Genomic DNA, 113,040 nt, shown 5'->3' on the forward strand with positions numbered 1-113,040 from the left:
ATGTATACGCACGACGACCTTGCCCGTCTGCAGGCCCAGTCCCTCAAGATGCAGGGCTGGATTCGCCGCCAGACCTTCAGCCCCGCCAACGAGAAGACGCTGCGCCGCTTCTCCTCTTGGGAGGTGGCCGAGCTGATCTTCCGCATCAACCAGTCGACCTTCCGCGGCAAGCTGGCGGCGGACCCGAACCTTCCCCTCGGGGAAGTCGAGGAGGACGGGCGCCAGCGCTGGTTCAGCTTGGAGGAGGTGAACGAGCTGCGTCGCCGCATCCGCGTGGGCAAGAAGTCCCTGATGCCGCCCCGCCCCGCCGGCAAGCGCGCCTTCCGCGCGGCCATCGCCAACTTCAAGGGCGGTGCGGGCAAGTCGACCGTGGCGCTGCACTTTGCCCATGCGGCAGCGCTGGACGGGTACCGGGTCCTGGTCGTCGACTTCGACCCGCAGGCGACCCTGTCTCATTCGATGGGCTTGAACGACGTGGGCGAGGATCACACGGTCTGGGGCATCATGGCGCGCGACCTTGAGCGCGAGACCGAACGCATGAACACCTCCAGCGCCGGGGCAGAGACGGGGACCGCCCTGCCCCATCGCAAGTTGCCCGCGTCGATCCGCGACATGGGTCTGGGCACGCTTCGGCCCGCGGACTTCATCAAGCCGACCGCCTGGCCCACGATCGACATCGTCCCCAGCTGCGCCAACGCGGCCTTCGTCGAGTTCGCCAGCGCCCAGTACCGGCACCTGAACCCGGAATGGACCTTCTTCGGGGCCGTATCGCGTTTCCTGGACAGCCTGGCGGACGATGCCTATGACCTGATCCTCTTCGACTGTCCTCCGGCCATCGGGTACCAGTCGATGAACGCGGTCTTTGCCGCCGACATGCTGTATATCCCGTCCGGCCCCGGCTATTGGGAGTATGACAGCACGACCAGCTTCATCGGTCAGTTGGCCGAGGCGCTGGAGGATCTGTCCCACGGGTTCGAGAACTTCCCCACGGGGAAGATCAGGTTGCCCAAGGCATTCGCCGACATCCGGTTCCTGATGACGCGATATGAGCCGTCGAACGAGCTGCACCAGGCGATGTTCGCGGCCTTTCGGCAGGTCTTCGGGGATCGGCTGGCGCAGAACCCGATCGAACTGACCCGCGCGGTCGAGCAGTCGGGCCGGTTCCTGTCGTCGATCTATGAGATCGATTACCGAGAGATGACGCGCGGGACGTGGCGCCGGGCACGGGCGACCTTCGATCAGGCCTATGAGGAATTCCGCGGCCACGTGCTGACCGCCTGGACCGAGCTGGAGGACGCGCAATGAGCCGCAAGCGCCGGATGTTCGACATCGACATCCCCGAGGACGACGCTGAAACCGGCTTCCCCGCGGGGAAGGTCCAGCCCGACGGCCGCCGCGGCCCCATGGCTGTCGCCATCAGCGAAACGGCGGAATCGACGCGCGACCGCGCGGTCATCGAGGCGCAGATCCGCGCCGAGAACGATGCCCTGGCGCAGGAGCATGTGCGGCTGAAGCGGGCAGGGCTGATCACCGACCTGATCCCGCTGGACATGATCGACACGACCAAGCTGATCCGTGACCGCAAGCCGGTCGCCGATTTCGACATGGCCGAGCTGGTCGCCTCGATCCGCGACATCGGCCTGTCGAACCCGATCCGGCTGGAGCCGTCCGAGGGTGGGCGATACGAGCTGATCCAGGGGTGGCGGCGGCTGTCGGCCTATCGCCAGCTGCTGGAGGAGACGGGTGATGCCGAGGCCTGGGGCCGGATCCCCGCGGGCATCGCCGCGCGCGGGGACCAGCTGGAGGCGCTGTACCGCCGCATGGTGGACGAGAACCTGGTGCGCAAGGACATCTCTTTTGCCGAGATGGCGCAGCTGGCGGTGCATTACGCGATGGATCCGCTGACCGCGGAGAACGATGCGGAAAAGGCCGTGGCGATCCTGTTCCGGTCGGCGGGCTATCAGAAGCGCAGCTATATCCGGAACTTCATCCCTCTGGTCGAGCGCTTGGGCGAGGTGCTGATGTATCCGCAAGAGATCCCGCGCGCCCTGGGCCTGTCGCTGTCGCAGCGGCTGGAGGAGGTGCCGGGCCTGGTCACGGCCATCCGGACCGAGCTGAAGGACTGGGACACGCGGTCGATCACCGACGAGCTGGCCGTGCTGCGCCGCTATGCGGGGCAGGGGGGTGAGGCGCTGCCCGAGGGACCCGCACCGCGGACCGCCCCACCCGCACCGCCGTCGACCGCCAAAGCCAAGACGACCTTCCAGCTTGCGCGCCCGCAGGGCAGCGCGAAATGCACCGCCGCCAATGGTCGCCTTGAGATCCGCCTGCCGCGGGACTTTTCGACCATCGACCGGCGCAAGCTGGAGGCGGCGGTGGCCGCCATGCTGGACCAGATCGAGTGACCTTCCCCGCGGGGAAGGGCGGGGGCCCTTTCCCGCGGCCAGCACCTTCCCCGCGGGGAAGGTGCGACACAAACCATTGATATATATACCTATAGCATATCTACCTGACGCTGTGTCGATGTCGGTTGCAGATCGTGCAATCCCGTCGTAGCACCAAGGCCGACCCCCAACGGTACCAAGGCGCCCGGCATGCCCCCCAGTGATTCCCCGATGCGCGGCATCGCGTTGAAATGCATCAGCGTGACCGTGTTCACCCTGATGGCCGCGCTGATCAAGGCGACCGCCGACAGCGCCCAGATCCCGCCGGGACAGCAAGTGTTCTTTCGGTCATTCTTCGCCCTGCCGGTGATCCTGGGCTGGCTGGTGCTGCGGTCGGAACTGCGGGTCGGCCTGCTGACCGCGAACCCGATGGGGCACCTGTATCGCGGGCTGGTCGGGACGACGGCGATGGCGCTGAACTTCTGGGCGCTTGGCCTGCTGCCTTTGCCCGAGGTGACGGCCATCGGCTTTGCCGCGCCCCTACTGGTCGTGGTGCTGGCCGGGATGTTTCTGGGAGAGAACGTCCGCGCCTTTCGGCTTGGCATGGTCGGGCTGGGGCTGGCCGGGGTGCTGATCGTGCTGTCGCCGCAGCTGCAGGCGGGGACGGCGGGCGACCCCTTGCGGATGCTGGGCGCGGTCGTGGCGCTTGGCGGGGCAGGGGCCGCGGCCCTGGCGCAGATCTTTGTCCGCCAGCTGGTCCAGGTCGAGCGGACATCGGCGATCGTCTTCTGGTTCTCGGTCACCTCGACGGGGCTGTCGCTGCTGACGCTGCCCTTCGGGTGGGTGATGCCGGGGGCCTGGGTGCTGGCGCAGCTGGTCACCACGGGGCTGCTGGGCGGGCTGGGGCAGATCCTGCTGACCTCGGCCTATCGCCATGCCGATGCGTCGGTGGTGGCGCCGTTCGACTATGTCGCGATGGTCTGGGCGGTGGCCCTGGGCTGGTACGTCTTCGGCGAGGTGCCAAGCGCGGTGGTGATCGGCGGGTCCTGTCTGGTGATCCTGGCGGGCATCCTGATCATCTGGCGCGAACACAGCCTGGGGCTGGAACGCCGCCGTCAGCGCAAGGCCACGCCCCCGGCCTGAGGCGCCGACAGGCTGCCCACCACGGCGACCAGGTCGCGGAAGCGTTCGCCCTGGACCAGCACGTGATCGGTCATCGCCTGCGCCGCGCCGCAGGCGTCGCCCGCCGCGATGGCCGCGGCGATCTGGCGGTGTTCGGCCAGCGAATTGGCGACGCGCCCCGGCGATTGCAGCTGCCGGCGGCGATAGGGTTGCAGCACCGCCTGCAAGCGCAGGGTCTCGGTTTCCAGAAAGGCGTTGTGAGCGGCGCGATAGATCGCCTGATGAAAGGCGGTGTTTTCGGCATAGTACCGGTCGGGGTCGTGGCGCGCGCCTTCGCAGGCGGTCAGGGCGGTGTCGATGCGGGCCAGGTCCTGCGCATCGGCGCGCCGGCAGGCCAGGCGTGCGCAGAAGGATTCCAGCTCGGCCATCAGTTCGAACCGGTCCATCAGCTCGGGCACGCCCAGCTTGGCCACGAAGGTCCCGCGTTTGGGCTGCACGATCAGCAGGCCCGACGCCTCCAGCGCCTGCAGCGCCTCGCGCACGGGGGTGCGCGAGCAGCCATAGTCGCGCGCGACCTGGTCGGGGTCGATCTGCTGGCCGGGGGTCAGGCGGCCGTCCACGATGGCGTTTTCCAGGGCAAGGCGGATGCGCTGTGCGGTGGGGAGGGTCATGTCGGCACCTGTTCTGTCCTGCATTTCACCGCAGCGGTTGCGAAAAGTCCATCATCGCCGTTGTTGTATACAACAGGAGTGAATCAGTGTATATCACGGCGGGGGAGGATCATCATGGGCAAGCAGAGACTGGGATTCCTGTCGGACTTCGTCGAGGCGATCACGCGGCGCAAGCGTGGCGGCGAGGCCGAGACGCTGAAGGCGCTGGCGCGCCCCGCATCCGAACGCGCGCGGGTGGCCTGTGCGGTGCTGATGGGGCGGATCGGGGATGCGGCGCGGGTCGCGGTGGCCGAACAGGCGCTGTCGGCCTATGCCGAGCTGGACGCCGAGGAGCGGCTGGCCTTCTTTCGCAGCCTGCGCGACGATCACGGTGTGGATGCCGACGCAATCCGGGCGGCCTATGCCGCGTGGGACGCCCAGCCCGATGCCGCGGGCGTCGCGCGCCTTTTCGAGGTGGTCGAGCCTGCCCGCCAGACCCTGCTGCGCCGGCTGAACATGGCGCCCGGCGCCACGCTGCGGCTTGTGCGGATGCGTCAGGACCTGCTGGCCGCGATGCGCACCGACCCCGATCTGGCGCCGATCGACCAGGATTTCGCGCATCTGTTCGCCAGCTGGTTCAACCGCGGCTTTCTGACCATGCGCAGGATCGACTGGAACGCGCCCGCCGCGATTCTGGAAAAGCTGATGGAATACGAAAGCGTCCACCAGATGCAGGGCTGGCCGGACCTGAAGCGGCGGCTGGCCGACAATGACCGCCGTCTGTATGCGTTCTTCCACCCCGCCACCGGGGACGAGCCGCTGATCTTCGTCGAGGTCGCGCTGACCCAGGGCATGCCCGACGCGATCGGCCCGATCCTGACCGCGCCGGATGCGCGCGAAACGGCGGCAGCGGACACGGCGGTCTTCTATTCGATCAACAACAGCCTGCCCGGGTTGAAGGGCGTCAGTTTCGGCAACTTCCTGATCAAGCAGGTTGTGGCGCAGCTGTCGGCGGACCTGCCCGAGCTGCGCTGCTATGTGACGCTGTCGCCGGTGCCGGGCTTTGCCGCGTGGCTGGCCACGCAGGACGACGCGGCGGAATTGCGCGGCGCGTTGGCCGGGGGCTGGGACGATGACGCGGTGGACGCGCTGCGCCCGCAGGTCCTGGCGTGGGGCGCGCGCTATATCGCCCAGGCCAAGGCGCGGGGCGGGCTGCCCGCCGATCCGGTGGCGCGGTTCCACCTGGGCAACGGGGCCTGCGCGCATCGGCTGAACTGGCCCGCCGACCTGGCACCCTCGGCGCTGAAATCGGCGCATGGGCTGATGATCAACTATCTGTACGAACTGGACCGGATCGAGGACCGGCACGAGGCCTTCGTCCGCGACGGCGAGGTGGCGCTTGGCGCCCAGATCGCCGAGGCGCTGAAGGCGTGACGACAATGAGGGAGGAGACGAGCATGCAGACCATCCACGACCATTTCATCCAGACCGCCGAGGTGATGCAGGGCAAGACCCTGTTCGAACGCCCCGGCCAGCCCGACATCAGCTTTGCCCGGATGCGCGGCATGGTCGAGGCGCTGGCGGGCGCGCTGACCGCGGCGGGCGTGGCGCCCGGCGACCGCGTGGCCGTTCAGGTCGAGAAGTCGCCCGAGGCCATCGCGCTGTATCTGGCGACGCTGCAGGTGGGCGGGATCTTCCTGCCGCTGAACACCGCCTATACCGGGGCCGAGATCGACTATTTCATCGACGACGCGGCACCGCGGCTGTTCGTGTGCGACCCTGCGCAACTGGCGTCGCACGGGCATCGGGCCGGGGACGCGCTGACGGTGCTGACGCTTGGCGCGGACGGGCAGGGGACACTGGCCGAGCGTGCCGCCGCGGCCACCCCGCGCGAGGACGCGCATCCCTGCGGGCCGGACGACCGGGCCGCGATCCTCTATACCTCGGGGACCACGGGGCGGTCCAAGGGGGCGGTGCTGACGCATGGGAACCTGGCGTCCAACACCGAGGCGCTGCTGGAGCATTGGCGGTTCGACGCGAATGACCGGCTGATCCACGCGCTGCCGATCTTTCACACGCATGGGCTGTTCGTGGCCGCCAACATGGCGCTGGTCGCGGGCGCCACGATGATCTTCCTGACCAAGTTCGACGCCGAACAGGCGATCGACCTGATGGACCGCGCCACCGTGCTGATGGGGGTGCCGACCTTCTACACCCGCCTGCTGAAATCGCCGCGCCTGGATCGCGACGCGACCGCGAACATGCGGCTGTTCGTGTCCGGGTCCGCGCCGCTTCTGGCGGAGGATCACCGTGCCTTCACCGAACGGACCGGGCACCGCATTCTGGAGCGATACGGCATGACCGAGACCTGCATGATCACCTCGAATCCCTATGATGGCGATCGCATCGCGGGGGCGGTGGGCATGGCGCTGCCCGGCATCACCGTGCGCATCACCGACCGCGAGACCGGCGCGCCCGTCGCACCCGGAGAGATCGGCCTGATCGAGGTCAAGGGACCGAACGTCTTCGAGGGCTACTGGAACATGCCCGAAAAGACCGCGGCCGAATTCCGCCCCGACGGGTTCTTCATCACCGGGGATCTGGGCACGATCCAGGAGGACGGATACCTGCGCATCGTCGGTCGCGACAAGGACCTGGTGATCTCGGGCGGGTACAACGTCTATCCCAAGGAGGTCGAGGAGGCCATCGACGCGCTGCCGGGCGTCCTGGAAAGCGCCGTGATCGGCCTGCCCCATCCCGACCTGGGCGAGGCGGTGACCGCCATCGTCGTGCCGAAATCGGGCACGCTGGACGCGGATGAAATCCGCGCCGCGCTGTCGGATCTGGCGCGCTTCAAGCAACCCAGGCAGGTGATCGTCGTCGATGCCCTGCCGCGCAACGTCATGGGCAAGGTGCAGAAGGCCGAACTGCGCAAGGCCCATGCGGGACTGTATTCGCAGGCCATGGCCTGACATCCGGCCGCCCGGGCCCGCGTCGAGGAGGACGCGGCCCGGGGCACCGGCCATTCAACGGGAGGAAACCATGATAATCTATGGAGTCGCGGCCTTGGCCGCCTGTCATCTGGCAGGCGTGATCTTGGGCGATCTGCTGGGCGTCATCCTGGGCGTCCAGTCCAACGTGGGCGGTGTGGGCTTTGCCATGCTGCTGCTGATCGTGTCGACCGATTGGCTGCGCCGCACCGGGCGGCTGCCGCAGCTGTCCGAACAGGGCATCCTGTTCTGGTCGGCCATGTATATCCCCATCGTCGTGGCGATGGCGGCCCAGCAGAACGTCGTGGCGGCCCTGGCGGGCGGTCCCATCGCGATCATCGCGGGCGTCGGCGCGACCATCGCCTGCGTGGCGCTGGTGCCCGTGGTGGCGCGGATCGGCGGGCAGGATGCGCCCCTGCCGCCCCTGATGGCGCAGGAGGTGTGACGCGATGGAGATGATCACCGAAATCCTGTCCAAGAACGGGCTGGTCTTCGCCTTCGTCGTCGTGGGCGTCGTGATGTGGGTGTCCTATCAGCTGTCCGACCGGCTGTCTGCGGGGCGGCTGCACGGTTCGGCCGTGGCCATCATCATCGGCCTGGTGCTGGCCTGGCTGGGCGGGCTTGCCACCGGCGGGTCCAAGGGGCTGGCCGACGTGCCGCTGTTCGCGGGCATCGGGCTGATGGGCGGGGCCATGCTGCGCGACCTGGCCATCGTGTCGACCGCCTATGGCGTCGACATCCGCGAGATCCGCAAGGCCGGGGCCGCGGGCGTCGTGTCGCTGGCCCTGGGGATCTTCGTGTCCTTTGCGGTGGGGGCGCTGGTCGCGGCGGCCTTCGGCTATACCGATGCGGTCAGCATGGCCACCATCGGCGGCGGGGCCGCGACCTATATCGTGGGTCCGGTGACCGGCACCGCCCTGGGCGCCAGTTCCGAGGTCATCGCCCTGTCCGTCGCCGCGGGCCTGCTGAAGGCGGTCCTGGTGATGATCGGCACGCCCTTCGTCGCACCGCTGATCGGACTGAACAACCCGAAATCGGCGATGGCCTATGGCGGGCTGATGGGTACGACAAGCGGCGTCGCGGGCGGCCTGGCCGCCACCGACAAGCGCCTGGTGCCTTATGGTGCGATGACGGCTACGTTCTATACGGGGCTGGGCTGCCTGATGGGGCCGTCGGTCATCTATCTGATGCTGCTGGCCGTCACCGGCGGCTGAGGCGGCGCGGCGTCACCCGCGCGTGACGCCGTTCTCCAACCGGGCAAAGGCCGTCATCACGACGCGTTCCGACCGGTCCAGATAATCGGCCAGCCGGGTGGCGGCGGCCTCCATGTCGCCCTGCTGGACCAGCTCCAGGATCGCGCCGTTCTCTTGCAGGAACGGCGCGTGCAGCTGTTCGGGACTGTCCAAGAGCCCGAAGGCCAGCCGCAGCTCCGCCATCGCCTGCGCGAAGAAGGCCGTCAGCCGCGGGCTGTCGGTCAGCGCCACGATGGCCGCGTGAAATGCCATGTTCGCGCTGCCCACCCCGCGCCAGTCGCCGGCCTCGCGCGCGATGCGGGCCTGGGCCACGCATTCGGCCATGCGCAGCACAGCCGCGTGGCGGGGCCAGGCCTGGGCCAGGGCCGGCACCTCGATCAGGCGGCGGACGCGATAGATGTCCAGCACCCCCGCCATCGTCGGCACCGCGACCGAGACGCCGCGATTGGGCGCATGGGTCAGCAGGCCCTCTCGCGTCAGCAGGCGGAACACCTCGCGCAGCGTGTTGCGCGACACGGACAGATCGCCCGCCAGCCGCGTCTCCGACAGCCGTTGTCCGGGGCGCAGGTGCCCCGCGATCACCTGTGCGCGCAACCGGGCCGCGGTGTCTTCGGCCAGGCCGGACGGGCTCTGTCCAGTCGCGATGGTACCTGCGGGATTCGTGTCGGTCATGGGTCGTCCTGTGATGTCGGGTCGATCATGGCGGGACGGCAGGGACAGGGCAAGCGGGCGGTTGCCCTGATTCCGGGCAGATTGCCGCGCAGGTCATACGGGATTGTTCAACAAAACACACGCGACTGTCAGATAATCGTTGACGGATCACGGAATCGTGGCAGGCTGGGGGCAATCAACAACAGTCCGACACGGGGAAACATCCATGACCACCGACCGCAGCGTTGCGGCCGCCAGCCTTCGCGGAGGCCTTCTGGCGGCGATCTTCCTGATGGCGACATCGGCCATCGGCCCGGGCTTCATCACCCAGACCGCGACCTTCACCGCCCGGATGGGATCGGCCTTCGCCTTCGCGATCCTGGCCTCGATCCTGATCGATTTCGTGGTCCAGCTGAACATCTGGCGCATCACCGCCCTGACCGGCAAGCGCGCGTCAGAGACCGCGAACGCGGCAATTCCCGGCGCGGGCTATCTGCTGACGGCGCTGGTCGTCATCGGCGGGCTGGCCTTCAACGTGGGCAACATCGCGGGCGGCGGGCTGGGCCTGAACGCCATGCTGGGTCTGGACCCCAAGATCGGCGGCGCGATCACCGCGGTGCTGGCCATCGCGATCTTCCTGTCGCGGCAGGCGGGGATCCTGCTGGACCGGGCGATCATCGGGCTGGGCATCGTGATGATCCTGCTGGTGTTGTTCGTGGCCGTGCAGTCGAACCCGCCCGTGGGCGAGGCGCTGCGCCAGACGATCTGGCCCGACACGATCGATTTCGCCACCATCACCACCATCGTGGGCGGCACGGTCGGCGGATACATCACCTATTCCGGCGCGCACCGCCTGCTGGACAAGGGCCTGACCGGCCCGCACAATCTGACCGCCGTCACCCGCGCGGCGCTGACCGGGATCGCGGTCACGGGCGTCATGCGCTTCGTGCTGTTCTTAGCGATCCTGGGCGTCGTCGCGTCGGGCGTGACGCTGGACCTGTCGTCGCAGGCAGCGAACCCCGCAGCGCAGGCGTTCCAGGCGGCGGCCGGCGATTGGGGGATGCGCGTGTTCGGCGTGGTCCTGTGGGCGGCGGCGCTGACCTCGGTCATCGGGGCGGCCTATACCTCGGTCAGCTTCCTGGACGTGGTAGGCGTGCGCAGCGATGCGGCGCGGTCCAAGGCGACGGTGGGGTTCATCGCGTTCTCGCTGGCGGTGTATCTGGCGCTTGGCACGGCGCCGGCGGCGATCCTGGTCTTCGTGGGCGGCTTCAACGGGTTGATCCTGCCCATCGGCCTGACGATCTTCACCTATATCGGCTATGCGCGGTCCGACCTGATGGGTGGGCACCGCTACAACCGGGTGCTGCTGGCACTTGGGGCCATCGTCTGCGCGCTGACCTGGTACATGGGCGCGCGGTCGGTCACCACCATCTTTGCCTTCCTGGGCGTGTAAGGAGGATCCATGCCAATCGACCTGAACAGCGACCTGGGTGAGGGCTATGGCCCCTGGACCATGGGGGACGACGCCGCGATGCTGGACATCGTCAGTTCCGCCAACATCGCCTGCGGCTTTCACGCGGGCGATCCGGCGGGGCTGCTGGCGGTGCTGCGTCAGGCGGCGGCGCGGGGCGTCGCGGTGGGGGCCCATGTCAGCTATCCCGACCGCGTGGGCTTCGGGCGGCGCACCATGGATGTGGCGCCCGACGACCTGACCGCCGACGTGATCTATCAGATCGGCGCGTTGCAGGGTCTGGCGCGGGCGGCGGGCACGCGGGTCACTTACGTGAAGCCGCATGGCGCGCTCTACAACACCATCGCCGATGATGCGCGCCAGGCCGATGCCGTCATCGCGGGCATCAGGGCCGTGGACCCGTCGCTGGTGCTGATGGGTCTGGCCGGGGCGCCCGTGCTGGACCGCGCGCGCGCCGCGGGCCTGACCGTGGTGGCCGAGGCCTTTGCCGACCGCGCCTATACCGCCGCGGGCGCGCTGGTCTCGCGCAAACAGCCGGGCGCGGTCCTGCACGACCCAGACCTGATCGCCGCGCGCATGCTGCGCCTGGCGACGGAGGGCGTGCTGGAGGCCGAGGATGGCAGCATCCTGCGCCTTGAGGCCGACAGCATCTGCGTGCATGGCGACAGCCCCGGCGCGGTGGCCATCGCGGCCCGGGTCCGCGATGCGCTGGTCGCGGGCGGGGTCACCGTCGCGCCCTTCGCCGGGGGTGGGGCATGACCCCGGCGCAGGCGCGGCTGGCTGCGCGGCAGGGGCCTGCGTGCCCGACCTCGGGTCAGGCGCCGGGCTTTACCCAATGCAACATGATCGCGCTGCCCCGCGATTGGGCCTGGGATTTCCTGCTGTTCGCGCAGCGGAACCCGAAACCCTGCCCGGTGCTGGACGTGACCGATCCGGGCAGCCACCGCACGGTCATGGCGCCTGACGCCGACCTGCGCACCGACATCCCCCTCTATCGCATCTGGCGCGACGGCGTGCTGACCGAGGAGGTTACCGACGCCACCGCCCATTGGGCCGAGCATCCCGACCTGGTGACCTTCCTGATCGGCTGCTCCTTCACCTTCGAAGGGGCGCTGATGGCGGCGGGCATTCCGGTCGCGCATGTCGATCAGGGCTGCAACGTGCCGATGTTCCTGACCGACCGCGAGTGCCGCCCGGCGGGGCGGATGTCGGGGCGGCTGGTCGTGTCGATGCGCCCCATCCCCGCCGACCGCGTGGCCGAAGCCGCGATGATCTCTGGCCGCACCCCCGCCGTCCATGGCGCGCCGGTGCATATCGGCGCGCCCGAGGCATTGGGCATCGCGGACCTGCAGCGGCCCGATTTCGGCGATCCGGTGCCGGTCGGTCCGGGTCAGGTGCCGGTCTTCTGGGCCTGCGGGGTGACGCCGCAGGCGGCGGTCATGGCCTCGCGCCCGCCCTTCGCCATCACCCATGCACCGGGGCACATGTTCGTCACCGACGTGCCCGAAACGCGGTGGCAGGCATGACCCGCGTCCTGCCCATCGGGCCCCGCGCCTTTCTGGTCGAGCTGGCCGATCTGGACGCGACGCTGGCGCTGTTCGACGCGCTGGCGGCCGATCCCGTCGCGGGCGTGGCCGAGATCGTGCCCGCCGCCCGCACGCTGATGGTGACCACCGATCCCGGCGTTCCGGCCGATGCGGCGCTGGCCCGCGCCGTGCTGGCCCGCGAGCCCGCCCCCGGCACCGCGCCTGCGCCCCGTAGCGCGGAGACGGTCGAGATCCCCGTGACCTATGACGGCGAGGATCTGGCCGAGGTCGCGACCCTGATGGGCCTGACCACGGATGAGGTCATCGCCGCCCATCAGGCCGCGACCTGGCAGGTAGCCTTCTGCGGCTTTGCGCCGGGCTTCGCCTACATGACCTGCGCGGATGCGCGGTTCGATCTGCCGCGCCGCCCCGCGCCGCGCACCAGGATCCCGGCGGGGTCGGTGGCGCTGGCGGGCCGGTTCTGCGGCATCTATCCGCAGGCCAGCCCCGGCGGCTGGCAGCTGATCGGCCGGACCGAGGTGCCGATGTTCGACCTGACCCGCGACGTGCCCGCGCTGCTGCGCCCGGGCGTCCGGGCGCGCTTTGTGAGCGGGTCCGCGCGGGTGCATCTGGTCACGGTCCCGGACCCCGCGCCCGTGACCGGGCTGCGCGTGGTCCAGACCGCCTTCCCGATCCTGGTGCAGGACGCCGGGCGCATGGGGCAGGCGGGGCAGGGGGTCAGTGCCTCCGGCGCGCTGGACCTCGGCGCACTGCGCCGCGCGAACCGCGCGGTGGGCAACCCCGCGGGGGAGGCCGCGCTGGAGATCACGCTCGGCCCCGTGCGCCTGCGGGCGGAGGTGGCGATGACCCTGGCCCTGACGGGTGCCGCGACGGCCCGCGTGGGCGGGCGGGCGCAACCCGTGACCTTCGCGCTGGATGCGGGGGACGAGGTCACAATCGACCCGCCCGCCCGCGGCATGCGCAGCTATCTGGCGATCCGGGGCGGGTTCGACGTGGCCCCGGTGCTGGGCTCCTGCGCCACGGATTCGCTGGCGCAGATCGGACCCGCGCCGCTGATGGCGGGCGATGTGCTGGCCCCCGCGGGCCGCGCGGCGGGGGCGGTGACCGATCCCGGCCCGGGTCCGGACCTGCCGCAGGCGGGGGCGGTCTTGACCCTGCCCGTGACGCTCGGGCCGCGCACCGACTGGTTCGACGATGCCACCGTCCAGCGGTTCCTGGCGCAGGAGTGGACGGTCACGCCGCAATCGTCTCGCGTGGGCATCCGCCTGTCGGGCGAGGCGCTGGCCCGCGAGGACGCGCGCGAACTGCCAAGCGAGGGCACCGCGACCGGCGCCATCCAGGTACCCCATTCCGGACAGCCCGTGCTGTTTCTCGCCGACCATCCGCTGACCGGCGGCTATCCGGTCATCGCGACGCTGCACCCCGCGGCGCTGGACCTGGCGGGACAGCTGCCGCCCGGCACGCGCATCCGCTTTGCCGCCGACGCCCCTTTTGCCGATATCGACCCGGAGGCCTCCGATGTTTCGTGACACCCCCCTGACCCCGATCCGCCGCATCCTGATCGCCAACCGCGGAGAGATCGCCCTGCGCGTCATCCGCGCCTGCGCCGACGAGGGCATCGAATCGGTGGCGATCTATGCCGATCCCGACCGCGATGCGCCCTTCGTGCGCGCGGCCGATCAGGCCTGGACGCTGGAGGGGCATCGCCCCGCCGACACCTATCTGGACGCGGCCAAGGTGCTGGCCATCGCCGCGCGCGCTGAGGTCGATGCGATCCATCCCGGCTATGGCTTCCTGTCGGAAAACGCCGATTTCGCCCGCGCGGTGCAGGATGCGGGCATCCTGTGGATCGGCCCCGACCCCGACGTGATCGACGCGCTTGGCGACAAGATTCGCGCGCGAGAGATCGCCCAGGCCGTGGGCGCGCCCCTGGTCGCGGGCAGCCCCGGTCCCATCGCCAGCGGGGCCGATGCGCTGGCCTTTGCCCGCGAACACGGCCTGCCTTTGGCAATCAAGGCGGCCTTTGGCGGCGGTGGGCGCGGCATGCGCGTGGCCCGCGATCTGGCAGAGGTCGAGGAGCTGTTCGACGCCGCCACGCGCGAGGCGGTCACCGCCTTCGGTCGCGGTGAATGCTATGTCGAACAGTTCCTGGACCGCCCCCGCCATATCGAGGCACAGGTCCTGGCCGACCGGCACGGCACGATCAAGGTGCTGGGAACCCGCGATTGCTCTCTGCAGCGCCGCAACCAGAAGCTGGTCGAGGAGGCCCCCGCGCCGTTTCTGACCGACGACCAGCGCGCCCGCATCCATGACAGCGCCCGCGCGATCTGCGCCCATGCGGGATACAGCGGCGCGGGCACGGTCGAGTTCCTGCTGTCGGCCAATGGCACGATCAGCTTCCTGGAGGTGAACACTCGCCTGCAGGTCGAACATCCGGTGACCGAGGAGACGACCGGCATCGACATCGTCCGCGCGATGATCCGCGTGGCGCAAGGCGCGCGCCTGACCGATGACGGCGTGCCCGAACCCACCGGCCACGCGATCGAGTTCCGCATCAATGCCGAGGACCCGGGCCGGGGCTTTCTGCCCACGCCCGGCCCGATCACGCTGTGGTCCGCGCCCGGCGGCATTGGCATCCGGCTGGACAGCGGCGTCGAACAGGGCGGCCAGGTCGCGGGCCAGTTCGATTCGATGATGGCCAAGCTGATCGTCACTGGCCCCGACCGCGCGACCGCCATCGCCCGCGCCCGCCGCGCGCTGCGCGAATTCCGCATCGAGGGCGTGGCGTCCGTCCTGCCCTTCCACCGTGCGGTGCTGCAGGCGCCGGAGTTCACGGATGATTTCGCCGTCCACACGCGCTGGATCGAAACGGATTTCGCCGACCGCCTGGCCGCCGCGGTCCAGCCCGCCGACCGTGTGACCCCCGTCCCGGACCAGCCCATGCTGCGCCTGTCGATCGAGATCGACGGCAGGCGTCATGACCTGGCGCTGCCCCAGGGGGTGCTGGCCGCAGCCGCCCCTGCGGCGCCGCAGGAGGTGGCGTCCGATCCGGATTGCGTCAGTGCGCCGGTCGCGGGGACGCTGTCCTTGTGGCAGGCGTCCGACGGGGCGCAGGTCCAAGCCGGAGAGGTGATCGCGGTGATCGAGGCCATGAAGATGGAGACCAGCATCGAGGCCCCGCATGCCGGTCGCCTGACCCGCCTTGCGGCGGAGGGCGCGACCCTGGCGCATGGGGCGCCGCTGGCCCGGATCGACCCCGGCGAGGGATGACCCCATAGGGCTATTCCCGGGGTGGGTATCCGTGATATTCTGCACGTTGTGAATGTCACCCTTGTCCGAGGTCCCGATGAAAGAGCCGACCGCCCATGCCCGGCCGGGCCCCTTGGCCGTCCAGGCACGGGCCGAATTCACGTTGGACATGCTGCGCAACCTTGTCGTGGTCTTCGAGGCCGCCGCCGAGGATCGCAGTGTGCTGGTCGAGATGGGGGACCGCGGGGTCTGGGCCGTCACCCATGACGGGCACCGCCTGTTCATTGGTCAGACGGCCGCGCCACCGCCGCTGGATGCCTGATCCGATTGCTTTTTGTCAGAATGCGGGAACGCCTTCGCATCCCGGTCATTGACCCCCGCAGCCACTGTCGGAGGGACCGGGACGATGCGACACCTTTGGGGACCGGTGCGGGATGACGACGGCCTGACCTTCCGCCTGTGGGCGCCGCGGGCGCAACAGGTCGACCTGCTGGTCGACGGGCAGGCGCAGCCCATGCACAAGGGCGATCTGGACATCTGGCAGGCCCGCAGCCATGCCACCCCCGGCGCCCGCTATCTGTTCCGCGTGGACGGCACCGACATGCCCGACCCGGCCAGCCGCTTGCAGGCGGGGGGCGTGAACGCCGCATCCGTGGTGACCGACCCGCCGATGCCGCAGGAATGGGCAGGACGCCCCTGGTCCGAGGCGGTCATCTATCAGTTGCATGTCGGCTGCTTCACCCCCGAGGGCACGTTCTCTGCCGCCGTCGACCGGCTGCCGGGGCTGGCAGCGCTTGGCTTCACCGCGATCCAGCTGCTGCCCGTGGGCCAGTTTCCCGGCAACCGGGGCTGGGGCTATGACGGCGTGCTGCCCTATGCCCCGCATCCGGCCTATGGCAGTCCGGGCGATCTGCGCCGGCTGATCCGGGCCGCGCATGATTGCGGGATGATGGTGATCCTGGACCTGGTGATGAACCATTTCGGCCCGGACGGCGCGTGGATCCACCACGCGGCGCCGGACTTCTTCGACCCCGACCGGCATACGCCCTGGGGCGCGGCGATCGATTTCTCGCGTCCGCAGGTCTGCGATTTCTGGATCGGCTGCGCGATGCACTGGCTGCGGGATTATGGCTTCGACGGGTTCCGGCTGGATGCGGTGCACCAGATCACCGGGCCGGGTTCGGCCCAGTTCATGAAGGACCTGGCCGCCGAAATCGCCACCCTGACCCCCCGCCGCCACCTGATCACCGAGGACGAGCGCAACATCCCCGACCTGCGCGAGGTGGGCTATGACGCCAGTTGGAACGACGATTTCCATCACGCGGTCCATGTCGCACTGACCGGGGAATCGGACAGCTATTACGCCAGCTTTGCGGTCGACCCGATCGCCGACCTGACGCTGGCCCTGTCGCGCGGCCATATCGAGGAGGGCCAGCCGCGCGAAGGCCTGGATCATCCGCGCGGCGTGCCCTGCGGTCACCTGCCGCCGACGGCCTTCGTGAACGCGATCCAGACGCATGACCAGATCGGCAACCGCGCCTTGGGAGAGCGCCTGCTGACCCTGGCCAAGCCCGATGCCGTCCGCGTCGCCTATGCGCTGCTGCTGGTCGCGCCCTATGTGCCGATGGTCTTCATGGGAGAGGAGCGCGGAGAGACCGCGCCGTTCCAGTTCTTTGCCGATTATTCGGGCGATCTGGGAGAGGCCGTCCGCAAGGGCCGCGCATCCGAGTTTCCGGGCATCGCCAGCCTGGGCGACGGCGTGCCGGACCCCATCGACCCCGCGACCATGGAGCGGTCGCGCCTTGGCTGGCGCGACGATCCCGACGCCCGCGATTGGATGGACCTGACCCGCCGGGCTCTGGCGTTCCGCGCGGCCCATGTCGTGCCGCTGCTGAACAGCGGCAAGCCCGAGGCCAGCGTCACCCGCGAGGGGCCGGGCCTGATCCGCGCCCTGTGGCAGTTCCCCGGCGGCGGCCTTGCGCTGTCGCTGGCCCTGGGCCAGCCTGACCCGACACCGTTGCCCGATGCCGACCTGTCCGTGGGACAGCCCGGCGATCTCTTTTCCCTGACCGTGAAAGCCTTGTCATGATTCCGCGTATTCCGACTGCCACCTGCCGCATCCAGCTGCGCGAGGGGGTGGATTTCGCGGCCCTGACCGGACGCCTGGACCAGATCGCCGATCTGGGCGTGTCCCACCTGTACCTGTCGCCGATCTTTGCCGCGACCGAGGGGTCGACCCACGGCTATGACATCACCGATCCGACCCGGATCGACGACAGCCTTGGCGGGGCAGAGGGATTTGCCGCGCTGGCCGAACAGGCCAAGGCGCGCGACCTGGGGATCATCCTGGACATCGTGCCGAACCACACCGCGTTTTCCGTGCAGAACCCGTGGCTGGCCGACGTGCTGACGCATGGCCGGTCCAGCCCGCGCGCCCGGCATTTCGACATCGACTGGCAGGCAGGGCCGCTGGTCCTGCCCTGGCTGCCCGCCCCGTTCGAGCAGATGCTGACCGAGGGCGCGTTCCGCGTCCGCGATGGCCAGTGGATGTTCGGCGATTTGGCGCTGCCGCTGGCGCCCGGCACGAATGCCACCGACGATCTGCGGGCCCTGCACGAGGCGCAGCACTGGCGGCTGGTCCATCACGTGCTGGAGCGGGACGGCATCACGCATCGGCGGTTCTTCAACGTCACCGACCTGATCGGCATGCGGGTCGAGGACCCGTCGGTGTTCGAGGACACCCACGCGCTGATCCTGGAGCTGGTGCGCAGCGGTCAGGTTCAGGGACTGCGGGTGGACCATGTCGACGGGCTGGCCGATCCTGCGGACTATCTGGACAGGCTGGCGGCGGCGTTGCCCGACACGCCGATCTGGATCGAGAAGATCCTGACGGGCGACGAACCGCTGCCCGATGCCTGGGCGACCGAGGGCACGACCGGCTATGAAGCCGGGCGCCTGATCACCCGCATGCTGACCCCCGCCGCGGGGCTGGAGCGTCTGGACGATGCCTGGCACGACGCCATCGGCCCGACGCCGTCCTTTGCCGACACCCTGACGCAGGCCAAGCACGAGATCCTGGACAACGAGCTGGCCGCCGAGCGGATGCAGCTGTCGCGCATGGCGGCCCATGCGCTGGCGCCGGTCTCGGAGGTCGAACCCGGCCCCGAGGCCCTGCGCGAGGCGGTGACCGCGCTGTTGATCGCCACGCCGCGCTATCGCACCTATGTCACCGCACGGGGCGCAGACGCCGATGATCGCGCGCTGATCGAGCAGGTGGCCGAGGAGGCCGCCAAGGGGCTGCGCAGCGATCTTGTGGTGCGACAGCTGGCCGGGGTCTGGGCCGAGCCGTCCACGCCCGCGCAGCAGGCCTTCGTCACGCGGTTGCAGCAGGTCTCGGGCGCGCTGCTGGCCAAGGCGCAGGAGGACACGGCCGGCTTCCGCTGGACCCGCTATCTGCCCGCGAACGAGGTCGGCGCCGAACCCGACGAGGCGACCATCACCGGGCCCGAGGCGACCGAGGCCATGGCCCGCCGCCGCGTAGGCGACATGGTTCTGACCTCGTCCCATGACAGCAAGCGGTCCGAGGATGCCCGTGCGCGCCTGATCGCCGCAAGCCACCTGCCGGAGGATCTGGCGGCGCTGGATCAGGCCGCGGCCCGGATGCCGCAGGCGAAGGGCGTGGACCCGCGCTGGCGGTGGTACATGGTGCAGACCGCCCTGGCCCTGCACGGGGCCGAGGATGCGGGCGAACGCGTCAACACCCATGTCGAGAAGGCCCTGCGCGAGGCCAAGCAGGAAAGCTACTGGACCAACCCCGACGAGGCGGTCGAGGGGCGCATCGCCGATCTGGGCCGCGCCCTGCTGGAGGAGTGGGACCGCGATGCGCCCGCTGCCCTGACGCGGCTGCTGGAACGGGGACAGGCGCTGATCCTGGCGCAGCTGATGTTCAAGATGGTCATGCCGGGCTTTCCCGACGTCTATCAGGGCACGCAGGGCCTGTTCCTGGCACTGACCGACCCGGACAACCGCCGCCCCGTGCCGTGGGATGCACTGGCCGCGGGCGATCAGGGAGACGACATCGGCGCGGTCAAGGCCCGCTGGACCCATCGCCTGCTAGCGTTGCGGGCGCAGATGGCCGATCTGCTGGATGATGCCGATACGCGGGTCCAGATCGACGATGCGGGCATCGGCCTGACGCGCCGCGCGAGCAAGCGACAGCTGATCGCCCGCCTGGATCTGCCCGGCGGGGCGGCAGCGGCCGACGACGGTGCCGAAATTCTGGACTGGCATGGGCCCGACGGCTGCCGGGTGCATCTGAGAGAGGCATGATCCCCTTTCGCCCGATTGATATTTGACGCGCGTGGGAACAACCGGAGGGCATGGCGGTTCGACAGGTGACGCGCCACAAGCCCTTCTCCATTGGGCAGCATGGCGGGATGAAACCCTAGCCTGCAAGAGATGTCGCCATGTCAGAATACATGCCCGCCGTGCCGCGCCTGGCCACCCCCGTCACCCGTCCTGCGCCCGTCCCCGTCACCGGGGTCGCGACCCTTCTGCTGGCGGGGGGAAAGGGCACGCGCCTGCATGAACTGACCGCCCGCGACAGCAAGCCCGCCGTGCCCTTTGCGGGCGCGAACCGTATCATCGACTTTGCGATGGCGAATGCCGTGCGGTCCGGACTGCCGCGGATGCTGGTCGCCACGCAATACGCGCCGCACAGCCTGCATCACCACCTGCCGACACGGTGGGGCCACCGTTTCCCCCAGGCCGGCTTGGCCCTGCGCGATGGTCAGGACCGGTTCATGGGCACCGCCGACGCCGCGCGCCAGACCTGGGACGCGCTGGAGGCGATGGGTGGCGATCAGGTCCTGATCCTGGCGGCCGACCATGTCTATGACATGAACTATGCCGATCTGCTGGCGGCGCATCGCGTGTCGGGGGCGGCGGTGACCGTGGCCGTCGACACGGTACCCCGGGCCGAGGCGCGCGGCTTTGGCGTCATGCAGGCCGACGCGCAGGGTCGCATCCTGTCGTTCCTGGAAAAGCCCGCCGACCCCCCCGGCATGATCGATCAGCCCGATCGGGCTATGGTGTCGATGGGCATCTATGTCTTCGACCGCCGCTGGCTGCAGGAGGCGCTGTTCGACAGCCCGGTCGAGGCGATGGATTTCGGCCATGACGTGATCCCCGATGCGGTGGCGCAGGGCGTGGCCGGCGTGTGGCGGATGCCCGCCGGGCCGTCGGGCCGCGGCTATTGGCGCGACGTGGGCACGCTGGACGCGCTGCGCCGCGCGCAGCTGGATTTCGTGTCGGCCGAGCCCGCGCGCCTGCCTTTTGCCAGCCCGGCATCCGACTGGTACCTGGGACGCGGCAGCATCGCCATGCCGGGCGCCGTGGTGCCCGAAAGCGCCCGCCTGACCTGCACGCTGGTCGCCCCCGGAACGCAGGTCCCCCCGGGACTGGTCACCGGAGAGAACGCGACCGAGGACGCCCGCTGGTTCACCCGCACCCCGGCGGGAACCGTCCTGATCACGCAAACGATGCTGGACCGCCGTGCCGCGCACGCGCATATCCGTCGTTCCGTCACCCCACCCCCTTCCAACCGCCGAGGACTTCATGCGTGATCTGACCACCCCTCCTATCTTTGATGCCACCCAGGCCCGTTCCGACATCCTGGGCGCCGAATTCATGGGCGAGGGGACGAATTTCGCGCTGTATTCCGACCACGCGACCAAGGTCGAGCTGTGTTTGTTCGACGACGAGGGCCAGGAGGAACTGTACCGCCTGCCCTTGCCGGACATGGAGGGGGGCATCTGGTTCGGATACCTGCCCGACATCATGCCGGGCCAGGTCTATGGCTATCGCGTGCACGGCCCCTACGAGCCCGAGAACGGCCACCGCTTCAACCCCAACAAGCTGCTCTTGGACCCCTATGCCCGCGAACTGCGGGGCGAGATCATCTGGGACGATGCGCTGCATGGCTATACGATCGGCGAGGACGACCTGTCCTTTGACGAACGCGACAGCGCGCCCTTCATGCCCAAGGGCGTGGTCGTGGACAGCCGCTTTGACTGGGACACGGAACGCGCGCTGCGCACGCCCTGGGCGGACACTGTCATCTATGAGGCCCATGTCAAGGGCGTGACCAAGCGCCATCCCGACGTCCCCGAGGACCTGCAGGGCACGTTCCGCGGCCTGGCGACCGAGCCGGTGATCAGCCACCTGCAGAAGATCGGCGTCACCGCGATCGAGCTGCTGCCGATCCATGCCTTCGCCAACGACCGCTATCTGGTCGAGAAGGACCTGTCGAACTACTGGGGCTATTCGACCCTGTCGTTCTTCGCGCCTCATACGCCTTATCTGAAGACGGGCCAGATCCGCGAGGTCAAGGAGGCGATCCGCAAGTTCCACAAGGCCGGGATCGAGGTCATCCTTGACGTGGTCTTCAACCACACCTGCGAAGGGTCCGAGCTGGGCCAGACGCTGTCCTTCCGCGGCATCGACAATGCCAGCTACTATCTGCTGTCCGAGGACAAGCGCCACAGCTTCGACACCACGGGCACGGGCAACACGCTGAACGTCGCGCATCCGATGGTGCTGCGCATGGTGATGGATTCGCTGCGCTACTGGGTGCAGGTGATGCATGTCGACGGGTTCCGGTTCGACCTGGCATCGACCCTGGGCCGCGAATCCGAAGGGTTCGAGCGTGATGGGTCGTTCTTCAATGCCATCCGCCAGGACCCGGTCCTGTCCGGCATCAAGCTGATCGCCGAACCCTGGGACATCGGCGAGGGCGGCTATCAGGTCGGCGGATACCGCTGGCCGTTCCGCGAATGGAACGACAAGTTCCGTGACGACACTCGCGCCTTCTGGCGCCGCAATTCCGGCCAGCTGGGCGTCATCGCCGAGCGTCTGGTCGGATCGCCGGTGCAGTTCAACCACAGCCATCGTCCGGCCACCAGTTCGGTGAACTTCGTCGCGGCGCATGACGGGTTCACCCTGTGGGACACGGTCAGCTATTCCGACAAGCACAATGACGCCAATGGCGAGGACGGGCGCGACGGGCACGACCACAACCTGTCCGACAACCTGGGCGCCGAGGGGCCGACGGACGATGCGGGCATCGACACCGCCCGCGTTCGCCGTGTGCGCGGCATGCTGGCCACCATCTTCCTGTCGCAGGGCGTGCCGATGATCCTGGCCGGGGACGAGATGGGCAATTCCCAGGACGGCAACAACAATGCCTATTGCCAGGACAACGAGATCAGCTGGCTGGATTGGGACGGCGCGCGCGCCGACATCCGCGATGCCGTGGCGGCGCTGACCGCGTTCCGCAAGGACAGCGGTCTGGCACAGACGCATTTCAGCGGACCCGAAGGCCAGCCCGTCGCCCGCTGGTTCCACCCGCGCGGCGATGCGATGACCGACGCGGACTGGTCGGAAGGAGAGTTGCGGATCCTGGGCCTGATGCTGCAGCCCACTGACGCGCCCGAGATCCTGATCATCGTGAATGCGGGCGATGATGGCGAATTCGCCCTGCCCGAAGGCGACTGGACGCTGCGCATCGACACGGCGCGCGACGACGTCGCCTGCATGGATACCGTTTCAGGGGTTCTGCCCCTGGGATGGCAAAGCGTGGTGGCCCTGACCCGTGCGTGAGGACCGCCCCGACCCGAAGTCTCATCAATGGAGGACATGATGACCGATCTGGACAAAGACGACCTGATCCGCGCCCGCGCCCATCAGATCTGGGAAAACGAGGGCTGCCCCGAGGGCCAGGAGGCCGACCACTGGGCCCGTGCCACCGCTGAGATCGAGGCCGGTGCAGGACAGCCTGACGCCGCGCAATCCGCAGCCGATGCCGGTGAGCGCGCCGAGGAGGAGGGCAACGTCCCCTCGGCCGTCGCCGGCCCCGCGGCGCGTCGTCGCGCGGCCCGCTGATCGCCGCAGGCATGACGTGAAAATAGGGCCGCGGCGCTGAAACCTTCGGCGCCGCGGCCCGTATCTTTCTGCAGGGCCCGAACGGTTCGGGTCAGGCCGCGATGGCGGATCGGGGACGCATGACGCGGGCGACGGCCAGCATCGACGTCACCGCGCCGGCCAGCGTGGACAGCAGAAGGATCATCAGCAGCGCCTGCACCGCCGTGACGTGCAGCAATGATACCGCCGCCACCGCCGCGATCAGGGGGATATGGATTCCGGCAAAGACGATCAGCATGATCTTGGTCCTGATGCTCATCCTGGCAATACCCTCCGGCTGTTTTGAATCAAATGATCGACAACTTGAAATTGTGGTCCAGTCTGGAACTATGCAGCACGACCATCAAAAATCAAGACTGTACGGTTCATGACGGATCACGACGACAACGTTCGGATGCTTGTGGCCATCGCGGCCGGATCGCGGGCGGACTTCGCCGACTTCTATCGCACGAATTGCGACATGGTGTTCGCAATTCTGCTGCGGATGTTGCGCGACCGCACCGATGCCGAGGATCTGCTGCAGGAGGTGTTCGTCCGGGTCTGGACACGGGCCGGCCGCTATGACCCGCGGCTGTCGAATCCGCGGACCTGGCTTGTGGCGATCACCCGCAACGCGGCCATCGACCGGCTGCGTTCGCGGCAGGTGCGCCCGGTCACCCAGCCCGTCGATCCGGGCCTGCCCGGTCCCGGTCCTGGCCCCGAGGCGCAGGCGATCGCCGCCGATCAGCGGACGCGGCTGGACGGTTGCCTGGATGAACTGGACGCAGACAAGGCGCAGGCCGTGCGCCGGGCCTATCTTGACGGCTGGAGCTATGAGGAGCTGGCCCGCGATGCGGACGTTCCCCTGAACACGATGAAGACCTGGCTGCGGCGGTCGCTGCAGCGTCTGCGCGCCTGCATGGATCAATTCACGGACCCCGAATGACCGACCCCTCGACCGACGACATCATGGCTGCGGAATACGCCATCGGCCTGCTGGACCCGGAACAGCGGGCCCTGGCGGATCGGCGTCTGGCCCGCGACCCGGTCTGGGCGGGACTGGTCGCCGCCTGGCAGATGCGCCTGTCGCCGATGAACGGGCAGTTCGGATCGGTGCCGGCGCCCAATGTGCTGCCCCTGATCCAGCGGCGGCTGTTCGGTCCGCCGGTCCGCCGATCGCCCCTGTCCGGCGTGCCGGTCCCTGTGATCGTCGGTGTGGTGCTGGCCGCCAAGGCGCTGGTGCTGTGGGTGCTGCTGGGATGACAGGACATCGCACGGCCATGTGCATAACGCGCAAATATTCCCGTTCAAGGTGAAACAAACAGTACTGTGGTTGCGTATCTTCCGGATGCACGACCCATGCGCCGGAGCCTCGTCATGTCGCACGCCCAGGACGTCTGTTTGCACGACTATGCCGGGCCCGTCCTGGCGGGACAGCTGTTGGACGGGCGACAGGTCCTGCGGCTGGACGCGTTCGGCCCGCGGCGGTCCGGGGAGGCGCTGGACGACGGGCTGCCGCTGGACATCGGGCGGATCGTGCATCCCGAACCTGACCGTCCGGCCGTGGTTCTCGGGTCGGGCACGCTCACGCCAGCCTTCGCGGCCGGAGTCGCCGTGGTCCCGTTGGGCAGCCCGCGCACGGCGGTCCTGTTGCAGGACCGGGGCGGGGGCCTGGTGTTCCTCTTTCCCGACGGTGCGCCGGACCTGCCGGGGGCCACGCGGCTGATCGCGAAGCTGCGGCGCCTGCCCCACGCCTTTGCCGCCGGGGTGATGTGCTTTGCCCGCGACACGATGATCCGCACCGCCGGGGGCGACATGCCGGTCCAGATGCTGCGCCCCGGCATGGCGGTCCAGACCCGCGATGCGGGCCTGCAGCGGATCGCATGGATTGGCACCCGTACCCTTGGCCCCGCCCGGCTGCATGCGGAACCCGAACGGCGTCCGATCCTGATCCGGCGCGATGCGCTTGGCCCCGGCATCCCGGCCCGCGACCTGGTCGTGTCCCCCCAGCACCGCCTTCTGGTCGGGTCGCGCATCGCCCGGCGGATGTTCGACGAACCCGAGGTGCTGGTCGCGGCACAGCACCTGACCTCTATCCCCGGGGTGGGTCCGGCGCCGTGGCAGGGGGGCGTGACCTATCTGCATTTCGTCTGCGAGGAGCACCAGCTTGTCCTGGCCGAAGGCGCCTGCGCCGAGACGCTGCACACCAGCCCCGACGCGCTGAAGACCCTGTCCGAGACCGCCCGGCGCGAGGTGCTGGCCCTGTTCCCCGATCTGGGGCTGATGACGGGTGCCGCCGACGGTCCGACCCGCCCGGCGGCGCGCCGGATGCTGAACGGGGCCGAGGGGCGCCAGCTGGCCCGCCGCCATGCAGTCAACCGGGTCATGACCCAGGGCTGATGATGTTCAACTGTCTTGCCAACTGTTGAACATGGATGTATTCAACAGACATTACAACTGTTGTACATGATGCCCCGATCCCATTCCGCCTTGGCCCATGCCGCCTATCACGACCTGCTGCGCGCCTTGCGCGACGAGGGGCTGCGTGATCTGCGTGGCGCGCCTACCCTGGTCGAACGCAACGGGCGGGGCTACTGGTACGACAGCTTTCGCGTCGGCACCCAGGTCCGCAAGCGCTATCTGGGAGAGGATGGCCCAGACATTGCCGCCCGCATGCAGGCGCTGCGCGACGATCGGGTGCCCGCCGAACAGCGCCGTCGCGATCGCGCCCGGCTGGTACGCCTGCTGCGGGCCGAGGGGTTTCTGGGCCTGGACCCGACCAACGGCAGCCTGATGGCGGCGCTGTCGGGGGCGGGGGTGTTCCGCCTTGGCGGCACGGTCGTCGGCACCCACGCCTTTCGCCTGTACGAGGGGGAACTGAACCTGGTCCTGTCGCTGGAACAGACCGCGCAGACAGACGATCTGGACATCGCCAGCTTTGAGCGCCTGTCCCTGGCGCTGGAGGATGCGGCGGCGCCCCCGGTCACGCAGGTCCTGGCCGATTTCGACTTTGCCCCGGCGCCCAGCCTGCAACCGGGCCGCGCCTGGCGCTGGCGGCAGACGCAGGGCAATGCGCTGGTCGAATTCCTGACCCCGGCCTTTGGAGAGGAGGGGCTGCGCGACCTGCCCGCGCTTGGGGTGCAGGCGCAGGCGCTGCACCATCTGAACTATCTGATCGCGGATCCGATCCCCGCGGCCATCCCCTATCGCAGCGGCGTGCTGGTCCAGGTGCCGCGCCCGGAACGGTTCGCCATCCACAAGCTGATCGTGGCCGACCGCCGTCGCGCCGAGGATCGCCCGAAATCCGCCAAGGACCGGTCGCAGGCCGCGTTCCTGATCGACGCGCTGGCCCGCGACCGCCCCGACGATCTGGCCGAGGCGCATGAGGACGCCCTGTCGCGCGGCCCGCGGTGGCGCGACCGCATCGCGGCCAGCCTGTCGCGCATGCCCCAGACCGCCGCTCTGCTGGCGGCGCTGTAGGCGGCAATCAGGGCAGCATCACGCGGGTCTGCCACCCTTCGCAGGCGCGGGCCAGATCGCCGGGCAGAGGGCGGTCGGTGAAGATCGCGTCCAGCTGCGACAGCGATCCGATGCGGGCGGGCGCGCTGCGCGACAGCTTGGAATGGTCCGCCACCAGGAAGGTGCGGCGCGACTGGCGCAGGATGGTCTGGCTGACGCCGACTTCCTGGATGTCGAAATCAAGAAGGTCGCCGTCGCGGTCCAGCGCGGAGCAGCCGATTACGGCCAGGTCGAACTTGAACTGGCGGATGGTCTCGGCCGCCAGCGTGCCGACCAGGCCCCCGTCCGCGCGGCGCAGGCTGCCCCCGGTGACGATCACGTCGCAATCGGTGTTGGCCGCCAGGATGTTCGCCACGTTCATGTTGTTCGTCACCACCAGCAGGTCGCGATGGCCCAGCAGTTCGCGGGCCACGGCTTCGGTGCTGGTGCCGATGTTCAGGAACAGGCTGATCTTTTCGGGCACCTCGGCGGCGCAGGCGCGGGCGATGGCAGTCTTGGCGTCGTGGTGCAGGGCGCGACGTTCCTCATAGCCGATATTGGCCACGCCCGAGGGCAGGATCGCGCCGCCGTGAACACGCTCCAGCCGGCCGGCCTCGGCGAGGTCGGTCAGGTCGCGTCGGATCGTTTGCAGCGTGACGCCGAAATGCCCGGCCAACCCCTCGACCGTGACCTTGCCGTCGCGGCGGGCGATCTCCAGGATCTCGGGCTGGCGGAAGCTTTGCGACATGGGGCACCCCTTGCGGTTTCGTCGATCTTGCACGACCCGGCCGAACAGGCAAGATGTTCGCTTTGTTGCGGTTTGTGCAGATCGTGCAAGGAATGGCGCGATGAATCGGCATCTGACACGCCGTTTCTATGCTAATTCAGGGCATAATCCGTGACGTGTTCTCTGTAAGATCATAAGAATCATATGAAAAAAACAAATGAACCGAAACGAAAATAAAATCCTTTCTTTTTGGTGCGAACGACGGCACACATAGGCAGGGTCCATGAAAGGATGGCGGCGCGTGACGGGTACAGGCAAGACGGTCGATCTGTTCGTGATCGGGGGCGGCATCAATGGTTGCGGGATCGCCCGCGATGCGGCCGGGCGCGGCCTGTCCGTCACCCTGGCCGAGATGGGCGACTTGGCGCAAGCGACGTCCAGCGCCTCGACCAAGCTGTTTCACGGTGGCCTGCGCTATCTGGAGTATTTCGAGTTCCGGCTGGTCCGCGAGGCGCTGATCGAACGCGAGGTGCTGCTGCGCGCGATGCCGCATATCAGCTGGCCGATGCGGTTCGTGCTGCCCTATCACCCCGACATGCGGTTCGAATCGGACACGCCGACCTCCAAGCTGCTGGGCATGGTGATGCCCTGGATGAAGGGCCGTCGGCCCGCCTGGCTGATCCGCTTGGGGCTGTTCATGTACGACACGCTTGGCGGCCGCAAGATCCTGCCCGGTACGCGCACGCTGTCGCTGGACGGCACCCCCGAAGGCGCGCCGCTGCAGGAACGCTTTCACCACGCCTATGAATATTCCGACTGCTGGGTCGAGGATTCGCGCCTGGTGGTCCTGAACGCACGCGACGCCGAGGCGCGCGGCGCCACGGTGATGACCGGCACCAAGGTGCTGTCCGCCGATCGCCATCCCGACCACTGGATCGTGACCACTCAGGACGTGGCGACGGGCCGGACGACCAAGCACCGCGCACGGATGCTGGTCAATGCCGGCGGCCCCTGGGTGGGCGACCTGATCCAGGGCACGATCCGCCTGAATTCGACCGAGGGTGTGCGCCTGGTGCGGGGCAGCCATATCGTGACGCGGCGCCTTTATGATCACGACAAATGCTATTTCTTTCAGGGCACCGACGGGCGGATCATCTTTGCGATCCCCTACGAGACCGACTTCACCCTGATCGGCACGACCGATGCCGACCACCATGACCCGTCGGTCAAGCCGGAATGCACGCCGCAGGAGCGCGATTACCTGCTGGGCTTTGCGAACCAGTATTTCCGCCGCCAGCTGACCGCGGATGACGTGGTCTGGTCCTATTCCGGGGTGCGGCCGCTGTATGACGACGGCGCGCAAAGCGCCACGGCGGCGACGCGCGACTATACGCTGAAGGTCGACCAGACCGGCGGCGCGCCGGTGCTGAACGTCTTCGGCGGCAAGATCACCACCTATCGCCGGCTGGCGGAATCGGCGCTGGCCAAGATCGCGCCGTTCTTTCCGAACCTGCCCGGCGACTGGACGCGTGGCGTGGCGCTGCCCGGCGGGGATTTCCCTGTCGACGGGGTGCCGGCGCTGGTCGCACGGCTGCGCGCGGATCATCCGTTCCTGACCGAAGGTTGGGCCCGCCGCCTTGTGCGCGCCTATGGGACCGAGGCCGCGACGATCCTTGCGGGGGCGCAGCAGGCCGCCGACCTGGGCGTCGATTTCGGCGCCACGCTGACCGAGGCGGAGGTCGTGTGGCTGATGGATCACGAATATGCCCGCCGCGCGACCGACGTGGTCTGGCGGCGGACCAAGCTGGGGCTGCGCCTGGACGCCGATCAGGTGCAGGTCCTGGACCAGTGGATACAGGCCCGTTGGGCGCAGGGGGCGGCCGCGGAATAGACGCGCCGTCAGGAGGGCCTTGGGAGGGGACATGACGTTAGAATTGCAGGGCGTGACGAAGGTGGTCGAGGGGCAGGTGCATGTCCATCCCACCGATCTGGTGCTGGAACGCGGCACGATGAACGTGCTGTTGGGGCCGACGCTGTCGGGCAAGACATCGCTGATGCGGCTGATGGCGGGGCTGGACCGTCCGACCAGGGGGCGCATCCTGTGGGAGGGCCGCGACGTCACCGGCATGCGGGTGCAGGACCGCAAGGTCGCGATGGTCTATCAGCAGTTCGTCAACTATCCGGCGATGACCGTCTTTGAGAACATCGCATCCCCTCTGCGCCTGATGGGCGTCGACCGCGCCGAGATCGACCGCCGCGTGCGCGAGACCGCCGCGATGATGCGCCTGACCCCCATGCTGGACCGCAAGCCGCTTGACCTGTCGGGCGGCCAGCAACAGCGCTGCGCGCTGGCGCGCGCGCTGGTCAAGAACGCCGGTCTGGTGCTGTTGGACGAGCCGCTGGCGAACCTGGATTACAAGCTGCGCGAGGAGCTGCGCGTGGAAATCCCGCGCATCTTCGCGGAATCGGGCGCGATCTTCGTATATGCCACCACCGAACCCGAGGAGGCGCTGCTGCTGGGTGGCAACACCGCGACCCTGTGGGAGGGCCGCGTGACGCAGTTCGGGCCCACGCCGCAGGTCTATCGCCAGCCGGCGGATGCGACCACCGCGCGGGTCTTCAGCGATCCGCCGATGAATTTCCTGCCCTTCCAGGTGGCGGGCGGGCGGGCGTCGGTCGCGGGCATGCCCGCGCTGCCCGACGGGCGCTATCTGGCCGGGTTCCGGCCCAACCACCTGCACCTGTCGCGGCATGCCCCCGACGCGGTGCAGTTCGACGCGCAGCTGGTCGTGACCGAACTGACCGGGTCCGAGACCTTCGTCCATCTGGACCATCACGGACAACGGTGGGTCGGGCTGATCCACGGTGTCCACGAACTGCCTTTGGGGCAGGTGCTGCCGGTCTGGCTGGACCCGCGCCACGTCTATGTCTTTGCCGAGGATGGCCGCATGGTCACCCCCGCCGCCTATGCAAGCGCCGCCTGAGGAGGGGTTATGGCCAAGATCACGCTGGAGAACCTCGCCCATTCCTATTCGGCCCATCCCAAGGGCCCGGAGGATTACGCGCTCAAGGAGCTGAACCACGACTGGCAGGACGGGGCGGCCTATGCGCTGCTGGGGTCCAGCGGCTGCGGGAAATCGACGCTGCTGAACATCATCTCGGGGCTGCTGATCCCGTCGCAGGGACGCATCCTGTTCGACGGGGTGGACGTGACCCGCGCGCCCACCGCCGAACGCAACATCGCGCAGGTGTTCCAGTTCCCGGTCGTCTACGACACCATGACCGTGCGCGACAACCTGGCCTTTCCCCTGAGGAACCGCGGCCGCCCCGAGACCTATGTGGCCGAGCGCGTGGCCCAGATCGCCCGCATGATCGGCATGGAGCACATGCTGGACCGCAAGGCCCGCGGCCTGACGGCTGATGCCAAGCAGAAGATCAGCCTGGGCCGCGGCATGGTCCGCAAGGACGTGAACGCCCTGTTGTTCGACGAGCCGCTGACCGTGATCGATCCGCACATGAAATGGGAGCTGCGCACCCAGCTGAAGAAGCTGCACCATGATTTCGGCCATACGATGATCTATGTCACCCACGATCAGACCGAGGCGCTGACCTTCGCCGACCGGGTCGTGGTCATGTATGACGGCCGCGTGGTCCAGATCGGCACGCCCGAGGAGCTGTTCGACCGGCCCGAGCATACCTTTGTGGGCTATTTCATCGGATCGCCCGGCATGAACCTGCTGCCCGTCACCGTGGCGGGACGCGAGGCGCAGGTGCCGGGCGGCACGACCGCGCTGGCCGGGTCATACGGCGCGCTGAGGGGCAGGGTGCAGTTGGGCATCCGCCCCGAGCACGTCCGCCTGTCCGCCGATCAGGGCCTGCCCGTCACGATCCGCCGGATCGAGGATGTGGGCCGCCACCGCATCATCCGCGCCGACCTGATGGGGCACGACCTGAACATCATCGCGCCAGAGGATCAGGCCATCACCGCGGACATGACCCGCGCGGTCTTCGATCCGGGCCGCGTGAACATCTATGCCGACGACTGGCGCGTGGCGGCGGCGTAAGGGGGGACCATGGAAAAGACCGTCAATCACAAGGCCTGGTTCCTGGTTCTGCCGGTGCTGGTGCTGGTCGCGTTCTCGGCGGTGATTCCGCTGATGACCGTGGTCAACTATGCGTTCCAGGACACGTTCGGGAACAACGTCTTCTTCTGGAACGGCACCGGCTGGTTCCAGGACCTGCTGTCGTCCGAACGCATGTGGAACGCGCTTGGCCGCCAGCTGATCTTTTCGGCCATCATCATCGCGATCGAGATCCCGCTTGGCATCTTCGTCGCGCTGAACATGCCGAAACGCGGGGTCTGGGCCAGCGTCGTGCTGGTGCTGATGTCGCTGCCGCTGTTGATCCCGTGGAACGTGGTCGGCACAATCTGGCAGATCTTCGGGCGCGTCGACATCGGCCTGCTGGGCTATACGCTGGACGCCCTGGGGATCAACTACAACTATACCCAGAACCCGATCCATGCCTGGGCCACGGTCATCGTGATGGATGTCTGGCACTGGACCTCGCTGGTCGCGCTTCTGGCCTATGCCGGGCTGCAGTCGATCCCCGATGCCTATTACCAGGCGGCGCGGATCGACCAGGCCAGCCGCTGGAAGGTCTTCCGCTATATCGAGCTGCCCAAGATGGCGGGCGTCCTCATGATCGCCATCCTGCTGCGCTTCATGGACAGCTTCATGATCTATACCGAGCCCTTCGTGGTCACCGGGGGCGGGCCGGGCAACGCGACGACCTTCCTGTCGATCGACCTGGTCAAGATGGCGCTCGGGCAGTTCGACCTGGGTCCGGCGGCGGCCTTCTCGCTGATGTACTTCCTGGTGATCCTGCTGATCTCCTGGGTCTTCTACACGGTCATGACCAATCTGGACAAAAGGGGCTGAGAGCATGGGCAAGCGCATCAACGGCAGCGCCGTCGTCATGATCCTGTATCTTCTGTTCCTGATGCTGCCGATCTACTGGTTGATCAACATGAGCCTGAAGACCAATGCCGAGATAACCGGCACCTTCGGCCTGTGGCCCCGGAACCTGACCTTTGCCAATTACGCGACCATCCTGACCGATCCGGCCTGGTACATGGGCTACGTGAACAGCCTGATCTATGTGGTGATGAACACGGTAATCTCCGTGGCCGTGGCGCTGCCGGCGGCCTATGCGTTCAGCCGCTATCACTTCATGGGCGACAAGCACCTGTTCTTCTGGCTGCTGACCAACCGCATGGCACCGCCCGCCGTCTTCGCGCTGCCGTTCTTCCAGCTGTACTCGTCGGTGGGGCTGTTCGACACGCATATCGCGGTGGCGCTGGCGCATTGCCTGTTCAACGTTCCGCTGGCCGTGTGGATCCTGGAGGGCTTCATGCGCGGCGTGCCGAAGGAGATCGACGAGACCGCCTACATCGACGGCTACAGCTTCGGGCGGTTCTTCACCCGGATCTTCATGCCGCTGATCTCGTCGGGGATCGGGGTCGCGGCGTTCTTCTGCTTCATGTTCTCTTGGGTCGAACTGCTGCTGTCGCGGACGCTGACCTCGGTCGCGGCCAAGCCGATCGCGGCGACCATGACCCGGACGCAAGGGGCATCGGGCGTCGATTGGGGCGTGCTGGCCGCGGCGGGCGTTCTGACCATCGTGCCGGGTGCCTTGGTCATCTGGTTCGTCCGCAACTATATCGCCAAGGGCTTTGCCCTGGGCCGCGTGTAAGGGGGATACGCCATGTCATGGATGGCCTGGACGCTGCCGACCGCGATCTTCTTCGTCACCATCGCGTTGCTGCTGGTCACCTTCACGGTGCTGGCGGTCCGGTTTCCCGAAACGCCGCGTCGCGGCGTCCTGGGGATCGAGACGACGCGGGGCGACCGTCTGTTCATCACGCTTCTGGGCTCTGCCTTCATCACCCTGGCTTGGCTGGGTCTGACGACGGCGGCACTGCCCTGGGCGATGCTGGTTTGCCTGGTCTGGGCCGCCGCCGTCTTTCGGTGGGTCTGACACAGCGCATTGGCCTGCGGGGGATGAGGGTCCCGCCGGCCGTCTGCCAACCTCGAAAATCCCAGGGAGGGAAAGACCAATGAGCCTGAGATTGCTGTCCACAACCGCGGTGATGCTGGCATTGTCCGGCCCCGCCTTCGCCGACATCGAGGCCGCGCGCGCGTTCCTCGATGCCGAGATCGGCGACCAGTCCGTCCTGACCCGCGAGGAGCAGGAGGCCGAGATGCAGTGGTTCATCGACGCCGCCCAGCCCCTGTCCGGAATGTCGATCAACGTGGTGTCGGAAACGATCACCACCCACGAATACGAAAGCCGCGTCCTGGCGCCGGCCTTCACCGCCATCACCGGCATCCAGGTCACCCATGACCTGATCGGCGAGGGCGACGTCGTCGAGAAGCTGCAGACCCAGATGCAGACCGGCGAGAACGTTTACGACCTCTACATCAACGATGCCGACCTGGACGGCACCCACTGGCGCTATCAGCAGGTCCGCAACATCACCGACTGGATGGCCGGCGAGGGTGCCGATTTCACGAACCCCGGCCTGGACCTGGACGATTTCATCGGCCTGGCGCAGGCGACCGCGCCCGACGACAAGCTGTACCAGCTGCCCGTCCAGCAGTTCGCGAACCTCTACTGGTTCCGCCACGACTGGTTCACCGACCCCGAGATCATGGCCGAGTTCCGCGCCGAATACGGATACGACCTGGGTGTGCCGGTGAACTGGTCCGCCTATGAGGACATCGCCAAGTTCTTCACCGGACGCGAGATCGACGGCCAGCAGGTCTATGGCAACATGGACTATGGCAAGAAGGACCCGTCGCTTGGCTGGCGCTTCACCGATGCGTGGCTGTCCATGGCGGGGGCCAGCGACAAGGGCGAACCCAACGGCTTCCCGGTCGACGAATGGGGCATCCGCGTGAACGACAACTTCCAGCCGGTGGGATCGTGCATGGCGCGGGGCGGGGCCACGAATAGCCCGGCCGCCGTCTATGCGATCGAGAAGTACATCGACTGGCTGCAGAACTATACGCCCCCGGCCGCCGCGGGCATGACCTTCAGCGAGGCGGGCCCCGTCCCCGCGCAGGGCAACATCGCCCAGCAGATGTTCTGGTACACCGCCTTCACCGCCGACATGGTCAAGGAAGGCCTGCCGGTCATGAACGAGGACGGTACGCCGAAATGGCGCATGGCCCCGTCGCCCTATGGCGCCTACTGGGAAGAGGGCATGAAGGTCGGCTATCAGGACGTGGGTGCCGCGACGCTGATGCAGTCGACGCCTGTGGACCGCGCGCAGGCCGCCTGGCTCTATGCGCAGTTCATCGTGTCCAAGACCGTCGACACGAAGAAGAGCCATGTCGGCCTGACCTTCGTGCGTGACAGCACCGTGCGCCACGAAAGCTTCACTGAACGCGCGCCGCAGCTTGGCGGTCTGGTCGAGTTCTATCGCTCGCCCGACCGGGTGCGCTGGTCGGATACCGGGGCGAACATCCCCGACTATCCGCGCCTGGCGCAGCTGTGGTGGCAGAACATCGGCGATGCTTCCTCGGGCGCCAAGACCGCGCAGGAGGCGCTGGACGCGCTGTGCGAACAGCAGGAGGACGTGCTGTCGCGCCTGGAGCGGTCCGGCGTGCAGGGTGATCTGGGTCCGGTCCTGAACGAGGAGCAGGACCCCCAGTACTGGATCGACCAGCCCGGCGCCCCCGTCGCCAAGCTGGAGAACGAGAAGCCCGCGCCGGTCACCATCGCGTATGAGGAGCTGATCAAGCGCTGGCAGGAATGATCCCTGCCCATTAGCCTGAAGGGGGCGCGGTCGATCCGCGCCCCCGTTCGTGACGAAAGGACCGCCCATGACCCATATCCTTGCCATCGACCAGGGCACGACCTCGTCCCGCGCCATCGTCTTTGACGCCAAGATGGTCCCCTGCGGCAGCGCGCAGGAGGAGTTCCCCCAGCATTTCCCGCAATCGGGCTGGGTCGAACATGATCCTGCCGACCTCTGGGCCAGCACGGCGGCCACCTGCCGCGCCGCGATCGAGAAATGCGGCAACCCGCGCATCGAGGCCATCGGCATCACCAACCAGCGCGAGACCGTCGTGGTCTGGGACCGCAAGACCGGCAAGCCCGTCCACAACGCCATCGTCTGGCAGGACCGCCGCACCGCCGATTTCTGCCGCGAGCTGGAGGCCGCGGGCCATGCCGACATGATCACCGCCCGCACCGGTCTGCTGGTCGATCCCTATTTCTCGGCCACCAAGCTGAAATGGATCCTGGACCACGTGGACGGTGCCCGCGATCGCGCGCAGGCGGGCGATCTGGCCTTCGGCACGGTGGACAGCTGGCTGATCTGGAACCTGACCGGCGGCGCGGTCCATGCGACCGACGCGACCAATGCCGCGCGCACGATGCTCTATGACATTCACAAGGGCCGCTGGTCGCAGACCATCTGCGGCCTGTTCGACATCCCCATGGCGATGCTGCCCGAGGTCAAGGACTGCGCCGCCGATTTCGGCACCACGCGGCCCGACCTCTTCGGGCGCCCCATCCCCATCACCGGCGTCGCGGGCGATCAGCAGGCGGCCACCGTGGGCCAGGCCTGTTTCGAGCCGGGCATGATGAAATCGACCTATGGCACCGGCTGCTTCGCGCTCTTGAACACCGGGGGCAAGCCGGTGGAGTCCACGCAGCGCCTGCTGACGACCATCGCCTATCAGCTGGACGGCAAGCCGACCTATGCACTGGAAGGCTCGATCTTCATCGCGGGCGCGGTCGTGCAATGGCTGCGCGACGGGCTGAAGATCGTCCGCGACGCGAAGGAGACCCAGCCCCTCGCCGAACGCGCCGATCCCGGCCAGCAGGTTATCCTGGTCCCGGCCTTCACCGGTCTGGGGGCGCCCTATTGGTCGCCCGACAGCCGCGGCGCGATCTATGGCCTGACGCGCAACTCCGGTCCCGCCGAGCTGGCCCGGGCCGCGCTGGAATCTGTGGGTTTCCAGACCCGCGACCTCTTGGAGGCGATGAAGGCCGATTGGGAGCCCAAGGGAGAGACCGCGCTCCGCGTCGATGGCGGCATGAGCGCATCCGATTACGCGATGCAGTTCCTGTCCGACATCCTGGGCGCCCCCGTCGACCGGCCCAAGGTGCTGGAGACGACGGCCCTGGGTGCCGCCTGGCTGGCGGGGCAGGGGCCGGGGATCTATCCCGACATGGCCGGTTTCGCCAAGGACTGGGCGCTGGACCGCAGCTTTGCCCCCGCGATGGAGGAGGACGACCGCGCCGCGCGCTATGACGCGTGGCGACGTGCGGTCAAGGCCACCATGTCGCTGTGACCGGCTGTTGACGCGGCCCGATGGGACGTTACATCGGGCCGATCACAGACAGGACATGACGATGACCCAGCACAAGGTGATCTTTGACACCGACCCCGGCGTGGACGACGCGCTGGCCCTCTACTATCTGGTGCGCCACCCGCAGATCGAGCTGCTGGGCGTGACCACCGTCTTCGGCAACGCGCCGGTGGCGATGACCACCCGCAATGCGCGCTTCCTGCTGCAGGCCTGGGGGCATGATGCCCCCGTCCATCGCGGGGCCGAGGGGCCGATGACCCCCGACATGCCACCCGAATTCTGGCCCACCCACATTCACGGCGACAACGGCCTGGGCAACCACCCCACCCCGGAGGCCCCGGTCGACGGCCCCGACACCGCCGCCCAGTTCCTGATCGACACGATCCGCGCCCATCCGGGCGAGGTGCGGGTGCTGGCCGTGGGGCGCATGACGAACCTGGCGCGCGCGGTGCAGATGGCGCCCGACATCGCAGGCTTGGTGCGCGACGTGGTGATCATGGGCGGCGCCTTCCGCGTGCCCGGCAACATCACCCCCGCGGCCGAGGCGAACATCTGGGGCGACCCGCTGGCCGCCGACGTGGTCTTTGGCGCGGACTGGCCGGTGGTCGCGGTGCCGCTGGACCTGACCACGCGCACCTTCATGGACAGCGCGTCGCTGGCCGATCTGGGCGCGCGGGGCGGCGCGGGGATGCAGCTGGTGGCCGACCTGTCGCAGGGCTATGTCGGCTTCTACCAGGCGGCGGGCTATGACGGGATGCTGGTCCATGACTGCACCGCCGCCGTCTATCTGACCGACCCGGACCTGTTCACCACGACCCAGGGCGAGGTCCGCGTCCTGTCCGAGGGCATCGCCCTGGGCCTGACGCTGATGAACCCCGCCGACCGCCAGGGCCCCCTGGGCGCGTGGGAGGGCCGCCCGCGGCAATCGGCCACGCTGGACGGTCAGCCCGACGCGATCCTGGCACGCATCGCGCAGGTCTGCACCGCCTGACCGACCGGACGGGACGATCCCGCGCGATTGTCCCGTCCCATCGAACACAGAGCGCGCGATTTTGCGCCTAATCTTTCGTTTGTGCCCCCCTTATCTGACAGTCATCGGAACGGACCAGACGCGCATCCGGCGCGCCACCGCTTCCAAGATGTTGCAAGAACAAGGAAAACGATCATGAAAAACTTTGTGTACGCCCTGGCCGCCCTGTCCCTGACCGCTGGTGGCGCGATGGCCGCAGCTAACGGAAGTAACGAGCGTCCTGACGGCTCGCTATCGTCCGCGCAGGTTGAAGCAAAAGCGCAAACCAAACAGGTTCCTGCCCGTTCCGTGATGACCGGGGAAGAATTGTCGCGCGCAGGACTGTCCGGCGACGAATTGCTGAGCGTCACCAGTGTTGGTTCGGACGACAAGGTTGCCAACCTGTATCGCGACCGGTAATTCATTCATACGGATCTTGACCCTCGGGTCAGGCACAAGCCGTCACGCCATTGGCGCGGCGGCTTTTCTCTACTGATTATCAGTCTTTGGCTATCGGCCCCAGGGTGACAGATGGATATCAAGGTGCTGCGCAGTTTCGTGGCCATCATCGACGAGGGCAGCTTTGCCGCCGCCGCACGGCGGATGGGCATCTCCAAAAGCATGTGCAGCAAGATGATCGCCGACCTGGAGGCCGATCTGGGCACGCGCCTGTTGACCCGCACGACGCGCGCGGTCACGCCCACGGCGGCGGGCTTGGGCTTTCACGCGCAGGTGGCCGACATCCTGTCCCGCCTGGACGCCGCGTTCGAGGACGTCCGCGCCGCCTCCAGCCGCCCCTCGGGCCCGCTGAAGCTGGGCGTGCCGGTGCAATACACGCTGAAGGTCTTTCAGCCGCATCTGATGCGCTTCATGGACGAACATCCCGACATCCAGCTGGATGTGGTGCTGGACGACAGCCGGTCGGACATGACCCGCGACGGTTTCGACGCCGTCATCCGCATCGGCACGCTGGAGGACAGCAGCCTGCACGCCCGCCGCCTGCACGATGCCAACATCATGCTGGTCGCATCGCCCGATTACGTCGCCCGTCACGGCAGCCCGCAGCGCCCCGCCGACCTGCGCGACCACCAGTGCCTGCACTACACCAACCTCAAGGGGCCGGGCACCTGGCCGCTGCGCAGCGGTACCGAGGTCGTCTATCAGAAGATCACACCCGCCTTCTCCAGCAACAACGGCGAATTGCTGCGTGCGCTGGCGGTGGGCGGCAAGGGCATCGCGCTGGCGCCCGAATTCCAGGTGGCCGACGATCTGGCGCGCGGCCTGCTGGTGCCGGTCCTGGCCGATCATGCGTTGCCGGGGGTGCCGATCCATGTCGTCTATTCCAGCCGCAAGCTGGTGACGGCGGCCCTTGCGGCATTCCTGGACTTTGTCGGGCGGCTGGATCTGGCCTGATCCTGCGGGCGGACAGAATGCCGCCTTGCGCCTGTCGTCGCACTCTGTCCTGCTGAGCGCGACAGGAAAGGCGGGCGGCATGGGCGGACAGGTCAGGGTGGCGGTCATCGGCGGGGGCATCACCGGGCTGACCTGCGCGCGGGCGCTGGCGGATGCGGGGCATGCCGTCACGGTGTTCGACAAGGGTCGCGGCATCGGCGGCAGGCTTGCCACGCGCCGCACCGCCGACGGGTTGCGGTTCGACCACGGTGCGCAGGTGCTGCCGGCCACCGATCCCGATTTCGCCGCGCTGCTGCAGGCGATGGTCCGCGACGGCCACGCCGCGCCGTGGGACGGCGGCATCATCGGCACGCCCGGCATGGCCCAGATCCCCCGCGCGCTGGCGCAGGGACTGGACGTCCGGTCCGGCCTGATGGTCACCGCGCTGGACCGGGACCCCGACGGCTGGCACCTGCGCGGAGAGGGGATCGACCACCGCGCCGACATCGTCGTTCTGGCCATTCCCGCCCCGCAGGCGCGTGATCTGCTGGGCGTGGCCCACGCCTTTGCCGCGCCGCTGGCGCAGGTCCGCTATCAGGCCAGCGTCACGGTCATGGCAGGGCTGGGCCCCGCCGCTCCGCGCCCCTTCGTCACGCATCGCGGCACCGGCGCGCTGGCTTGGGTCGCGCAGGACGGCGCAAAGCCGGGCCGGCAGGGACAGCCGCTGACCACCTGGCTCGTTCAGGCCGACCCGGATTTCAGCATGGCCCATATCGACCTGCCCTTTGCCGAACTGGCGGATCTGATCGCGCCGCAGCTGCTGGATCTGTTGGGGGCCAAGCCGGATCACCTGCGCCACGCCGTCGCGCATCGCTGGCTGTACGCGCAGACCGATGCGGCGCTTGGCCGACCGTTTCTGGCGGATGACGCGGCGGGGCTGATCGTCGGCGGGGATTGGGCGTTGGGACCCCATGCGGAACATGGCTGGTCCAGCGGCCGGGCGATGGCCGCGCATCTGCTGGCGCGATCATGACGGAAGACCGCACCCCCCGCCCCGTGCCGCAGGGCCGCCTGACGCGGATGCTGCGCCTTGGGGGGCTGGCGGGCGGGATGGGCGGCCGCGCGCTGGCGCAGGGCGCGCGGCAACTGGCGACGGGGCAGCGGCCTTCGGCCCAGGACCTGTTCCTGACGCCCGCGAATGCTGCCCGCTTGGCCGGGCAGCTGGCCCAGATGCGCGGCGCCGCGATGAAGATGGGCCAGTTGGTGTCGATGGAGGCCGGTGACTTTCTGCCCCCCGAACTGACGCAGATCATGGCGCGGCTGCGCGCCGATGCCGATCCGATGCCGCCCAAGCAGCTGCAGGCGGTGCTGGACCGGGCCTGGGGGCCGGGTTGGTTGCGCCATTTCGCCCGCTTTCAGGTCAGGCCGATCGCGGCGGCCTCGATCGGGCAGGTGCACCGCGCGCAAACCCGCGACGGGCGCGACCTGGCGATCAAGGTCCAGTATCCCGGTGTGCGCGACAGCATCGACAGCGACATCGACAATATGGGCCTTTTGCTGCGCATCCCCGGCCTGATGCCGCAGGGGGTCGACCTGCCTGCCCTGATGGACGAGGCGCGCAGCCAGCTGCATGCCGAGGCCGATTATCTGCGCGAGGCCGCACAGATGCGCCTCTATGCCGCCAATCTGGCGGGGCGCGACGAATTCCGCCTGCCGGTGCCCGACGATCAGTTCAGCACGGCCGACGTTCTGGCGATGGATTTCATCGACAGCCACCCGATCGAGGCGCTGTCCGACGCCCCCCAGGCCACCCGCGATCGTGCCGCCCATCATCTGGCCCGTCTGGTCATCGAGGAGCTGTTCCGGTTCGACCTGATGCAGACCGACCCGAACTTTGCCAACTATCGCTGGCAGCCTGACGAGACGCATCCGGATGGCGGGCGCATCGTGCTGCTGGATTTCGGGGCGACGCGCGGCTTTTCGGCGCCGGTGGCCCCGCGCTATCTGACGCTGCTGCGTGCCGCGCTGGCCGATGACCGCGAAGGGGTACGCCGCGCCGCCATCGACATCGGCTATTTCCGCGACCAGACAGATGCCGCGCATCAGGACGTGCTGCTGCAGATCATGGACCTGGCGTTCGATCCGCTGCGCGCGGGCGGCATCATGGACCTGACGCACAGCGACATTCCCCGCCAGGTCGCCGATCTGGCGATGCAGGTGGCTCGCACTCGCACCCGGGCCGAGATGCCCCCGCCCGAGATCCTGTTCCTGCACCGCAAGATCGGCGGGCTGTACCTGCTGCTGTCGCGGCTGCGCGCGCGGGTCGACCTGGATGCACTGATCCGGCCCGACGATCTGGCGCAGATGCTGCAGGCGCGGGGCTAGGGCTGGTCCATCTCGTGCAGGCGGTCCTGGGCCAGGCGCAGGATCATCCGGAATTCGTCCGTGACGGTCAGGGCCTGACCCACGCCCTCGGCCGGGACGGCACCGGGATCCTCCTGCCCGTCGCGCAGCGTTTCGCGCTGGTCCAGCCAGTCCAGGACGGGTTGTCGGGCCTGCGGCTCCAGCGCCGCGACCAGCCGCGCCAGCAGGCGGCGTTGCGCGACAAGACGGGCTTCCAGCGTGGCAAGGGCGGTGTCGGTCATCAAGGCCTCCCGGGGCGGACATGCAGCAGGGGCAACGCCGGTGCGGGGCGCGGGGTTCATCCGGTGACGAACCCCTCCTCCAGCAAGTCGCCCATCAGGGCCGCGATGTCGCGGGTCAGGCGGTCGCGGGGAACGTCGGCAAAGACCTCGGCCAGGGTGTCGGCCAGATCGGCGGCGCTGCCGGGGATCTCCAGCAGCGCCCAGACTGCGTGTCCGACCGGATTCAGGTGCCAGACGACCGGGTCGGCGGGCGTCCACAGGAATGCCCCCGACCCCATGCGCCGCAGCACGATCCCCGGAGCCTGCCGCAGTACCCGGTCGGGATGCACCGGAACGGACCGCCTGTCCGGCACATGCAGCGGATCGGGCAGCGGGCCGGCCAGCGGCACGTTGGTCTGGGGTGGCGCGTCGGGGGCGAAGGCCCGGCGCAGCAGGGCGACCGCGTCCTCCAGATCGGCATAGACCAGTCTCAGGCAGGTCATCGCGGCGGCCATGTCGCGGGTCTTGGCAAAGGCCTGGTCGGCGCTGCCCAGATCGCCCATGTTCTGCGCCAGCAGGTGGTGCATCGCCTGATCGCGATCCATGCGGTGCAGCGTGGCGGGGCCGATCTGGCGCCGGTCCAGCACGATCAGCGTGCCGGGCCGGGCCTGGGTGCCGTGTGGGGCGACGTTGGGCGCCGCCAGATAGGCATAGCGCCTGTCGCGCGGCCCCGGCGTCATGGCGACATGCCGGCGGAAGGCGACGGTGGTCTCCTTTGGCAGGGGCAGCCGCAGGCGGGGCGCGATGCCCAGGGCCACGGCCTTCAGGTCGGCGGTCAGCGGCAGCACGTCGTCGCAGAACACCGTGACGTCCGGTTCCGCCGTCAGTCGCCCGATCAGCGTGCTTTTTCCGGCCCGCATCGGACCCGTCAGCAGGATCAGGTCGCCCACGAAACGGAACGCCCCGCAATGCAGCGCCATGCAGCCCGGACGGTTTGCCAGAAACCCCTCGGACAGATCGGCGATCAGGGCGCAGGCGGCGCTGGCCGCATCCAGCCCCCCAAGATCGCCCTGAAAGAACGGGGAACGCGCGACGAACCCGCCTGGCCCTTGCGTCACCAGCGTCTGGCGGTGGCCCGGTCGTGGCGCGGACATGGTCTGCGGCTGCCATCCGCGGATCGCGCCCATCAGCGCCCTGCAGACCGGCCCCGCACCCTGCAATCGCAGTGACAGGCCGGTGCCGGGAAAGTGCAGATGGCTGTCCGCGCCGGGCGACTGGCGCGCGGCGCGGACGGGGCGGGTTCGGGACGGGGGCGCCATCGTGGATCAGCGCGACGGCTTGGACCAGTCGCGGCGCGTGCCCGGCCGCGAGGGACGGCTGCCGCGCTGGCCGCGAATGCCACGGTTGTCGGGACGCGACGCGCGGCTGGCCCGGCTGGCGCGACCGCGGCCGCCATTGCCCCGCCCGCTTCCTCCGCGACCGCTGCCGCCCCGACCACTGCCACCCCGGCCGCTGTTGCCGCGACCGCTGCCACCCCGGCCGCTGCGACCGCTGGCGCCGCTGGCATGGGCCGCCCCGAACCCGACCAGGGTGGGGGCGGCATAGATCACGCCGGCGGCCCCTGCGGCCAGGCCCAGCTTGGCCAGAAGGCCGCGACGCGAGAGGCGGATATCGGACGTATCGGACATGGGCTTCTTCCTTTGTGTTGCCGGAACCGGTCCTGTCCGGTTCATGGATGCAACGGGCCGGCGGGGCGGCTTATTCCCCGCTGACGGAAAGAATCTGCGATCCTGCCTCGGGGCAGGCCGACGGCGACGCGACCATGCCGTGGCCGAACACCGGGTCGCGGCCCGGTGCGCCCAGATCGGCAGCGCAGCGGAACAACCGGTCGCGCGCATCCGTCGCGCTCAGCCCGTCGCGCGCCATGCCAAGCGCCAGTGCCGCCGACACGAAGGGCGCGGCATACGAGGTCCCCGACCGCAGCCGCCCCCCCTCGATCGAGGCGGCGGTCCACAGGTTCACCCCCGGCGCGGCCAGCGCGACATGCGGACCCCGCGCCGCCTGGCGATAGGGGGCACGGTCGGCATCGACGGCGGTGACGGCGATCACCTCGGGCCAGGCGGCGGGAAAGGCGGGGGCGGCGCCCGGCCCGCCGTTCCCCGCGGCCGCGACAAGGCCGATGCCCGCATCGCGCGCCTCGACCACGACCTGGCGCAGCACGGGGTTCGCGGGGCCGGAAAAGGACATGTTGATGACCTGCACCCGCGCCTGGATCAGCACGTCCAGCGCGTTCAGCAACGAGAACGCATCCGCCGCCGCCCCATCGGCGCGGCTGTGGAACGCCTCGACCGCGATCAGGTCGGCACGCGGCAGCAGGCCGGGGGCGCGACCCTGCGCATTGCCGATCAGAAGGGCCGCGACGGCAGTGCCATGCCGGCGCCCCGCCGCGTTCCGCCCGTCCAGGTCGACCTGGTTCACGCGCAGCGACTGGCCGCGCAACGCGGGATGGTCGGGATTGACACCCGTGTCGATCATGCCGATCCGCGGCCGGGCCTGCAGATCGGCAGGGCGCCAGCCGATCATCTGCTGGGCCGCGCAGTCCGCGCCGTCGCAGGTCAGGTCGTCGGGGCGATAGAGCGAATTCAGCGCCGCGGTCGATCCGGGCAGCAGGCGGGCGATCTCTGCCCGGGCCTGTGCCGGGTTGCGGCCCGGCGGCAGGCGCAGCCGGGCGGCGCGGCGCGCCAACGTCGCGTTGTCGCGCTGCGACAGCACGTCATAGCCTGCCGCCTGCAGCGGCTGCAGGCTTTGTCCCGGCGCCAGGATCACGACCATCTCGGGAGGGGCAGGCGCGCGGCGCCGTCGCTGGCGCACCGGGCGCGACACCGATGCCCGCCCCGACGGCGCGCTGGCATCGGACGCGCGGGCCGTGCCGGTCCCGATCAGCGTCGGAGTCGCATAGGCCAGCCCGGCCGCCAGTCCCATCCGGGTCAGCAGCGCGCGGCGGGTGGTCGGGGCGTCCTGGGTCATCGGCGGGTCCTTGATGCGATCGGGTCGGGTCATGGAAACGGTCGGCGGAACCAGTCTATTCCCATCGGCCCGCTGCGCGCACTTTTCTTTCGCGTGCGATGGAATAAAAGCGGAGGGGCCACGTTTCAAGGTCAACCAAGACCGCAAGGGGGGACCCTGTCCGTGACCGATGACCTGCGCGCCCAGATGATCGCGCTGCTGCCCCGCCTGCGGTCCTTTGCCCGCGGCCTGTCGGGCCAGCACGCGCTGGCCGACGACCTGGTGCAGATCACCGTCGAGAAGGCGCTGCGAAACCTGGACGCCTTCGTGCCGGGGACGCGGATGGACAGCTGGCTGTTCCGCATCCTGCGCAACAGCTTCATCGACCATGTACGCGCCCGGCGGGACACCGACAGCCTGGACGATGACGACGCCATGCCTCTTGTGGGCCAGGACGGCCGCGAGGTGACCGAGACCCGCCTGCATCTGGCCGATGTGCGTCGCGCCATGAGCCGCCTGCCCGAGGATCAGCGCGTCGTGCTGATGCTGGTCTGCGTCGAGGGCATGCGCTATCGCGAGGCCGCGCTGGCGCTGGACGTGCCTTTGGGCACGGTGATGAGCCGCCTCGGCCGCGCCCGCGCGGCCCTGGCGCAGGCGCTGCAGGACGATCCCGCCCTGCTGTCGGCCAGGCTGGGCTGAAGCAATCCGCAAAGGCATGATCCGATGACCCGTATCGACCCCCCGATTGATCCCAACGACGAGAGCGACGAGATGCTGATGGCCCTGGCGGATGGCGAACTTGACGAGACCACCGCCGAACGCCTGTGGCAGCGGATCGAGACCGACCCCGCCTTGGCTGACCGCTTCGCGCTGTTCGTCGATACCCGTCATGGCCTGCAGGCGGCCTATCCTCCGGAACCGGTGCCCGACCGGCTGATCGCAACCGTCATGGCGGGCACGCCTGCTTCCGATCCGGTCGTCGTGCCATTCAGGCGCAGGTTGTCTGCGCGGCCGATGGCGGCCTGGGCAATGGCCGCGTCGCTGGTCCTGGCAGTGGGCCTGGGTGGGTTCCTGGCCGGCCGGGCGACGCCCCCTGCGGGCGCCACCCTGCAGCAGGCGGCGGCCGCCCTGGCCCAGGTGCCGACGGGGGGCGAGGCTGCCCTGCCGGGCGGGTCGGTGGCGCGGGCGCTGGCCAGCTATGACACCGACCTGGGTCTGTGCCGTCTGATCGAGGCGGGCGCGGAACGCGCGCTGATGTGCCGCGACCAGGGCGGCTGGTCGGTGGCGCTGGCGGTGCCGGGCGCGGGTCAGGACGCCTATCTGCCCGCGTCGGACCTGGGAACCGGCCTGATCGACACCGCGCTGGACGATCTGGGGGCGGGGCCTGCGCTGGACCCCGCGGCCGAGGCTGCCGCCCTGTCTGACTGATCCCGCCATGGAACATCCGGCACGCGGGTCGTGTTGGGGGGCCTTGAGGAAAGGCCGGGTGGGGCATGTGGGACTGGATATCTGAGAACAGCGGGCTGGTTCAGGCCGGAATGGCGGCGGTCACGGCGCTGGTCTGGATGGTGTATCTGCACATCATCGTGTCGGGCCTGCGCCGCCAGCGCCGGACCGAGATCCTGATCCAGCTGGGCGGCGCGCGGAACCTGTCCGCACGCATCCTGGTCAGCAACCTTGGGTTCGAGCCGATCTATGTGCTGGAGATCATGCTGACCGTCTGGACCGCCAGCGGAGAGCGCATGTCCTCGGTCGCCGACCGAACCGAGATCGCGCAGGGCCAGCACGCAACCCCGCGCGAGGCGACGCTGCAGGGACCGCTGAAAAGCGGGGATCACGTCGATATCGGCAGCGTGCTGGACCTGCTGGACCGCGCCCGCCACCGCAGCTTCGACGCGCTGGAGCCCGGCGACATCCGCGAGGTCGAGGTGACGGTGGCAGCCATCACCGCCGCCGACAGCCGCATCGCGGCCGCCGCCCGCCGTTTCGCGATGAAGGGAGAAGGCGACGACATGTCTCTGTGTCCGCAGAACCTCTATGCACGCCAGATCCGGTCGCGCTGGCGCCGCCGCCAGATCGAGGCCAAGCTGCGCGAGCGTCTGTGATCAGTCCCCGCCGAACAGATCGCGCGTGAACACGCGGTCGGCCACGTCCTGCAGGTCCGGGGTCAGGCGGTTCGCCACGATCAGGTCGGCGCGCGCCTTGAACGCGGCCAGGTCGCGGATCACCTCGGACCCGAAGAACCGCGCGTCGGGAAGGGCGGGTTCAAACACCACCACCTCAAGCCCCTTTGCCTTCAATCGCTTCATGATGCCTTGGACGGCGGATTGGCGGAAATTGTCGGACCCGGCCTTCATCACCAGGCGATGGATGCCCACCACCTGCGGCCTGCGCGCCAGGATGGCGTCGGCGATCACGTCCTTGCGGGTCCGGTTCGCCTCGACCACCGCGGCGATCAGGTTCTGGGGCACGTCGTTGTAGTTCGCCAACAGCTGCTTGCTGTCCTTGGGCAGGCAGTAGCCGCCATAGCCGAAGGACGGGTTGTTGTAATGGGCGCCGATGCGCGGATCCAGCCCGACACCCTGGATGATCTGGCGGCTGTCCAGGCCAAGCGACAGGGCATAGCTGTCCAGTTCGTTGAAATAGGCCACGCGAAGGGCAAGATAGGTGTTCGCGAACAGCTTGATCGCCTCTGCCTCGGTGGAGCCGGTCAGCAGGACCGGCACGTCGTCGTCCAGCGCCGCCTCGGCCAGCAGGTCGGCAAAGGTCCGGCCGCGGGCGCTGTCCTCGCCCACCACGATGCGCGAGGGGTGCAGGTTGTCGTGCAACGCGCGCCCTTCGCGCAGGAATTCCGGACTGAAGATCACCTGCTCCGTGCCAAGCCGGGCGCGAACGTCGCGGGTAAAGCCCACCGGGACCGTCGACTTGACCACGATCACCGCCTGCGGCGCCAGCCGCGTGACATCCCGGATCACGTCCTCAACGCTGGAGGTGTTGAAGTAGTTGGTGACCGGATCATAATCGGTGGGCGTCGCCACGATCACGAAGTCGGCCCCCGCATAGGCCGCCGCCGGGTCGGTCGTCGCGGTCAGGTCCAGGCTTTGCGTGGCCAGGTGATGGGCGATGTCCTCGTCGATGATCGGACAGCGCCGGTCGTTCAGCATGGCCACGCGCCCCGCGTCCACGTCCAGCGCGCGAACGGTGTTGCGCGCGGCCAGCAGGACAGCGTTGGACAGGCCGACATAGCCGATGCCCGCGACGGCGATTGTTTTCCCGGACATGGCAGGCCTCCCGATGATGTGGCCGGCACAATAGCGTGCGGCGGCGGCGTTGCAACCGCCGCCGCGTGGCGTGCTAGACCGCCTTGGCTTCGGCCCGGCGCGCATGCAGCGCCGGTTCGGTATAGCCGGACGGCTGCTGCGTTCCGGTCAGCACCAGATCACGGGCGGCCATGAAGGCCGGCCCGTCAAAATCGGGTGCCATCGGGCGATAGGCGGGATCGCCCGCGTTCTGGCCGTCGACCTTGGCGGCCATACGGCGCAACGCGTCCTCGACCTGGGCTTCGGTGATCAGCCCGTGCTCCAGCCAGTTGGCCAGGTACTGCGCGCTGATGCGGCAGGTGGCGCGGTCCTCCATCAGCTGCACGTCGTCGATGTCGGGCACCTTGGAACAGCCGATGCCCTGATCGACCCACCGCACAACATAGCCCAGGATGCCCTGCGCGCTGTTGTCCAGCTCGCGCAGGACCTGATCCTGCGGGATCGGGCCGTCGGCCAAAGCCGGGGTCAGCAGCAGGTCCAGGTCGGGGATCGGCTGACCCTGCAGCTCGTCCTGGCGGGCGGCCACGTCGATCTGATGATAGTGCAGCGCGTGCAGCGTCGCCGCGGTGGGCGAGGGAACCCAGGCCGTGCTGGCGCCCGATTTCGGGTGGCCGACCTTGACCTCCAGCATCTCGGCCAGGGCGTCGGGCTTGGCCCACATGCCCTTGCCGATCTGCGCGCGGCCCCGCATGCCCGACGCCAGGCCGATCAGCACGTTGCGATCCTCATAGGCCTTCAGCCAGGTGGCGGTCTTCATCCCGTCGCGACCCACGAATGCACCCGCCTGCATCGAGGTGTGGATCTCGTCGCCGGTGCGGTCCAGGAAGCCGGTGTTGATGAAGAAGATCCGGTTGCGGATCGCGTGGATGCAGGCGGCCAGGTTGGCGCTGGTGCGGCGCTCCTCGTCCATCAGGCCCAGCTTGACGGTGTTGGGGGCCAGTCCCAGGGCGGTCTCGACATGGGCAAAGACGCGGTTCGCGAATGCAGCCTCTTCGGGGCCATGCATCTTGGGCTTGACGACATAGATGGCGCCGGCGCGGCTGTTGCGCGGTCCTTCGGTCTTCTTCAGGTCATGGATGGCGCAGGCGACGGTGACCATCGCATCCATCAGCCCCTCGGGCGTGGATTGGCCGTCCTTGCGGATCACGTCGGTGGTCATCAGATGGCCGACGTTGCGCACCAACAGCAGGGCGCGGCCCTGCAGCGTCACGGTGCTGCCGTCGGGCCGCGTCACGGTCCGGTCTCCCTCCAGGCGGCGGGTCATCGACGTGCCGCCCTTCTCGAAGGTCTCGGACAGATCACCCTTCATCAGGCCCAGCCAGTTGCCATAGACGCCGATCTTGTCCTTGGCATCGACGGCGGCGACGCTGTCCTCGCAATCCTGAATGGCCGACAGCGCGGCCTCCAGCACGACGTCGCGCAGCCCGCTGGCGGATGCCGCCCCGATCGGGTGGTCGCGGTTGATCACCAGCTCGACATGCAGCCCGTTGTGGCGCAGGACGTATCCGGTGTCGGCGCCGTCGCGGTGGGTGCCGACAAAGGCTGCCGGATCGGCCAGCCGCGCGGCCTGGCCCCCAACGGTCGCGACCAGCCCCTGCGCGTCGGCGTCATAGGCGGTGACGTCGGCATGGCTGCCCCCATCCAGCGGCAGCGCCTGATCCAGGAATGCGGCCGCCTTGGCCACGACCGCGTCACGGCGCGCCGGATCGAACCCGGCCGACGGCACCGGACCCATCACGTCCGACCCGTACATCGCGTCATAGAGCGAGCCCCACCGCGCGTTCGCCGCGTTCAGGGCAAAGCGGGCATTGCTGACCGGCACGACCAGCTGCGGCCCGGCCAGAGTGGCGATCTCGGGGTCAATGTCGCCGTTCTCGACGGCAAACGGGGCCGGTCCGGCGACCAGATAGCCGATCTCGGTCAGGAAGGCGCGATAGGCGGCGGCGTCCCAGGGCTGGTTTCCGCGAGCCTTGTGCCACGCGTCGATCTGGCGCTGCAGCTCGGCGCGGCGTTCCAGCAGGGCGGCGTTCTCGGCCGCGAATCCGTCCAGCAGCCCGGCGTAACCCTGCCAGAAGGCATCCGCCGTCACGCCGGTCCCGGGCAGCACCTGCGCCTCGATGAACTGCGCAAAGTCGGTATCGACCTCAAGGCCGTGGCGGGGGGTGGCGGAACGGGTCATGGGGCTCTCCTCGGATGGCGGGGATTCGGCATCGGGCCATACCCCAAGGGTGGGATACGTCACCCCGGCAGGTTTGCCAAGGGTTTTGGAACGATTTTCCATTGTGTCCGCAAACCGGGCGTTGCGGCCTGGTGTCGCGGGGGTCCGGGGGCCCCGCAGCCTTGCCGCCCCCCTCGATGGGGGGTGGCAAGGCTTCCTTCCCCCAAAGGCGCGCACATGATCACGATGTCCGTTTCCGCTGGCAGAATGTCGCAATTCTGCCGCGCCGTCGTTCGCCTGCGACTAGTTTGGGGCGAAAGCCACCCCGGACCCCCGAGCAGCGCCATGACCCAAACCTCCGACTTGACCACAGCCCAGCTGATCGCCGCCCGTCTTCCCGGCCACGCGCTTCCCCGCGACCTGTATTGCGGCGAACAGGCCTTCCAGGACGACCTGGAGCAGATCTGGTACCGGGAATGGCTGTTCGCCGGTCCCAGTTGCGAGCTGCCCAAGACCGGCAGCTACATCACCATGCAGGTCGGCCAGTATCCGGTCATCGTCACCCGCGGCGCAGACGGCCGCATCCGTGCCTTCCACAACGTCTGCCGCCACCGCGGCCAGCGCCTGTGCGCCAAATCGAACGGGACCAATCCCAAGCTGGTCTGTCCGTATCACCAGTGGACCTACGACCTGAACGGCAAGCTGCTGTTCGCGCGCGACATGGGCCCCGAGTTCGACCCCTCGAAATACAGCCTCAAGCCGGTTCATTGCGTGGACCTGAACGGCATGATCTTCATCTGCCTGGCCCAGGTGCCCCCCGCCATCAACGAACTGGCGGCTAACTTGACCCGCTATGCCGCGCCCTCGGGGCTGGCCGATGCCAAGATCGCCTTCAGCTCAACCATCGTCGAGAAGGGCAACTGGAAGCTGGTGATGGAGAACAACCGGGAATGCTATCACTGCAGCGGCAGCCATCCGTCGCTGTGCCGGACCTATTCCGACGATCCGCTGATGACGGTGATGGAGGGGCCGAACGCCGCCTCGCCCGAGATCCTGGCCCATTGGGACCGCTGCGACGCCGCCGGTCTGCCCGCCCGCTTCGTCAACGCGCCCGACATGCAGTGGCGCATGGCGCGGGTGCCGCTGATGGACCATCAGGAAAGCTTCACCATGTCGGGCAAAGCCGCCGTCGCGCGGCGCATGGGCACGATGCCCTGGAATGACGCCGGCAGCCTGATGTTCTATCACTTCCCCTCGTCCTGGAACCACTTCCTGCCCGATCACGCCATCGTCTTCCGCATCCTGCCGATCAGCCCGACCGAGACCGAGGTCACGACCAATTGGCTGGTCCACAAGGACGCGGTCGAAGGCGTCGATTACGACATCGAGACCCTGACCCGCGTCTGGCTGAACACCAATGACGAGGACCGCCAGGTGGTCGAGGAAAACCAGGCCGGCATCCTCTCCCCCGCCTATGAGCCCGGCCCCTATTCCCCCACGCAGGAGGCCGGTGTGATCCACCTGATCGACTGGTATTGCGGGTTGATGGCATCACGCCTCGGGATGCGGCAGGCGGCCGAATAGATGGCCAAGCCCCGCGTGAACTGGGCCGCCGAGCCGTGGTCCGATGACGAGCCGCTGGAATGCGTCATGGTCGTGCCCGAGACGCGCGACACCTCGACCTTCATCTTCCGGGCGCCGTCTGGCGCGTGGTTCGACTATCAGCCCGGCCAGTTCGTGACGCTGGACCTGCCCGTCGATCCCGCCAGGGGGCCGGCCGGCAACGTCCAGCGGACCTACACGATCAGCTCGTCGCCCTCGCGGCCGCTGTCGATCTCGGTCACGGTCAAGGCGCAGTCGACCTCGATCGGCACGCGCTGGATGCTGGATCACCTCAAGCCGGGAATGCGGATCCGGGCCTTTGGCCCCAACGGCATCTTCAGCTTTCACCGTCATCCGGCGGCGAAGTACCTGTTCATCTCGGCCGGGTCGGGCATCACGCCGATGATGTCCATGACCACCTGGGCCTGGGACCGCGCGCAGGACACCGACATCGTCTTTGTCCATGCCGCGCAGCGCCCATCCGACATCATCTTCCGCGACCAGCTGGAACATTACGTCGCCCGCGTGCCCGGCCTGCAGCTGCGCCTGACCGTCGAACAGCCCGAACCGTTCCGCGTCTGGCACGGCTATCAGGGGCGGTTGAACAGCCTGATGCTGGGCCTGATGGCCCCCGACTATCTGGACCGCGAGGTGTTCTGCTGCGGCCCCGAGCCGTTCATGCAGGCCGTGCGCGAGATGCTGATCTCGCTTGGCTACGACATGGAGCGCTATCACCAGGAAAGCTTCGGCGCCCCCGTCGCCACCGAGGCCGAGGCCCCGGTCATCGAGGATGTCACCCCGGCCGACGATGCCAGCGCCCAGGTGACCTTCGCCTCCAGCGGCGTGACGGCGTCCTGCGCGGAAACCGACACGGTTCTGGCGGTGGCCAAGCGGGCGGGGCTGAACATTCCGTCCGGCTGCACCTTCGGCCTGTGCGGCACCTGCAAGATCCGCAAGACCGCGGGAGAGGTCCACATGGTCCATAACGGCGGCATCAGCGACGAGGACATCGCCGAGGGCTGGATCCTGGCCTGCTGTTCGAACCCGATGGGGCGGATCACCGTCGAGGTCTAGCCCAGGATGACCCGATGCTCCTGTTGGCCTGTGACGCCTGCGGGAACCGCATAGGTGCAGCCGTCCGTGTCGCGCGGATCGTCCAGCCCCTGCCGTGCGGTCGTCGCGAACAGCGTCGTCAGGTCCGCGCCGCCGAAGGCCGGGCAGGAGACGTGCGGTGCGGGCAGATCGATCGTCCGCTCAAAGCGGCCCTGCCGGTCATAGCGCGCGACGCGCCCCGCGCCCCATTGTGCCGACCACAGCCCGCCCTGGGCGTCGATGACCGCGCCGTCGGGGTTCAGCCCTTCGGCGTTCAGGTGGATGAACACCTGCGGATCGCCCGCGGGCCAGCCGTCGCGGTCCAGCCGGACCTGCCAGATGGTCGAGCGGTCGGTATCCGCGAAATGCGCCAGATCGCCTTCGGGCGAAAAGCAGATCGCGTTGGTGATGGTGATGTCGGGGAACAGACGGCGCAGCTCTCCGCGGTGGAACCGCCAGATCGACCCGGCACCGGGTTCCGCGTTCAGCCCCATCGTCCCGATCCAGAACCCGCCCTGCGGGTCGGCACGGCCATCGTTGCTGCGCGTCACGACGTTGTCCGCCTCCAGCGGCACCAGGACCTGGGCAGCACCGTCGCGCAGATCCACCAGCGACAGCGTCCGGCTGGACGCCACGATGATGCGGTCCGCATCGACGATCCCCGCGGCCGAGACGGGGTCGGCAAAGTCCCAGTGACGCCGCGCGCCGTCCAGCGGCTTTTCGAACATGCGGCGATCGATGATGTCGAACCAGATCAGCGACTGGCGGTCGGGATGCCACAGGGCGCCTTCGCCCAGGGTGCAGGGGGTGTCGTCAAAGATCATGCGCTGGCCTCCCATGCGGCGACAATGGCGGCGGCCTTGGCGGCCACGGTGTCGGCACTGTCGCCGGGCTTGTACAGGCTGGATCCGATCCCGAAGCCCGCGGCCCCGACACGGCGCCATTCGGCCATGTTGTCCACGGACACGCCGCCCACGGCCCAGCAGTCGGTTCCCGCGGGCAGCACCGCGCGCATGGCGCGCAGGCCCGTGGGACCGATCAGTTCTCCGGGAAACAGCTTCAGCCCGGTGGCGCCCGCCGCCAGCGCGGCAAAGGCCTCGGTCGGGGTCATGACGCCGGGATAGCTGGCCATGCCCGCCTCCACGGTGGCGCGGATCACGCCCGTGTCGCAATTGGGCGAAAGGACCATCCGCCCGCCCGCATCGCGGACCGCCTGCACCTGGTCGGGCGTCAGCACCGTGCCTGCGCCGACCTGTGCGGCGTCACCGAACTCGCGCGACAGGATTCGGATGCTGTCCAGCGGATCCGGAGAATTCAGCGGCACCTCCAACCGGGTGATGCCGGCCTGGATCAGGGCATGGCCGACGGCGCGGGCGTCCTGCGGCGTCAGGCCGCGAAGGATGGCGATCAGGGGACGGGACATGGATTATCCTTGCAGAAATTGACGATGGGCCGCGGACAGGCCGGCCAGCGTGGCGTCCTGGACCGACATGCGCGCGGCGGGGACGCCCTGCGCGGCCAGCGCATCGGCGTAAAGCGCCGACAGGGCGGGGGCGCCGATGATGGTGACCTGCGATCCCAGCCACCAGGGCCGGGCCGCGGCCATCTCCCACCCGATCAGCGTGCCCGACAGGCGTGCGCGTGCCGCAGCCGGGTCCAGCCCGGACAGCAGCGATTCCGCGCGCAGCTGGAACAGGCCCGCATAGCCGCGTTCCGGGCGGCTCATCGCGTCCGACACCGCGTTGCGGAACAGTGCGGGATCGCAGTCACCTTTGCCGACCGAATGGCGCAGGACCGACTGGTTGGCGATCAGGCCGAACAGCTCACCGGTCATGAAGCTTTTGAAGTTGCAGATCTCACCCGCCGAGATGCGGACCCATTTTGTATGCGTACCCGGCAGGCAGGCGATGCCGTCGAAATCCGGATCCAGCGCCAGAAGGCCCGCGATCTGGGTCTCCTCTCCGCGCATGACATCGGCAGGGTCGTCCTGACGGACACCGCAGATGACGCGCACGGGCCGGCCGCCCGGATCGCCGGGCACCGCGACCATGCGTGGGGCGGCGGGGCAGGGGACGGGCGCATAGGGTGCCTCGACCCAGCCCTGGCGCGATCCGACCATGCCGCAGGCGATGACCGGCACGGCGGGCCACCCTTGGGTCGCCTGCGCCAGCACGCCCGCAAAGCGGTCGGGGGTCAGGCCGCCCATGCCCTGATCGCTGTCGCGGGCCTCGACCACGGTGCGGCCGGACATGGCCCACAGCCGCAGGTTGGTGGTGCCCCAATCGGCGGCAATCCAGTCTATCGTCACAGGCGCGTCCCTTCGATCACGGCGATGGTTTGCGGAAAGGCCGGGGGCAGGGCCACGCCCTGCGCCATCAGCGCCGCGCCGTTCAGGGTCACCGCACCCCGCGACAGCGCAACAGAGGAACTGTGGTGACCCACGGGATGTTCCAGCATCGTCAGACGATAGCGCGCCTGCGGGTCCAGCCCGGTCAGACGCAGCAGCGGCGGCTGCAACGCGACGGGGGCGTCGATCTGTGCGGCAAAGACCACCATGCGGCTGCCGTCGGCGGCCAACTGCATCTCGGCCAGGCTGCCCGCAGGGCGGTCCAGCCGCCAGATGTCGCCCGCCATCATCCAGTCGCGGTTGGCCTTCCACCAGGCGGTGACGCGGGTCAGCGTCCTGGCCTCGGCTGTGGTCAGTTCACGCGGGTCCATCTCGAACCCCATGTGCCGCTGTGCCGCGGTCCAGGCGCGCAGCGCCATGGGCAGGACGCGCCCCGAGGTGTGGCACTCGCGCGGGCCGACATGGCTGCCCGTGACGCAGGCGGGCAGCAGCATCGCCGCGTGATGCTGGATGCGCAGGCGTTCGTTCGCGTCGTTGCTGTCGGACAGCCAGACGCGGCCGCAGCGGGTCAGGATGCCCGCGTCGATGCGCCCCCCGCCCGACGCGCAGCTTTCGAATTCCACCTGCGGATGGGCCGCGCGCAGCCGGTCGAACAGCGCATAGACGCCGCGCGTCTGCGCCGCATCGGGAAAGGGCGTCAGCCGGTTGTGATCCCATTTGACATAGTCGATGTCCCACGCGCCCAGGATGCCGCCGATGCGGTCGAACAGATGGTCGCGCACGTCGTCGCGGGCCATGTCCAGGTGCAGCTGGGTGCGCCCGCGGATCTGGTCCGCGGGGCCCAGCACCCAGTCCGGATGGGCGCGATAAAGATCGCTGTCCTCGTTGATCATCTCGGGTTCGAACCATAGGCCAAAGCGCATGTTCAGCGCACGGAGCTTGTCGATCAGCGGCTTGAACCCCTGGGGATGCTTGCGCGGGTCGATGGTCCAGTCGCCCAGGGACGAGCTGTCGTCGTCGCGCCGCCCGAACCAGCCGTCGTCCAGCACGAACCGTTCCGCGCCAAGGGCCGCGGCGCGTTCGGCGATCTGGGCCAGTTCGGTGGCGTCGTGGCGGAAATAGATCGCCTCCCACCCGTTGTAATGCACGGGGCGCGGCCGGCGCGCGGGGGGCAGGGCGTCGCGGATGGCGCGCTGAAAGGGGACCGCCACGCTGTTCAGGCCCCGATCGCCGCGCGCCAGCCAGATCTCGGCCGTCTCGAAGACCGTGCCGGGTGCGCGTTCCGACCCCGAGCAATGGCCCAGCTGGATCTGGCGGCGGCCGTCGGGCAGGGCCTCGACCAGCATCCGGTGGCCGCCGGACCAGCCGTAATGCAGGGCCACGGCCTCTCCGCCGGTATTGGTGGTGCCGGGGGCGGTCAGCCACAGATGCGGCGGATGTTCGTGGCCCGATCGACCGGTGCGCGCGTCGCGCAGGCGCGCGCCGTGGTCCAGCGCGGTCGTCACCGGCTGGAACTCCCGCGTCCAGCGCCCCGCCAGTTCGGTCAGGTCGGACAGATGGGCGGGGACCGGCAGGGCCAGCGCCAGACGGTGCAGCGTCACCGCGGCGTCGGACGACAGCCGCGCGCGCAGGCCGATCAGCCCGTGATCCATCGCACGGATGGTGATGTCCAGCCGCAGGCCGGGCGCGACATGGCGCAGGGTCAGCGCGTCGCCCTGATCCGCGCTGTCGAGGCGCCAGTCCGGCTCCAGCGGCAGGCCCTTCTGGAACGCGACCAGCCCCGGCTGGCCCGGAAAGCTGCGCCGCGCCTCGGGGACCAGCGCCAGGGGCGGCAGGGCGTCCAGCATGCCGCCGGTGATGCCGCCCGCCGCCGCCGCGACCAGCGCGTCCAGGTCGGTGTCGCCGGGCAGGGGCGCGCCCCAGTAATGGCAGCAGGCCATGCCGTCGTCGCTGCCCAGGACCATGGTCTGGGCGGGCGTGTCGATGCGCCACAGCCTCATTTCACCGCGCCCAGGGTCAGTCCGGCGATGAAATGCCGCTGCATCAGGAAGAACATCAGCACGGGCGGCAGGGCGGCCAGGATCGAGCCTGCGCTGACCAGGTGCCATGCGGCGATCCACTGGCCGTTCAGGCTGTTCAGCCCCGCCGTCACCGGCTGCGTGTCCGCACCCGTGGTCAGCACCATCGCCCAGAAATAGTCGTTCCAGATGAAGGTGAAGACCAGCACCGAAAGGGCCGCGATGGCGGGCCGGACCAGCGGCAGGACGATATGCCAGAAGATCTGCCATTCGGTGACGCCTTCGACACGGGCGGCCTCGATCAGTTCGCGCGGCAGCGCCTTGATGAAGTTGCGCATGAACAGCGTGCAGAACCCTGTCTGAAACGCGATGTGGAACAGCGCCAGGCCGGTGATGGTGTTGTACAGTCCCATGTCCACCGTCAGGTCGCGCACCGGCACCATCAGGATCTGGAACGGCACGAAATTGCCCGCGACGAACATGAAGAACACCACCAGCGACAGGCGGAACTTGTAGACCGCCAGCGCGAAGCCGGTCAGGCAGGACAGCCCCACCGCGCCGATCATCACCGGAATGGTGATGCGGAAGCTGTTCCACAGGTACTGCGCCAGGGGCGAGTTGCGGAACACGTCGGCATAGTTCTCCCACGCGAAACGCGAGGGGATGCCGAAGTAGTTGCCCGCGGCCAGGTCGCCCGACGGGCGGACCGAGGTCATCGCGACCCCCAAGAGGGGCAGCAGCCACAGGACCAGCATGATCGGCAGCACGATCTTATAGGTGCGCTGTGCCGCGGGGGACATCGACTGGATGGGACGGGGAAACATGGGTCAGACCCCTTTCTCGTCGCGCCACATCTTCCAGATGAAGCCCGAGATGAAGATCATCATGATCGCGAACAGGACGACCGCGATGGCCGCGCCGTAGCCCATGCGATAGCCGTATTCCGACAGCGCCTGTTCGTACATATAATAGGACAGCACGCGCGACGACCCGAAGGGTCCGCCCGAGGTCATGATGCTGACCAGATCGAAGCTGCGCAGCGCACCGATGACGGTCACGACCACGGCGATGAAGGTCGCCGGGCGCAGTTGCGGCAGCACGACATGCCACAGCATTCGCCAGCCCTTGGCGCCGTCCAGGCGCGCGGCCTCGATCTGGTCGGGGGCGACGGCGTTCAGGCCGGTCAGGTACAGGATCATGCAATAGGCGATCTGCGGCCACAGGCCCGCCGCGATGATGCCATAGGTGACGAAGCGTTCGTCGGCCAGGATCGCGACACCCGTGCCCGTGGCCCATTCGATCAGCGCATAGAGCAGCCCGAAGCCCGGCGCATAGAACCACGAAAAGATCAGTCCCACGACCACCTGGCTGATGACGAAGGGAAAGAAGAACAGCGACTTGTAGATGCGGATGCCGCGGATCGTCTGGTTCAGGAACAGCGCGATCATCAGCCCCAGGGGCACCGCCAGCAGATACAGCGCCAGCCAGATCACGTTGTTCTTCAAGCTGGTATAAAAGGCCTCGTCCCACCACAGCTCGTCGTAATTGGCCAGGCCGACCCAGGTCATCGGGCCCAGCCCGTCCCAATCGTGGAAGCTGACCCAGACCGACTGGAAGATCGGGATGATCACGTAGACCGAAAACATCAGCAGGCCCGGCGCCAGGAACAGCCAGGGCGTCAGCTGACGCCGGGACCGGCGGCGCGGCGGGGGGGTGTCGGGCAGGGCGGTCATGGTGCCACCTTCATCTTGCGGGGAAACGCGCGGGCAGGGGCGTCCCTGCCCGCGACGGGATCACTGGGCGTAGACGCGCTGGCGCTGACGCTCCAGCCGTTCGAGGATGGCGTCCAGGCGTTCGGGGCGGACCATGAATTCCTGGAACCCCTCCATCCCGGCCTTGGCCATCTCCGGCGGCGCGTCGCGGTCAAAGAACTGCGCGATGCCGCCCTCGGCGGTGGACAGCAGCTCGAAGCCCGCCTGCAGGAACGGGTCGTCGCCCACGCTGCTTTCGGCGTTGATCGGCAGCTGGCCAAGCGTGGCGTTCATCTTGGTCTGCACGTCGGGGCGCGCCATGAAGGCCAGGAACAGCTTGGCATCCTCGGGGTTCTTGGCCGCGGCGGGGATGTGGACGGTGTCGGTCGGCGCCTCCTCGGCGCGCGGGATGTCGGGGTTGATGGTCGGGAAGGGCATGAAGCCCAGGGTCTCGTCCGTCATGCCGCCGTCCTTGAAGGCCGCCACGGCAAAGTTGCCCATGACATAGTTCGCGGCCTTGCCCTGGACCAGGTTCGACACGGCGTCCTGCCAGTCGATCGCGGCGTGGTTGGCCGAGACATAGGGCAGCACCTTGGCGAATTCGGCAAAGACCGCGCGCACGCTGTCATCCGTCCAGGGGATTTCCCCGTTGGTCAGCTGCATGTGCCAGTCATAGCCGTTGGTGCGCAGCGACAGATAGTCGAACAGCCCCGCGACCGGCCACAGCGCCTTGGATCCGGTGGTCAGGCAGTCGATGCCCGCGGCCTTGAACTTCTCGCAATTGGCGATGAACTCGTCCCAGGTCGCGGCGGGCTCGACGCCGACCTGCGCATAGACGTCCTTGTTGGTGTAGATGCCCCATTGGTAGTAGGTGTAGGGGATGCCCCACTGCTTGCCGTCGATGGTCATCGATGACAGCGCGGACCCCAGGGTCTCGGTCAGGTTGTTCTCGGCCCAGATGTCGGACACGTCCATGAACTGGCCCGCCTCGACGAAGGGGCCCATCCGGTTGCCCGCGTACCAGTTCGCCAGGTCCGGCGCGTCGGCGGTCATGAAGTTCCGGATCGCGGTCTTATAGCCTTCGTGGTCGAACGTGTTCACCTGCACGTCGATCTCCGGATACTCGGCCTCGAAATCCGCGATCAGCTGGTCGAACGCCGCCTTGGGCGCAGGATCGGACGCATCGGTATTGAACACCAGCACCCGGCTTTGCGCGAAGGCGGGGGCGGTTGTGGCAAGCAGCATCGCCAGCACCAGCCCTTTTCTCAGATGGACCATGGTCTCCCTCCCATTTTGGTTCCATATATTGAAACTTAGTTTTGAATATTGAAACTATGCTGCGAATCGCATAGCCTGTCAACAACGGGGGAGGGTGACGTGACGGTGCAGGGACGCGAAACGACGGATGGCACGGTGGGCCGCACGCTGGCCGTGCTGGACCTGGTCGCCGCCTTCGGCCGCCCCGTCCGCTTTGCCGAGATCCTGCCCGTCGCGGGCCTTCCCAAGGCGACGCTGTACCGGTTCCTGCAGGCGCTGACCCATCAGGACATGCTGGCCTATGACGAGGACCGCCAGACCTATGCGCCCGGCATGCGGCTGGTGCGGTTGGCCCATTCGGCCTGGGCGCAGTCCAGCCTGGCGCCCTTGGCGCAGCAGGTCCTGGACCGCCTGGCGGTCGATCTGGGCCAGACCATCCACCTGGCGCAGCTGGACAACGGCGCCGTCCTCTATGTGGACAAGCGCAACGCCAAGCTTCCGGTCGAGATGTTCGCCCAGTCCGGCAAGGTGGGCCCGGCCTATTGCACGGGCGTGGGCAAGGCGATGCTGGCCCATCTGCCCGAGGACAAGCTGGCCGCGGCCCTGTCGCGGCAGTCCTTCCACGCGCACACGCCCAACACGCTGACCACGCCAGACGCCCTGCGCGACGAGCTGGTCCGCATCCGCCAGCGCGGCTATGCGCTGGACGACGAGGAACACGAGACCGGCATCGCCTGCCTTGCCGCCCCCATCTTGTCGGGGACCGGGCGCATCCTGGGCGCGATCTCGGTGACGACCACGACGGCCACGACCAGCCGCGACCAGCTTCTGTCGCTGGCAGGCCCCGTGACCCAGGCTGCGGCGCAGATCGCCGCGACCGCCGACACCTGGCGGTTCCCCGAACACAAGCAAGCATGAGGTTGCCATGTCCGGCGTCCAGCTAAGCCGCGTCACCAAGGATTTCGGCCCCGTGCGGGTCATCCACGGCGTCGATCTGCAAGTCAGGCAGGGAGAGTTCTGCGTTTTCGTTGGCCCCTCGGGCTGCGGGAAATCGACCCTGCTGCGCATGATCGCGGGGCTGGAGGAGACCAGCGCCGGCCAGATCATGATCGAGAACCAGGACGTCACCGATGCCGACCCGGCCGACCGGGGCGTGGCGATGGTGTTCCAGACCTATGCGCTGTACCCGCACATGACGGTCGCGCAGAACATGGGCTTCGGGCTGAAGATGAACGGCCATCCCAAGGCCCAGATCGCCACCAAGGTGGCCGAGGCGGCCCGCATCCTGAAGCTCGACCCGCTGCTGGACCGCAAGCCCGCCAACCTGTCGGGCGGCCAGCGTCAGCGCGTGGCCATCGGCCGCGCCATCGTGCGCGGCCCCAAGGTGTTCCTGTTCGACGAGCCTCTGTCGAACCTGGACGCGGAACTGCGCGTCGAGATGCGGGCCGAGATCGCGCGCCTGCACCGCGAGCTGGGCGCGACGATGATCTATGTCACCCATGACCAGGTCGAGGCGATGACCATGGCCGACAAGATCGTCGTGCTGCGGTCGGGCCGCATCGAGCAGGTCGGCAGCCCGATGGAGCTGTACGACGATCCCGACAACCGCTTTGTTGCGGGCTTCATCGGCAGCCCGGCTATGAACTTCGTGGCGGGGCGCGTGCAGGGTGGCCAGGTCGTCACCCCGGCCTTTGACGCACCGCTGGACCGCCACGGTCCCACCCTGACCGAGGGGCGCGCGGTCGAGATCGGGCTGCGTCCCGACGCGCTGACGCTGACGCCGCACGGCCCCTTCCGCATCGACCTGGCCGAGAACCTGGGCGGGACGACCTATGCCCATCTGCGCGCCCCGACCGGAGAGAAGCTGATCGTGCAGACGACGCAGCGGCTGGACCCGGCCGGCGGCGGCAGCGTGGGCCTGAGCTTCGACGCGGCGGATGCGTTCTTCTTCGACGCGGACAGCGGGCAGCGGCTAAGATGAGCCTGCGCATCGGACTCGTGGGCCTGGGCACCATCGCGCGTGCGCAGCACCTGCCCGCCATTGCCGCGACGGACGGCCTGACGCTGACCGCCATCGCCAGCCGCAATGCCACGCTGGAGGGCGTCGCCAACCACCGCGACGTGACGCAGATGCTGGGCGATGTGGACGCGGTGTCGCTGTGCACCCCGCCGCAGGCGCGGTTCGATCAGGCCATGGCGGTGCTGCGCGCGGGCCGCCACCTGATGCTGGAGAAACCGCCCGGCGCGACCCTGTCGGAAATGGCCGTCCTTGAGGCCGAGGCCGCGCGCCAGGGCGTGACCATCCACGCCACCTGGCACTCGCGCGAGGCCGCGGCGGTGGACGCGGCCCGCGACTGGCTGGCCACGACCCGCATCCGTGCCGTCCGCATCGACTGGTGCGAGGATGTGCGCAAATGGCATCCGGGCCAGGAGTGGATCTGGCAGCCCGGTGGCCTGGGCGTCTTCGACCCCGGCATCAACGCGCTGTCAATCCTGACCGCGCTGATCCCCGGCGTGCGGCTGGTCGGCGCTGACCTGCACGTCCCCGCGAACCGCCAGACCCCCATCGCCGCCGATCTGAGCCTGGATGCGGGCCATCCCATCGCCGCGCATTTCGACTGGCGCGTGACCGGAGGAGAGACCTGGCAGATCGCCTTCGACACCGATGCCGGCCCCGCGACGCTCTCCGAAGGCGGCGCGCGCTTTGCCGCGCCGGGCCTGGAGACCGCCGGTGAGAACCGCGAATATGCCCGCCTTTACGCCCGGTTCCGCGATCTGGTCGCGGCGGGCGGCAGCAACCTGGACCTGGCGCCGCTGCGCTTGGTTGCCGATGCCTTCCTGACGGGCCGCCAGCACGCGGCCCCCGCCTTTGAGGACTGATATGAAAATCACCGCCATCGAGACCTTCATCGTTCCGCCCCGCTGGTGCTTCGTCAAGATCAGCACCGATGAGGGCATCAGCGGTTGGGGCGAACCCGTCCTGGAGGGCCGCGCCGCCTCCGTCGCCGCCTGCGTCGAGGAGCTGTCGGACTATCTGATCGGCCGCGACCCGCGCCTGATCCAGGACCACTGGACGGTGATGTATCGCGCGGGCTTCTATCGCGGCGGCGGCATCCACATGTCGGCCATCGCGGGGATCGACCAGGCGCTGTGGGACATCAAGGGCAAGGATCTGGGCGTGCCGGTCCATGCCCTGCTGGGCGGCCAGCAGCGCGACCGCATCCGCGTCTATTCCTGGATCGGCGGCGACCGTCCGGGCGACACGGCGCGGATGGCGCGCGATTGCGGCGATCGGGGCTTTACCGCCGTCAAGATGAACGGCACCGAGGAGATGCAGTTCGTCGACAGCCACGCCAAGGTCGATCAGGTGCTGGCGCGCGTGCAGGCAATCCGCGAGGAGATGGGCCCCGATTTCGGCATCGGCATCGATTTCCACGGCCGGGTGCATCGTCCGATGGCCAAGGTGCTGGCCAAGGAACTGGAGCCCTTCCGCCTGATGTTCATCGAGGAGCCGGTTCTGTCGGAACATGCCGAGGCGCTGCGCGAGATCGCCAACCACTGTTCGACCCCCATCGCGCTTGGGGAACGCCTGTACACACGGTGGGACTTCAAGGCGATCCTGCAGGGCGGCTATGTCGACATCATCCAGCCCGATCCCAGCCATTCGGGCGGCATCACCGAGACCTATCGCATTGCCGCCATGGCCGAGGCGCATGACGTGGCCTTGGCACTGCACTGCCCGCTTGGCCCCATCGCGCTGGCCGCGAACCTGCAGCTGGACGCGGTCTGCTACAACGCCTTCATCCAGGAACAGTCGCTTGGGATTCACTACAATCAGGGCAGCGACCTGCTGGACTATCTGACCGACCCGTCGGTCTTTGCCTATGACGACGGCTTCGTCGCGATCCCGCAGGGGCCGGGTCTGGGCATCGAGGTGAACGAGGACAAGGTCCGCCAGATGGCCGCCGAAGGGCACCGCTGGCGCAACCCCGTCTGGCGTCATGCCGACGGCAGCTTTGCGGAGTGGTGATCATGCGGACCGTCCAGAAACTGAACCACGGCTGGATCTTCACCGAAGGCGCGGCCGATCCCGCCGCACCCCTGTCGGGCGCGTCGGTCACGCTGCCGCATAACGCGGTCGACCTGCCGCTGAGCTATTTCGACGAGACCTGCTATCAGCGCGCCTTCACCTATCAGCGCGTGATCGCATGGGATGACGCATGGGCGGGCCGCCGGGTGCAGCTGCGCTTTGACGGAGCCATGGCCGACAATGTGGTCTGGGTGAACGGCGTGCAGGTCGTGGCCCATCCCGACGGCTATACCCCCTTTGTGGCCGACCTGACCGACCATCTGCGCCCCGGCGACAACCGGGTCACGGTGCGGATCGACGGGTCGGAGAACCCGGCCATCCCGCCCTTCGGCGCGCAGATCGACTATCTTACCTATGCGGGGATCTATCGCGATGTCTGGCTGATGGTGCTGCCCGAACGGCACCTGACCAATGCGCGCATCCTGACGCCCGACGCGCTGGCGGACGCGAAAACGGTCGTGATCCGCCCCGAGGTCACCGCCCCCGGCCCGGTCCGCGCCCGGCTGCTGGACGGCACGCGTGAGATCGCCGCCGTGGAGGGCGAGGGAGAGCTGACCCTGTCGGGCCTGACCGGCCTGTCGCTCTGGTCCACCGAGAACCCGCAGCTTTACACGGTCGAGCTGACCCTGCCCGACAGCGGCGACGTGACCACGCATCGCTTCGGCTTCCGCACCGCGGAATGGACGCCGCAAGGGTTCCTGCTGAACGGCCAGCCGATGACGCTGCGCGGGTTGAACCGGCATCAAAGCTGGGCCCATCAGGGCTATGCCGCGGGCCGTCATGCGCAGGAACGCGATGCCGAGATCGTGCGGTTCGATCTGGGCTGCAACATGGTGCGCACTTCGCATTACCCGCAGAGCCCATGGTTCCTGGACCGCTGCGACGATATCGGGCTGCTGGTCTTCGAGGAAATCCCGGGCTGGCAGCATATCGGCGATCAGGCGTGGCAGGATCGCAGCGTGGAGAATGTCCGCGCGATGATCACCCGCGACTGGAACCATCCCAGCATCGTCATCTGGGGTGTGCGCATCAACGAAAGCCCGGACAACCACGATTTCTATCTGCTCACCAACGCGCTGGCGCGCGAGCTGGACCCGACGCGCGCGACCGGGGGCGTGCGCTGCATCACCGACAGCGAGATGTTGGAGGACGTCTATACGATGAACGACTTCATCCTGGACGAATCCGAGCTGCCGCTGATCAACCGCCCGCGCACGGCGCTGCGGTCCGTGGCCGAGGTCACCGGGATCAAGAAGCCGGTGCCCTATCTGGTCACCGAATATAACGGCCACATGTTCCCGACCAAGGCGCAGGATCCCGAACTGCGCCAGATGGAGCACGTGATCCGTCACCTGGAGGTGCTGAACGCCGCCCATGGCGATGCGGGCATCGCGGGGTCGATCGGCTGGTGCATGTTCGATTACAACACGCACAAGGATTTCGGCGCGGGCGACCGCATCTGCCATCACGGCGTCATGGACATCTGGCGCGAACCGAAATTCGCGGCCCATGCCTATGCCAGCCAGAAGCCACCGTCGGAAGGCATCGTGATGGAGCCGGTCACCTTCTGGGCCCGGGGCGAACGCAACATTGGCGGCGTCCTGCCGCTGATCGTGCTGACGAACTGCGACGAGGTCGAGTTCGAATGCGCGGGCGTCACCCGCCGCGTCGGTCCCGACCGAGAGCGGTTCCCCCATCTGCCGCATCCGCCGGTCATCATCGACCACCGCCATATCGGCGCAGCGGAGCTGGGCCTCTGGGGGATGAGCTGGCATCCGGGCCGCATCACCGGCTGGCTGAACGGCGAACAGGTCGCGCTGCGCGACTATGTGGCCGATCCGCTGCCCACCACGCTGCAGATCGCGCCCGACCGCGACACGCTGTCTGCGGATGCGGATATCGACCTGCGGGTGATGCTGCGCGCGCTGGACCAGACGGGCAACCGGCTGCCCTTCTTGGATGCGGGCATCGCGGTGACGGTGGACGGCCCCGCGCGCCTGATCGGGCCTGACCTGCGGATGCTGCAGGGGGGAACCACGGGCATGTTGCTGCGCCTGACGGGCGAGGCGGGGACGATCCGCATCACCGCCCGCCATCCGCAGTTTGCGGAAGCCGTGGCCACCGTCACGGTCGGCTAGGGGCGGTCCAGCAGATAGCGCGTCTCGGTCCGCCAGACGGTGCCGGGACGCAGGATCGTGGGCGGAAAGTCGGGGCGGTTCGGGGCGTCGGGCCATTCCTGTGCCTCGAACGCGACGGCGGATTGGGGGCGGGCGATCTGGCCGGGGTGGCCGGCAAGGCCCGTCTGCGGGAAATGGCCACCGTCATAGAACTGCAGCCCGGGCGCCGTCGTCAGCACCCGCAGCCGCAAGTCTGGCGCCGTCAGGCTGGCCACCTGCCGCAAGGGGCCATGCCCGTCGGCCAGGCACCAGCAATGGTCCAGCCCCGTATCTCCAAGCGGCCGGGCCGTGCGGAAATCGAACCGCGTGCCCGCCACCGGGGCCGGGGCGTCGGGCAGGGGGATCAGCGCATCGTCCACGGGCAGATAGCGGTCGGCCTCGATCTGCAGCATCTGGTCCGCGGCCCCATCGGGCGACAGCGTCCAATAGCCGTGATGCGTCAGGTTGCAGGGCGTCGGGCGCGTGGCCGTCGCCTGCAGCGCGACGCTGAGTGACGCCGTGCCGTCGTGATCGCCAAGCGACAGGGTCGCCACTGCCTGCATCGCGCCGGGAAAGCCCATCTCTCCGTCGGCGAAATCGAGGGCCAGGGTCACGGCATCGGGCGCGGCGCGCGTGATGCGCCACAGGCGGACCGATGCCCCCTCGGGGCCGCCATGCAGGCAGTTCGGCCCTTCGTTCGCGTCAAGATCATGAACCCGGCCCGACAGGCGGATGCGCGCACCCGCGATGCGGTTGGCATAACGTCCGACCAGCGCGCCCACATGGCGGAATGGATCCGTTAGATAGGTCGCGGGGTCGGGATGTCCCAGAACCAACGGATGGTCGATCCCGTCCAAGCGCAGGTCCTGGACGATGCCGCCAAGCGTCAGCACGCGCGCGCGCAGCCGTCCCGCCTGCAGGTCCACGGCCTGCACCCTGCGCCCATCGGGCAGTTGTCCCATGTCGATCATCGCATCCCCCCATTGGGCGCGATCAGACCGCGCCCCGCCGGGGAAGGCAAGATCACCCGCGACGCGCCTCGGCCTTTGCCAGCTTGTCTTCGACCCGGCGGAAGGCGGCCAGCAGTTCACCCTTGAACTGGCCAGGTTCGAATTCGCGCAGGCCCGAATGGGCCGCGCACAGCCAGCGAAGATCGCGCGTCAGCCCTGCAAGCCCCTGCAGCCAGTCGCGAAAGTCGCGAACCGCTCCGGCCTGCGGCAGCAGCGCCTGCGGCAGGGTCGGATGCAGGAACACGCGCGGGTTCGGGAAGACGCCGCGCAGCAGGCGCGGGACCGGCATCAGGTTGATCGTGTCATCGACATGCAGCGTCCGGCTGGCCGGGTGCCACGCCAGCAGCGATCCGGCGTGGACGCGTTCGTTCCGGCTGACATAGTCGATCCCGCGGGGAAGCGAGAACGTCAGGTCATCCGCGAACATGTCCTGAACCTCGGGCGCTTCGACAGGTTCGGGACGCCAGTTCAGGTCCGGGTGGCGCAGGCGGTGGCGGTGAGAGCCGAACAGCGCCGCGTCGGGAAAATCGCGGGCGGTGGGGGCGCAATGCAGGGTATGGAACGGATGCAGGTTCAGAACCGCCTGAACCGCGCGGCCGCCATCGGTCAGGTCCATGACCGTGTCGCGGATCGCGCCCGACAGGGGATAGCTGTCCAGCATCACGAAGCGGCCTGTCCCAAGCCGGACCAGCGACGCCTGCGTGCCGACGTTCAGGACGCCGCCGATGTGCAGGTCGCCCCGGATCGACCAGAAGCCCTGTCCCAGATCGTGGATCGATTCCGTCATGACTGCATCCTATGCGCCGGGGGGTGTGCCGAAGTCGCGCCCGGCGGGTTCCGCCTGGCGTGTCTTGCCGCAGATCTGGCGCAGGGCGGCCTTCAGCCCCTCCTCCAGCGTGGGATGATAGAAGGGCATGGTCAGCAACCCCGTCGCCGTGGCGCCAGACTGCACCGACCATGCCAGAAGATGTGCCAGATGATCGCCGCCCGGACAGCACAAATCTGCGCCGCTGAGCCGCCCCTGCGCGTCGGCGTAAAGGGTCACGGCACCTTCTGCGCGCGCCTCGGTCCGGGCACGGCCCTGGTCGGAATAGTCGCTGCGGCCGCTGATGACCCCGTCGCCCGGCCCGGTCCCGACCGAGGCCAGCGGCGGGTCGGTGAAGGTCAGCGCGAATGCCGGGCTGCGCTCTCCTGGGGTGACCTTCGGATAGGTCGCGGCATTGGTTCCGGAGATGGCACCCTCGGTCGATGCTTCGTGCAGCAGGGGCACATCGGCATTTGCGTCGCCCGCCATGAAGACGGGCGCGTCGCCGCATTGCATCGTGGTGCGGTCGAAGACCGGCGTTCCGTGATCGTCCAGCAACAGCCCCGATGCATCCAGGTCCAGGCCCTTCAGGTTGGGCGGACGGCCGACGGCGACCAGCACGTGGCTGAACACCTGATCCCCCGCCGCGTCGCCCGTCCAGGACAGCTTGATCCCACCGTCAACGGCCGAGGCTGTCGTCTCCACCCCCAAGCACAGGGTCACGTCGCGCGCGATGGCGTCCTGCAGCGCGTCATGGACGACATCGCAGCGGGCCTTGCCAAGGCGGGTGCCCTGGTCGAACAAAGTGACCGGCACGCCAAGACGTCCCATCGCCTGCGCTAGTTCCAGGCCGATCGGCCCGCCGCCGATCACCGCCAGGCTGTCGGGAAGGTCGGGCAACTCGAAGATGGTCTCGTTCGTCAGGATGCGGGGGCCGAGATTGCGGAAGGGTTCGGGGATCTGGGCCTGCGACCCGGTGGCGATCACCACGGCGCGGGCCTGCACGCGGCGGCCGTCGTCCAGCATCAGCTCGCTTGGCCCGATGAATCGGGCGCGGGCGCGCACGGCGGTGCCGTCGGGCAGGTCGTCAAAGGTTTCGCGGGTGAAGTCCACGAACCGGTCGCGTTCCGCGCGCACGCGGGCCATGACCGCCGGTCCGTCGATCACCGGGTCACCCGGATGAACGCCGAAGACGGGCGCGCGCCGCGCCGCGTGGGCCGCATGGGATGCCGCGATCAAAAGCTTGGACGGCATGCAGCCGGTATTGGCGCACAGCGTTCCGCGAAACTCGGGGTCGATCAGCAGGGTCCGGGCCCCCGCCTTGCGCGCGGCGCGTTCGGCGGCGATGCCCGCGGTGCCCGCGCCGATCACGGCCACGTCGCAGGTCAGGTCGGTTTCGGCCGGGTCGCGGCGGTCGGTTGTGGGGGACATGGACACCTTGAGGGGTTGCTGTCCCCATCAACCGACCAGACGCCCGCGCGTTCCCTTGCCCGTGTCAGATGTTCTGCGCGGCGGCCAGACCCTTGGCGATGATCGGCCCCGTCGGGCGCCCGGTGGGCGATCCGCCCTCTGGCTCCAGCGTGATCTCGTAAAGCTGGGCGTCGGCGGGGACGGGCAGGTCCGGACCCGCCAGCGTGGTCGCGCGCGGCCCGTCCAGCACGCCCAGGGATTGCGGCCCCATCTCCCGCGAGGGCAGGGTCCAGGCCTGGATCGAGAAGCCCTGCGGCACGTCGACATCGGAGACGAAGCGGATCTGGGCCGTGTCGTCGCCGTAATCCTCGATGATGGCGCGGGGCTGGCCCTGATCGTCCAGCAGCACGGCCACCACCTGCGGCGCGGGCGCGGGACGCTGCATCGCGCCGCCGAACCCAAGGACCAACCCCAGCACCAGCGAGGCGGCCAGCCCCGCCAGCCAGCGCATCGGCGCGCGGGGCAGGTTGGCCGCGACCGGGGCCACGGTCGGATCCGCGGACAGGGGCGTGGTCGGCGCGCCGTCCTGCGGCGTGCGTGCGATGATGTCCTGCAGCCGTGCTGCGAAACCCGGCGGCAGGGCCAGGGCCTCGGCCGACAGGTCCAGCGGCAGCAACTGTTCGCGCAGACGGGCGACATGGGCGGCCAGGGCCGGGTCTGCGGCGATCAGCGCCTCGAACAGTTCGGCCTCGGTCGGCGACATCAGCCCCATGACATAGTCGTCGGCAAAGGCGATCACGTCATCCTGGAACACTGAACTCATGACAAACACTCCCGCAGCGAGGCCAAACCCCGCCGGATCCACGATTTCGCGGTGCCAAGCGGAACCCCCTGGCGGGCAGAGATCTCTCCGTGGCTGTAACCCGCGACATGCGCAAGCAGGATCGCGCGCCGCGCCGGATCGTCCAGCGCGTCCAGGCATTCGCCAAGCCGCCCCTTTCCGGCCAACAGCTTCCAGTCGTCGTCGTGGCACAGGTCCTGGCGGGCGTCCTGCATGCGTGTCAGCTCGTCCGGGGACAGGCTGGACAGGCGCTTGCCGTCGCGCAGGATCGTCAGGCAGCGGTTGCGCAGCACCGCATAGATCCAGCCGCGGGCCGTGCCCTCTCCCTGGCGCTGCTGGGCGGCCTTGCGCCAGATCAGCACCATCGCGTCCTGCAACGCCTCCTCGGCCAGGTCATGGCGGATCAGGATGCGGCGCGCGACGCCCAGCAGCTGCGACCCCTCGATGTCCAGGATCGCGTCGATTCCCTCGGGGCGGCCTTCGGCACAGGCGGTCAGGGCCCGGTCAAGCTGGCGGCTGCGCTGTCTTGTGTCGTACGTCACGAAACCTCCCCTTGTCGCACGGCCATCCTGCCGCGATCGGGGGGGCGGTTGCAACCGCGCGCGCGGTCACTTTCGGTGCGCCCGCCGAATTTGCGGGGGGTCGAATTATTTTTGCATCCGGTTTCGCGGATGCCGCGTCATCGGGTCAAGGACGGCGAAGACCGCCGCCTGTGACAGAAGCTGAACCGAAAGGAACATCCCCATGTTTCGCATTGCTGCATTCTCGACCTCTGCTCTTGCGCTGTCCATTTCGGCGGCGGCTGCCGCGACCGGCGTCGGCCTGACTGACGACCGCACCCTGGTCATGTTCGACACCGAGACGCTGGAAGTCACCGGCACCATGGATGTCGAGGGCGTGGACCGCCTGCTGGGCATCGACCTGCGCCCGTCGAACAACACGCTGGTCGGCGTGACGGATGACATGCGCATCGTCACCATCGACACGGCGACCGGCGCCGTCACCGACCTGTCCACCATGGACACGCCGCTTGAGGTTGGCGACATGCCCGTGATCGTCGACTTCAACCCGATGGCCGACCGCCTGCGCTTCATGACCGGCACCACGAACCACCGCGTGAACGTGGACACCGGAGAGGTCACCGTCGACGGCAGCCTGAACTGGGTGGCCGAAGACGAGAATTCCGAGGCCAGCCCGATGATCGCCGCTGCGGCCTATATCAACAGCTATGGCACCCCCGAGGCGACCGCGATGTACAACATCGATTCGGGCTTGGGCGCATTGCTGCAGCAGACCGCCCCGAATGACGGCACGCTGGCCACCATCGGCATGCTGAACCTCGAGAACCCGGGCGAGATGATGGCGTTCGACGTCCAGACCGATGCCGAAGGCGCCAACATGGCGTGGCTGGTGACGAACAACACCATCCATTCCGTCGACCTGGAAACCGGCGCGGCCACCGCGGCCGGAGAGATCGCGGCCGATGGCCAGATCCGCGACCTGGCGGTCCTGCCCGCGATGTGACGACCCCGCGCCGGGCCCTTTCGGCCCGGCGCATCCCCTGTCCGCGGCTAGGCGATCAGCACCGGCAGCATCGACAGGACCATGATTCCCGCCATCGCCATGTTGAACAGGCGCAGCCGGTCCGGCGCGTCGATCATCCGTGCGATCCGCGCGCCCGCCACGACCCACAGCAGATGACAGGGCAGCCCCACGGCCGCGAACGCCAGCGCGACCGGCAGCGGACCGCCAAGCGCCGCGCCATAGGTCGCCAGCGCGGCCAGCACCATCGCCCAGGCCTTGGGGTTCACCCATTGGAACGCCGCCGCCTGCCATAGCCCAACGGGGCGTCCGGCGGCCTTGGCCTGCGACGGGCGGGCCTGTGCGATCTTCCACGCCAGCCACAGGACATAGGCCAGCCCCGCGGCCTGCATCACGCGCTGCAGGCCGGAATGGGCCTGCACTGCGGGGGCCAGCCCGGCGCCCAGGACCAGCACCATCGCAGCAAAGCCCAGCATGATCCCGGCCATGTGCCGCCAGCTGCCGCGCAGGCCCACCGTCGCACCCGATGCCATCAGCATCGCATTGTTCGGCCCCGGCGTGATCGTCGTGACCGCCGCAAACCCCACCAACCCGATCAGCGCATCCATTCGCCGCCTCCTGTCCTGCGTTCGTCCCATCCTGGCACGCGGGCGCTGGTGGATGTCCGCAATCCGCGCGATGATGACGGCGTTTGTGCAGGAAAAGCCCATCATGGACGCGATTGACGACAAGATCCTGCGCATCCTGCGAAAGGATGGCCGGATCACCCATCAGGCCCTGGCCGAACGGGTCGGTATGTCCGCCTCCACCTGCCAGCGGCGGGTCGAGGCGATGGAGCGGCAGGGCATCATCGCCGGCTATCGCGCCGTGCTGGGCGATGCCGCGCGACAGGTCGGTTTCGCGGCCTTCGTGCTGGTGGGTCTGGGACGGCATACCGCGCGGGTCCAACAGGCGTTCGAGGCGCGCTGTGCCGCCGCGCCGCAGGTCGTCGAATGCCACAACATCACCGGCACGGTCGAATACCTGCTGCGCGTCGAATGCCGTGACCTGGCCAGCTACAAGCAGTTTCACCACGAGGTGTTGGGCGGCTTTCCTGACCTGACCACGATCGTCACCCATGTCATCGTCGGCACGTCAAAGGACGACCGGGCGTAAGACAGTCGTTGCATAACTCTGGTTATTCACTGCTTGGATGCGGCCCGTCCGGTCAGGACGGACGCCTGACCATCAGCAATTCGTCCACCTCCTGTCCCGCATCGATCAGCGCGGCAGGGATCCGGCCGGTCTGGACAAAGCCATGCCGTAGATAGAACCGGATGGCGGCCGTGTTGTGGTGGTTCACCGCCAGCTCGATCTGTCGCAGCCCTGTGACGGTCGCAAAATCCATGACAGCGCGCAGCAGCTCATCCGCTGCCCCCGTTCCCCGCAGGTCCTGGCGCAGATAGACCATGATCAGCGTCGCCCGATGCGATCGCCGTTCGCCCCGCTGCGGCAGCAGGCCCATGATCCCGACCGGGTCCTGTCCCCGGAAGGTGGCAAAGACGGGATGCGTCATCCGGCCGACCCATTCGTCATCGGTCAGGCCGGACCAGTCGGCCTCGGTATTGGCAAAGGCGGTGGGCGCCAGGCGCAACGACTCCAGCCGGATGGCCTTGAAGGCGGACAGGTCGCCCGGACCCAGCTTGGCGATGCGCATGTCGGACATGTCGGCCTCCGGTTCCCAAGGCATCAGCATTCACGGACCTCGCGGCGGGTGCAAGGCCGCGTCGCTTGACGGATCGCGGCACCGCCGGATATATTCGTTGCAGATGCAATGAAATTGGGTGCCGCGATGACCGACAGCGTTCAGACCTCGGGAATGACCCGTGCCCCGGCGGGTCCGGGTGCCCATCCGGGATACCTGCCCGGCTTTGGCAACGACTTCGAGACCGAGGCCCTGCCCGATGCCTTGCCCCAAGGCCAGAACAGTCCGCAGCGCTGCAATTATGGCCTTTATGCGGAACAGCTGTCGGGAACCGCCTTCACCGCGCCGCGCGGCCAGAACGAGCGGACCTGGTGCTATCGCATCCGCCCGTCCGTGCATCACACGGGGCGGTTCGCGGCGATCGATCTCCCCTATTGGAAGACCGCGCCGCATGTCCTGCCGGGGGTGACCAGCCTGGGCCAGTACCGGTGGGACCCGATCCCGGTCCCCCAGGGCGACCTGACCTGGCTGACCGGCATGCGCACCATGACGACCGCGGGCGACGTGAACATCCAGGTCGGCATGGCGACCCATGTCTATCTGGTCACCGCGTCGATGCGGGACGAATACTTCTTCTCTGCCGACAGCGAACTGCTGGTGGTGCCGCAGCAGGGCCGCCTGCGGTTCTGTACCGAACTGGGCACCATCGACGTCCAGCCGCAGGAGATCGCGATCCTTCCCCGCGGCCTGGTCTATCGGGTCGAAGTGCTGGAAGGCCCCGCCCGTGGCTTCGTCTGCGAGAATTATGGTCAGAAGTTCGACCTGCCCGACCGCGGCCCCATCGGCGCGAACTGTCTGGCCAATCCGCGCGACTTCAAGACCCCCGTCGCGGCCTTCGAGGATCGGGACGCCCGGTCCCGCGTGGTCATCAAGTGGTGCGGCCAGTTCCATGAGACATGGATCGACCACAGCCCGCTGGACGTGGTCGCGTGGCACGGCAACTATTGCGCCTACAAATATGATCTGCGGACCTATTCGCCGGTCGGTGCGATCCTGTTTGACCACCCCGACCCGTCGATCTTCACCGTGCTGACCGCGCCGTCCGGACAGGACGGGACGGCGAACATCGACTTCGTCTTGTTCCGCGACCGCTGGATGGTGGCCGAACATTCGTTCCGCCCGCCCTGGTACCACAAGAACATCATGTCTGAGCTGATGGGCAACATCCACGGCATCTATGACGCCAAGCCTCAGGGGTTCGCCCCTGGCGGGATCAGCCTGCACAACTGCATGCTGCCCCACGGCCCCGACCGCGAGGCCTTTGACAAGGCGACGACCGGCGACCTGGTGCCGCACAAGCTGGCCGAGACGATGTCCTTCATGTTCGAGACGCGCTTTCCCCAGCATCTGACCGAATACGCCGCCCACGAAGCGCCGATGCAGCCGGAATACATCGATGTCTGGAACCGGCTGGAGAAGAAGTTCGACGGCACGCCGGGGGTCAAATGACCGGTGCCGAACCCGGCCTGATGCCGTCGCAGGTGTTGTCCGCTAATCGGCCTGATTGCGATTTCCCGCTGAACAACCTGCCCTATGGCGTGTTTTCGGACGACCGCGGCCCGCGCTGCGGGGTGGCCATCGGCGACCGCATCCTGGATCTGGCCGCGTGCGAGGCGCAGGGACTGCTGGATGCGGGCGGCACCTTTGCCGCGCCACGGATGAACGACTTCATCGCCCGCGGTCCGGACGCGTGGGCGGCGGCTCGGGCACGGCTGACGGCGTTGCTGTCCCCCGACGGACCCCGTGACCTGCCGCTGGTGGCGATGGCGGGCGCGCGGTTGCACCTGCCGATCCGGGTCGAGGGGTTCACCGATTTCTATGCCTCGCGCCACCACGCGTTCAACGTGGGATGCCTGTTCCGGGGGCCGGACAACGCCCTGCCGCCGCAATGGGACCATATGCCCATCGGCTATAACGGCCGGGCCTCGTCGGTTATGGTGTCGGGAACGCCGGTGCATCGCCCGATGGGCCAGGTCGCCGGCCCCGCCGGTCCGGAATGGACCGCCAGCCGCCGACTGGACCTGGAACTGGAACTGGGCGCCATCGTGGGGGCGGCCACTGGCCTTGGCACCCGCATCACCGTCGATCAGGCCGAGGACATGATCTTTGGCCATGTCCTGCTGAACGACTGGTCGGCGCGCGATATCCAGTCGTGGGAGTATCAGCCCCTTGGGCCGTTTCAGGGCAAGGCCTTCGCCACCACGATCAGCCCGTGGATCGTGACCCGCGCCGCGCTGCAGCCGTTCCGCCGCGCCGGTGCCGCCCGGACGGTGGACCCCATGCCCTATCTGCGCGACAGCCGCCCGGGCTTTCATGACCTGGCGATGGGATGGACGCTGAACGGGCAGGTCATGGCACGCGTGAATTATGTCGTGATGCACTGGTCGCAGGCGCAGGCGCTGGCCCATCACGCCAGTTCGGGCTGCCCGATGAACGTGGGCGACCTGCTGGGATCTGGCACGATCTCTGGTCCCACCCCCGATCAGACCGGCGCCCTGCTGGAGATGACGTTGAACGGGCAGCAGCCCGTGACCGTGAACGGCCAGCCTCGGACCTTCCTGCAGGACGGGGACGAGGTGGGTCTGTTCGCCCACGCGCAGGGGGCGGGCTATCGCGTGGGGTTCGGGCCCTGCACCGGGCGCGTGATGCCCGCCCTGCCCTAGGCCGCGGCGGCGATCCAGGCGGCGATCATCGTGTCCAGATGCGCGCCGCCGCCGTTCTTGAAGACCGTGATCTGGTCCGCGCCCGTGCGCCCGCACCGGCCGGGCACCAGGTCGTACAGATCGCCCAGGACGTCGTCGGGCGTCAGAACGCCCGCGGCGATCGGGATCGCCAGTTCGCCGATATGGGCGATGGTGGTGGCACGGCTGTCGACAAAGATGCGGGCGCGAGTCATCAGCGCGTCGTCGGCCTCGCGCATCTCGGCGCGAAAGGCGCCGATCAGGTCGACATGCGTGCCGGGGCGCACCCATTCCCCGCGCAGCACCGGTTCGCGCGCCATCGTCGCGGTGGACACGATGTCGGCCTGGGCCACCGCCGCGGCCAGGTCGGTGACCGGCGTGACCGCGTGACCCTCTGCCGCCAGGCGTTCGGCCAGCGCCCGCGCCTGTTCGGGACGGCGCGCCCAGACCTGCACCTGATCCAGATGCGGCATGCCCGCGCGATAGGCCGCGACCAGCCCCCCGGCCAGCACCCCCGCCCCGACGATCAGCAACCGGCGGCTGTCCGGCCGGGCCAGGATCTGCGCGCCCAGCACGGAATCGGCGCAGGTCTTGTATTCGGTGACCAGCGGTGCATCGATAACGGCGGTCAGCACGCCGGTTTCGGGGTCAAAGACCAGCATCGCCCCCTGCACCGACGGCAGGCCGCGGACCGGGTTGTCGCCAAAGACCGTCACCGCCTTGACGCCGAAGCCCCGGCCAGGCAGCCAGGCCGCCCGCGTCAGCAGGCTGCCCGACCCGGGCCCCAGGAACAGGTCGCTGACCTCGGCGGCGGCTGCCAGATGCCCTTGGCGCAGCGCGTCGATGGCGCCGGGCCAGTCCAGCCCGCGGGCGCTGTCGCGGTCGATGATGCGGGGGGTCATGGCACGCTCCGTTCGTTTCCCCCCGACCCTTGTCCGAAGCGGGCCCGGGTGCAAGGCGGCGGCTGGACATTTCGGTTTTCGTGTTGAAGGTCTGGCGGGACAACACGGAGGATGCGGGATGAGCTTTCTGGGGATCGATCTGGGCACGTCGGGACTGCGCGCGCTGCTGGTGGATGATGCGGGACAGCCGATCGGCTCGACCGAGCGCCATTACGAGGTGGCCCATCCCCATCCCGGCTGGTCCGAACAGGACCCTGCCGACTGGATCACGGCGCTGCAGGGTGCAGTGGTCGATCTGCGCGCGGCGCATCCCCAATTCGCGTCCCTTCGCGGCATCGGCGTCGCGGGGCACATGCACGGCGCCTGCGTGCTGGATGCGCAGGACCGCGTGCTGCGCCCCGCGATCCTGTGGAACGATACGCGCAGCCATGTCGAGGCCGACGCGCTGGACGCCGATCCGCGGTTTCGCACGCTGACCGGCAACATCGTCTTCCCCGGCTTCACCGCGCCCAAGCTGGCCTGGATGGCCGCGCATGAGCCGGACCTGTTCGCCCAAGCCGCGCGGGTGCTGCTGCCGGCGGCCTATCTGAACCTGTGGCTGACCGGAGAGGCGGTGGGCGATCTGTCCGACGCATCGGGGACGTCGTGGCTGGACACCGGGGCGCGCGACTGGTCGGACGACCTGCTGGCCGCGACCGGAATGACCCGCGCGCAGATGCCTCGCCTGATCGAGGGGTCCGCCCCCGCCGGTCGGCTGCGTGCCGATCTGGCCGCCGAATGGGGCCTGTCCGGGCCAGTGACGGTCGCCGGGGGTGCGGGGGACAATGCCGCCGCCGCCTGCGGGATCGGCGCCATGGCCGAAGGCGCGGGCTTCGTGTCGCTTGGCACATCGGGGGTGCTGCTGGCGGCGCGCGACGGCTATGCCCCCGCGCCCGACACGGCGCTGCACAGCTTCTGCCACGCGGTGCCAGGGCGCTGGTACCAGATGGGCGTGATGCTGGCCGCGACCGACAGCCTGAACTGGCTGGGCCGTGTCACGGGGGCCACGCCCGCCCAGCTGACCGCCGACCTTGGACCGCTGCGCGCGCCGGGCCCGGTGCGCTTCCTGCCCTATCTGTCCGGGGAACGCACGCCGCATAACGACCCCGCGATCCGGGGCAGCCTGACCGGGCTGGCGGCCGCGACCGGCTGCAACGACCTGACCCGCGCCGTGCTGGAGGGGGTGGCCTTCGGGCTGGCCGACAGCCTTGTCGCGCTGCAATCGACAGGCGCGCGTCCGACGCGGCTGATGGCCATCGGCGGCGGGGCGCGGTCACGCTATTGGCTGGAGGTGATCGCGACCGCGCTGGACGTGACCCTGACCCTGCCCGAGGACGGCGACTATGGCGCGGCCCTGGGCGCCGCACGGCTTGGCATGGTGGCCGCCGGGGCCGGAACGGTCGAGCAGGTGATGACCCCGCCCCGCGTCACCGCCGAGATCGCGCCGGATGCCGGTCTGCGCGACGCATTCGCCGCTGCGCATCGGGCCTATCGCGCCGCCTATCCGGCGATCCGCGCGATCCAGTAGCGGTCACAGATAGTTGCGGGCGACCGCGATGGCCACGGCCTGGGTGCGGCTTTTCGCACCCAGCTTGCCGCAGGCCTTGATCGCCCGCTGCTTGACGGTGGATTCGGCGATGGACAGCTGGGTCGCGGTCTCGATCTGGCCAAGACCGTCGCGGAAGCAGCGCAGCACGTCCAGTTCGGCGGGCGTCAGGGCGGCCCGGTTCAGGACCAGGTCGGTCCACAGGTTGAACTTGGCGCGGCAGCGCGCGATCTCGTCATCGGAAAATTCGCGGTCGGGGTGGGACAGCGTCAGGAACGACCGCTTGCCTGCCACCTTGCGCGATATCGCCACGCCATAGTTCAGGCGGAACCGCCGTGCCGCCTGCATGACCCCGCGCAGGTCGGGGATGCGCACCTCGGACCAGCGGGCGGCGCCGTCATGGGTCATCGTCCACATCGCGATGGGATCGCCGAAGAAGTAGTTCCGGTCCTCGTAGATGGACCGCCAGGCATCAGGATAGGCGTTGTGCAGGTGTTCGGGGCCCTTGTAGGTCAGGTTGAACCCCATGATCCAACCCGAGGGCGCAAGAGCGTGCATTTCGGCGATCTCAGCGTCGAAATTGGGGATCAGATCGTTCAGCATCACGCCTCTCCTGCTTCACGACCTGCAGGATATGCCTTTTCGGACATACTGAAAAGGCAGCTTGTCCGCTTTTCGCGCGACAAGCCCGGCCATGGGTAGCAAGCCGTTAACACCTGTCAGCTATGGAGGACAAAGGTGGTTAAGGGAATCAGAGAGCCGAGATTGGCAACCGCGGAATTCAGCCGCGACATGGTCGAGACGATGCTGACCTATTTCGATGCCTATGCCGATGAAGGCGTGCTGGCGGTCGAGGTCACCAGCTGGGGCCTGTGGCTGCCCAACAAGGTGACCGGCGGTCGCCAGTTCCTGGGACTGGCCAAGCTGCCCGACGGGTATCGGCAATAGGGATGCGTGACATGACACAGACGATGACAGACGTGCAGATCGCCACGATCCGCCTGCCGCGCGACATGGCCCAGTTCGACCTGGTGGCCAGCTTCTTCCAGCTGCGCAAGCAGATCTTCGTGGATCGCATGGCATGGCCCCTGCACCACGCCGAAGGCATCGAGTTCGAGCAGTACGACACCTTCGATACCGTCTACGTGATCGCCCATCGCGACGGGCGTGCGATCGGCGGGGCGCGGCTGAAACGGACCGACTGTTCGTTCGGCGGCGGCAAGGTGGTCTATTCCTACATGATCCGCGACGCGCATCGCGGCTTGCTGCCGGGCATGCCCACCAACCTGTGCCATGACGAACCCCCCGTCGACCCGCAGGCGTGGGAACTGACGCGCTTTGCCGCCCTGCCCGTACCGGGCCTGGCCGAGGCGATCCTGGAGGCGTCGAACGAATACCTGCACGACGTCGGTGCCACCGACTGCCTGTTCCTGGGGCCGCCCGCGTTCCTGCGCATGGCGTCGCGGCTTGGCTGGACGCCCCGTCCAATGGGCGATCTGGTGTCCAACGACGATGGCAAGTTCCTGGCCTTTGCCTGCGCGGTGCGCCAGCCGCAGATGGCCGCCTAGCAGTTGGTCGCCTGGCCGGGCACCGCCCCCGGCCGCGCGTCCCCGACATGCAGATCGCCCGCGCCAAGGCGGGCGCGGATGGCGCGCGACAGCGCGTCGATGCCGACCGTGACCAGCCCGGTCGCGGCCAGGATGACGACTGCGCGGTCGATGCGCAGTTCCCCGATGGCGTCGTCCAGGTAGAACCCCAGGGTGGCGATGCCCAGGATGCCCATGATCGCCGATTCCCGGATGATGATCTCCCACCGGTAGAGGCACAGCGCCACGAAGGCTCCGAACAGGCGCGGCACGATCTCCCAGCCCCACAGGGTCAGGCCGCGGGGCGCGTCCGCGCGCAGGGTCAGTCCGGTCGCCTGACGGCCTAGAAGATGCCCGATGATCGCCCCGTTATGCAGCCCAAGCGCCAGGATCGCGGGCAGCATGGACGGCCCCCAGACCTGCAGGAACAGATAGGCCAGCATGTATTCGGGAAAGGACCGCAGGATCACCAGCACCAGATGCCTCACGCCGGCGCCGATGCGCCCCGTCACGCGGGGCACGATCGCGGCCTGCGCGACAAAGGCCACGGCCCCTGCCAGCACCAGCGCCAGCTGTGCGACGATCAGCGTTGCGGCCAGGCCGGGCAGGATCGCGGTTGTCGTCAGATCCCACAGCCAAGGCAGCAGGGCGGCGGGGTCGCCCTGGCGCAGGGGGGCGGGGATGATGTCCTGGCTGAGGAACCGCCACAGCTCGCCCTGCCCCATCGGCGGCGTGCGCACGGTGGCCAGCATCACCGCGGCGAAGATCAGCCAGCCCAGCAGCAGCCGGGGCCTCATCCACAGCCGGACCGTCGCGATCAGCGTGATGTAGATCGCCATGACCGCCCCCGCCGCGCCGTATTCCCCCTGCCGGAAGAACGTGTCCAATTGAAAGCCGAGCGTCGGCAGCCCGATGAAGCCCAGCACCGCCGACGACCGCAGCCCGCATTCCAGCCGGTAGAGCGCATAGGTCGCCATTTGCGGCCACGCCAGCGGCGCGCGCGCCCAGAGGAACCGCGTCAGCGGATCGACCGACGGGCCTAGCCAGCGGTCGGGGCGGCGGTCGGATTCGTCGAGGATCTCGGACAGGACCTTGGCGAAGATCCCGGCATAGGGCAGCGCGATGGCCAGAACCCCCGACCAGACGCTGATCCCGAAGACCTGCAGCAAGAGCAGCGCCCAGAACAGCTCGTGGACCGAGCGCAGGGCGATGGCCAGGCCCCGCACCGCGCGCAGCCGATAGAAGGGCGCCAGGATCAGCCCCGCCATGCCCCCCAGGGTCACGCCAGCGACCGCAAAGGCCACGGTCAGCGCGACGGCGCGGGCGATTTGTTCGATGGCGCCGAAATCGGGCGCCAGGAAGCCGCGGCCCATCCGGGCCAGCGCGGCCCAGGGATCGTGGCCCGCCACCGTCAGGTCGGCCAGCGGAAGGCACAGGGCGGCCACGGCCAGAAATCCCGCCACCACGCCAAGGCGCGACAGGCTAGCCATAAAGGGCCTCGATCCGTGAGGCATCCAGTTGGTCCACCGGCAGGTCGAACAGAAAGACGCCCTGCTTCAGCCCGATGACCCGCGTGGCAAAGGCCCGCGCGACGGCCACGTCATGCAGCGCCAGGATCGCGGTCGGGAAGGCCGCGCGCAGCAGCGCGGCCAGCTCCTGCGCGTGGCGCGGATCGACGGCCGACAGCGGCTCGTCCCCCAGGATCAGGTCGCCGCCGCGATGCAGCGCACGGGCCAGGGCCACGCGCTGCTTCTGCCCGCCGGACAGGGATTCCACGCGGGCATCGGCCTGGGGCGTCAGACCCACGCGGTCCAGATCGGCCAGGGCGGCGGCGCGGTCGGGGGAGGCTGGACGGACCAGCGTGCGCAGGTTGCGCCAGGCACCGTGATCGTCCAGCCGCCCCATCAGCACGTTGCGCAGGGCCGACAGCTGGGGGACCAGCGCCGCGTCCTGCGGGACCAGCGCGATTCGCATTCCCCGCCCCGCCGCCGCCCCGTGCAGGGCGGAGAGGAGCGTCGACTTGCCCGAACCGCTGCGTCCCAGCAGGGCGACCCGTTCGCCCGGCGCGACATGCAGTCGCACCCCGGCCAGGACGGGCGTGCCGCCATAGCCCAGATCGACCCCGTCCAGCAGTTGCAAGGATTACTCCAGCAGGTCCAGATCGCGGGCGACCTGTTCGATGGGGGCGTAGTCCTCGTTCGCGGCGGGGATGAAGGCGTTGCGCGGGAACGCCGCCAGCAGGTCCGGGTCGTCCATGCCGACCAGCGCGGCTTGGACCTTGTCGGCGAAGCCCTCGCCCCACCGGGCGTCCACGTCGCCGCGGATGGTCCAGTTGTAGTCGGGATAGGGCGGCGTCTTCCAGATGACCTTGGCCGTCTCGACCTCGGGCGCGTTATCGGCAACCGCCTGATCGTAAACGGCATAATTCAGCGCGCCGACCTGCCAGGCACCCGACGCGACCAGCCGCAGCGTCTGGCTGTGATCGCCCGAGAAGCCCACGCGGTCAAAGAACGCCTCCGGCGCCTCGCCGGTATTTTCGCGGATCGCGTATTCCGGCATCAAGCGCCCGGAGGTCGAGGTCTTGGCGCCGAAGGTGAAGGACATGCCCCGCGCGGCTTCGGGGAAATCCTCGGACTCGGTCAGGCCGGTGTCGGTATGGGCGATGAAATAGCTGACGAAACTGGTATCCTCGTCGCCCTGCGCGATGGCGCGGGCCCCGTCGACCAGCAGCCGCGCCTGCACGCCCGACAGCCCCCCGAACCAGGCTAGCTGGACCTGGTCGTTGCGGAAGGCGGTGACCGCGGCGGGATAGGATTTCACCGGAACGAACTCGACCGGCACGCCCAGTTCCTCCGACAGATAGTCGGCGACGGCGGTGAAGCGTTCGACCAGGCGGGTCTCGTCCTCGTCGGGAATGGCCGAGAAATACAGCGTTTCCTGGGCTGCGGCGGAAAGCGGCAGGGCGGTGGCCAGGACGGTGGCCAGCAGGCGTGACATCAGGGACATGGGATGGCTCCGGTCAGGGTGTGAGGGCTGGGATCGGCGGACCCCGCTGAACGCGGGGTCTCGCGCCGATGTGCCAAGCCCCCGTTTCCGGCGGAGCCACGCGGCCCGAACGCCCCCGGCGCATCGGCTTGATGCCCTGTTCTAGACCGTCCGTTCGGTCGCGCGCAAGGCTTCGTGCCTTGACTTGGCCGGGGCCGCGGCAGAGAATTGGGATGTACCTATCGAATTTGACAGGCAGAGGGAGGGTCCCATGAATATCGACCTTTCGCGTCGCGGCTTTTTACGGCTAGCGGGTGCGGGGGTTGCGGCAACGTCGCTTGGAGCCATGGGCTTCGGCGGGGCCGAGGCAGCGGAGGCGGCGCATGTGCGCGCGTTCAAGCTGGCCACGACCACGGAAACACGCAACACCTGTCCCTATTGCTCGGTCGCCTGCGGGATCATCATGTATTCGCGCGGGGACGTGAAGGCCGGCGAAACCGCCGAGCTGATGCATATCGAGGGCGATGCCGATCACCCCACGAACCGCGGAACGCTGTGCCCCAAGGGCGCCGCGCTGAAGGACTTCGTCCATGCGCCCACGCGCCTGACGCAGCCCCGCCTGCGCCGTCCGGGATCGGACCGCTTCGAGGAGATCACCTGGGAGGAGGCGCTGGACAAGATCGCCCGCGCCCTCAAGGATGATCGGGACGCGAACTTCATCGCCACCAACGATGACGGCACCCCCGTCAACCGCTGGACGACGACGGGATTCCTGGCGGCGTCGGCCACGACCAACGAAACCGCATGGCTGACCTACAAGACGGTCCGGTCCATGGGGATTGTGGGATTCGACAACCAGGCACGCGTCTGACACGGCCCTACGGTGTCCAGTTTGGGCCCGACATTCGGCCGTGGAGCGATGACCAATCCATGGACTGACATCAAGAACACCGACCTGGCGATCGTCATGGGCGGCAACGCCGCCGAGGCGCATCCGTGTGGTTTCAAGTGGGTGACCGAGGCCAAGGCGCATCGCGGCGCCAAGCTGATCGTGGTCGACCCGCGTTATACCCGCACCGCATCGGTCGCGGACTACTATGCGCCGATCCGTCCGGGCACCGACATCGCCTTCCTGATGGGGGTGATCCGCTGGTGCATCGAGAACGACAAGGTCCAGTGGGACTATGTCCGCAACTATACCAACGCGTCCTTCCTGGTGCGCGAGGACTTCGGCTGGTCCGACGGCCTGTTTACCGGCTATGACGAGGAAAAGCGCGACTTCAACAAGGAGAGCTGGGACTATCAGATAGGCGAGGACGGCTTTGCGCTGACCGATCCCACGCTGCAGGACCCGCGCTGCGTCTGGAACATGCTCAAGCAGCATGTCGACGTCTACACGCCGGAATTCGTGGAGAACATCACCGGCACGCCGCGTGACAAGTTCCTGGATATCTGCGGGATGATCGGCGAATGCTCCGCCGTGGACCGGACGATGACGTCCATGTACGCGCTTGGCTGGACCCAGCATTCCAAGGGCGCCCAGAACATCCGCGGCATGGCGATGCTGCAGCTGATCCTGGGCAATATCGGTGTCCGCGGTGGCGGGATGAACGCGCTGCGCGGTCACTCCAACATCCAGGGCCTGACCGATATCGGCCTGATGTCGAACCTGATCCCGGGATACCTGAACATCCCGACCGAGAAGGAGGTCGACTGGCAGACCTATCTGTCCACGCGCGAGTTCACGCCGCTGCAGCCGGGTCAGACCAGCTATTGGCAGAACTATCCCAAGTTCATGGTCAGCTTCCTCAAGGCGATGTGGGGCGATGCCGCCACGGCCGAGAATGACTGGGCATACGAATACCTGCCCAAGCTGGACGTTCCGGCCTATGACATCCTGCGCATGTTCGAACTGATGAACAACGACCGGGTGAACCTGTACTTCTGCCAGGGCTTCAACCCGATGCTGTCCATCCCGGACCGCGGCAAGGTGACGGCGGGCCTGTCCAAGCTGAAGATGCTGGTCGTGATGGACCCCCTGTCCACCGAGACCTCGCATTTCTGGGAGAACCACGGCGCGCATAACGAGGTCGACACGGCCAGCATCCAGACCGAAGTGCTGGAACTGCCCACGACCTGCTTTGCCGAGGACGAGGGCGCGCTGGTCAATTCGGGCCGCTGGCTGCAATGGCACTGGCCGGGTGCGACGCCGCCGGGCGAGGCCAAGCACGACACCTGGATCATGGCGCAGATCTGGACACGGGTGCGCGACCTGTATCGGGCCGAAGGCGGCGCCTTCCCCGATCCGATCGTGAACCTGTCCTGGGACTATGCCGATCCGGGAGAGCCCACGCCCGAGGAACTGGCCAAGGAGATGAACGGCCGCGCGCTGGCTCCGGTGACGGACCCGGCCACGGGCGCGCAGATCCTGCAGGCGGGTCAGCAGGTGTCCGGCTTCGGACAGCTGCGCGATGACGGGACGACCATGGCGGGCTGCTGGATCTATGCCGGCAGCTGGACCGAGGACGGCAACATGATGGCACGGCGGGACAATTCCGATCCCGACGAGACCGGCATGTTCCTGAACTGGGCCTTTGCCTGGCCGGCCAACCGTCGCGTGCTGTACAACCGCGCCTCGGCCGACATGGCGGGCCAGCCTTGGGATGCCACGCGCCCGCTGATCCAGTGGGACGGGGCGAAATGGGGCGGCTACGACGTGCCCGACATCGCGCCGACGGCGGACCCGTCGACGGTCGGACCCTTCATCATGAACCAGGAGGGCGTCTCGCGCCTGTTCAGCCGGGGCATGATGCGCGACGGGCCCTTCCCGACGCATATGGAGCCGTTCGAAAGCCCGATGGCCAACGTGTTCAACGCGCGGATGCGCGGGAACCCGGTGGCGCGTGTCTTCGAAAGCGACGTGGCCCGGCTTGGGACCAGCGACGAGTTTCCGTTCGTCGCGACCTCCTATCGCCTGACCGAGCATTTCCACTACTGGACCAAGCACAACCGGGTGAACGCCGCGTTGCAGCCCGAGTTCTTCGTGGAGATCAGCGTCCAGCTGGCCGAGGAGCGCGGCATCACCAACGGCAGCCGCGTGCGCGTCTTTGGCAAGCGCGGACAGGTCTGGGCCAAGGCGGTGGTCACCCGTCGCCTGCAGCCGCTGATCTGTGACGGCAAGCCCGTCCATGTGGTGGGCATTCCGCTGCACTGGGGCTTCATGGGGGCCGCCAAGAAGGGTTGGGGGCCGAACAGCCTGACGCCGTTCATCGGGGATGCGAACACGGACACGCCTGAATTCAAGGCGTTCCTGGTCAACATCGAACCCGCAACCGAGGAGCCGGTGGCATGAACGACATGGCAAACAGCCCGACCACGGCGGCGTCCAACCCGCCCGTGCAACCGACCGAGGCCTATTTCGATGCGCGCGACGTCGTGCGCATCTCGGCCACGCGGAACGTGCCGCAACCGGACCGCCAGCTGGAAAAGCTGGCCAAGCTGATCGATGTGTCCAAGTGCATCGGCTGCAAGGCCTGCCAGTCCGCCTGCGTGGAATGGAACGATACGACCCCGGCGGTGGGAGAGAACGTGGGGGTCTATGAGAACCCCCACGACCTGACCCCCGACATGTTCACCCTGATGCGTTTCGCGGAATGGGAGAACCCGGCGACCAACGACCTGGAATGGCTGATCCGCAAGGACGGCTGCATGCATTGCGAGGATCCGGGCTGCCTCAAGGCCTGCCCGGCGCCGGGTGCCATCGTGCAGTATTCCAATGGCATCGTGGATTTCATCCACGACAATTGCATCGGCTGCGGCTATTGCGTCACCGGCTGTCCCTTCGACATCCCGCGCATCAGCCAGACCGACCACAAGAGCTACAAGTGCACCTTGTGTTCGGATCGCGTGGCCGTGGGCCAAGGTCCCGCCTGTGCCAAGGCCTGCCCCACGCAGGCCATCGTCTTCGGCACCAAGGCCGACATGCAGGCGCATGCCGAGACCCGGATCGAGGACCTGAAATCGCGCGGCTATGAAAACGCGGGCCTGTACGATCCGGCCGGCGTGGGCGGCACCCACGTGATGTACGTGCTGCATCACGCGGACAAGCCCGGCATCTACAACGACCTGCCCGAAAATCCTCGGATCTCTCCGGTGGTCGAGGGCTGGAAGGGCGTGACCAAGACCGCGGGCCTGGCGGCCATCGGTCTGGCCGCGGTGGGTGCCACGCTGCACGGTCTGTTCGCCCGCGGCAACGAGGTCGAGGAGCATGACATCGAGGCCGCCGACAAGCTGGTCAAGGGCGAAGACCCCGACGGCGGTCCGACCGGCGGGGGGCACGTCTGATGGCGCATCGTCCGTACTACTCGGAACGGGGTGACCGGCTGGAAAGCATCCAGCCGGTCGAGGTCAGCCGCTATCGCGGGTTCACGCGCGCGAACCACTGGGTGACCGCGTTCAGCCTGATCGCGCTGGCGCTGTCCGGCCTGGCGCTGTTCGACCCGTCGCTGTACTTCCTGACCGGGCTTTTCGGCGGCGGGCAGACCACGCGCTGGATCCATCCGATCATCGGCGTGGTGCTGTTCCTCAGCTTCGCGCTGATGTTCATCCAGCTGTGGCGCCTGAACATGCCCAAGCCAGAGGACACGACCTGGGTCGCCCAGATCGGCGACGTGGTGAAGGGCCGCGAGGAGAACCTGCCCGAACTGGGCAAGTACAACGCGGGCCAGAAGTTCGTCTTCTGGGGCATGTCCGCCCTGATCATCGTGCTGATCGTCACCGGCGTGATGATCTGGCAGCAGGTCGCCGGCCATCTGGTCAGCGTGCCGCTGCGCCGCATCGCGGTCCTGGTGCATGCGCTGTCCGCGGTCGCGATCATCCTGGTGTTCATCATGCACGTCTATGCCGCGATCTGGACGCGGGGCACGCTGCGCGCGATGACCCGGGGCACGGTCACCGGCGGATGGGCCTGGCGCCACCACCGCAAATGGCTGCGAGAGATCGCCAGCCGCGACAACAAGGGCCCGGCAGAGTAATCTGCCGGCCACCATCACCGGCATCCCCTGTGGCCGGTTCGGCCCGGAGACTGACATGAACACCACCATCCAACCCGATCCATCGGCCATCGGCGGCGTACCCACGGCGCCGCTGGTGTTTTTGCCCAAGCCCATGCGCCTGTTCGCGACCCGTGCCAAGCGCCTGGCCTTCCTGGCGCAGCACAGCGACAACCTTGGGCCGTGGCTGGCCTTTCTGGGTCAGCTAGCGGACCTCCAGGCCCGGCTGGCGGAGGAACTGCCCCGCCCCGCTCCCCTACCCGCCGACCGCATCCGCCTGGCCCGCGAAAACCGCATGCCGCCAATCGACCGACAGCGGCTGGCATCCGACCCCGACCTGCATGCCGTCCTGGACGCGGTGCTGACCCATGCGGCGGCGCTGGACATGCCGGAACCCGCGCGCATCGCGCTGTCCGCCGTGACCGCCGCGCCCCTGGCCGATCGTCACTGGCTGCTGGAGAACATCCTGTCCGACAGCATTCCCGATGACAGCATCGCGCCGCACCTGTTCGCGTCGCTGGCCGTGCAGCTGCATCTGTCGCGCCTTGCCGCGGGGCTGCCCGCCGATCAACTGGTCAAGATCCGCACGGGCGTCTGCCCGGTCTGCGGCGGCAAGCCCGCGACCTCCAGCGTGATCGGGGTCGGCGATCTGGACGGCGTGCGCTATGCCGCCTGCGCCTGCTGCCAGACCCAATGGAACGAGGTCCGCCTGACCTGCCTGTGCTGCGGCCAGACCGGCCAGATCAGCTATCGCAGCGTCGAGACCGACCAGGCGACTGTCCGGGCCGAGGTCTGTGGCGATTGCGACAGTTGGGTCAAGATCCTGTACCAGAACAAGAACCCCAGCCTTGAGGCGATCGCCGACGACGTCGGCAGCCTGGGGCTGGACCTGCTGATGAAGGACACCGACAAGCATCGCGGCGGGTTCAACCCGTTCCTTGCAGGCTATTGATGTCGGGGTTCAGGGCGCTGCCATCGGTCGATCAGGTGCTGTTGGCGGTGCCGTCGCTGATCGACGCTCATGGCCGTCAGGCGGTGACCCGGACCGCGCGTCTACGCCTTGATGCGGCCCGCGCGGCCATCCGCGACGGGGCCGACGGCGCGGCCGAGGCCGCACGCCTGCCGCACCTGCTGGCCGCCGATCTGGCGGCGGCGGCGGTCACGCAGCTGCGCCCGATCCTGAACCTGACCGGCACCGTTCTGCACACCAACCTGGGCCGTGCGATCCTAGCGGACGAGGCGATCGAGGCCGCCTCCGCCGCAATGGCCGCGCCGCTGGCACTGGAATTCGACCTGGCGACCGGCGGGCGCGGCCAGCGTGACGACCATCTGCGCGGTCTTCTGTGCGAGCTAACCGGGGCCGAGGACGCGACCATCGTCAACAACAATGCGGCCGCCGTCCTGATCGCGCTGAACACCTTCGGCCAAGACCGTGACAGCATCGTCTCGCGCGGCGAGCTGATCGAGATCGGCGGCGCATTCCGCATGCCCGACATCATGGCCCGCGCCGGCACCCGGCTGGTCGAGGTCGGGACGACCAACCGCACCCACCCCCGCGACTATCGCGACGCGATCACCGACCGGACCGGGCTGATCCTCAAGGTCCACACATCGAACTATCGTATCGAGGGGTTCACCGCCGAGGTTCCGCCCCCGGACCTGGCCGCCATCGCGCGCGATGCCGGGGTGGTGATGCTGAACGACCTGGGCGCGGGGTCGCTGGTCGATCTGTCCCGTTGGGGCCTGCGCCGCGAACCCACCGTCGCCGAAGCCGTGGCCGAAGGCGCGGACCTGATCACCTTTTCAGGCGACAAGCTGCTGGGCGGGCCGCAGGCGGGGTTCATCGTGGGCCGGCGCGACCTGATCGCGCGGATCAACAGGAACCCCATGAAGCGCGCCGTGCGGCTGGACAAGATCCGCATCGCCGCGCTGCAGGCGACGCTGCGCCTTTATCGAGACCCCGACCGGCTGGACCAGCGGCTGCCCGTGCTGCGCATGCTGTCCCGTTCGCAGGCCGACATCGCGGCGCAGGCCGCGCGTCTGGCGCCGCAGGTCGCGGCGCTGCTGCCCGATCATCGGGTCGTTCCAACGGACTGCGCCAGCCAGATCGGATCGGGCTCGCTGCCGACGGACACGATTCCGTCCGCCGGGCTGCGGATCAGCGGGGCGGGCGGCGACGCGCCGGACCGCCTGGCGGCGTGGCTGCGCGACCGACCGCGTCCGGTCATCGGCCATATCCGCGACGGCGCGCTGATCCTGGACCTGCGCTGTCTGGACGACGACCGTGACCTGCTGGAGGCGCTGACGTGATCGTCGGAACCGCGGGGCATATCGACCACGGCAAGACCGCGCTGGTCAAGGCGTTGACCGGCACCGATGCGGACCGCCTGGCAGAGGAAAAGGCCCGAGGCATCACCATCGACCTGGGATTCGCCTATGCCGATCTTGGCGGCGGCACCGTCACAGGTTTCGTCGACGTGCCGGGGCACGAACGGCTGATCCACACCATGCTGGCAGGCGCGGGCGGGATCGACCTGGCCCTGCTGGTCGTGGCCGCCGATGACGGCATCATGCCGCAGACGCGAGAGCATCTGGCGATCCTGGACCTGCTGGGCCTGTCGCAGGGGCTGGTCGCGCTGACCAAGGCCGATCTGGCCGATGCCGACCGCCGCGCCGAAGTCACGGCCCAGATCCGCGACGCCCTGGCCGACAGCGGGCTGGCGGATGCGCCGATCATCCCTGTGTCGTCCCTGACCGGCGAGGGCGTGGACAGCCTGCGCGACGCCCTGATCGCCGCCGAGGCGCAGGTGGCCCATCGCGCCGCCGATGCGGGCTTTCGCCTGGCGGTCGATCGCAGCTTCACCCTGCAGGGCGCAGGGACGGTGGTGACCGGCACGGTGCTGTCCGGGCAGGTCGCCGTCGGCGATCTGGTGACGATCAGCCCGTCGGGGATCGCGGCGCGGGTCCGTGGCATCCATGCACAGAACCGGCAGGCGACCCACGGTCTTGCCGGGCAACGCTGCGCCCTGAACCTGGCGGGAGAGGCAGTCGCCAAGGACGCGATCCATCGGGGCGACATCGTGTTGGCCCCCGCGCTGCATGCGCCGACCGAACGGATCGATGCCGTCCTGACCGTGCTGGACACGGAGCCGAAGCCAATCGGCACGTGGTTTCCCGCCCGCCTGCACAGCCACGCCGCCGAACTGGGCGCGCGGATCGTGCCTTTGGGCGACCCCATCGCTCCCGGTCACAGCGGTCCGGTCCAGATCGTGCTAGACCGTCCCATCGCCGCGACCATCGGCGACCGGTTCATCCTGCGCGACGTGTCGGCCAGCCGCACCATCGGCGGCGGGCATTTCCTGGACCTGCGCCCTCCCGCCCGCAAACGGCGCACCCCTGAACGGCTGGCGCTGATCGACGCCGCCCAAGCCCCCGATCCGCTGCAAGCGATGCTGGCGGTGGGCCCGGTCGATTCGGCGGTCTTTGTGCGCGACCGCGCCCTGTCGCCCGCCGATGCGGCCGCGGCATTGTCCGGAGCACGGATCGTCGCGGGGCTGGCCCTGTCGCCCGCGCATCTGGACGCGCTGCAGCGGGGCATCATCGACGCGCTGTCCGCCTTTCACGCCGAGAACCCCGACCTGCCGGGCATGGGCCGCGAACGGCTGCGCCTGGCGCTGACGCCGCGGCTGCCCAAGGACGCCTATCTGGCGCTGCTGCGGGGCGAAGCGGATGCCGGCCGGATCGTCCCCGACGGCGCCTTTCTGCGCCTGCCCGGCCACGAGGTGCGCCTGTCGGCCGATGACGAGGCGCTGTGGGCCCGCATCCTTCCGTCCCTGACGGGCGATTTGCGCTATCGCCCGCCGCGGGTGCGCGATTTCGCGACCGACTTCGGGGTGGACGAAAAGGAGGTGCGCCGCGTGCTGCGCATGACGCAGAAGCTGGGCCGCACCGACCAGATCGCGCATGACCATTTCTTTGCGCGCGCTGTGACCGCCGACATGGTGACCATCCTGCGCGATGTGGCGGCCGCGACGCCGGACGGCTGGTTCACCGCCCCCCTGTTTCGCGACCGCGTTCAGAACGGCCGCAAGGTCGCCATCGAGATCCTGGATTTCTTCGACCGGCACGGCGTCACGCTGCGCCGGGGGGATCTGCGCCGCCTGAACCCGCACCGGCTGGACCTGTTCGGCTAGATCGGGGCGATGCCCTGTTCGATCACCGCCTCCATCGCGACATAGCTGGAAGTCGAGGCGACATGCGGCAGGGCGGAGAGCTTTTCCGCCATGATGCGACGGTAATCGGCCATGTCGCGCGACCGCACCTTGAGCAGATAGTCGAACCCCCCCGCGATCATGTAGCATTCCTCGACCTCGGGAATCAGGCGGATGGCGGCGTTGAACGATTCCAGCGCCTTGTGGCGGGTGTCCGACAGGCGCATCTCGACATAGGTGACATGGGTCAGGCCAAGGCGCACGGGCGACAGGATGGCCCGGTATCCGGTGATCAGCCCCGCCTCCTCCAGCTGGCGGATGCGCAGGGCCACGGGGGTCTTGGACAGGCCGACCTTGCGCGCCAGTTCGGTCACCGGGATGCGGGCGTTGGCCACCAGTTCCGCCAGGATGCGGCGATTGATCGGGTCCAGGATTTCGGTCACGTCTTATGCCCCGTGATTGGACGATATGGCTGCGATCCTGCCCATCATTGGTCCCATCGTCCAGACGGCACGCGATATTCTGCCGATATCAGACAGGGGTGCCGCCATGACCGACCTTTCCTTTTCCGCCAAGTTCCAACCCGAAGCGCCCCTGCTGGACCGGCTGGTCCGCGATGCGGCGCTGTCGCCTGATACCCGTGCGCGGATTAGCGACCGCGCGGCCAACCTGATCCGCCGCATCCGCGCCGAATCCAGGCCCACGATGATGGAGCTGATGCTGGCCGAATACGGCCTGTCCACCCGCGAGGGCGTGGCCCTGATGTGCCTGGCCGAGGCGATGCTGCGCGTGCCCGACCGTGCCACCATCGATGCGCTGATCGAGGACAAGATCGCCCCCTCCGATTGGGGCCGCCACCTGGGCGACAGCTCTTCCAGCCTGGTCAACGCTTCGACCTGGGCGCTGATGCTGACGGGGCGGGTGCTGGACGACAGCAAGCCCGGTCTGGCCGGCACCCTGCGCGGCGCGGTCCGCCGCCTTGGAGAGCCGGTGATCCGCACCGCCGTCACCCGCGCGATGCGCGAGATGGGACGCCAGTTCGTCTTGGGCCAGACCATCGACGCCGCGTTGGACCGGGCGAAGGGTCAGGAGGCCAAGGGATACACCTACAGCTATGACATGCTGGGCGAAGCGGCGATGACCGCCCGCGACGCCGACCGCTATGCCGACGAATACCGCAAGGCCATCGCGGCCATCGCCGGCGCTTGCACGCATGGCTCCGTCGCCCGGAACCCCGGCATCTCGATCAAGCTGTCGGCGCTGCACCCCCGCTATGAGGTCGCGCAGGAGGATCGGGTGATGGCCGAACTGGTCCCCGTGGTCCGCGATCTGGCCCGCCGGGCGCGTGCGGCGAACATGGGCCTGAACATCGACGCCGAGGAGCAAGACCGCCTGGCCCTGTCGCTGCAGGTGATCGAGGCCGTCCTGCCGGACCCCGATCTGGCCGGATGGGACGGGTTCGGCGTGGTCGTGCAGGCCTATGGCAAGCGGGCGGGGCCGATGATCGATGCGCTGCACGCGCTGGCGGTCCGCCACGACCGCCGCATCATGCTGCGCCTGGTCAAGGGCGCCTATTGGGATACCGAGATGAAGCGCGCCCAGGTCGAAGGGCATCCGGATTTCCCGCTGTTCACCTCCAAGACCGCGACGGATGTCAGCTATGTCGCGCTGGCGAAGAGGCTGTTGGGCATGACCGACCGCATCTATCCGCAATTCGCCACGCACAACGCGCACAGCGTCGCGGCCATCCTGGAACTTGCGGGCGATGCGCCCTTCGAATTCCAGCGCCTGCACGGGATGGGAGAGCGGCTGCACGACATCGTCATGCGCGATCATCGCACCGCCTGCCGCATTTATGCCCCGGTCGGCGCGCATCAGGACCTGCTGGCCTATCTGGTGCGCCGCCTGCTGGAGAACGGCGCGAACAGCAGCTTCGTGAACCAGATCGTCGATCTGGACGTGACGCCCGAACAGATCGCCCGCGATCCCTTCGACGCGCTGGCGACGGCCCAGGCCCCCGCGACCCTGCTGGCGCCCCATGCGATCTATGGCGCGGGCCGCGTGAACGCGCAGGGCTTTGACTTGGCCGCCCGCGACCAGCTGGACCGGATCTTTGCCGCCCGTGACGGGTCCATCGCCGATGCCGGCCCCTTGACCGCGCAGGCGGCGACCGGACAGGCCAGCCCGGTGCTGAACCCCGCCACCGGCGACATCCTGGCGACCGTCACCGAGGCGGACGAGGCCACGGTGACCCGCGCCATCGATGCGGCCCGCCCCTGGGCGGCCCCTGCCTCGGAACGGGCCGCGACCCTGCGCCGCGCCGCGGACCTGTTCGAGGCTGATTTCGGCCCGATCTTCGGCATCCTGGCCCGCGAGGCGGGCAAGACTCTGAACGACGCCGTGGCCGAACTGCGCGAGGCGGTGGATTTCCTGCGCTATTACGCTCAGCAGGGCGAGGGCCGCACGGATGCCCCGCGCGGGATCATCGCTGCGATCAGCCCCTGGAACTTTCCGTTGGCGATCTTCACCGGACAGGTCGCGGCGGCACTGATGGCGGGGAACGCGGTGCTGGCCAAGCCGGCCGAACAGACCCCGCTGATCGCCGCCCTTGCCGTGCGCCTGATGCACCGCGCGGGCGTTCCCGCCGACGCACTGCAGCTGCTGCCGGGCGACGGCGCGACGGTCGGTGCGGCGCTGACCCGCGATCCGCGCATCAAGGGCGTCGTCTTTACCGGCGGCACCGATACGGCGCGGCTGATCGCCGCCAGCATGGCGGACCACATGGCCCCCGGCACCCCGCTGATCGCGGAGACGGGCGGTCTGAACGCGATGATCGTGGACAGCACGGCCCTGCCCGAACAGGCGGTGCGCGACATCATCGCCTCCAGCTTCCGGTCGGCGGGCCAGCGCTGTTCGGCGCTGCGCTGCCTCTACGTGCAGGAGGACGTGGCCCCGCACCTGATCGCGATGATCCAGGGGGCGATGGACCAGCTGCGCGTGGGCGACCCGTGGGATCTGTCCACCGATGTCGGCCCGGTCATAGACGCCGAGGCGCAGGCCGGGATCCTGGCGTATCTGGACCAGAACCGCGACCGGATCCTGCACCAGATCGCGGCGCCCGCCACGGGGCATTTCGTACCGCCCACGCTGATCCGCATCGACGGCATCCACGCGCTGGAGCGCGAGATCTTCGGCCCCGTCCTGCATGTCGCGACCTTCAAGGCGCGTGACCTGGACCGGGTCGTGGCGGCGATCAACGCGACGGGGTACGGGCTGACCTTCGGGCTGCATTCGCGCATCGACAGCCGGGTGCAGGAGGTCACGCAGGCGGTCCATGCGGGCAACCTGTACGTCAACCGCAACCAGGTCGGCGCCACCGTCGGCAGCCAGCCCTTTGGCGGAGAGGGCCTGTCGGGCACGGGACCCAAGGCCGGCGGCCCGCAGTACCTGACGCGGCTGTTCGCGCCCGCAGCCCCCGCCGCCGCGGCGACGGACTGGACCGGGGCCGACAGCACCGACCGCCTGGCTGCGGCGCTGACCCGTCCCGTCCCTGGCGCCGCGCCCACCGACCAGCTGATGCCTGGCCCGACCGGAGAGCTGAACCGCCTGACCACCCTGCCCCGCGGCCCCGTCCTGTGCCTGGGCCCCGGCGCCCCTGCCGCGGCCGCACAGGCACGTGCCGTGACCGATGCCGGCGGTCAGGCAATTGTCGCAGAGGGCGATGTCGATCCGCATGCGCTGCGCGATCTGCCCGATGTGGCTGCGGTGCTGTGGTGGGGTGACGTGGCGACGGGGCGGGCGATGGCCCGGGCCCTGGCCGCGCGGCAAGGTCCGCTGGTGCCGCTGATCACGGCGGTGCCGGACAGCGCCCACGTCACGCATGAACGCCACCTCTGCGTCGACACCACCGCCGCGGGGGGGAACGCCGCGCTGCTGGCGGGCTGAGGGCGCACCCTGCGTTGACATCGCCGGCGGATCGGGCCGACATGGCGCGCATGAACGACAGCCGTCCGCGCGTGATCCTGCATCCCGGTCCGCCCAAGACCGGGACGTCCACACTGCAGGCGTGGTGCCATCTGAACCGCGGGGTGCTGGCGGCGCAGGGCATCGTCTATGCCTCGGTCGACATGCCCCGCGACCCCAAGCATCAATGGCTGGTCCAGGGGTTGAAGCGCGGCGACCTGTCGCGGCTTGCGGCCGAGACCGGCCCCCTGCGTGATGGGCGCGCCCACACGCTGATCCTGTCCTGCGAGGGGGTGATGACCAATCGGGCGCTGATCCAAGACAGCGCCTGGCAGCAGGCCCGAGAAGTGCTGACGGGTTTCGACACGACCCTGTTCCTGGTCGGGCGCGATCTGGACGGGTGGCTGCGGTCGTTGTGGAAACAGGCGCTGATCAACCCGGTGCCACCGGGCAGGCCGCTGAGCCTGCCCGATTTTGCGGTCTTCTGCCGCATGCCCGCCATCCGCGCGATGATGGACCTTGGCCCCATGGCCGATCTGATCGCGGACAAGACAGGGGCCTCGGCGCGGGTGCTGGCCCGGCTGGACGCGGATTTCATCGGCGTGTTCGCAGGGCTGCTTGGACTGTCCCCCGACGCGCCCCTGCAGGACGCCCCGCGGATCAACGAATCCCTGCCTCCGGATTTCATCGCCGTCTATGTCCGCCTGGCGCGTCACGTCGATCAGGTCTGGCCCCTGCGGCTGGCGACCCTTGCGGCGTTCCATGCGATGCGCCCGACGGGCAACCTGATGGTCGCGACTGTGGCGCGACAGTTCGCCCGCGTGTCCGCGCAGGACCGCGACCGGGCGGTGGCAAGCCTGTGTCAGGCCGTCAATGCCGTGACGTTCGACGACCCGGACCACCGCGACCTGGCATCGCAGCTTGCGTCCCGGGCCGCCATGTTGCGAAACATTCTATTGCAGGACCCGCCACCAGCCCCTAGGTGACAGGGACGAAGGACCGCGGAAGGGCATCAGACCCGGTGGTTTGGCCGGACTTCAAATCCGGTTGGGGCAGCGAGCCTGTCCCGGGTGGGTTCGACTCCCATTCCCTTCCGCCAGCCTTCCCCGCCCCTACCGCGCCGCGATGGCCAGCCCGTCGGCCACGGCCGTGAACACGTCCCGTGCCGAATGATCTGCATCGGGAAAGGCCGCGCGCATCGTGTCGCCCACAACCGTCATCAGGCTTGACCCCCCGACATAGATCACCCGGTCGACCTGCGCCGGGGTCAGCTGTGCGCGGTGCAGCGTCTCGACGGCGCCCTCGTGCAGCTGGCTGGCGTGGCGCGAAAGGCTGTCGGCCAACGCCTGCCCGGCCAGCGGCGCGGACAGGCCGCGTTCGACCTCGTCCAGCAGGATGGCCGCGTCGTCGGCACCGTCATTGGCGGCGATCTTGCCGCGTTCGACGGCAAAGGCCAGATCGTGGCCCAGATCGTCCCCCAGCACGCGCGACAGGCGGGCCATGGCGTCGGGCTGTTCGGCCAGCCGGACCATTTCGGCGACCATGCGGCGGTTCTGGGGGGTGTTCACAAAGGGGATCTTCTCCCACGTGGCAAGGTCGTTGTAGATGGCGTTCGGTACGGGCGACGTCCCCGGCCCCATCGCCTTGCGAAGGACCGATCCCCGGCCCAGCAGCGGCATCACGTGATCCAGACTGACCGCGCGGTCGAAATCGGTGCCGCCGATCCGCACGCCGTGACTGGCCAGGATCCGCACCCCCGCCCCCTGCCCCTGGAACAGCGAGAAATCTGACGTGCCGCCGCCCACGTCCACGATCAGGCCCGTGGCGCCGGGCCGCGCGGCACCGGCGGCGATGGCCGCGGCCTCGGGCTCGGGCATGAAGTCCACGTCGCGAAAGCCCGCGGCCAGGTAGCATTGACGCAGATCGTCCTCGGCCTGCGCCTCGCGCGGGTCGCCATCGCCATGAAAGACGACGGGCCGGCCCGACAGCGCGCGGTCGAAGGTCTGCCCGGTCTCGGCCTCGGCCCGCGTCTTGATGCGGTTCAAGAAGCGCGCGATCAGGTCGACGAAGGTCACCCTCTCGTTCAGGATCATCCGCTTTTCGTGCATCAGCGATGTGCCCAGAACGCGCTTCAGCGCCCGCATGAAGCGGCCCTCGTGCCCGTCCAGCAGGGCGCGGTTCGCGGGCTGGCCCATCAGGGTGGTGCGGCTGTCTGCGTCCAGGAAAAAGGTCGTGGGCATGGTCGTCTGCCCCGGTTCCAGCCGGATCAGGCGCGGCGTCCCGTCCGGCGCATGTCCTGCTGCCGAGTTCGAGGTGCCGAAGTCGATGCCCAGGCCGTTGCCGCGCGGTGCCATGTCGGATGCCCTGCCCTGTGTCTGCGAAGGGCGCGTGCCTAGGCGGGGGGCCGGGCCAAGTCAAGCGGGGGCACGCTAACCGGGCATTAGCATTTGTGCCCTAGCGTCGGCTCTTGGTCCCTGTCCCGGAGATTTCGATGTCCTTCGTCCCGCGCCTGTCCCTGCGCCAAAAGATCACCCTGACCAGCCTTGGCCTGATGACGGCCCTGGCGCTTGTGCTGGTCACCGTGCTCAGCATGGCGCAACGCCAAAGCCTTTTGGAAAACGCCCAAAGCGCGCAACGGGTGACGCTGCGCGTCCTGTCCTATGATCTTGCCGTGGACCACGACGGCTTCTCTGCGACGACCAGGCCGGACGGCACCCTGGGCGACGTCGTCTGGCCGCAGATCCCCGATTTCGACGATCACACCATGATCGACGATGTCGGCGGCCAGACCGGAGAGACGGCGACCATCTTCCGGCTTGACCCCGAACTGGGCCAGTTCATGCGCGTGACGACCAACGTCAAGCGCCCGGACGGCACCCGCGCGGTCGGCACGCCGCTGGACCCGACGGGCCCGGTTCATGCCGCCATGCTGGAGGGGCGGACCTATTCCGGCACGACCACGATCCTGGATCATCCCTATCTGACGCTGTATGTCCCGGTCCGCGATCAACAGGGTCAGGTGAACGGTGTTCTTTATGCCGGCGTGGCGATGGACGGGATCGAGGCGGTACTGTGGCGCAACCTGACCACCGCCGTGGCCCTGACGGCCGCCGCGCTGCTGCTGGCCTTTGCGCTGAACCAGGTGATGACGCGTCGTGCCCTGCGGCCCTTGGCGGCCGTCGACGCCGCGATGCAGCATGTCGCCCGCCAGAACTACGACCGGCCGATCCCCGGCACGGCGATGCGCGACGAGATCGGCTCGATCGCCCGCAACCTGGAACAGTTCCGCGACGGCCTGGCCCAGGCACAGGAGGCCCGCCACGCCGCCGCCGCCCTGCGAGAGGCCGGCGCCGCCGAGGCGCAGGCGCAGTCCCGCAAGCAGGCGCGTATCGTGACCGACATTTCCACCGGCTTGGAGCGGCTGGCGGCGGGCGACCTGACCGCGCAGATCGCCAGCCCCGCGCATGATCCCTTCCCCCATGAATACGAGGCGCTGCGCGCCAGCTTCAACAAGGTCGTGTCCGATCTGGGCAGCACGATGGGCCGCATCGTCGAGGTCGCCCGCCAGGTGCGCACGGGCTCGGACGAGATCACCTCTGCTGCCCAAGATCTGGCAGGTCGCGCGGAGACGCAGGCCGCGACCCTAGAGGAGTCGGCGGCGGCGCTGACCGAACTGACCGCCAGCGTGCACTCCACCGCAGATCTGGCCCGCACGGCCGAGAGCGTGTCGCGCGCCAACCGCTCTATCGCGGAGGAGGGCCGCAGCATCGTCGGAGAGGCGATCCAGGCCATGGAAAAGATCGAGGCATCCTCGGACCAGATCAACCGCATCATCACCGTCATCGACGATATTGCGTTCCAGACGAACCTGCTGGCGCTGAACGCCGGGGTCGAGGCCGCCCGTGCCGGAGAGGCGGGCCGCGGTTTCGCCGTGGTCGCATCCGAGGTGCGCGGGCTGGCGCAACGTGCATCGGAATCCGCGCGTGAGATCAAGGGGCTCATCTCGGATTCCTCGCAGCATGTCCGGTCGGGATCCTCGCTGGTCAGCCGCACCGGGGGCAGCCTCGAGCAGATCCTGTCCAAGGCCCGCGAGGTGTCGGATCAGGTCGCAGCCATGGCCCTGGCAGCCAGCGACCAGTCCACCGCATTGTCCGAGATCAACTCGGGCGTGAACCATCTGGACCAAGTGACCCAGCAGAACGCCGCCCTGGCCGAGGAAACGAATGCCGCTGCAGCGTCGCTGCAGCATCAGGCAGGCGTACTGGCCTCAGCCCTGACCAGCTTCACCTTCCAGCCAGCCTCGACATGGGGCACACGGGATGATCCACTTCGCACCAGCGACGATCCGTTCGTCCAAGTCGCCCCGCCGCGCCATAGGGTCGGATCGCCCAAGGCAATCACTGCACGCATGATGGAATTCTAAGGACACCACAGCCGGATGGCCGCTGGAACGCCGACAAAAACAAGCCGCTGCCGATTGTTCGGCAGCGGACTTCGCGTAACTCTCAATAAAGTGACAACGGTGCTGCAAGGGCCGCCATAAGGCTGTAGCTGAAAATTGCGTCACCCGTTGAAGATGCACAACATGCTAGCAATGCACCGACAAGCGGTACGGCCCAACTGGTCTTGCAGAGCGGGCGTCAGCAGGCCGGTTGATCTTCGGCAGTTCCAGCAAGATCCAGACCTCGCGCCGTCGGGGGCTGCCAGGTCGGGGACGATTCGACGGCGCCCTGAATGTTGGTCCCCAACTGTGACCCGCCTGTTCCACCGCTCCAGCCGGTGGTTCCGGTGTTTTCCGCGGCGGTGCTGTCCTCGGATGCGTCAGGCTGGGTTGCCGGTTCGGCAACACCGGCATCGGCCGCGCATTCCGGTGCCTCGGACACGCGCTCGGCCGGTGCGGCCTGCGCCCACGCTGCACTCCCCGACAGACCGCCGAAGGGGACTGCCAGCGCCAGAACGGCTGCAGTCAGCGTCAGTCGTGCGAACGGGATGATCATCGGGTGGCCTCGCCTGGATTGTTCACCGCAAAACGCGGCCGGCGTGCGCCGGTTCCGCGCATCATCACCACTGCCGTCGATCCGGTGACGAAACCGTGTCCGATCCGGTCCCCAACCCTTTGTCAGCCATGATGCGGCAATGGGACGTCACGGGGCCCATAGGCGGCGGCGACCTTTCTGTGCTATCGCCGCCTGAAATGAACTGAGGGGGCGCAGAGTCGCTGATTATGGGTACACCGAACGCAAGCACGCCGCGCCAGGCCAAGGAATGGGTGCAGGTCCTCGCTAAGTATCGCGAGCCGTCGACCCGCCGCAGCGTGTGGGAGTTGATGGCCACGATCGTTCCGTTCCTGGCGCTCTGGGCGCTGGCCTGGGCGGCGCTGTCGGTCAGCTATTGGCTGGCCGTGCCGATCGCGCTGGTGAACGGGCTGTTCCTGGTCCGCATCTTCTGCATCCAGCATGACTGCGGCCACGCGTCGTTCTTTCGCAATCGCAAGGTCCAGGACTGGATCGGGCGGGGTCTGGGCGTGCTGACCCTGACGCCCTATGACGTCTGGCGCCGGACCCATTCGCTGCACCACGCCCAGCACGGGAACCTGGATGAACGCGGCATCGGCGACGTGATGACCCTGACGGTGGGCGAGTATCGCAGCCGCGGCCGGTTCGGCCGGCTGATGTACCGGCTGTATCGCCACCCTCTGGTGCTGTTCGTGTTGGGGCCAAGCTACCTGTTCCTGCTGCAGAACCGTCTGCCGCTTGGGCTGATGCGGGCGGGATGGCGGTTCTGGGCATCGGCCCTGGGCACCAATCTGGCGCTGGCGCTGATCCTGGGCACGATGATCTGGTTTGCGGGGCCGATGCCCGTCCTGCTGATCTTCCTGCCCACGACCATCGTGGCGGGGACCGTCGGCGTATGGCTGTTCTATGTCCAGCATCAGTTCGAGGAAACGCACTGGGCCAATGGGGACGAATGGCAATTGCACGATGCGGCGCTGGCCGGATCGTCGCATTACATCCTGCCCCAGCCTCTGCGCTGGCTGTCCGCCAATATCGGGGTGCATCATGTCCACCACCTGTACAGCCGCATCCCGTTCTATCGCCTGCCGGAAATCCTGCGCGACCATGACGAACTGGCATCGGCACAGCGGCTGACCCTGCGCGAAAGCCTGCGGTCGGTGAACCTGCACCTGTGGGACGAAAATCGTCGTCGCCTGGTGTCCTTCCGCGAGGCGCGCAGCCTTTACGGCGCGCCGACGGCCGGCTGAGGCCGGCAGAGTTCAGCTGACCAGCGCGGCCTGTCCGATGGCGTGCAGCTGGACAAGCTGGCGCAGCCGGGGGCCGCGCACGAAGGTGCGGGCCTCGGCCGGGTGGGCCTGATCCGCGAACAATTCGGGAAAGATCTGCCGCAGTTCGGACAGGGCCGCCGATCCCATCGCGCGCAGGGCCTGGGGGCCGGGATACAAAGATTCCGTCTGTGCGCCGTTGGAATCGACGACTTGGTGGGCGTCGAACATCAGATGGCAATAGGTCACCTGCGACACGGACATGTCCACCGCGATGCCAGGAACATCGATCAGCTGGCAAGCCGGTGCCAGGATCTCCTCGGTCCCGAACAGGGTCCGCGCGACCGATGACCGGATCATGATGCGGTGCTGGCGCGACACGGACAGGGGCGCCGACGGCTGGTTTAGGCCAAGCGCCCCGGCCGCAATGCGGATCGGACGAAGCTTGGGGTTCGCCGCCAAATCCACGCCATCGAAACGGCGCCTGCCGATCCAGCGCAGGGGCTGATATCCGTGATCGCGCGTCCAGATCAGGTCACCCGGCTGCAGGCTGTCGACCGGGCGCGGCCCGTCCGCGGTCAGGATCAACGTGTCCGAAGCAAAGCACATGATCTCCATGTCGTGGATGTCAGGCGCGAACGAGATCTTGGCGACATAGACCTCCTTGGGCAGGGGGTCGGCCTCGATGATCTCGACCGAATGCAGCGACTTGACGTCGGACCATGCTGCGACGCTGTCCTTGGCGGGGCGGAAGAACATGTCCCCGTTGCGCATCTGGATCAGCACGCCGTCCTGGGTGCTGGTGGTGTTGTCGGGAAAGGTCAGCTTGTACTGAACCTTGAGGAAGCCGGTGATCTGGCTGGTGCTTTGCCCCCCATCGGTGGGCGAACCATAGGCGAACTTGCTGGCACCGTCAGGATGCTGGCTGTAGCTTGTGGCATAAGCCTCGGCCGGGCCCTGGGCGGTATTGATCGCGCGCAGCTGTCCGTCCAACTCGACCGGCTTGATCTGATTCTGGCCGACAACCTTGTAGCCCTTCATCCCGTCCGCCTCGGTCCCGGTCGCGGGCGTTCCTGGCGTGGTGTTGATCTGCTGGTGGTTGCCAATCCACATCCAGGTCACGGCGTTCGTCATCTGAGCCTCCATCATGGAGCCTCAGCAATAGCCGTGCCAACTCATCGCGCCAGTTTATCTTGCGTACAAGTTTAATCGCAGTCCGCGCCGCCGACGGGCGCCGCATCGTTCAGGTTGGATCGCCCCGGACAATTGCGGTATCGAAGGGAACGGCTGACAAGAAGGGACAACGCGAACACGCTGAGCATGCCGCAACCGACGTAGCCCCACAGGATCGACGACAGCCATCCGAACCCCAGCACGAGGAACAGGATGGTTGAGACGATGCCAATGACTGCAGAGGTTGCGATAATACCGACCAGCAAAATGCCCCGACCCTTTCAAAATGATCCTGACAACTATAGCACCGATCGGTTCATTTGCGAAACAAGATCGACAGAATGGCGTCTTTCGGGCACCATTCATGCGAGTGTAAGACGCAAGTAATTAAACTTTAAGGCGAATAATATGAACGGTGACGACATGGACCCGACGCTGCCCCCCGACCGGATCGGCTATGTCATCAACACCTATCCCCGTCCGTCCCAGACCTTCATCCGTAGGGAGATTCGGGCCCTCGAGGCGGCCGGTCTGACCGTCGCGCGGTTCGCCATGCGGCGCGACGATCAACCCGTGCTGTCTGCCGAGGATCAGGCCGAGGCCGACCGGACCGAATACGTGCTGGACCGGGGTGCGTTGACCTTGGGCATGGCGCTGATCCGTGCGGTGATCCGCCATCCGCGCAGCCTGCTTCGGGCACTGTCGGCAGGGCGGCGGGGCGGGCCCGGGCGCGGCCCGCTGCGCCAGGTGATCTATCTGGCAGAGGCCGCCATCCTGGCCGATCGCAGCCGGCAGCTGGGCCTGACGCATCTGCATGCCCATTTCGGGACAAACTCGGCCGATGTGGTCCGCTATGTCCGGATGCTGGGCGGGCCGGGCTACAGCGTGACCTTTCACGGCCCCGAGGAGTTCGATGGCCCGCACACGCTGCTGCTGCGTGACAAGGTGGCCGAAGCGCGTTTCGCGGTGGCAGTCAGCGCCTTCGGACGCAGCCAGCTGGCGCGATGGGCGCCCTTCGATGCCTGGGACCGCATCAAGGTGGTGCATTGCGGCATCGACCCCGCCCTGTTCGCGGCGCCGGTTCCCCTGCCGCCTGGACCGGACGCGCACGATCCGCTGCGCGTGGTCTGCATCGGCCGCTTCGCCGAGCAGAAGGGCCAGGTCCTGCTGATCGAGGCGATGGCGCGCTGCACCGCGCCGGTGCACCTGACGCTGGTGGGTGACGGCCCGCTGCGGGCCGAGATCCAGCGGGCAATCAGGGCGCACGGGCTGGACACGCGCGTCACGCTGGCCGGCTGGCTGGACGAGGCCGGCGTGCGCGACGCGCTGTCTGCGGCGCATGTCATGGCCATGCCCAGCTTTGCCGAAGGCCTGCCGGTGGCCCTGATGGAAGCGATGGCGGCCGGCCGCCCCTGCATCGCCACCCTGATCGCTGGCATCCCCGAGCTGATGGTCGACGGCCAGACCGGCTGGCTCATCCCGGCCGGGTCCGAAGACGACCTGGCCAAGGCGCTGGACACCGCCGCCCGGACCCCACGAGACCAACTGGAACGGATGGGCGCCGCCGCCCGCACGCGCGCGCTGACGCGCCATGACATCGCAACAGAGGCCGGCAAGCTGGCCGCACTGTTCGCGGACAGTCGGAACCGGTAAGGTCGCGTGCAGGTTCATCTATGTAAAATCGCGATCAATCGGCTATGCGGCAACTCTTTCTTTGCGATAGCGTGATTGGACGGGTATCGCTGGTTTCATCTTATTTGGTCGGAACGGATTAGGAATATGCTGCACGGACCGTCTGTCAGCACGGATGATCGAAAGATCGTCCGCGATCTGCCCGCCGCCACCGACAGCCAGGCGGCCTTTCTGGCGGGCAGCGATCAGGCAGATCCGAACCGCGCCCATATCGAACAGATCGTTCTGGACGCTCCGTCCGACATTTTGGCGCCCGGCCCCCTGCTGGCCGCATGGCAGCAGTTGGCAGACCGTCACGAGACGCTGCGGACCGTTCTGGTCACCGACGATACCGGCATCCTGCGGCTGGACGTCCTGGACCACGCGTCGGTGCATATCGACAGTGCCGATTTGTCGGACGGGATGGTGGACCGTTTTCTGGCCGATGACCGCGCGGCCGGCGTGGACCCCACCGAACGGCCCGGATGGCGGGTCACGATGGCCGATCTGGGTGGGGGGCAGGCCCGGATGGTCTGGACCATCCACCACGGCCTGATCGACGGGACCAGCATCGCGTTGATTCTGACCGAACTGTGGCGGATCCTGTCCGGCGATCCGCTGATGGCACCCGGCATCGGCTTCATCCAGGCGATCCGGGAGCGCCAGCTGGACGAGTCGCAGGCCCGCGCCGCCTTTGCCGCCACGTTGTCCGATGAAACCGTCGCGTCGGCCTTTCCCGCGGCCCCGGCGAAAACGCATGGCCCGATGCACCAGACCGACCTGACTCTGTCGATGGACGCGTGCGACGCCATCCGCCGTCTGGCGCATGCGGCGCAGGTGACCACGCTGACGGTGGTGCAGGCGGCTTGGTCGATGCTGCTGATGCGCTGGACCGGGCGGTCCGGCGCGGCCTTCGGTCTGGTGGAATCGGGTCGTGGTCGCAATGATCGGGTCGCGGGCTGTCTGGTCACGACGGTGCCGTTCCAGGTGCGGATGGACGACATCGGAACCTTCGGCGACCTGCTGGCGCGCCTGCGGGCGCAGACGCTGCAGTTGCGGCCGCATTCCCATGCGCGACAGACGCTCATCCGGCAGTGGTCTGGTCGGCAGGGCCGTGCGGCGCTTTACGATACCGTTCTGATGTACCAGCGCGGCACGCTTGCCGCGCGGCTTGCGGCGGACGGCTGCGGCTGGACCGGCGTCCGCCTGATCGAGGAGGGCACGGCGCTGATGTCGTGGTCGGTCCATGACGAGGGCGCGTTGTGGCTGTCGCTGGAGCATGACACCGCCCGGTTGCCCGACGAGGTGGCGACCCGCATCCTGCACCAGATGGCCAACCTGCTGCAGGCGATGGGTCGGGCCGACACCGACACGCCGCTGTCCGACCTGACGATGCTGGACGCAGAGGAGCAGCGACACCTGCACACACTGGGACGCTCCGATCGGCCCGTCCCGGATGTGCTGCCCGACCTGGCATCGGCCTTCGAGGCGACGGTCGCCCGTCATGGCGACCGGACCGCCGTGACCGAGGCGCAGACGGGTCATTCCGTCGATTTCCGCACGTTGGACCAGCAGGCCAATGCCCTTGCGGCGCGGCTTGTCGGATGCGGCATCGGTCCGCAGGATGTCGTGGCGATCGCCCTGCCCCGATCCGTGCGCCAGATCGCCGCGATGCTGGCCACGCTCAAGGTCGGCGCCGGCTTTCTGCTGCTGGATCTGGATCAGTCCCACGACTATCTGTCCGGCCTGATCCGCCAAGCCCGTGCCAAGGCCATCGTGGTCCAGCAGGACATGCCACTGTCGACCGCCGCACCGAACGTGGTGATGGCCGACGATGCCTGCCAAGCCCACGCCCCGCCGCGACCACCCCTGGATGCGGACAGCTTGGCCTATGTCACCTTCACCTCCGGCTCCACCGGAACGCCCAAGGCGGTTCGGGGGCTGAACGCGGCACTCAGCGCGCATGCCCATGCGATGGTCGACGCCTATGCGCTGACCGAACGGGATGCGGTCCTGCAGTTCGCGACGCCCAGTTTCGACGTTGCGCTGGAGGAGGTCTGGCCGACGCTGCTGTCCGGCGCGCATGTCGTGTTGCGCGACGCCACGCCGCTCGGCTCGATCCAGGGGCTGCTGGATCTGGTCCGGCGGCATGGGCTGACGGTTCTGAATCTGCCCGCCAGCTATTGGCAACAGATGGTCGCGGACCTGCGCGATCATCCGCGGCCCATATCAGACAGCCTGCGCCTGTTGGTGACGGGCAGCGAACGCGTGCCGCCCGCAGCCTTCCGCGAATGGCAGCGCCTGGCCCCTGGCGTCCGGTTCGTCAACGCCTATGGCCCGGCCGAAGCCACGGTGACCAGTACCCTGTGGCAGGGATCGTCCCTGTCCGCCGGGTCCGAGGTTCCGATCGGTCGTCCCGCCGGCCATGCCCGCGTCGTGCTGCGCGCGCCGGACGGTACGCCCACGCCTGTGGGTGGCGAGGGAGAGATCGTGATCGGCGGTCAGGCCGTCAGCGGCGGCTATCTGGACGATCCTGATTCGACCGCACGGGCGTTCACGGCAGACGCCGGAGGCCGGCTGTATCGCAGCGGCGATCTGGGCCGCTGGTCGGCGGACGGGCAGCTGATGTTCCTGGGGCGCGAGGATCGGCAGGTCAAGCTGCGCGGCCAGCGGATCGAACTGGGCCAGATCGAAAGCGCCCTGGCGGCACGACCCGGCGTCCTGCAGCTGTTCGTGGACCTGGACAAGGGACCGCCGGCACGCCTGCTGGGCTGGATCGTCATCGAGGATGGCACCGACATTGACCAGATCGCGCGCGATCTGCGCGACCAGCTGCCTGCCTATATGGTGCCACGGCTGATCGCGGTCGATGATCTGCAGGTCACCGCGAACGGCAAGATCGCGCGGGACCTGCTGCCCCGTCCCGCCGCCGCCGGGCCCGTGGCCGGACCCGGCCATGCCGAACCGCAGGTCCTGGCCGTGGCTGCCTGCATGGCCAATGTGCTGGACCTGGCCCATGTCGGACCAGATGACGACTTCTACGACCTTGGCGGGGATTCCCTTCTGGCGTTGCGCCTGATCAGCCTCGTGCGAAGCCGCACCGGACTGCGCCTGCACACGGCCGATGTCATGCAGGCCCCCACGCCCAAAGGGCTGGTCCGCCTTCACCGCACGACCCCGGATCGGCCCCGCTATCTGATCCCGACCCAGCCCCTGGGACATAACGTTCCGATCATCGGCGTCCATGTTCTGGGCCGCAAGCAGGCGCTGTTCCGGCCCCTGTCGGACGCGCTTGGTCCCGACTATCCGGTGCTGGGCCTGACGGTCGGCGTTCCCGAGGGCGGACTGGTCATCAGGGTCGAAGCCGTCGCCCGCACCTATCTGGAGGAGCTGGATCGGCACCTGCCGGGGCAGCCGGTCTGTCTGGTCGCGGTGTCGATGGCGTCCTACTTTGCGCTGGAGCTGGCGCAGCAATTGCGCCGCGCGGGGCGCGAGGTGCCCCTGCTGGTGGTGCTGGACGCCGCGGGCCCCGGCGGACGGCCCTCGGTCCGAGGCTGGGCCAAGCTGCGGGCGCATCTGGGCCAGCTGCGCCGCCACGGCCTGCGCCATATCGTCGAAACGCTGGACAACCGCCGACCCCACGAACAGCCCGAGGTGCGCGACCTGCTGCCGACCGACGGCGAAGGTCCGACCATCGACATGGCCCAGCTGATCGAGGCGAACGTGCAGGCCGTGATCCATTACAACCCCCAGCCCTATGATCGGCCCATCGCGATCTTCCGCGCCGATGCCAGCTTCTGGGATTCCCCGGAGGGCAAACGTCAGGGGTTGGGCTGGGCGCAGATTGCGGCGGGCGGGTGGACCCTTCACGACCTGCCGGGAACGCATCTGTCGATCCTTGAGCCGGGCAATGTCGAGGTGCTTGCCGACCATCTGCGCAGACTTCTGCCGCCGACGCCGACCGCCACCCCCGTGAAGGAGCCATGATGCAATTCGCAATCGGCGACGACCGCGTCGCCCTGACCGTGCCGGACCGCCAGGCGCTGCTGTCGATCGTCGAGACCCGGCTGGCGGCCCGTCAGGGTTTTGCCTTGGCGACGATGAATGTCGATCATCTGGAAAAGCTGCGCAGCGACGCCGATTTCCGCACGGCCTATGCGCAGCATGACCTGATCGTTGCGGACGGCAACCCGGTCGTCTGGCTGGCGCGGCTTGGCGGACAGCGGGTGTCGCTGGTGCCAGGATCGGACCTGGTGCAGCCATTGTGCGCGCTGGCTGCCCGCCTGGACCGCGGCGTGGCCATTCTGGCCGGCACCGAGGAGGGCGGACAGGATGCTGCCCGCCGCCTGATCGCCGCACATCCCGGACTGACCGTCAGCCTCGTCGCTGCTCCCGGCTTTCCTTTCGATCCCCACGGTGCCGAGGCCGACGCCCTGCTTGACCGCCTGAACGCCAGCGGCGCCTCTCTGTGCCTGCTGGCCCTTGGCGCCCCGCGCCAGGAGATCCTGGCCGCGCGCGGGCGCAGGATCTGCCCGCAGGTGGGCTTTGCCTCGGTCGGGGCGGGCATCGATTTCGTCACGGGCAAGCAGCGCCGCGCCCCGCGGTTGTTCCGGGCAGCCCGCATGGAATGGCTGTGGCGCGCCGCGCTGAGCCCCAAGCGGTTGGGCCCGCGCTATGTCCGCGGCGCGCTGATCCTGCCGGGACATGCCCTGCGCGCCCTGCGTGAAAGACCCCGGCAGTCATGACCGGCATGCTGGTCATGGTGCCCTCGGTCCACGTGATGATGCGTGACGGGCAGATGTGGATGGACGACAAGTTCGTGGCGGGCCTGCACCTGTTTGCGCGCGAATGGGGCGGCCCGACCCGTGTCGTGCTGCGGCAGGGATCGGCGACGCTGCCCTTTGCCAGCCCGGTGACGGCCGCGGACCTGCCCGGAGAGCTGCGCCTGATCGCCCAGGATGCGCCCATCTCAGCCGAGGATCTGCGCGGCGCGCAGGTGGTGCTGGGCACGGCCGACGACCATCGGCAGCTGGATCTGGCCCCCCTGTGCGGCGCGGTTGGGGCGCGGCTGGTTTATGCGATCGAATACCCGCTGCAGACCCGCCTGGCCGTCGCGCGGCTGGACCTGGCGCGCCGCCCGTTGCGTCTGGCCCGGTCGGTCCAGTGGCTGCTGACGCAGGAGTTGCGGCTGCGCCGTGCGCTGCGGTCAGCGCACGGGGTGCAGGCCAACGGTTATCCAGCGATGGCGGCCTATGGGGGGCTGAACGACGACACATGCCTCTATCTGGACAATCGGTCAGAGCGGGAGACCATGGCCACGGCTTCAGAAATGCAGGCCCGCGCGGGGTGGAACGGGCCGCTGCGGATCGTCCATGCCGGCCGGTTGATCGCGATGAAAGGCACGCAGGACCTGATCCCCACCGCCATCGCGCTGCGCGAGCAGGGCGTGGATTTCCGCATGGACATCTTTGGCGCCGGCGACATGCGGCAGGCGATCGCGGACGACGTGGCGCGGCATGATCTGGGCGGGACGGTTCATCTGCATCAGCCGGTCGATTTCGCCACCGGCCTGGTGCCGTGGATGCGCCGGAACGCAGATCTGTTCTTGGCCCCGCACAGGCAGTCCGACCCCTCGTGCAGCTATCTGGAGGCGATGGGCTGCGGTGTGCCCGTTCTGGGCACGAACAACCGGATGTGGTCTGAACTGGCGCGCCAATCCGGCGGCGGTTGGGTCATGCCGATGGGACAGCCCAGGAAGGCCGCCAACATCATCGCGGGGCTGAACCGGGCGGCGATCGCCAAGGCCTCGGCCCACGCGTTGGAGTTTGCGCAGGCCCATGACTTCCACAGCGAGTTCAGGCGCCGCATGGATCACTTGCACCGCGTGGCGGCAAAACCTGCCTAGACCAGCAGAACCGCGGCCAAGATCAGCCCGACCGCGCCGAAGGTCAGGTCGTGCAGACCATCCCATGCCCCGTGCTTGCGGGCGATGCGCACCAGCATCGGATAGGCCAGGATGGCCGCCAGCGCCTGCCCTGCCAAGGCACCCGGAATGCCCGCCTGGATGCCACCAAGGGTGAACAGGCTGAGAAACAGCACCGCGCGCACCAGCGTGACCCAGAAGAACCCGCGGGAGTCCCCTCCGGCCAAGGCGGCCTGGTCATAGCTGAGACCGATCAACGACGGAATGCTGGCCAGCGCGATCAGCGTCACCAGCGGCCCCGCACTGGCATAGCGCGGATCATAGAGCAGCACGACGAGATGTTCCCCGAATGTCGCCAGTAGCGCCAGCAGCAGCATGAAGCTGCCCGTCAGCGCGGCGCGCACGATGCGCACGCGACGCATGTGCCCGGCACTGGGATCCTCGAACGCGGTACGATAAAGCGGGATCATCACGCGGGATATCACCGTCGTTCCCAGCATCAGCGGAAAGCTGGCCAGAAAGAACGCGATGTTGTAAATGCCCAGCTGCGTCAGCGTCAGCAGGCGCGCCAAGACCGCCTTATCGCCCTGAGAGATCACGAAGCCCACCACGGTCGACGGCATGATCCATTTGCCGAAACGCACCAGTTCGGCAACACAATCCGGGTCCCACCGGAACCGGTTTGCCGGGCCCGGCATCCAGTAGCTGACCATCAGCACCTTGACCACCGACCCCAGGATCAGCCCGATCACCAGCGCCCAGGCCGATTCCAGCATGGCGGCCAGCCCGATGGTGATGATCGTGGTCACCGCCGCGGTCGCCAGTTCCACGATGGTCAGGCGACCCATCTGCAGATGACGGTTCGCGGTCTCGATCTTCGTGGGCAGCAGGCCATAGATCATCGCTGTGGTTCCCGCGACGGGCAGGAACCAGACCAGTTCGGGCACCCCGTAGAAGGACGCCGCCGG

101 protein-coding genes and 1 tRNA gene (1 of these 102 only partly in view) are annotated in these 113,040 nt (G+C 68.3%); 67 read left to right on the forward strand and 35 right to left on the reverse strand.

Features of this window, described 5'->3' with window-relative positions; genetic code table 11:
* The 3 genes from EOJ32_RS16090 (at window position 1) to EOJ32_RS16100 (ending at window position 3,527) form a co-directional block, all read left to right on the forward strand.
* The gene (locus tag EOJ32_RS16090) at window positions 1–1,305 is read left to right on the forward strand and encodes an AAA family ATPase (protein ID WP_127899432.1); all 1,305 of its coding nucleotides are present in this window, start codon (window positions 1–3) and stop codon (window positions 1,303–1,305) included.
* The gene (locus EOJ32_RS16095) at window positions 1,302–2,405 is read left to right on the forward strand and encodes a ParB N-terminal domain-containing protein (RefSeq protein ID WP_127899433.1); all 1,104 of its coding nucleotides are present in this window, start codon (window positions 1,302–1,304) and stop codon (window positions 2,403–2,405) included. The genes EOJ32_RS16090 and EOJ32_RS16095 overlap by 4 nt, the downstream gene beginning before the upstream one ends.
* A gap of 189 nt (window positions 2,406–2,594) precedes the next feature.
* Entirely contained in the window at window positions 2,595–3,527 is a 933-nt protein-coding gene (locus tag EOJ32_RS16100; RefSeq protein ID WP_127899434.1) for a DMT family transporter, read from the forward strand.
* Here the strand turns inward: EOJ32_RS16100 and EOJ32_RS16105 are convergent.
* Entirely contained in the window at window positions 3,500–4,177 is a 678-nt protein-coding gene (locus tag EOJ32_RS16105) for a GntR family transcriptional regulator (RefSeq protein WP_045999854.1), read from the reverse strand. The genes EOJ32_RS16100 and EOJ32_RS16105 overlap by 28 nt on opposite strands.
* A 114-nt stretch (window positions 4,178–4,291) precedes the next feature.
* Between EOJ32_RS16105 and EOJ32_RS16110 the strand changes: the two genes are divergently transcribed.
* The 4 genes from EOJ32_RS16110 to madM all read left to right on the forward strand — a co-directional run bounded on the left by EOJ32_RS16110 (window position 4,292) and on the right by madM (window position 8,360).
* Window positions 4,292–5,590: a malonyl-CoA decarboxylase domain-containing protein gene (locus tag EOJ32_RS16110; protein ID WP_127899435.1), complete on the forward strand. Its 1,299-nt coding sequence runs from the start codon at window positions 4,292–4,294 to the stop codon at window positions 5,588–5,590.
* Window positions 5,591–5,613: 23 nt separating this feature from the next.
* Window positions 5,614–7,128 (forward strand): malonyl-CoA synthase, encoded by a 1,515-nt coding sequence (locus EOJ32_RS16115; protein WP_127899436.1) that lies wholly within the window; start codon window positions 5,614–5,616, stop codon window positions 7,126–7,128.
* Window positions 7,129–7,198: 70 nt separating this feature from the next.
* Window positions 7,199–7,591: a malonate transporter subunit MadL gene (gene madL, locus EOJ32_RS16120; protein WP_045982998.1), complete on the forward strand. Its 393-nt coding sequence runs from the start codon at window positions 7,199–7,201 to the stop codon at window positions 7,589–7,591.
* 4 nt (window positions 7,592–7,595) lie between these two features.
* Window positions 7,596–8,360, forward strand: coding sequence for a malonate transporter subunit MadM (gene madM / locus EOJ32_RS16125; protein ID WP_045999851.1), 765 nt, complete (start codon window positions 7,596–7,598; stop codon window positions 8,358–8,360).
* A 12-nt stretch (window positions 8,361–8,372) separates the two neighbouring features.
* Here the strand turns inward: madM and EOJ32_RS16130 are convergent, their stop codons facing one another.
* Window positions 8,373–9,071: a GntR family transcriptional regulator gene (locus EOJ32_RS16130; RefSeq protein ID WP_127899437.1), complete on the reverse strand. Its 699-nt coding sequence runs from the start codon at window positions 9,069–9,071 to the stop codon at window positions 8,373–8,375.
* Window positions 9,072–9,276: 205 nt separating this feature from the next.
* Between EOJ32_RS16130 and EOJ32_RS16135 the strand changes: the two genes are divergently transcribed.
* The 11 genes from EOJ32_RS16135 to EOJ32_RS16185 all read left to right on the forward strand — a co-directional run bounded on the left by EOJ32_RS16135 (window position 9,277) and on the right by EOJ32_RS16185 (window position 23,258).
* On the forward strand, window positions 9,277–10,503 hold the full coding sequence (locus tag EOJ32_RS16135; protein ID WP_045999849.1) for an NRAMP family divalent metal transporter: 1,227 nt from the start codon (window positions 9,277–9,279) through the stop codon (window positions 10,501–10,503).
* 9 nt (window positions 10,504–10,512) lie between these two features.
* Window positions 10,513–11,280 carry a LamB/YcsF family protein gene (locus tag EOJ32_RS16140; protein ID WP_127899438.1) on the forward strand — a complete coding sequence of 256 codons (768 nt, stop codon included), beginning with the start codon at window positions 10,513–10,515 and terminating at the stop codon, window positions 11,278–11,280.
* Entirely contained in the window at window positions 11,277–12,047 is a 771-nt protein-coding gene (locus EOJ32_RS16145; RefSeq protein WP_127899439.1) for a putative hydro-lyase, read from the forward strand. The genes EOJ32_RS16140 and EOJ32_RS16145 overlap by 4 nt, the downstream gene beginning before the upstream one ends.
* Window positions 12,044–13,597 (forward strand): urea amidolyase family protein, encoded by a 1,554-nt coding sequence (locus tag EOJ32_RS16150; RefSeq protein ID WP_127899440.1) that lies wholly within the window; start codon window positions 12,044–12,046, stop codon window positions 13,595–13,597. The genes EOJ32_RS16145 and EOJ32_RS16150 overlap by 4 nt, the downstream gene beginning before the upstream one ends.
* The gene (locus tag EOJ32_RS16155) at window positions 13,587–15,338 is read left to right on the forward strand and encodes a biotin carboxylase N-terminal domain-containing protein (protein ID WP_240542562.1); all 1,752 of its coding nucleotides are present in this window, start codon (window positions 13,587–13,589) and stop codon (window positions 15,336–15,338) included. Before EOJ32_RS16150 ends, EOJ32_RS16155 begins: the two co-directional genes overlap by 11 nt.
* A gap of 76 nt (window positions 15,339–15,414) precedes the next feature.
* The gene (locus EOJ32_RS16160; protein WP_045983681.1) at window positions 15,415–15,639 is read left to right on the forward strand and encodes a hypothetical protein; all 225 of its coding nucleotides are present in this window, start codon (window positions 15,415–15,417) and stop codon (window positions 15,637–15,639) included.
* Between the two features lie 84 nt (window positions 15,640–15,723).
* Window positions 15,724–17,406: a malto-oligosyltrehalose trehalohydrolase gene (gene treZ / locus EOJ32_RS16165; protein ID WP_127899441.1), complete on the forward strand. Its 1,683-nt coding sequence runs from the start codon at window positions 15,724–15,726 to the stop codon at window positions 17,404–17,406.
* Window positions 17,403–19,646: a malto-oligosyltrehalose synthase gene (gene treY, locus EOJ32_RS16170; protein ID WP_127899442.1), complete on the forward strand. Its 2,244-nt coding sequence runs from the start codon at window positions 17,403–17,405 to the stop codon at window positions 19,644–19,646. The genes treZ and treY overlap by 4 nt, the downstream gene beginning before the upstream one ends.
* 137 nt (window positions 19,647–19,783) lie before the next feature.
* Complete coding sequence (locus EOJ32_RS16175) at window positions 19,784–20,941, forward strand: sugar phosphate nucleotidyltransferase (protein ID WP_240542563.1); 1,158 nt, start codon at window positions 19,784–19,786, stop codon at window positions 20,939–20,941.
* Window positions 20,934–22,976, forward strand: a complete 2,043-nt coding sequence (gene glgX / locus EOJ32_RS16180; RefSeq protein ID WP_127899443.1) for a glycogen debranching protein GlgX — start codon at window positions 20,934–20,936, stop codon at window positions 22,974–22,976. The genes EOJ32_RS16175 and glgX overlap by 8 nt, the downstream gene beginning before the upstream one ends.
* A gap of 36 nt (window positions 22,977–23,012) precedes the next feature.
* The gene (locus tag EOJ32_RS16185; RefSeq protein ID WP_052715213.1) at window positions 23,013–23,258 is read left to right on the forward strand and encodes a DUF2934 domain-containing protein; all 246 of its coding nucleotides are present in this window, start codon (window positions 23,013–23,015) and stop codon (window positions 23,256–23,258) included.
* A 91-nt stretch (window positions 23,259–23,349) separates the two neighbouring features.
* Here the strand turns inward: EOJ32_RS16185 and EOJ32_RS16190 are convergent, their stop codons facing one another.
* On the reverse strand, window positions 23,350–23,556 hold the full coding sequence (locus tag EOJ32_RS16190) for a hypothetical protein (RefSeq protein WP_127899444.1): 207 nt from the start codon (window positions 23,554–23,556) through the stop codon (window positions 23,350–23,352).
* 108 nt (window positions 23,557–23,664) lie between these two features.
* On the opposite strand from EOJ32_RS16190, the gene EOJ32_RS16195 reads away from it, so the two are divergent.
* From EOJ32_RS16195 to EOJ32_RS16210, 4 genes are all read left to right on the forward strand, one after another.
* Entirely contained in the window at window positions 23,665–24,222 is a 558-nt protein-coding gene (locus EOJ32_RS16195; protein ID WP_045983686.1) for a sigma-70 family RNA polymerase sigma factor, read from the forward strand.
* Entirely contained in the window at window positions 24,219–24,539 is a 321-nt protein-coding gene (locus EOJ32_RS16200) for a hypothetical protein (RefSeq protein WP_127899445.1), read from the forward strand. The genes EOJ32_RS16195 and EOJ32_RS16200 overlap by 4 nt, the downstream gene beginning before the upstream one ends.
* Window positions 24,540–24,653: 114 nt before the next feature.
* Window positions 24,654–25,676 (forward strand): Hint domain-containing protein, encoded by a 1,023-nt coding sequence (locus tag EOJ32_RS16205; protein WP_164871478.1) that lies wholly within the window; start codon window positions 24,654–24,656, stop codon window positions 25,674–25,676.
* A gap of 66 nt (window positions 25,677–25,742) precedes the next feature.
* The gene (locus EOJ32_RS16210) at window positions 25,743–26,756 is read left to right on the forward strand and encodes a GSU2403 family nucleotidyltransferase fold protein (protein WP_164871479.1); all 1,014 of its coding nucleotides are present in this window, start codon (window positions 25,743–25,745) and stop codon (window positions 26,754–26,756) included.
* A gap of 7 nt (window positions 26,757–26,763) precedes the next feature.
* Here EOJ32_RS16210 and EOJ32_RS16215 read toward each other — a convergent pair whose 3' ends face one another.
* Entirely contained in the window at window positions 26,764–27,522 is a 759-nt protein-coding gene (locus tag EOJ32_RS16215; RefSeq protein WP_045983688.1) for a DeoR/GlpR family DNA-binding transcription regulator, read from the reverse strand.
* Between the two features lie 280 nt (window positions 27,523–27,802).
* Between EOJ32_RS16215 and glpD the strand changes: the two genes are divergently transcribed.
* The 13 genes from glpD (at window position 27,803) to EOJ32_RS16280 (ending at window position 41,673) form a co-directional block, all read left to right on the forward strand.
* Window positions 27,803–29,392: a glycerol-3-phosphate dehydrogenase gene (gene glpD / locus EOJ32_RS16220; RefSeq protein WP_240542564.1), complete on the forward strand. Its 1,590-nt coding sequence runs from the start codon at window positions 27,803–27,805 to the stop codon at window positions 29,390–29,392.
* A 31-nt stretch (window positions 29,393–29,423) separates the two neighbouring features.
* The gene (locus tag EOJ32_RS16225) at window positions 29,424–30,485 is read left to right on the forward strand and encodes an ABC transporter ATP-binding protein (RefSeq protein WP_127899448.1); all 1,062 of its coding nucleotides are present in this window, start codon (window positions 29,424–29,426) and stop codon (window positions 30,483–30,485) included.
* Between the two features lie 9 nt (window positions 30,486–30,494).
* Window positions 30,495–31,565, forward strand: coding sequence for an ABC transporter ATP-binding protein (locus tag EOJ32_RS16230; RefSeq protein WP_127899449.1), 1,071 nt, complete (start codon window positions 30,495–30,497; stop codon window positions 31,563–31,565).
* 9 nt (window positions 31,566–31,574) lie between these two features.
* Window positions 31,575–32,441, forward strand: a complete 867-nt coding sequence (locus EOJ32_RS16235) for a carbohydrate ABC transporter permease (RefSeq protein WP_045983692.1) — start codon at window positions 31,575–31,577, stop codon at window positions 32,439–32,441.
* 4 nt (window positions 32,442–32,445) lie between these two features.
* On the forward strand, window positions 32,446–33,255 hold the full coding sequence (locus EOJ32_RS16240; RefSeq protein WP_045983693.1) for a carbohydrate ABC transporter permease: 810 nt from the start codon (window positions 32,446–32,448) through the stop codon (window positions 33,253–33,255).
* Between the two features lie 12 nt (window positions 33,256–33,267).
* Window positions 33,268–33,540 (forward strand): DUF2160 domain-containing protein, encoded by a 273-nt coding sequence (locus tag EOJ32_RS16245; protein ID WP_045983694.1) that lies wholly within the window; start codon window positions 33,268–33,270, stop codon window positions 33,538–33,540.
* A gap of 79 nt (window positions 33,541–33,619) precedes the next feature.
* Window positions 33,620–35,323 (forward strand): ABC transporter substrate-binding protein, encoded by a 1,704-nt coding sequence (locus EOJ32_RS16250; RefSeq protein WP_127899450.1) that lies wholly within the window; start codon window positions 33,620–33,622, stop codon window positions 35,321–35,323.
* 67 nt (window positions 35,324–35,390) lie between these two features.
* A complete protein-coding gene (glpK, locus tag EOJ32_RS16255) occupies window positions 35,391–36,869 on the forward strand; it encodes a glycerol kinase GlpK (RefSeq protein WP_127899451.1) in 1,479 nt (492 codons plus the stop codon).
* A gap of 61 nt (window positions 36,870–36,930) precedes the next feature.
* The gene (locus tag EOJ32_RS16260) at window positions 36,931–37,878 is read left to right on the forward strand and encodes a nucleoside hydrolase (RefSeq protein ID WP_164871480.1); all 948 of its coding nucleotides are present in this window, start codon (window positions 36,931–36,933) and stop codon (window positions 37,876–37,878) included.
* Between the two features lie 174 nt (window positions 37,879–38,052).
* Window positions 38,053–38,316, forward strand: a complete 264-nt coding sequence (locus EOJ32_RS16265) for a hypothetical protein (RefSeq protein WP_127899453.1) — start codon at window positions 38,053–38,055, stop codon at window positions 38,314–38,316.
* A 111-nt stretch (window positions 38,317–38,427) separates the two neighbouring features.
* Window positions 38,428–39,309, forward strand: a complete 882-nt coding sequence (locus EOJ32_RS16270; RefSeq protein ID WP_127899454.1) for a LysR family transcriptional regulator — start codon at window positions 38,428–38,430, stop codon at window positions 39,307–39,309.
* Between the two features lie 79 nt (window positions 39,310–39,388).
* Window positions 39,389–40,321: an NAD(P)/FAD-dependent oxidoreductase gene (locus EOJ32_RS16275; RefSeq protein WP_127899455.1), complete on the forward strand. Its 933-nt coding sequence runs from the start codon at window positions 39,389–39,391 to the stop codon at window positions 40,319–40,321.
* Window positions 40,318–41,673 carry an AarF/ABC1/UbiB kinase family protein gene (locus tag EOJ32_RS16280; protein ID WP_127899456.1) on the forward strand — a complete coding sequence of 452 codons (1,356 nt, stop codon included), beginning with the start codon at window positions 40,318–40,320 and terminating at the stop codon, window positions 41,671–41,673. The genes EOJ32_RS16275 and EOJ32_RS16280 overlap by 4 nt, the downstream gene beginning before the upstream one ends.
* On the opposite strand, the gene EOJ32_RS16285 is transcribed toward EOJ32_RS16280, so the two are convergent.
* From EOJ32_RS16285 to EOJ32_RS16300, 4 genes are all read right to left on the reverse strand, one after another.
* Window positions 41,670–41,933, reverse strand: a complete 264-nt coding sequence (locus EOJ32_RS16285) for a hypothetical protein (protein ID WP_045999830.1) — start codon at window positions 41,931–41,933, stop codon at window positions 41,670–41,672. The genes EOJ32_RS16280 and EOJ32_RS16285 overlap by 4 nt on opposite strands.
* A 56-nt stretch (window positions 41,934–41,989) precedes the next feature.
* The gene (locus EOJ32_RS16290) at window positions 41,990–43,231 is read right to left on the reverse strand and encodes a PqqD family protein (RefSeq protein WP_127899457.1); all 1,242 of its coding nucleotides are present in this window, start codon (window positions 43,229–43,231) and stop codon (window positions 41,990–41,992) included.
* A 6-nt stretch (window positions 43,232–43,237) separates the two neighbouring features.
* Window positions 43,238–43,600 carry a hypothetical protein gene (locus EOJ32_RS16295; protein ID WP_127899458.1) on the reverse strand — a complete coding sequence of 121 codons (363 nt, stop codon included), beginning with the start codon at window positions 43,598–43,600 and terminating at the stop codon, window positions 43,238–43,240.
* A 70-nt stretch (window positions 43,601–43,670) separates the two neighbouring features.
* Entirely contained in the window at window positions 43,671–44,939 is a 1,269-nt protein-coding gene (locus tag EOJ32_RS16300) for a S8 family serine peptidase (protein ID WP_127899459.1), read from the reverse strand.
* Between the two features lie 162 nt (window positions 44,940–45,101).
* Here EOJ32_RS16300 and EOJ32_RS16305 point away from each other — a divergent pair, with 162 nt between their 5' ends.
* The 3 genes from EOJ32_RS16305 to EOJ32_RS16315 all read left to right on the forward strand — a co-directional run bounded on the left by EOJ32_RS16305 (window position 45,102) and on the right by EOJ32_RS16315 (window position 47,023).
* Window positions 45,102–45,617, forward strand: a complete 516-nt coding sequence (locus EOJ32_RS16305) for a sigma-70 family RNA polymerase sigma factor (protein ID WP_208863817.1) — start codon at window positions 45,102–45,104, stop codon at window positions 45,615–45,617.
* Window positions 45,618–45,641: 24 nt separating this feature from the next.
* Entirely contained in the window at window positions 45,642–46,346 is a 705-nt protein-coding gene (locus tag EOJ32_RS16310; RefSeq protein WP_127899460.1) for an anti-sigma factor, read from the forward strand.
* A gap of 65 nt (window positions 46,347–46,411) precedes the next feature.
* Window positions 46,412–47,023: a hypothetical protein gene (locus EOJ32_RS16315; protein WP_045999827.1), complete on the forward strand. Its 612-nt coding sequence runs from the start codon at window positions 46,412–46,414 to the stop codon at window positions 47,021–47,023.
* Here EOJ32_RS16315 and EOJ32_RS16320 read toward each other — a convergent pair whose 3' ends face one another.
* Both EOJ32_RS16320 and EOJ32_RS16325 read right to left on the reverse strand, forming a co-directional pair.
* The gene (locus tag EOJ32_RS16320) at window positions 47,024–48,199 is read right to left on the reverse strand and encodes a nucleotide sugar dehydrogenase (protein WP_127899461.1); all 1,176 of its coding nucleotides are present in this window, start codon (window positions 48,197–48,199) and stop codon (window positions 47,024–47,026) included.
* A 73-nt stretch (window positions 48,200–48,272) separates the two neighbouring features.
* Window positions 48,273–50,417 (reverse strand): malate synthase G, encoded by a 2,145-nt coding sequence (locus EOJ32_RS16325; RefSeq protein ID WP_127899462.1) that lies wholly within the window; start codon window positions 50,415–50,417, stop codon window positions 48,273–48,275.
* Window positions 50,418–50,741: 324 nt separating this feature from the next.
* Here EOJ32_RS16325 and EOJ32_RS16330 point away from each other — a divergent pair, with 324 nt between their 5' ends.
* Window positions 50,742–51,980: an SRPBCC family protein gene (locus tag EOJ32_RS16330; protein ID WP_127899463.1), complete on the forward strand. Its 1,239-nt coding sequence runs from the start codon at window positions 50,742–50,744 to the stop codon at window positions 51,978–51,980.
* On the forward strand, window positions 51,981–53,072 hold the full coding sequence (locus EOJ32_RS16335; protein WP_127899464.1) for a hybrid-cluster NAD(P)-dependent oxidoreductase: 1,092 nt from the start codon (window positions 51,981–51,983) through the stop codon (window positions 53,070–53,072).
* Here the strand turns inward: EOJ32_RS16335 and EOJ32_RS16340 are convergent.
* From EOJ32_RS16340 to EOJ32_RS16370, 7 genes are read right to left on the reverse strand one after another with little or no spacing between them, the layout of a single operon-like run.
* Window positions 53,069–53,914, reverse strand: coding sequence for an SMP-30/gluconolactonase/LRE family protein (locus EOJ32_RS16340; RefSeq protein ID WP_127899465.1), 846 nt, complete (start codon window positions 53,912–53,914; stop codon window positions 53,069–53,071). The two genes, EOJ32_RS16335 and EOJ32_RS16340, sit on opposite strands and share 4 nt — an antisense overlap.
* On the reverse strand, window positions 53,911–54,513 hold the full coding sequence (locus tag EOJ32_RS16345; protein WP_127899466.1) for a 2-dehydro-3-deoxy-6-phosphogalactonate aldolase: 603 nt from the start codon (window positions 54,511–54,513) through the stop codon (window positions 53,911–53,913). Before EOJ32_RS16345 ends, EOJ32_RS16340 begins: the two co-directional genes overlap by 4 nt.
* 3 nt (window positions 54,514–54,516) lie before the next feature.
* Entirely contained in the window at window positions 54,517–55,398 is an 882-nt protein-coding gene (locus EOJ32_RS16350) for a 2-dehydro-3-deoxygalactonokinase (protein ID WP_127899467.1), read from the reverse strand.
* A complete protein-coding gene (locus tag EOJ32_RS16355; protein WP_127899468.1) occupies window positions 55,395–57,437 on the reverse strand; it encodes an alpha-galactosidase in 2,043 nt (680 codons plus the stop codon). The genes EOJ32_RS16350 and EOJ32_RS16355 overlap by 4 nt, the downstream gene beginning before the upstream one ends.
* Complete coding sequence (locus EOJ32_RS16360) at window positions 57,434–58,279, reverse strand: carbohydrate ABC transporter permease (RefSeq protein ID WP_127899469.1); 846 nt, start codon at window positions 58,277–58,279, stop codon at window positions 57,434–57,436. Before EOJ32_RS16360 ends, EOJ32_RS16355 begins: the two co-directional genes overlap by 4 nt.
* 3 nt (window positions 58,280–58,282) lie before the next feature.
* Window positions 58,283–59,188, reverse strand: coding sequence for a carbohydrate ABC transporter permease (locus EOJ32_RS16365; protein WP_127899470.1), 906 nt, complete (start codon window positions 59,186–59,188; stop codon window positions 58,283–58,285).
* 60 nt (window positions 59,189–59,248) lie between these two features.
* Complete coding sequence (locus EOJ32_RS16370) at window positions 59,249–60,484, reverse strand: ABC transporter substrate-binding protein (protein ID WP_045999817.1); 1,236 nt, start codon at window positions 60,482–60,484, stop codon at window positions 59,249–59,251.
* A 105-nt stretch (window positions 60,485–60,589) separates the two neighbouring features.
* On the opposite strand from EOJ32_RS16370, the gene EOJ32_RS16375 reads away from it, so the two are divergent.
* The 5 genes from EOJ32_RS16375 to EOJ32_RS16395 are packed head-to-tail and all read left to right on the forward strand — an operon-like array spanning window position 60,590 to window position 66,691.
* Window positions 60,590–61,381: an IclR family transcriptional regulator gene (locus EOJ32_RS16375; RefSeq protein ID WP_127899557.1), complete on the forward strand. Its 792-nt coding sequence runs from the start codon at window positions 60,590–60,592 to the stop codon at window positions 61,379–61,381.
* Window positions 61,382–61,388: 7 nt separating this feature from the next.
* Window positions 61,389–62,444 (forward strand): ABC transporter ATP-binding protein, encoded by a 1,056-nt coding sequence (locus EOJ32_RS16380; RefSeq protein WP_127899471.1) that lies wholly within the window; start codon window positions 61,389–61,391, stop codon window positions 62,442–62,444.
* Window positions 62,441–63,343: a Gfo/Idh/MocA family protein gene (locus tag EOJ32_RS16385; RefSeq protein WP_127899472.1), complete on the forward strand. Its 903-nt coding sequence runs from the start codon at window positions 62,441–62,443 to the stop codon at window positions 63,341–63,343. The genes EOJ32_RS16380 and EOJ32_RS16385 overlap by 4 nt, the downstream gene beginning before the upstream one ends.
* A gap of 1 nt (window position 63,344) precedes the next feature.
* Window positions 63,345–64,493 (forward strand): galactonate dehydratase, encoded by a 1,149-nt coding sequence (gene dgoD / locus EOJ32_RS16390; RefSeq protein ID WP_127899473.1) that lies wholly within the window; start codon window positions 63,345–63,347, stop codon window positions 64,491–64,493.
* A 2-nt stretch (window positions 64,494–64,495) separates the two neighbouring features.
* A complete protein-coding gene (locus tag EOJ32_RS16395; RefSeq protein WP_127899474.1) occupies window positions 64,496–66,691 on the forward strand; it encodes a glycoside hydrolase family 2 protein in 2,196 nt (731 codons plus the stop codon).
* Here the strand turns inward: EOJ32_RS16395 and EOJ32_RS16400 are convergent.
* The 5 genes from EOJ32_RS16400 to EOJ32_RS16420 form a co-directional block, all read right to left on the reverse strand.
* The gene (locus tag EOJ32_RS16400) at window positions 66,688–67,680 is read right to left on the reverse strand and encodes an aldose epimerase family protein (protein WP_127899475.1); all 993 of its coding nucleotides are present in this window, start codon (window positions 67,678–67,680) and stop codon (window positions 66,688–66,690) included. The genes EOJ32_RS16395 and EOJ32_RS16400 overlap by 4 nt on opposite strands.
* A gap of 52 nt (window positions 67,681–67,732) precedes the next feature.
* Window positions 67,733–68,506, reverse strand: a complete 774-nt coding sequence (locus EOJ32_RS16405; protein WP_127899476.1) for a hypothetical protein — start codon at window positions 68,504–68,506, stop codon at window positions 67,733–67,735.
* Window positions 68,507–68,515: 9 nt separating this feature from the next.
* Window positions 68,516–69,955, reverse strand: a complete 1,440-nt coding sequence (locus tag EOJ32_RS16410) for a dihydrolipoyl dehydrogenase (RefSeq protein WP_127899477.1) — start codon at window positions 69,953–69,955, stop codon at window positions 68,516–68,518.
* Window positions 69,956–70,019: 64 nt separating this feature from the next.
* Window positions 70,020–70,757 carry an anti-sigma factor domain-containing protein gene (locus EOJ32_RS16415; protein WP_127899478.1) on the reverse strand — a complete coding sequence of 246 codons (738 nt, stop codon included), beginning with the start codon at window positions 70,755–70,757 and terminating at the stop codon, window positions 70,020–70,022.
* Entirely contained in the window at window positions 70,754–71,317 is a 564-nt protein-coding gene (locus EOJ32_RS16420; protein ID WP_127899479.1) for a sigma-70 family RNA polymerase sigma factor, read from the reverse strand. Before EOJ32_RS16420 ends, EOJ32_RS16415 begins: the two co-directional genes overlap by 4 nt.
* 202 nt (window positions 71,318–71,519) lie before the next feature.
* On the opposite strand from EOJ32_RS16420, the gene EOJ32_RS16425 reads away from it, so the two are divergent.
* Window positions 71,520–72,299 carry a DUF4394 domain-containing protein gene (locus tag EOJ32_RS16425; RefSeq protein WP_127899480.1) on the forward strand — a complete coding sequence of 260 codons (780 nt, stop codon included), beginning with the start codon at window positions 71,520–71,522 and terminating at the stop codon, window positions 72,297–72,299.
* A 47-nt stretch (window positions 72,300–72,346) separates the two neighbouring features.
* Here the strand turns inward: EOJ32_RS16425 and EOJ32_RS16430 are convergent, their stop codons facing one another.
* The gene (locus EOJ32_RS16430) at window positions 72,347–72,925 is read right to left on the reverse strand and encodes a LysE family translocator (RefSeq protein ID WP_127899481.1); all 579 of its coding nucleotides are present in this window, start codon (window positions 72,923–72,925) and stop codon (window positions 72,347–72,349) included.
* A 103-nt stretch (window positions 72,926–73,028) separates the two neighbouring features.
* Between EOJ32_RS16430 and EOJ32_RS16435 the strand changes: the two genes are divergently transcribed.
* Complete coding sequence (locus tag EOJ32_RS16435) at window positions 73,029–73,472, forward strand: Lrp/AsnC family transcriptional regulator (RefSeq protein WP_240542565.1); 444 nt, start codon at window positions 73,029–73,031, stop codon at window positions 73,470–73,472.
* A gap of 52 nt (window positions 73,473–73,524) precedes the next feature.
* On the opposite strand, the gene EOJ32_RS16440 is transcribed toward EOJ32_RS16435, so the two are convergent.
* On the reverse strand, window positions 73,525–74,052 hold the full coding sequence (locus EOJ32_RS16440; protein WP_244297768.1) for a GNAT family N-acetyltransferase: 528 nt from the start codon (window positions 74,050–74,052) through the stop codon (window positions 73,525–73,527).
* Window positions 74,053–74,148: 96 nt separating this feature from the next.
* Here EOJ32_RS16440 and hmgA point away from each other — a divergent pair, with 96 nt between their 5' ends.
* Window positions 74,149–75,510, forward strand: coding sequence for a homogentisate 1,2-dioxygenase (gene hmgA / locus EOJ32_RS16445; RefSeq protein ID WP_127899482.1), 1,362 nt, complete (start codon window positions 74,149–74,151; stop codon window positions 75,508–75,510).
* Window positions 75,507–76,724 carry a fumarylacetoacetase gene (gene fahA, locus EOJ32_RS16450; RefSeq protein WP_127899483.1) on the forward strand — a complete coding sequence of 406 codons (1,218 nt, stop codon included), beginning with the start codon at window positions 75,507–75,509 and terminating at the stop codon, window positions 76,722–76,724. The genes hmgA and fahA overlap by 4 nt, the downstream gene beginning before the upstream one ends.
* On the opposite strand, the gene EOJ32_RS16455 is transcribed toward fahA, so the two are convergent.
* A complete protein-coding gene (locus EOJ32_RS16455) occupies window positions 76,721–77,644 on the reverse strand; it encodes an ornithine cyclodeaminase family protein (RefSeq protein WP_127899484.1) in 924 nt (307 codons plus the stop codon). The two genes, fahA and EOJ32_RS16455, sit on opposite strands and share 4 nt — an antisense overlap.
* A gap of 118 nt (window positions 77,645–77,762) precedes the next feature.
* Here EOJ32_RS16455 and xylB point away from each other — a divergent pair, with 118 nt between their 5' ends.
* Window positions 77,763–79,211 carry a xylulokinase gene (xylB, locus tag EOJ32_RS16460; RefSeq protein ID WP_127899485.1) on the forward strand — a complete coding sequence of 483 codons (1,449 nt, stop codon included), beginning with the start codon at window positions 77,763–77,765 and terminating at the stop codon, window positions 79,209–79,211.
* A gap of 3 nt (window positions 79,212–79,214) precedes the next feature.
* Here xylB and EOJ32_RS16465 read toward each other — a convergent pair whose 3' ends face one another.
* On the reverse strand, window positions 79,215–79,832 hold the full coding sequence (locus EOJ32_RS16465) for a LuxR family transcriptional regulator (RefSeq protein WP_127899486.1): 618 nt from the start codon (window positions 79,830–79,832) through the stop codon (window positions 79,215–79,217).
* Between the two features lie 162 nt (window positions 79,833–79,994).
* On the opposite strand from EOJ32_RS16465, the gene EOJ32_RS16470 reads away from it, so the two are divergent.
* Both EOJ32_RS16470 and EOJ32_RS16475 read left to right on the forward strand, forming a co-directional pair.
* Window positions 79,995–80,177, forward strand: coding sequence for a hypothetical protein (locus tag EOJ32_RS16470; RefSeq protein WP_045983434.1), 183 nt, complete (start codon window positions 79,995–79,997; stop codon window positions 80,175–80,177).
* Window positions 80,178–80,188: 11 nt separating this feature from the next.
* On the forward strand, window positions 80,189–80,797 hold the full coding sequence (locus EOJ32_RS16475) for an acyl-homoserine-lactone synthase (RefSeq protein WP_164871481.1): 609 nt from the start codon (window positions 80,189–80,191) through the stop codon (window positions 80,795–80,797).
* On the opposite strand, the gene EOJ32_RS16480 is transcribed toward EOJ32_RS16475, so the two are convergent.
* From EOJ32_RS16480 to EOJ32_RS16490, 3 genes are read right to left on the reverse strand one after another with little or no spacing between them, the layout of a single operon-like run.
* Window positions 80,794–82,305 carry an ABC transporter permease gene (locus EOJ32_RS16480; RefSeq protein WP_127899488.1) on the reverse strand — a complete coding sequence of 504 codons (1,512 nt, stop codon included), beginning with the start codon at window positions 82,303–82,305 and terminating at the stop codon, window positions 80,794–80,796. The two genes, EOJ32_RS16475 and EOJ32_RS16480, sit on opposite strands and share 4 nt — an antisense overlap.
* Entirely contained in the window at window positions 82,298–82,954 is a 657-nt protein-coding gene (locus EOJ32_RS16485) for a phosphonate ABC transporter ATP-binding protein (RefSeq protein WP_127899489.1), read from the reverse strand. The genes EOJ32_RS16480 and EOJ32_RS16485 overlap by 8 nt, the downstream gene beginning before the upstream one ends.
* A gap of 3 nt (window positions 82,955–82,957) precedes the next feature.
* On the reverse strand, window positions 82,958–83,812 hold the full coding sequence (locus tag EOJ32_RS16490; protein ID WP_127899560.1) for a putative selenate ABC transporter substrate-binding protein: 855 nt from the start codon (window positions 83,810–83,812) through the stop codon (window positions 82,958–82,960).
* A 259-nt stretch (window positions 83,813–84,071) separates the two neighbouring features.
* On the opposite strand from EOJ32_RS16490, the gene fdnG reads away from it, so the two are divergent.
* The 6 genes from fdnG to selB are packed head-to-tail and all read left to right on the forward strand — an operon-like array spanning window position 84,072 to window position 93,044.
* The gene (gene fdnG, locus EOJ32_RS16500; protein ID WP_139085352.1) at window positions 84,072–87,152 is read left to right on the forward strand and encodes a formate dehydrogenase-N subunit alpha; all 3,081 of its coding nucleotides are present in this window, start codon (window positions 84,072–84,074) and stop codon (window positions 87,150–87,152) included.
* A 5-nt stretch (window positions 87,153–87,157) separates the two neighbouring features.
* Window positions 87,158–88,144, forward strand: a complete 987-nt coding sequence (gene fdxH / locus EOJ32_RS16505; protein ID WP_127899561.1) for a formate dehydrogenase subunit beta — start codon at window positions 87,158–87,160, stop codon at window positions 88,142–88,144.
* The gene (locus EOJ32_RS16510; RefSeq protein ID WP_045983439.1) at window positions 88,144–88,833 is read left to right on the forward strand and encodes a formate dehydrogenase subunit gamma; all 690 of its coding nucleotides are present in this window, start codon (window positions 88,144–88,146) and stop codon (window positions 88,831–88,833) included. The genes fdxH and EOJ32_RS16510 overlap by 1 nt, the downstream gene beginning before the upstream one ends.
* A gap of 55 nt (window positions 88,834–88,888) precedes the next feature.
* Window positions 88,889–89,803, forward strand: a complete 915-nt coding sequence (gene fdhE / locus EOJ32_RS16515) for a formate dehydrogenase accessory protein FdhE (RefSeq protein ID WP_045983440.1) — start codon at window positions 88,889–88,891, stop codon at window positions 89,801–89,803.
* Window positions 89,803–91,161 (forward strand): L-seryl-tRNA(Sec) selenium transferase, encoded by a 1,359-nt coding sequence (selA, locus tag EOJ32_RS16520; RefSeq protein WP_127899491.1) that lies wholly within the window; start codon window positions 89,803–89,805, stop codon window positions 91,159–91,161. Before fdhE ends, selA begins: the two co-directional genes overlap by 1 nt.
* Complete coding sequence (gene selB, locus EOJ32_RS16525) at window positions 91,158–93,044, forward strand: selenocysteine-specific translation elongation factor (protein ID WP_127899492.1); 1,887 nt, start codon at window positions 91,158–91,160, stop codon at window positions 93,042–93,044. The genes selA and selB overlap by 4 nt, the downstream gene beginning before the upstream one ends.
* Here selB and EOJ32_RS16530 read toward each other — a convergent pair.
* Window positions 93,041–93,505: an Lrp/AsnC family transcriptional regulator gene (locus EOJ32_RS16530; protein ID WP_127899493.1), complete on the reverse strand. Its 465-nt coding sequence runs from the start codon at window positions 93,503–93,505 to the stop codon at window positions 93,041–93,043. The two genes, selB and EOJ32_RS16530, sit on opposite strands and share 4 nt — an antisense overlap.
* A gap of 106 nt (window positions 93,506–93,611) precedes the next feature.
* Between EOJ32_RS16530 and putA the strand changes: the two genes are divergently transcribed.
* The 3 genes from putA (at window position 93,612) to EOJ32_RS16545 (ending at window position 98,124) form a co-directional block, all read left to right on the forward strand.
* Window positions 93,612–97,007 carry a bifunctional proline dehydrogenase/L-glutamate gamma-semialdehyde dehydrogenase PutA gene (gene putA / locus EOJ32_RS16535; protein ID WP_127899494.1) on the forward strand — a complete coding sequence of 1,132 codons (3,396 nt, stop codon included), beginning with the start codon at window positions 93,612–93,614 and terminating at the stop codon, window positions 97,005–97,007.
* Between the two features lie 41 nt (window positions 97,008–97,048).
* Window positions 97,049–98,011: a hypothetical protein gene (locus EOJ32_RS16540; RefSeq protein ID WP_127899495.1), complete on the forward strand. Its 963-nt coding sequence runs from the start codon at window positions 97,049–97,051 to the stop codon at window positions 98,009–98,011.
* A gap of 17 nt (window positions 98,012–98,028) precedes the next feature.
* Window positions 98,029–98,124, forward strand: a tRNA-Sec gene (locus EOJ32_RS16545).
* Between the two features lie 13 nt (window positions 98,125–98,137).
* On the opposite strand, the gene EOJ32_RS16550 is transcribed toward EOJ32_RS16545, so the two are convergent.
* Window positions 98,138–99,379 (reverse strand): Hsp70 family protein, encoded by a 1,242-nt coding sequence (locus EOJ32_RS16550; RefSeq protein WP_127899496.1) that lies wholly within the window; start codon window positions 99,377–99,379, stop codon window positions 98,138–98,140.
* A 137-nt stretch (window positions 99,380–99,516) separates the two neighbouring features.
* On the opposite strand from EOJ32_RS16550, the gene EOJ32_RS16555 reads away from it, so the two are divergent.
* Complete coding sequence (locus EOJ32_RS16555; RefSeq protein ID WP_127899497.1) at window positions 99,517–101,448, forward strand: methyl-accepting chemotaxis protein; 1,932 nt, start codon at window positions 99,517–99,519, stop codon at window positions 101,446–101,448.
* A 217-nt stretch (window positions 101,449–101,665) separates the two neighbouring features.
* Here the strand turns inward: EOJ32_RS16555 and EOJ32_RS16560 are convergent, their stop codons facing one another.
* Window positions 101,666–102,022: a hypothetical protein gene (locus tag EOJ32_RS16560; protein ID WP_127899498.1), complete on the reverse strand. Its 357-nt coding sequence runs from the start codon at window positions 102,020–102,022 to the stop codon at window positions 101,666–101,668.
* A gap of 227 nt (window positions 102,023–102,249) precedes the next feature.
* Here EOJ32_RS16560 and EOJ32_RS16565 point away from each other — a divergent pair, with 227 nt between their 5' ends.
* The gene (locus EOJ32_RS16565; RefSeq protein WP_045999764.1) at window positions 102,250–103,287 is read left to right on the forward strand and encodes a fatty acid desaturase; all 1,038 of its coding nucleotides are present in this window, start codon (window positions 102,250–102,252) and stop codon (window positions 103,285–103,287) included.
* Window positions 103,288–103,299: 12 nt separating this feature from the next.
* On the opposite strand, the gene EOJ32_RS16570 is transcribed toward EOJ32_RS16565, so the two are convergent.
* Both EOJ32_RS16570 and EOJ32_RS16575 read right to left on the reverse strand, forming a co-directional pair.
* Window positions 103,300–104,439, reverse strand: a complete 1,140-nt coding sequence (locus tag EOJ32_RS16570) for a Hint domain-containing protein (protein WP_164871482.1) — start codon at window positions 104,437–104,439, stop codon at window positions 103,300–103,302.
* Window positions 104,440–104,510: 71 nt separating this feature from the next.
* Window positions 104,511–104,744, reverse strand: a complete 234-nt coding sequence (locus EOJ32_RS16575; protein WP_045982075.1) for a hypothetical protein — start codon at window positions 104,742–104,744, stop codon at window positions 104,511–104,513.
* Window positions 104,745–104,886: 142 nt separating this feature from the next.
* Between EOJ32_RS16575 and EOJ32_RS16580 the strand changes: the two genes are divergently transcribed.
* The 4 genes from EOJ32_RS16580 (at window position 104,887) to EOJ32_RS16595 (ending at window position 112,054) form a co-directional block, all read left to right on the forward strand.
* Complete coding sequence (locus EOJ32_RS16580) at window positions 104,887–106,131, forward strand: glycosyltransferase family 4 protein (RefSeq protein ID WP_239441303.1); 1,245 nt, start codon at window positions 104,887–104,889, stop codon at window positions 106,129–106,131.
* A 126-nt stretch (window positions 106,132–106,257) separates the two neighbouring features.
* Window positions 106,258–110,136 carry a non-ribosomal peptide synthetase gene (locus tag EOJ32_RS16585; protein ID WP_127899500.1) on the forward strand — a complete coding sequence of 1,293 codons (3,879 nt, stop codon included), beginning with the start codon at window positions 106,258–106,260 and terminating at the stop codon, window positions 110,134–110,136.
* Entirely contained in the window at window positions 110,133–110,894 is a 762-nt protein-coding gene (locus tag EOJ32_RS16590) for a WecB/TagA/CpsF family glycosyltransferase (RefSeq protein WP_349548229.1), read from the forward strand. The genes EOJ32_RS16585 and EOJ32_RS16590 overlap by 4 nt, the downstream gene beginning before the upstream one ends.
* The gene (locus tag EOJ32_RS16595; RefSeq protein ID WP_127899501.1) at window positions 110,891–112,054 is read left to right on the forward strand and encodes a glycosyltransferase; all 1,164 of its coding nucleotides are present in this window, start codon (window positions 110,891–110,893) and stop codon (window positions 112,052–112,054) included. Before EOJ32_RS16590 ends, EOJ32_RS16595 begins: the two co-directional genes overlap by 4 nt.
* Here EOJ32_RS16595 and EOJ32_RS16600 read toward each other — a convergent pair.
* Window positions 112,051–113,040: the 3' portion of an oligosaccharide flippase family protein gene (locus EOJ32_RS16600; RefSeq protein WP_127899502.1), read on the reverse strand. It continues 336 nt past the right edge of the window; the window shows 990 of its 1,326 coding nt (coding positions 337–1,326); the start codon falls outside the window, past its right edge; it ends in the stop codon at window positions 112,051–112,053. The two genes, EOJ32_RS16595 and EOJ32_RS16600, sit on opposite strands and share 4 nt — an antisense overlap.

It is taken from the genome of Paracoccus sp. Arc7-R13 (assembly GCF_004010775.1).
GTDB lineage: Bacteria > Pseudomonadota > Alphaproteobacteria > Rhodobacterales > Rhodobacteraceae > Paracoccus > Paracoccus marcusii.

Excerpts from the sequence above, each read along its gene's own strand:
- EOJ32_RS16540 (WP_127899495.1), top strand. The coding sequence starts at position 97,049 with ATGGCGCGCATGAACGACAGCCGTCCGCGCGTGATCCTGCATCCCGGT.
- EOJ32_RS16550 (WP_127899496.1), bottom strand. The coding sequence starts at position 99,379 with ATGGCACCGCGCGGCAACGGCCTGGGCATCGACTTCGGCACCTCGAAC.
- EOJ32_RS16330 (WP_127899463.1), top strand. The coding sequence starts at position 50,742 with ATGACCCAAACCTCCGACTTGACCACAGCCCAGCTGATCGCCGCCCGT.
- EOJ32_RS16095 (WP_127899433.1), top strand. The coding sequence starts at position 1,302 with ATGAGCCGCAAGCGCCGGATGTTCGACATCGACATCCCCGAGGACGAC.
- EOJ32_RS16490 (WP_127899560.1), bottom strand. The coding sequence starts at position 83,812 with ATGTCACGCCTGCTGGCCACCGTCCTGGCCACCGCCCTGCCGCTTTCC.
- EOJ32_RS16100 (WP_127899434.1), top strand. The coding sequence starts at position 2,595 with ATGCCCCCCAGTGATTCCCCGATGCGCGGCATCGCGTTGAAATGCATC.
- EOJ32_RS16275 (WP_127899455.1), top strand. The coding sequence starts at position 39,389 with ATGGGCGGACAGGTCAGGGTGGCGGTCATCGGCGGGGGCATCACCGGG.
- EOJ32_RS16560 (WP_127899498.1), bottom strand. The coding sequence starts at position 102,022 with ATGATCATCCCGTTCGCACGACTGACGCTGACTGCAGCCGTTCTGGCG.
- EOJ32_RS16310 (WP_127899460.1), top strand. The coding sequence starts at position 45,642 with ATGACCCGTATCGACCCCCCGATTGATCCCAACGACGAGAGCGACGAG.
- EOJ32_RS16580 (WP_239441303.1), top strand. The coding sequence starts at position 104,887 with ATGAACGGTGACGACATGGACCCGACGCTGCCCCCCGACCGGATCGGC.
- EOJ32_RS16410 (WP_127899477.1), bottom strand. The coding sequence starts at position 69,955 with ATGTCCCCCACAACCGACCGCCGCGACCCGGCCGAAACCGACCTGACC.
- EOJ32_RS16175 (WP_240542563.1), top strand. The coding sequence starts at position 19,784 with ATGTCAGAATACATGCCCGCCGTGCCGCGCCTGGCCACCCCCGTCACC.
- EOJ32_RS16435 (WP_240542565.1), top strand. The coding sequence starts at position 73,029 with ATGGACGCGATTGACGACAAGATCCTGCGCATCCTGCGAAAGGATGGC.
- EOJ32_RS16415 (WP_127899478.1), bottom strand. The coding sequence starts at position 70,757 with ATGAGTTCAGTGTTCCAGGATGACGTGATCGCCTTTGCCGACGACTAT.
- fdhE (WP_045983440.1), top strand. The coding sequence starts at position 88,889 with ATGAACACCACCATCCAACCCGATCCATCGGCCATCGGCGGCGTACCC.
- EOJ32_RS16455 (WP_127899484.1), bottom strand. The coding sequence starts at position 77,644 with ATGACCCCCCGCATCATCGACCGCGACAGCGCCCGCGGGCTGGACTGG.
- EOJ32_RS16265 (WP_127899453.1), top strand. The coding sequence starts at position 38,053 with ATGAAAAACTTTGTGTACGCCCTGGCCGCCCTGTCCCTGACCGCTGGT.
- EOJ32_RS16595 (WP_127899501.1), top strand. The coding sequence starts at position 110,891 with ATGACCGGCATGCTGGTCATGGTGCCCTCGGTCCACGTGATGATGCGT.
- EOJ32_RS16565 (WP_045999764.1), top strand. The coding sequence starts at position 102,250 with ATGGGTACACCGAACGCAAGCACGCCGCGCCAGGCCAAGGAATGGGTG.
- EOJ32_RS16290 (WP_127899457.1), bottom strand. The coding sequence starts at position 43,231 with ATGGCGCCCCCGTCCCGAACCCGCCCCGTCCGCGCCGCGCGCCAGTCG.
- EOJ32_RS16115 (WP_127899436.1), top strand. The coding sequence starts at position 5,614 with ATGCAGACCATCCACGACCATTTCATCCAGACCGCCGAGGTGATGCAG.
- EOJ32_RS16280 (WP_127899456.1), top strand. The coding sequence starts at position 40,318 with ATGACGGAAGACCGCACCCCCCGCCCCGTGCCGCAGGGCCGCCTGACG.
- EOJ32_RS16200 (WP_127899445.1), top strand. The coding sequence starts at position 24,219 with ATGACCGACCCCTCGACCGACGACATCATGGCTGCGGAATACGCCATC.
- EOJ32_RS16425 (WP_127899480.1), top strand. The coding sequence starts at position 71,520 with ATGTTTCGCATTGCTGCATTCTCGACCTCTGCTCTTGCGCTGTCCATT.
- EOJ32_RS16260 (WP_164871480.1), top strand. The coding sequence starts at position 36,931 with ATGACCCAGCACAAGGTGATCTTTGACACCGACCCCGGCGTGGACGAC.
- EOJ32_RS16130 (WP_127899437.1), bottom strand. The coding sequence starts at position 9,071 with ATGACCGACACGAATCCCGCAGGTACCATCGCGACTGGACAGAGCCCG.
- EOJ32_RS16335 (WP_127899464.1), top strand. The coding sequence starts at position 51,981 with ATGGCCAAGCCCCGCGTGAACTGGGCCGCCGAGCCGTGGTCCGATGAC.
- treY (WP_127899442.1), top strand. The coding sequence starts at position 17,403 with ATGATTCCGCGTATTCCGACTGCCACCTGCCGCATCCAGCTGCGCGAG.
- EOJ32_RS16405 (WP_127899476.1), bottom strand. The coding sequence starts at position 68,506 with ATGACGGAATCGATCCACGATCTGGGACAGGGCTTCTGGTCGATCCGG.
- EOJ32_RS16440 (WP_244297768.1), bottom strand. The coding sequence starts at position 74,052 with ATGCTGATGCCTTGGGAACCGGAGGCCGACATGTCCGACATGCGCATC.
- EOJ32_RS16240 (WP_045983693.1), top strand. The coding sequence starts at position 32,446 with ATGGGCAAGCGCATCAACGGCAGCGCCGTCGTCATGATCCTGTATCTT.
- EOJ32_RS16570 (WP_164871482.1), bottom strand. The coding sequence starts at position 104,439 with ATGACGAACGCCGTGACCTGGATGTGGATTGGCAACCACCAGCAGATC.
- madL (WP_045982998.1), top strand. The coding sequence starts at position 7,199 with ATGATAATCTATGGAGTCGCGGCCTTGGCCGCCTGTCATCTGGCAGGC.
- selA (WP_127899491.1), top strand. The coding sequence starts at position 89,803 with ATGTCGGGGTTCAGGGCGCTGCCATCGGTCGATCAGGTGCTGTTGGCG.
- EOJ32_RS16430 (WP_127899481.1), bottom strand. The coding sequence starts at position 72,925 with ATGGATGCGCTGATCGGGTTGGTGGGGTTTGCGGCGGTCACGACGATC.
- EOJ32_RS16195 (WP_045983686.1), top strand. The coding sequence starts at position 23,665 with ATGACGGATCACGACGACAACGTTCGGATGCTTGTGGCCATCGCGGCC.
- madM (WP_045999851.1), top strand. The coding sequence starts at position 7,596 with ATGGAGATGATCACCGAAATCCTGTCCAAGAACGGGCTGGTCTTCGCC.
- treZ (WP_127899441.1), top strand. The coding sequence starts at position 15,724 with ATGCGACACCTTTGGGGACCGGTGCGGGATGACGACGGCCTGACCTTC.
- EOJ32_RS16360 (WP_127899469.1), bottom strand. The coding sequence starts at position 58,279 with ATGTTTCCCCGTCCCATCCAGTCGATGTCCCCCGCGGCACAGCGCACC.
- EOJ32_RS16250 (WP_127899450.1), top strand. The coding sequence starts at position 33,620 with ATGAGCCTGAGATTGCTGTCCACAACCGCGGTGATGCTGGCATTGTCC.
- EOJ32_RS16090 (WP_127899432.1), top strand. The coding sequence starts at position 1 with ATGTATACGCACGACGACCTTGCCCGTCTGCAGGCCCAGTCCCTCAAG.
- EOJ32_RS16215 (WP_045983688.1), bottom strand. The coding sequence starts at position 27,522 with ATGTCGCAAAGCTTCCGCCAGCCCGAGATCCTGGAGATCGCCCGCCGC.
- EOJ32_RS16155 (WP_240542562.1), top strand. The coding sequence starts at position 13,587 with ATGTTTCGTGACACCCCCCTGACCCCGATCCGCCGCATCCTGATCGCC.
- glgX (WP_127899443.1), top strand. The coding sequence starts at position 20,934 with ATGCGTGATCTGACCACCCCTCCTATCTTTGATGCCACCCAGGCCCGT.
- hmgA (WP_127899482.1), top strand. The coding sequence starts at position 74,149 with ATGACCGACAGCGTTCAGACCTCGGGAATGACCCGTGCCCCGGCGGGT.
- EOJ32_RS16400 (WP_127899475.1), bottom strand. The coding sequence starts at position 67,680 with ATGATCGACATGGGACAACTGCCCGATGGGCGCAGGGTGCAGGCCGTG.
- EOJ32_RS16395 (WP_127899474.1), top strand. The coding sequence starts at position 64,496 with ATGCGGACCGTCCAGAAACTGAACCACGGCTGGATCTTCACCGAAGGC.
- EOJ32_RS16185 (WP_052715213.1), top strand. The coding sequence starts at position 23,013 with ATGATGACCGATCTGGACAAAGACGACCTGATCCGCGCCCGCGCCCAT.
- EOJ32_RS16230 (WP_127899449.1), top strand. The coding sequence starts at position 30,495 with ATGGCCAAGATCACGCTGGAGAACCTCGCCCATTCCTATTCGGCCCAT.
- EOJ32_RS16345 (WP_127899466.1), bottom strand. The coding sequence starts at position 54,513 with ATGTCCCGTCCCCTGATCGCCATCCTTCGCGGCCTGACGCCGCAGGAC.
- EOJ32_RS16315 (WP_045999827.1), top strand. The coding sequence starts at position 46,412 with ATGTGGGACTGGATATCTGAGAACAGCGGGCTGGTTCAGGCCGGAATG.
- EOJ32_RS16365 (WP_127899470.1), bottom strand. The coding sequence starts at position 59,188 with ATGACCGCCCTGCCCGACACCCCCCCGCCGCGCCGCCGGTCCCGGCGT.
- dgoD (WP_127899473.1), top strand. The coding sequence starts at position 63,345 with ATGAAAATCACCGCCATCGAGACCTTCATCGTTCCGCCCCGCTGGTGC.
- EOJ32_RS16475 (WP_164871481.1), top strand. The coding sequence starts at position 80,189 with ATGACACAGACGATGACAGACGTGCAGATCGCCACGATCCGCCTGCCG.
- xylB (WP_127899485.1), top strand. The coding sequence starts at position 77,763 with ATGAGCTTTCTGGGGATCGATCTGGGCACGTCGGGACTGCGCGCGCTG.
- EOJ32_RS16190 (WP_127899444.1), bottom strand. The coding sequence starts at position 23,556 with ATGAGCATCAGGACCAAGATCATGCTGATCGTCTTTGCCGGAATCCAT.
- EOJ32_RS16480 (WP_127899488.1), bottom strand. The coding sequence starts at position 82,305 with ATGGCTAGCCTGTCGCGCCTTGGCGTGGTGGCGGGATTTCTGGCCGTG.
- EOJ32_RS16385 (WP_127899472.1), top strand. The coding sequence starts at position 62,441 with ATGAGCCTGCGCATCGGACTCGTGGGCCTGGGCACCATCGCGCGTGCG.
- EOJ32_RS16110 (WP_127899435.1), top strand. The coding sequence starts at position 4,292 with ATGGGCAAGCAGAGACTGGGATTCCTGTCGGACTTCGTCGAGGCGATC.
- EOJ32_RS16285 (WP_045999830.1), bottom strand. The coding sequence starts at position 41,933 with ATGACCGACACCGCCCTTGCCACGCTGGAAGCCCGTCTTGTCGCGCAA.
- putA (WP_127899494.1), top strand. The coding sequence starts at position 93,612 with ATGACCGACCTTTCCTTTTCCGCCAAGTTCCAACCCGAAGCGCCCCTG.
- EOJ32_RS16210 (WP_164871479.1), top strand. The coding sequence starts at position 25,743 with ATGATGCCCCGATCCCATTCCGCCTTGGCCCATGCCGCCTATCACGAC.
- EOJ32_RS16510 (WP_045983439.1), top strand. The coding sequence starts at position 88,144 with ATGGCGCATCGTCCGTACTACTCGGAACGGGGTGACCGGCTGGAAAGC.
- EOJ32_RS16465 (WP_127899486.1), bottom strand. The coding sequence starts at position 79,832 with ATGCTGAACGATCTGATCCCCAATTTCGACGCTGAGATCGCCGAAATG.
- EOJ32_RS16555 (WP_127899497.1), top strand. The coding sequence starts at position 99,517 with ATGTCCTTCGTCCCGCGCCTGTCCCTGCGCCAAAAGATCACCCTGACC.
- EOJ32_RS16295 (WP_127899458.1), bottom strand. The coding sequence starts at position 43,600 with ATGTCCGATACGTCCGATATCCGCCTCTCGCGTCGCGGCCTTCTGGCC.
- EOJ32_RS16105 (WP_045999854.1), bottom strand. The coding sequence starts at position 4,177 with ATGACCCTCCCCACCGCACAGCGCATCCGCCTTGCCCTGGAAAACGCC.
- EOJ32_RS16380 (WP_127899471.1), top strand. The coding sequence starts at position 61,389 with ATGTCCGGCGTCCAGCTAAGCCGCGTCACCAAGGATTTCGGCCCCGTG.
- fdxH (WP_127899561.1), top strand. The coding sequence starts at position 87,158 with ATGGCAAACAGCCCGACCACGGCGGCGTCCAACCCGCCCGTGCAACCG.
- EOJ32_RS16135 (WP_045999849.1), top strand. The coding sequence starts at position 9,277 with ATGACCACCGACCGCAGCGTTGCGGCCGCCAGCCTTCGCGGAGGCCTT.
- EOJ32_RS16140 (WP_127899438.1), top strand. The coding sequence starts at position 10,513 with ATGCCAATCGACCTGAACAGCGACCTGGGTGAGGGCTATGGCCCCTGG.
- fahA (WP_127899483.1), top strand. The coding sequence starts at position 75,507 with ATGACCGGTGCCGAACCCGGCCTGATGCCGTCGCAGGTGTTGTCCGCT.
- EOJ32_RS16270 (WP_127899454.1), top strand. The coding sequence starts at position 38,428 with ATGGATATCAAGGTGCTGCGCAGTTTCGTGGCCATCATCGACGAGGGC.
- EOJ32_RS16590 (WP_349548229.1), top strand. The coding sequence starts at position 110,133 with ATGATGCAATTCGCAATCGGCGACGACCGCGTCGCCCTGACCGTGCCG.
- EOJ32_RS16340 (WP_127899465.1), bottom strand. The coding sequence starts at position 53,914 with ATGATCTTTGACGACACCCCCTGCACCCTGGGCGAAGGCGCCCTGTGG.
- EOJ32_RS16300 (WP_127899459.1), bottom strand. The coding sequence starts at position 44,939 with ATGACCCAGGACGCCCCGACCACCCGCCGCGCGCTGCTGACCCGGATG.
- EOJ32_RS16205 (WP_164871478.1), top strand. The coding sequence starts at position 24,654 with ATGTCGCACGCCCAGGACGTCTGTTTGCACGACTATGCCGGGCCCGTC.
- EOJ32_RS16245 (WP_045983694.1), top strand. The coding sequence starts at position 33,268 with ATGTCATGGATGGCCTGGACGCTGCCGACCGCGATCTTCTTCGTCACC.
- EOJ32_RS16225 (WP_127899448.1), top strand. The coding sequence starts at position 29,424 with ATGACGTTAGAATTGCAGGGCGTGACGAAGGTGGTCGAGGGGCAGGTG.
- glpK (WP_127899451.1), top strand. The coding sequence starts at position 35,391 with ATGACCCATATCCTTGCCATCGACCAGGGCACGACCTCGTCCCGCGCC.
- EOJ32_RS16585 (WP_127899500.1), top strand. The coding sequence starts at position 106,258 with ATGCTGCACGGACCGTCTGTCAGCACGGATGATCGAAAGATCGTCCGC.
- EOJ32_RS16150 (WP_127899440.1), top strand. The coding sequence starts at position 12,044 with ATGACCCGCGTCCTGCCCATCGGGCCCCGCGCCTTTCTGGTCGAGCTG.
- EOJ32_RS16320 (WP_127899461.1), bottom strand. The coding sequence starts at position 48,199 with ATGTCCGGGAAAACAATCGCCGTCGCGGGCATCGGCTATGTCGGCCTG.
- EOJ32_RS16370 (WP_045999817.1), bottom strand. The coding sequence starts at position 60,484 with ATGGTCCATCTGAGAAAAGGGCTGGTGCTGGCGATGCTGCTTGCCACA.
- EOJ32_RS16235 (WP_045983692.1), top strand. The coding sequence starts at position 31,575 with ATGGAAAAGACCGTCAATCACAAGGCCTGGTTCCTGGTTCTGCCGGTG.
- EOJ32_RS16355 (WP_127899468.1), bottom strand. The coding sequence starts at position 57,437 with ATGAGGCTGTGGCGCATCGACACGCCCGCCCAGACCATGGTCCTGGGC.
- EOJ32_RS16325 (WP_127899462.1), bottom strand. The coding sequence starts at position 50,417 with ATGACCCGTTCCGCCACCCCCCGCCACGGCCTTGAGGTCGATACCGAC.
- EOJ32_RS16160 (WP_045983681.1), top strand. The coding sequence starts at position 15,415 with ATGAAAGAGCCGACCGCCCATGCCCGGCCGGGCCCCTTGGCCGTCCAG.
- EOJ32_RS16145 (WP_127899439.1), top strand. The coding sequence starts at position 11,277 with ATGACCCCGGCGCAGGCGCGGCTGGCTGCGCGGCAGGGGCCTGCGTGC.